This window comes from Rummeliibacillus sp. SL167 (genome assembly GCF_007896505.1).
Taxonomy (GTDB): domain Bacteria; phylum Bacillota; class Bacilli; order Bacillales_A; family Planococcaceae; genus Rummeliibacillus; species Rummeliibacillus suwonensis.
In genome coordinates, this window is the sequence record NZ_VCBM01000001.1 from 1,101,804 (window position 1) to 1,217,146 (window position 115,343).

Sequence of the window (115,343 nt, forward strand, 5' to 3'; positions counted from 1 at the left end):
ATTCAACAAACCAATCAAACATTGGCCGAAAAAATTCAAGCATCCATCATGACAGCGATTCCTTTATGGAAAAATCAAATAGCGATCGCACTAACCTTAAACAATCAACGCAAGGCGGTCGAGGCACAAAAACAAGTAACAAAAACAACAAATGATTTACTATTGAAAAACTCTGAAATGTTAAAAGTAAACACAATCGAAACCGCTAAGGAAAACGAAAGAGGTCTAGTCGAAATCGAAACTTTAAAAAAGACGCAGGAAAATTTGATTTCTACGATCGAGGAAACCCTTCAAATCCAAGCAGAAGGACGTCAAAAACGAAAAGCGGCTGAAATTGAAATTGCCAAAATGGAAGAAGATTTAAAACAACGTCTTCTTACTATACACTCAAAGCAACAAGGCTCAACCTATTAATTGTTTTATGTCCTCGCCTGATTGTGTCCAAATTTTTCGAGTTTGTTCAAAAAGCTTCTCTTCAAAATCCGTGATATTCGCTTGAGGCTACTTCTGACAGTGTGGCTTTCTTTTCAACAACACTGTCTATTAGTTGAACCCATTAGGAATTTCACATGCAATTAACCCCTTATCCTCTATCCATTGCCTGAGTTTTGAAGTGGAAGTTTACTGCGGGGCATATGTGATAAAACTAAAAAAAGCTTTCCGCCTAATATTTAATAAGCGAAAAGCTTTTTCCATTGCTTCTAATAGATTATTCGAAATAATTTTTATAATAGCCACCAACATGTCCCGTATTATCAATGACAAAATAGAATTCTTCTGTTTCATTCTTCACTTCATATTCTTTTCCAACTGTTAATACATTGGAAACTAAATATTTCTTTGCATTTGTATGCTTACAAGTAACTTTTTTAATGGTTGGTGCATTTTTCCAATCTAAATGAATCATTTCTTTAAACAACCTCTCTTAACTAAAATAAAGCTTCTTCCAATCATTTTTTTAGTTGATGAATGTTCAGAAGCCGACTACCTATTCATCTATAATGATGCCATGTTCTTTTATTTTATACGATTTCACTATATTTGTCCCAAAAATAAACCATTTTTTCAGAAAAAGTGTACAAGCCGAAAATTTATCATTCTAAAGTGGAATTCCATGCGTATTTATTATCCAATTTTTTCTATAGAGTATTTATTGATTTCCGCTCCAATCGACATACTTGATGGAATTTAGAGAGGGTTATGCTACTATTATTATAAGATTATGGGGGTGACTTATTTGTTTACATTTGGTGGCGTTCCTGCATGGTTTTTTATTTTAGCATTTGCCTTTTTTATTGTATTTTTTATCGTTGCAGAATGGCTTACGCGGAAATAAAGATTTTCGTATGTTGGATGACTTCTTGTTTAAATCATAGACAGTCGTGGAATACTTACACCAGAAAAGAATTCGGATATTGTGTAAAGGATGATTCACGATGAGACTAACCAATCAGGGAAAGAAGTATATCAAAAATTTAACAGCTGATAATAAGTACCATCTACTCCGTTTTTATGCAGTAGCGGATCGTAACGGGATACAGTTTGCTGCTGATATCGATACGCCCATTCATACCGATATCATTGTGGAAGTAGAAGGTGTTCATGTCGCTTTATCCCCTAAATTGCTGCCTGTTTTAAAAGATAAGATTATCCATTCAGAAACAGTCAACGGGATTACAGGGATTGTGCTATTAGACGAAAAACATGCACACCTAACATTTTGAACCTCTCATGACTAAAGTCACGATACTCTTGAGAAGAGAGCATACTTGCAAGCGTATTTCTTTACCTGCACAACTAAAGTAGCGAGTATTCTCGGCTATTCGATAAAAAAGCTTTTCGTATAGTGTTTGAAAAAGTTTTATCTTATCCCCAATAAGAATGCTTGCTCTACGGCTATCCTTCAAACGAAACGTTTCAGGATAAGTGCCAATCACCTAATTTATACGAATCACCAGATAGATTCAGGATAGATTAGGTGAATGAGCATTTCGGGACTATCCATATGATCTCTTTCTTAATATTTGGCTCTGCTTTTATTTGATGATCCAATGTTATCCATAACAATAAGTATCTAATAACTTTATATTTTCATATAGAGACGAAACTAAAAATAAGGTTGTCCTAATTCTTTAATCAACTGTCTGGAATTCTGCGATGGCTTTGATGAATATCTCTCCATATCTTTCAAGTTTGTTTTCCCCAACACCATTTACTTCTAAAAATTCTTCATCGTTAGTTGGTCTTTTTGCACACATATCTCTTAATGATTTATCTGAAAAAATAACAAATGGCGGCACATTTGCTTCATCAGCTAATTGTTTTCGAATGACCCTTAATTCTTCAAATAATGGATCCGCTTCAACAATTTGTTTCGTGATCACAACACCGCGTTTTTCTACTTTCCTCTTTCCAATCAGGACTTCTTTTCCCTTTGATGTAACGTAAATGGTAGGCATTGATCCTTGATTGACTGCCAATAAATCTTCAGCAATCATGAACTCGATAAAATGGGTCACTTCTTTAATCGTCATTTCTTTTAATAATCCATACGTTGATAATTCTTCAAATCCGAAATTTCGGATCTTTTGATTTTTGGAACCTACTAGTACTTGCGCTACCATTGTTTTGCCAAATTTTTGTCCCATTCGAACAATACAAGACAAAACTTTTTGACAATCAACCGTTACATCGAATACTTCTCGATCATCGGTGCAGTTACTACACTTTCCACACTTTTCTTCTGTTTCATCACCAAAATAATTGACAATATACTGCTGTAAGCAATTTTCCGTATGACAGTAGTCGACCATAGACTGCAATTTTTGCAATTCTACCGGTATTCGTTCTCTATCATCTGTTTGGTCGATTAGGAAACGTTGTGTTTGAACATCCTGAGGAGCATACAATAATATGCATTGGCTTGGTAAACCATCTCTTCCAGCTCTTCCGGCTTCTTGATAATAGCTTTCCATATTCTTAGGAATTTGATAATGGATGACATATCGAACATTGGATTTATCGATCCCCATCCCAAAGGCGTTGGTAGCAACAATAACGGATGCCTCATCATGTAAAAAACGATTTTGTTCTGTTTGTCTTAAGGACTCTGATAGCCCTGCATGATATTTGGCTACCTGAATGCCTGCCTTTTTTAGTACATTATACAGATGGTCGACTGTTTTCCTTGTGGCTGCATAGATGATGCCAACTTCAGCTCTATTCTTTTTTACAAAATCTTTCACATACCGTTCTCTATTTTGTCCAAGCAGCACAGAAAAACTCAAGTTATCACGTACAAAACCTGTCATAACTGTATTTCCTACAGGTATTTTTAATTGGTGGCAAATATCTTCACGAACTGCTGGAGTAGCAGTTGCCGTCAAAGCAACAAGTGTCGGACATTTTTCAAATTGTTCTGCCAACCGACCAATCGCACGATAACTTGGACGAAAGTCATGTCCCCATTGTGAAATACAATGTGCTTCATCTACTGCTATAAGCGGTACATTTAATAAAGCGATCAATCTTCTAAAATCCTCTGACTCTAGTCTTTCAGGGGCGATATACAAAAGTTTATAGTGTCCATCTTGAGCATTTTTCAATGTATCATGGTATTCCCTTTGACTTAACGAAGAATTGATATAGGCAGCTTCAATCCCCATTTCAAGTAAAGTGTCTACTTGATCCTGCATCAATGAGATGAGTGGCGAAATAACAATCGTTGTCCCTTCGAGCATTAAGGCTGGGATTTGATAACATACAGATTTACCACCACCTGTTGGCATAACACATAAACTAGATTTTCCCGATAAAACAAGTTCAATCATTTTTTCTTGTCCTAAACGAAAGTTTTGGTAACCAAAAAATTGCTGTAAATAATGGCGGGCTCTTTCAATCATTTATTCTATCACCTTTCGTTTGTTGTTCTAACGTTATTGTACCATGCTCCCTGTCATTTCGCCTTTGCGATAACCATTCATCCATATAATTACTTGTTCATTGAATAGCGATTAGATTCACATACATCTCTCCTACTATAAAGATAATGATTTTCTGCTTCATGAAGATCAATCATATCCCCCAAACTTCACTATAAAAAAGAGTTATAATCTAGTTGATAATACTTTTCAATTACTTTCATTCACTGTATAATAGATTAGCTGTAAAATTGAATAAGGAGTCCTAAGAATAATGTGGTTTTTATTTTCTATACTGACTGCTCTAGCATGGGGCGGTGCAGATTTATTTTATAAAAAGGGATCAGACAGCAACGATAAATATAGTCATTTGAAGATTGTTGTTATCGTCGGACTTGTCATGGGTCTTCATGCTACTGGTTATATGCTATATAAAGACATCGATTTCAAACCGTTCGATATGGTGGAATATTTGCCTGTGTCTTTCTTCTATATAGCCTCTATGACAATTGGTTATGTAGGTTTGCGCTATTTGGAACTTTCGATTTCTTCTCCAGTGCAAAACTCTTCAGGAGCTATTACCGCCATTTTACTATTTATCTTCTTTCAGCAAGATATCGATTGGATCCATATTCTAGGGGTTATCATCATTACATCAGGTGTAATGGGAATCGCTATCGTCGAGAAGCAAGAAGAACATAAAATAATGCGTTTAAACCGTGTAGAAGTCGACAAAAAATACCAACTAAGCTTTATGGCTATCACCTTCCCGATCATTTATGCTTTATTAGACGGCGCAGGTACATTTGCAGATGGTATTTATTTAGATGAGTTAAAGCTCATGAGCGAAGATGTTGCTCTATTAGCATACGAGTATACGTTTTTTATCTGTGCAGTAATTACATTTATTTATCTAAAAGCATTCAAGAAAATCCCATTCAATGTTTTTAAAGAAAGAGATAAAACTTGTGCTGCTATACTTGAGACAACAGGTCAATTTTTCTATGTATACGCGATGAGTGCTTACGCGATCATTGCTGCACCATTGATCGCATCTTATAGTATTTTCTCTGTTATTCTTTCTCGTATTTTCTTAAAAGAAAAGCTAACGGCAAAACATTATATGGTCATCGCTATTGTCATGATCGGCATTATTCTACTAGGTGTTGCAGACGAGCTATGATTGATTTTTAACTTAGTAGCATTCTTCTAAGGGAAAAGCAGTTAAAAGAAAATTTTTCTTTTAGCTGCTTTTATGCTTGAATGTCATCTCATGAGAATACTTCTCCGGATATGTTTTAATTTCTTTGATATAACATGATTTAGAGCCCAAACCTTCCTTCATCCCATTTAAAAGCACCTATCTATCCATGCCACCGTTTATGATAAAATCAAATTTCGTTAACTTTTTGTAAAGCAATCCTTGTTAGATAATCTGGTTTAATTTATTTTTTTACCATCTTTACTTGTTATTTCAATTTGATAATGGTCATCCCTTATTATTTTTTTAAGCTTCTGAGAGGAAAGAAACTTATGAATATCTTGTTCAGTGATCTTTGCTTTTTCTTTTGCTCTTGAATCTCCTGCTCGAATATCTAATTGTACATACAATTGAACCTTATCTTTAACAGAAAAACCAAAGGACTTAACTGAATATTTTTTATTATTGAGTAAAACATCATGAAGAGTATCAACAATACTTACCCACCTAGCATTTCGGTCACGTTGTTCAAAAGAATATTTCTTAAATGATATTTTAAAGTTCCCTACATCATAGGTCTCGCCAGCTTCCTTTACAATACGAATAATTTCATTTTTTCTTGTATTAAAGTCACTATCAGGAATTAATAACGTCAATTCAGCTGGTTTCGGCTTTATCACGAACTGATTATATTTTATATTGAAACCAGCTTTCTTCATTTGTTTCCTAATTTCAAAGAGAAAATCCGTATTTTCTAAAGGATATTCCCTTATATTCTCAAGCACTATTTGTTCAGTATATTTCTTTACCTTTATTTTAATATTGCTGTATCCTTCCTGTTGTAAATATTGTTTTGCGGCTTGCTCTACTTCTTCTTTCTGATTTGTATATTGTTTTGCATCTAGTGCTATCGAAATTTCATGTCCGTAATCAGATTGGGTAATATGACTTACTGCAAATCCTTGTTTTCTCAAATGTTTCATTAATGCAGTATCAATTGTCCCTCTATTAAAAACGGTATTGAACAATGGTATTTTGGAAGCGATTGTAGCCATTGCTGGTGAAACGAAAGTAGAACCGATAAAAAGCCCTACAAATAGGATAGCAGCAGAGGCCACCAAGAATATTTTCCTTTTTATACCTTGTCTTTTTCTTAATGATAGATGACCGCTCTCTTGCTCTGCTTGATGAAAACCCTCCATAATCCGTGCATTTAATTCTTTAGGAATAGCAATTGAGTTTATTTTTTTTCGAATTTGATTATCCTCCATAAAGATCCTCCCTCTTAATCTTTGTTTTGAGTTTTTTTAAAGCACGATATGTAATGGTTTTGACAGTACTTAATGGCAAGGTCATAAATGCTGAAATCTCTTGAAACGTAAACTCTTGATAATACTTCAATAAAATTACGGTTTTCTCCGTAACATCCAACTCATCTAAAATATCTTGCAATGAGAGACTGAGCGGCATATCTAAATGTTGAATGGAATCATCACAATAACTATCTAAGTCGTTTGAATCCATGACTAACTTATTATTCTTTTTCAACCAATCTATAGAACAATTGATCGTAATTCTGAACAGCCATGTTTTAAAATATTGTGGTTCATTTAATGTATCTATTTTTTTCAAAGCTCGATATGCCACTTCTTGTACAACATCTAAAGCATCCTCATTATTTTTCACATACGTGTATGCCATTCGAAAAATATCCTGTTGATATTCTTGAAATAGTGAGAAAAGCACTTCTTTATCTTTTTTTGAAATTGCTCTTTTCTTTGGCAGAATAATCATCTCCTTTCTTTCTACTCAATTAATTAGACAGTAAAAATGAATAATTGGCCGTTACTTTTTAAAAATTTTTCCAAACTTCATAGTTTAAATTTTATAAAAAGGTTTTAAGGAATAAGGCAAAAATATAATTCTTTTCAATAAGGCAATTTTATAGAAATCACATATGCCTCAAGAAATGAAATTCATCCAAACCTTCATCAGCCAAGAAATTGAAAAGTGAACAATCTAAAATGAAAAATGGATAAAAAAGATGTTTTCAAAACGGGATCATCAAAATACATGAAAAGAAAAAACTATACTCAGCAGTTGAAAAACCAAAGTTGTGAAGAAATTTTATAAAAAGAGAAATGAGAAAATGAAGATTCACTCAATTGTGAGGTTTATCGCTATTCTGATAAAAGGCCACTGTATAAGACCTTCCCTACTTTTAGTTAGTGGCAACGAAAGTTTTATTACTGATATGATACAAATATGACCCACAAAATCCTGATGATTACGTAGGAGAAATTACGGCTTTTGGTGGTAGGATTTATAATCAGAGCTATGATGTGGTTTGGAGAAACATTGGGGGTTATGTAGATGGCTTAAATGGCAAAGCTGAATTTTATGCTGTCCACGCCGAAAACTATGAACTTGATACATCCCTTAGAGTTGATGACATTGACTAAAAATTAGTAGAACAGACCAAGACCATGGTTTGTTCTACTTGTTATGAATATATTTTGTTGATCAAATATACCGCTACATCAATATTTTCGTTTAAAAGGTCTTTCGCATGAAATTTCCGGAACTATCTATTTTCTTCACTAGCTATATTTATTTTTAAAGTAAAATACAACGGACACGATGATGACTACAAATAGAACGACGCCCCAAATCATAATAAATCCCATTGTATTGCCGTATAACTTAATCTTTTCATTCGTGTTTTCGCTTAAAAGCGTACTTTGGTGTTTCTCCATATACTCTGCAACATCTAACATATGTAAAAATTTCTCTTTTGAAAAATTATTGGTCAACCGAATTTGTAAATTTTGATAGTAGATTTTATCCCATTTATATGGATTTGTCTCAAAAGGCTCCCCATGATTGGCTTCCCAAAATTCTTCTTTTTGTTCATTTATCACTTGTAAAATAGACTCTTTTTCAGTTGGATGATCTACAATATATTGAATCAAAGCTTTTCGCCTTTGAATAGAATCTTCCAGTGATAATATTTTCTCCAAAGTATCCATCTTGCTCTCTCTACCTTTCTAATCGTATTTTAAGACGCAGCGTGGTACACATTCTAATTTGGTTTTCGTTTGAAGTAGAGGTATACGAGAATTACGGCTAATGGTGGAAAAACAAATAAAATAACGTTCGTTATTTTATAAATAATAAACATAACAACTAGGCTAATTAAAAAACTAATGAAATACCAAAACCACATATATGAAAACACTCTCCAACTTTTTTCTTTTAGTATACACTCTTCCCCTCCCTTCTTCATTATTTAGAGACAAAGTTAGACAGTATGGTAATTTAACCTATTTCTTTAGAGGAAGTTTCTTATAATAATCCCCAACTTTCTAACCTATGTTTCTAGTATAAATTTTAAAAAATGACGAATTCCCCTATTTACTTTGTCCGTTTAAAGCGTTAAACTACATGTGCGAAATAGAGTGTGAACACTCTGATTGAGGAGGAAATTTACTAATGAAAGATTTTTTCAACAAACTATTAACGGGGATGAGTATTGGAATTGTCGTCTCTCTAATCCCTAATGCATTGATAGGAGAGATTTTTAAGCTTTTAATTCCACATGCGCCCTTTTTGCAGACTATCTTAAATTTAACGGTTATTGTGATGAGTTTGTTACCAGCAATGATCGGCGTAACAGTTGGTATGACATTTAAGCTAACCCCCATTCAAACAGCTAGTGTTGGATTAGCTTCAGTTATAGGTAGCGGTGTAGTGACGATGAAAGAGGGAATCATGACTTTATCTGGTATCGGTGTCGTCTTGAACACTGGGATCACTGCTGCTTTAACTGTCTTATTCGTCCAATTCGTCGGAGCAAAATTAAAGGATTATACTATTCTGTTGATGCCAACATTATCAATCTTTATTCCTGGTCTTATCGGTTATTCTATATTGCCCTATGTTAAAGCTGGTACTGGATTTATCGGTACAGGTATCCAACATGTCACAACTTTACAGCCTATTGTAATGGGGGCCATCATCGCCGTTATTTTCTGTGTATTGATCTTGTCTCCACTCTCTACTGTTGAGGTTGCAACCGTTATTATGCTTTCAGGCATTGGATCTGGTGCGGCAAACCTTGGTATCGTATCTGCAGGAGTTGGTCTTTGCATTGCTAGTTACAGAGCAAATTCACTTGGAACAGCACTTGCACATGTACTTGGTTCTCCCAAAATCCAAATGCGCAATTTCTTTATGAAACCCAAAATGGCCTTTCCTATGCTGATAACCGCTGCGATTTTAGGTGGATTAGCGGGCGTATTGAATATTCAAGGTACTCCAATGAGTGCTGGATTTGGTTTATCCGGTTTGATTGGTCCTTTAAACTATATAAATCTGACAAAGGATCACTGGACAGGAACGAATATTACCATCATGGTGACAATGTTCTTTATATTACCGATCGTTTTAAATGTGATATTACTTCGATTATTTGAACATAAATTAAAAATGATTAAAGCGAGCGATTACAAAATATCTATTGAATAATGGCGGAATCCATTTTTTATATTCTAAAAAACGATTGCTTAGAAACAAAACATTGTCCATAAGCAGTGACTTTCGGAAAAATATATTCATATTTTTATGAAATAGTACAACAATGAGATTCTACTTGTAGATGATATCCTTTTAAAACAGAAATCATCCATTAAAAAGAGCAGTTACATTTATTTGAACTTTTGATCGTCAAGCAGATTTCTATCATTTGAATATATTAGTTGATATAATGAAACGATTATATCAATGGAGGACTTATAACGTATGAAACAAAGTGAACTACGTAAGCGAATGTTTCGCAATGAAGATCATATAAAATATTTAGACGCAGATTTACGTGTGCTACAAGCAAAATTCGATATTGAATTTACACGTTTTCTAAAAAAAATCGGTTTAATCGATTATGATGATATTTTCGAAAAGAAGGCAACCATCGGTAAACTCTTTCAAGACCTGCCTGAAAGCAGTCCTATTAAGAAAGCCTATGAAAAACATTTCAAGCATTTTCTTGCGGAAATGTTTTTCAATCTATCCATCGAAAATGATCATTTTAAAATAGAAGTATTCATAAACAATGATGAATATATCGTTTTAGATGAAGATAAAGCAAAGATTAAACCATTGATTGAAGATATTCATAAAGCAATTGAAGAAATCCAAGTGGAGTATATGGCTATTCAACAAAAATATGTCGATATGCGTTATAATTTAATGGAATCGGCAGAGGATTTAACGACAGAAAAAAATAAGATTCAAAGCGAATTACAAAAAACACAGCTTGGATAATATCTTTACTTATAAAGTGAAGCTTCTAGTGGGGTTTTCTTCATCCCCCATTGTGCGTTGATTATTTTACAGGCAGTGATCTCCCTTCCCTATTCACCATGTATTACTAAAAATTTGTAGTGAAAGGATACTGCCTGTTCATGTGGATAAAGAAATTTAAAAACGATTTGTTTTTCTTTTGCTATTCAGTGGTATACTATATATACGAAATCTTAATAGTTGGGAGGTTTTTGTCGTGGGACTTTCAAGTATCGGTGTGCCCGGATTAATCATTATTTTAGTCATTGCATTGATTGTATTCGGACCTTCCAAATTGCCACAAATCGGTAGAGCTGCTGGTGATACGATTCGTGAATTTAAAAACTCTACACAAGAACTTAGAGATGATGTTTCACCAACCAAAAAATCTGATGACAACAAATCTACATCAGACAAATAATCATATGTGAAAGAGCAAGGCAAGATTGCCGACAAAGTCATAACTTTGTCGGTATTTTTATGTCTTCTAATGGCTATAAAGCTACTAAATAAGACAAAACGCAAATAGAATAAGACAGATATTGCCTTGAACCTCTACTGACTAAAGTCGCAAGTATTCTCAGCTATTCGATAAAGTGAAGCTCCCATCAGTGGGGTTTTCTTCATACCCTATTGAAATAGAAGAACGAAAATGAAAAGCGCCACGTCCTGTGGCAACACCTGAGTGACCAACATCCTGCCCCCCGAACCAATCGGGCGAATACGGCAGTTGATTCCCGCCTATCTTTCTCATTTCTCTCTAAACTTTGAGGTGGGGGGCTTACTACCCTTTAACGCGGGATAAAAATGTTGATCCATTCTAATTGAAAAACATTGCACAATTCCCTTTTTATATACAAACATTTGTTCTTATACAGCATTTCATGTTAAAATACTGCTAGGAGGAATTTTTTATGAAAATCAAACTTAGAATACTTTTCACTCTTTTTAGCATCCTACTGCTGACAGGATGTACAATTACATTAAACGAAGCCGATTCATCCGACACTTCAGAGACAAAGCCTGTTACTTCAGCAAATGATCAAGTCTTTGTACATATTATAGATATAGGACAAGGTGATTCAATTTTTATCCAAACACCGAAAGAAAACATCGTGATTGATGGTGGGAACAAAGGAAAAGGTGAAACAGTCATCGATTATTTAAAGGAGCATGGTGTAAAACAGCTAGATGCCGTCATTTCCACACATCCAGACGCTGATCATATCGGCGGATTAGCTGATATCATTAATGCTTTTCCTGTTCAATCTGTTTATGCACCACGTATTACACATACAACCGTTGCATATCGTAACTTTTTACAATCTGTAAAAGCTCAAGGATTAAAAATAAAAGTAGCTAAAAAAGATGTTCAAATACCTGTAAGTGAACAATCCCTTGATCTACATTTTATTGGACCTACAAAAAATTACAGCAAAAATGACTTAAATGACTGGAGTGCTGTATTGCTGATGCAACATGGTGACAAGAAATTCTTATTTACAGGTGATGCTGAAACACAAGCCGAAGAAGATATGTTGGAAGCTGGTATTGTCCCTAAAGTGGATGTATTAAAAGTTAGTCATCATGGGGCGAGAGAGGCTTCTAATTCAGACTTTTTAGCAGTGGCAAAACCTACTTATGCCGCAATTAGTGTTGGTAAGGATAATCGTTATGGTCACCCAACAGCTGAAGCCTTACATCGTTTAAAAACTATTCATGCAAAAATCTATCGAACTGATCAACATGGAACAATTGTCTTTACTTCAAATGGTACTAAAATTTCCGTAAAGGTGGAGAGATAAATGCAAAAAGGCATTATTGACCGTTTTGAAGGGGATTTCGCGATCATTGAAATTGGTGATCATACAATCGACATCCCTAAGTCAAAATTACCTATAAATGTTAATGTTGGCGATCAAGTGATGATTGATGGAAAAACCATTACATTGGATTCTGAAGGTACAAAAAAATTAAGAGCTGAAATCGATGCACTAGCAGATGATTTATTTGAAGAATAATATTTTTCGACAAATGTTGATTGCTTTCCAAACAAACATTTGATACTATTATTACACATAAGTTTTATTTAAAAATATCATAATTAGAAGAGAAATCATGATGATTTCTCTCTCTTTTTATTTAGACTTATTGTTGATGACACAGCTACCTTTTACAGAAGACTTCTCGGTAAATCCTCGTTTGTATTAAAAACGATCGCCACACATACAAGGATATCAGAAACACATTTTCCTGCTTTTATACTGGTTTTGCCGATGATCAACTACAATATTTAAAATAGAGCCCTTTTATAAAATTTTCAAACCCAAAAAGAGATATTCAGCCAAATTCTGAATATCTCTTTCTTCTTATGGGTCGGGACAGAATCGAACTGCCGACACTTAGAGCTTCAATCTAATGCTCTACCAACTGAGCTACCGACCCGATATGGAAAATGAAAAGCGGATTTGCCACCATATTTGAAACATTAGATGGTTTGTTTCCAAACCCAATCCTTTCAACCGCATTGGATGCTCTTCCATTTGTGAAGCGGAAGACGGGGCTCGAACCCGCGACCCTCACCTTGGGAAGGTGATGTTCTACCACTGAACTACTTCCGCAAAATTATAATCATATATCTTTTCGACAACTAATATTATAGCACTGAATATTTATAATGGCTAGTATCCTATATAAACTTTCCAATTTTTTTCTGAACTCTTTTAGGTTCCTAAATCAAAACTACACACGGTGAGGATTCCTTCATCCCTCACTGTGTGTAAGTTGATGCAGGCTTGTTAATATCTATTGATCATCTTTTTGAAGCTTGGAGAGTAGGAGTCTTGCTACCAATTAGGTAGGATAAACTAATAGCCTATGGTAAGCATCCAGTTTAAATATATTAGATGTTACAGTCGTTTATTTTAATACATAATCTGCTAGAACACTTTGGATTTTATAGATATCTAATGTTTTATTGAATCTTTTTTGAATAGGCTCTGTACCATTCGATAACCATATTTTCAGCTCTGCTTCGAGATCAAAAGTACCCGCTGTTTCAACAGAGAAGTGCGTAACGCTCCTATATGGAATGGAATGGTATTCGATTTTTTTACCAGTGACCCCCTGCTTATCAATTAAAAGCAAACGTTTATCTGTAAATACAAACATATCTCGGATCAATTTATAAGCTTGCTCTACCCTTTCACTTTTGCCTAATAATTTTTTCACTTCAGATTCGATTGCATTCAAATTGACTTCTGATGCATTTCCTATTAGACCATCGAATAACCCCAGCACAACTCCTCCTCTTTCTCATCTTCTTCTTTCACATTATCATCTCAATATAGCTCAGCATCGTTAAAAAATTATTTTTTTTATCACATTCTATTAAAGATGATTCCTGCATTATTCCACGACTTGAATGCTTTTGCTGACATATTTTAATAATTCGTATAATAATTCAGGCATTTCTTCAAAAGCACTTTTGACATGTAATCGTTCGGAAATTTGATGAGCGTCTTTACCATATGGGCCTACATTTAAAACAGGTGCTGAAAACTGCGACATTTCTTGAAATGGAATATCATATGTTTCACCCCATACCGGTGTATTTTTCTCATATGCTTTCCAATCTTTATCTACACGAAATTGACAATAGCTTAAATCACAAATGCCATTAAAGTAATGAATTTGTTCAAGAGGGATATTGTATTTCTTGGCTTCTTCAAGTAAAAGTGAAATAGCACCTTGTATCAACAAATGATTGGATGAATTGGCTGGTGGATAGTAAGGTGGTGCAAAAAGTAATATGACTGCAGGTGCCAATTCCCGACAATGGATCAATAATTGATCTGCAATTCGCAATGACCTTTCACGATCATCATAGGATTCATTGGCTATAATAAGTGTTTTTAGCTCATTTACCTTTTCTGTCCCCAGTTTTTTTACTGCATACGCGTACAATTCTTCAAATCGTATGACACTAATCGTCCCAATGGTAGAGACCCCTTGTTTTTGACAAATGGCTTCATAACGCGACTGACACTTTGCCATCGCTTCTTTTGCTACTTCCTCAAAGATGTCCATGATTTCACCTGCACTACGTTTCATCAAGAAAACATTGTACATGGTCATAGCACGATATGGCGTTTGTGTCGAATATTGATCCTTTAAATCTTTTAACTGTAGTGAAACTGGGAGCGGTGTCAGCTCTCCGAAGTCTTCTTCACAAAATTTATCATTCCATTCCATCTCTGCTGTTAGAAAAGCACTCATAAATGGTGCAGTGATTCCTTTTAACGGTTCCCCAACATGAGTTTCTTTTCCGTAGAAAAGAGCTGCCGGCATAATCTTACCGATTGTCCCCGAATAGACATATTCCTTTAAGTCGGCAGGACCTTGTGAAAAAGATGGTTCGCTATTTAAAAATAATATAAATGTTAAATCTTGTTTCTTTTGTAATTCTGATATATGCTTCACTGCTTGCCGCATGCCTGCAGAATTCACTTCTTCATCAGGTACGGTGACAAGTAGAAGATTTATAGGCCATTCTTCCATTATGGCTGTTTCTACCAATTGCAAATGCAACGCTAAACCCATTTTCATATCCATGACACCGCGACCAAATAAGTAATCTCCACTTGCCAAATCCTTTTTAGCCGATACATTCAGCATGCTCGGGTCCGCTCTGAAAGCATTTGTTAACTCTTCCGGCATGGTCGCTAAAGGCATAAACGAACCATACTCTTCAATCTGAACTGTATCAAAATGGCTGATTAATACAACTGTTTCCTCAACATTTGGATTTTTATATAAAGCTGACACTAGTTGCCTCTCATGGTCAACATCACAAAAAGTTAAATACGATGGATGATCTACAAAATATTGAAGTTGCTGCAATTTTGCCTGAAGCTTCTTCGAAAATTGTTGCTCCCCTTTTGTTAATGTCTGACTTTCCCAACTTACAAGCTCACAAAGCAATGCACGTAATTTTTCCGGTGTATCCCACATCATTTCCCCCACCATCCTTTAAAAATTATGAAATTATCTTGCAGTATTCTTCCTATTGCTCCTAAATTTCCATCCGAAAGAACACCATAAAAAGGAAATAGTACAGTTTGAATATACGTGAGTTTTACTATATAGTCAATGTTCAGAAATCTGACATATCATAATTTTTCTAACATAAAACGTTAGATTTAATTTAATTTTATCTTTTTATTCTATTTAAAATCATTTGATCATTTAAAATTGTACTATCACAGCAATTAAATGTAATAAAATATAACATTTTAATAAATTTTTATCTATTAATGATGCTATCCAAAGATCTTATTTTGGGATTTTTCCCCATTCATTCACAAATTCTTTATAAATATCATCCAATGTAAAAACTTTTTTATCCATTAATTTACACTAATTGAATACTATTTGTCGAATAGAAAAGCACCTACGATAACGTAAGTGCTTAAATGTAAAATTATTTTTACCAATACAAAAGTTGCCACTAGAAGTTGTTTTGAAATACGCCCGCAGAAACAATTATAGGGCCACAAAGCCTAATTTCGCCACGTCCTGTGGCAACGGATTCACATCTGTCGCTTACGCTTTCGATGCGGAAGAAAATCTGGAATCAACACCCAAGGAGCTTGAGGCCAAGCCCATGAAAAGCGCCGTATGTAGCGGAACAAAATTTCTGAATATTAATGCTCATATAGATGTAAAATGTTCGCATTTCTTATCTGAATTTTGCATTATGAAATTGATTCAAATATACAAATAAAGTTTTATTTTCATAAATTCTGATTTTTATTTCTTCTTTCAATTCTTTTTATAATTTCATTAAGTCTTATTAGTAAAGTAATAATTACACCTAATATAGCAACATTTAAAATATTCATAAGAATGATTACTTCTGATGCAGTTGGGGCACCTTGACCTATTTGCAAAATCACAATTCCTAATATACAACAAAAGGCAAAAATTAAAATAGCAATTGATATATATCGTTGCATTGGAAAATCCACCTTTTTTATACAAGTATACTATTTATTTATCAATTGCACAATGAAAATTTTATACAATTATGTTTATAGACTAATTTAATCTGATTGGGTCTCAATCAAAATTGATAGTGATATTTGCTAAGAGGCGTGTTGATTATTTAATTTCCTCTATAAATAAGATCCTAGAACAACTTAAAGAACGGGATCTACAACTTCACCGCCCACTGTCCTGTTGTCTAGAAGCATCAACGCGGATGGTGACTTTTGAAAATTGGCGCAGGCAAACACAAGTACATTCTAGTTACGATAGTCTTTTGCATGATATAATGACAAATGAACAAAGCCACATGAAACAATTGAATATGTTTCATGTGTCCTAATTTACTTTTGTACAAATTTTTTATAAGATCATTGCTTAATGATTATGCTCCAACAATCTCATGTTTTACTTTTAAATAAGCATAATTAATATTCAAATACTGTTCTTCATGATTTTGAATCAAATCACACGCTATTTCTTTCAATGTTTTCGGATGGTCCATTCCCATCGAAAGCATAATGCTGTCTTTCATGATTTGTTCATACTTGGTGACAATTTCGTGATCCATTAATCTCTCTCCCTTTCTCATTAAAAAACACATCCCTCTATAATTTGAAGGATGTGTTATGAAAAGCTTGCTCGTTTATACGACTTCCGCCATAGCCAAATAAGCCCTCTATTTTTGAGTGCAATTTGCGGCTTTGTCGTACAATGAGCATGCAGAAGATATTCTGTCACACTCTACACCTCCTATCCTCGTAGGTATTATGGCTGTACTCGGAAAAGGCAGGTCTCCTGGCTTATCTTCTTCACTCATCGCACCTTCCCATTTTCACAGTGGTTTTGCGATTTGCTCCAAATTACAGTTGCGGGACAGCGTCGGATTCACACCGATCTTCCCTTTTAAACAAATCAAAAAAAATGATTTGTACCTTTTTCGTCATATTCCGTTTCTATGATTATAACATATTATTAAGAGTTGGTTATAATTTATTATTTTAAAGTACGTACTCTTTCGGGAATAATGCTTTGCATAAACTATTATAAATTATAAGATACTGCTACCAATAGAAACCGTTGAACGTTTTGATGTCTTTCAAATTATATTGTTTAAATTCTGCTTCACTTAATTTATAAAGCAAATCACTTTCTAAAAGAAGTCTATTAGAATAAATATGAATACGTTTTATCAAAAATAGCATGCTAAGATAGCTCCTAACATGCTATTATTTTAGGGTCATTATGATTGATCTGCTTCTATTTCGCTTTCGATTAGCCACTTATGGTTTTTAACCTCACTAGTACCATTCGTTGGCTTATAATTAATCATATAAACGGTTGTATGAATCCCTGATTCGACGGTTGCCATCGCACCTTTCATACCGGGTAGATGATCCGCTTCAAGCGTTACCTTTGCACCTGGTTGGAGTATTTTTTCTTGCGGTTTCTTTATTTCTTCTTGAATCACCCATTTATGATTTTTTACTTCTTCACCACCCGTTGTAGGTTCATAAGTAACCGCGTAAGCATTCGTATTATAAGCACCAACAATTGTGCCCTTTGCACCTTTTATACCTGCCATGTGGTCTGCTTGTATGATGACTTGACTCCCCACTGGATACGTAGGATTTTGAGCCTTTTTCACTCCCTTAGGAACAATTCCAGAATTGGTATGGTTCACATGGTTATTGCCTTCCGCTACAGACTGTTTTTCATCCATACTTAAGTCGTCATCTGGTGCTAAATTTACATTTTTATTGGTATCCATATTTTCACCCTTTAAGACATTACCACAGCCATATAAAGTCATAAAGGCCATAAAAATTAAGATACCTATTCTATATTTGTTTTTCATATGCTTCCTCCAAATAAATGCTAAGTTTTATCATGCGTGATGATCCAATGTGTTATCCATAACAATAAGCATCTGTGAACTGAAAAATTATGGCCTTGTGATTGGTCAATTATATTCCTTTTTTTCAGTAAACATGTCTGATATGTTTACTGAAATATTTTTCCATTCTTTAAAAAAGTATTCCCCATAATCCATGGTTTAAACATATTGAAGCATACATAAAATCTTAGCAAGAGGAAAAAACAAATAGCACAAACCTTGATTTGTGGTTTGTGCTACTCATGTTCCTATATTTCAAATTATCTGATGAACGTATCTTATTCTGCCAATAATTCCGTTTGCGCAATAATTTCTATTCCATGGATTGCTTGTGTAGCGAGGTGATCTGCCTCTGTATTAATTTTTCGTGACACATGTTCATATTTAGGATGAATGCCCAAATCCTTTAGTTTGTTATCGATACGATCAGCCCAGCTTAATAATTCTGGTTCCAATACTGCCCACTCACCATTCATTTGATTGATGACAACTTGTGAATCCCCGATAAAACGCACTTTCATATTTTGGACATTTAATAATTCGAGTTCCGTAATACTCAGCTGAAGTGCCGCATATTCAGATTCATTATTCGATTTGAGCCCCACTGTTTGGGCATTTTTTCGGACTCGAAACGGCTTGCCATTTTGTTCAAAATAGATGGCACAACCTAATCCTGCGATGGCAGTTTGTCGGTCATAACCACCATCAAAATAAACGATAACATTATGTGGTTCTCCCTCGATCTCCGTTAAATAATGTTTCATTTCTTTCATCGTCCACGAACTATCATACTGATCTGTGAATGTAATCGTTTTTGCTCGCCCCATTTTGTCGATATCTTGAGCTACTTTATACGCTTGTTCCGCTGGCATTTCATCTGAACGAAAAACGGTTTCTATTCCTTTTGATGTTCGATATATCCATTCAATCATAACATTCATCCTAAAGCCTCCACTATCTTCATCTATACGCGCCTGTTATATATAGGGTCATTTTCTCCATTGTCGATATAATTTATGAAATTTTTTTGCTAATTGAGACGGTTCTACTCATAGGGTAAGACTCCACGGGAAAATCTTCTATCTATGGAAGAAGAGTTTCTATTCTAAAAAGTGACTCTTCTATCTACATGAAATATTCTCTTATCCTTGGAAAATTACCTCCTATCCACGGAAGAAGAGCTTCTATCCACGGAAGTGACTCCTCTATCCATGGGAAATACCCTTTCATCCACGGAACATGGCCTTCTATCCACGGAAGAATGAATTGTATCCACGAACAAAAATATTTACGTCACCAATTGCTTCTTTAGAACTCAGAATAGTTGAGATTTTTTTCAAAATAAAGAGCGACCAGAGGCTTTACCCTCGTTTGGAAACCGTTAATTTATGGGCTGCCGCGGCCTACACTCATTCAATAGGGATTAAAATCGCTTTCATCTTGCCACACCTATAAAGATCTGGATCTGGATAAAATAGGCTTGAACCATCCGTCCCCTTGAATTCCGATATTACCCATATATATATTTTATGTTGAAATAACAAAAATGCCGCCACAATGAGAAAGCGGATAGAAATCGCACCGGCAAAAAGTGTTCAGAATAGAAGAAAGTTCTTCATCAACGAAATAGAATTCATCTTCATCCCAATCATCTATACTATTCTTTCTACAATTTTCCAGCTGTTTCCTTGTTGCAAAGGCAATATCACCGATGAATAGCTTCCCATCCTTCTTAAGGGATAATAAATTTTTTATAAAAGGACCTTTTCTTCATCTATTAAATGATGCAAAGCATAGGTACTAACGATCGAATCATACTTGTGTCCTTTAAAAAAATCGGGCAACCCTTTTGAAATATCCCACTCCATCAAATTGACTTGTGGCATTTTCACCTGTGCAATTTCAATCATCTTTGGTGAAAAATCAATTCCATCTATATTATGCCCATCTTCATATAACTTTGCTGTCAATACAGCCGTTCCAAGACCTATATTTAGCACATTTGAGTGTTTCTTTTGCATCACTTTGTTGTAAATAGTATTCAATATTTCTTTATACCCAGCGAAAGGATATCGTTCATTTTCTTCACTTTGTTGTACTGTTTGGTCATAATGATTCGCCCATTAATGATTCGCCCATAAGTCAAATCCTGTTTTGTTTAACAATTAACATTCCTCTAATTGTTCGAGTGAATCATCAAGCAATGCAGCATTTTTTAATTCATTATTCATGTAAAATGCACTTTATGTTTAGGCGTACAGAACTTTTTAGATAGTGCCACCGAATATTTCATCAAGGCGTTTCCGACCTATGGTAGCTGATTGAATCATATCATCTATTAGTTGTTGTACTGTTGGCACATCATGGATTAATCCCATTACTTGACCTGCCCAACCAAAGCCGCTTTCCACATTGCCATCATAAATATAATGCTGATTGGCTTTCCCACTAATATCGTTTTTTAAGTCTTCATACGTCGCACCTTCAAGTTCTTTTTGAATAATTGCTTCCGTAAATTGGGACTTAATCGCCCGTGCAGGAGCTCCTAACGATCTTTTGATCACAACGGTGTCTGTTTCTTTGCCATTTAATAAGGCTTGTTTATAAGTATCACTAGCATGTATACATTCTTGTGTTGCAATAAAACGCGTTCCCATCTCAACACCTTCAGCTCCCAGTGCTAGAGCGGCAAGCAATCCCCTTCCATCTCCAATGCCTCCACTGGCCAGCACTGGAATAGAAACCGATTCAACAACTCTTGGTACGAGCACCATTGTTCCAATATCATCACGCCCAAGATGACCGCCACCTTCTTGCCCTACAGCCATTACAATATCGGCACCCAGTGCTTCAGCCTTTTGTGCTTGTCGTACACCAGAAACAAGTACAAGCGAATGAATATCTTCATCTTTCAAACGCTCTAATACAGGCTGCGGATTACCTCCAGTTATTGAAATAGCAGAAACCTTTTCTTCGATGGCAACTTCCAACAAATGCTCATACTTTCCTTCATGTCTTGAAATCGCAAAATTGACGCCGAATGGTCGATCCGTCAGCGAACGTGTCTTATGAATCTCTGCTCTAAGCTTTTCAGGTGTACCTAATGTTGCTGCAGTAATTTGACCAAGTCCGCCTGCATTTGAAACAGCCGCGGCCAATTCAGCATATGCTAAATAAGCCAATCCCCCTTGAACAATTGGATAGTTTACTCCTAGAATTTCCGTCACGCGTGTTTTCAAACATGACACCCCCATGATCAATGTATTAATATCAAAACCTCTACTAATCATTATAAGGAATTTTTTGCTATTTTCACACAGTTTTTTATTTAGATAGGTTTTCTAATATTTGGCTAAACTGATTTTTGTTGAAAATAAAAATATCCCCCAAAGAATAGTAAAATAAATCCCCCTCCTACGACCATTATTAATTGCTGCCATGGAATGAAAAAAACATCATTCATATTTCCGCTCATATACATCATCGAAAAAGGTTGTGCCCACAGATAGTAAGGACCAAAATGTTCTGAATTGATAGCTAATATAGAAGGTAAAGTAAAGATCACATTGATTGCAAATGGTGCCGCAAAACTACTGAACAAGATGGACATCCACAATTGAAAAGCGACTAATGGTAATGTGGCAACCCATCCACCTAAAATGCTTTTCCAAACAATTCCTAAAGGGAAAGGATCACTAAAACCTCTTATAGACCCCACCGCAAATATTGCACATAGATATAAAAGTTGAATAATCAAAATAAGTAGGGTTAATACGATATATTTAGCCACAAATACTTGCCCTCTTGTAACAGGTAACGCTAAAAGTTGTTTCCAGCCTCCTGCTTGATGTTCATATCTACAGATGAGGGTCGCCAACACACCGCTTATAAGAGGTAATAGTAACAATGCATATGTTAAATTCATATACAATAATATTTGATACCACGCATTTACTTTCACATCATCATCTAAAATAGGCGTTTTTAATCCTGTAGCGAACCCGATTAGTGGGCCAACTAAAATGATCCAAATGATTTTGGATTTACGTAATTTAAACCATTCAGATTGTATAATAGTGATCATTATTTCACGTCCCTTCTATTAAAATCGAGCATACCAGCAACATAAAAAACGATACCAACACTGATTCCAAGCACAACATTAAGCAAAGGACTCTCCCATTTATTTTCCAATGATGACCATTTCCAAATTACCCAATCAGGTAAAGCTGAACTCCAAAAAACAAATATTGTACCTATAATCCCTGTAGTAATTGGAATCCCTTGATTTTGACTAACAACAGCAACCCATAATTGTAATGCTAATACTGGCAATGCAGCTAAAAAAGGATAAAAACTATATTGAAGTATCCCTCTATATGGTATCGGCTTTCCTAAATCAAGAAAAATTCCAAATCCAAGTGTAAAGATCATTAATAAACATGATGAAAAAAATAACAAACTAAAAACGACTGTAAATTTTGATAGATAGACGCTCCATTTTGTAACAGGTAATGCCAATAATTGTTTCCAAGAGCTTGTTTCATCTTCTACACTCGCCATTAAGGATGTTAAAATAGCTATTCCCAATATCATCGCTAAAGGTGTAAATGAATGGACATTGTCTAAAAAGTATTCCCAATCATTATCGCTTTGCTTTAAAAGATAATCTTTCCGAACACCATAATTAACCATTTGCATTAAAACAACACCAAACGGTCCTAATAATGTTAAAAGCCAAAAACCCTTTCGCTTTATTTTAAGAAATTCTATCACAATTAGATTTCGAATCATCCTTATTTCTCTCCCCTCGTCATTTGAAGGAAGATTTCTTCTAATGATCTTTTTTGTTCTTCAACTCGATAGATCGAAATTCCGCTATGAACAAGCGTTTCAACAGTTTGGGCTACCTTTTCATTTGAACAATCAGATAGTTCAATACCTCCATTTTTATATGTCGCTTTTATCCCTTTCGCTCGTAATAATGTCCATGCTTTCTCGCCATCACTAACAGTCAGCAATACATTCTGCTGTGCATGATATCGCATAGCATTAATAGAATCTTGGAAGATTAGCTTTCCTTTATTTAGAATACCAACAGTTGTTGCCATTTGATCAATTTCAGACAATAAATGGCTTGAAATAAGGACCGTCATTCCATATTTGGTTGGAAGACTTTTGATCAGCTCCCGTATTTCAATAATTCCAGATGGATCTAATCCATTTGTCGGTTCATCCAAGATAAGGAGCTCTGGATGATTTAACAATGCTGCTGCAATTCCTAACCGTTGCTTCATTCCTAGTGAAAACCCTTTCACTTTCTTGTTACTTACTTCTGTTAATCGTACAATTTCTAATACTTCGTGAATCCTTGATGGGGACACATCTAAAATTTTCCGTATTGCTTCCAAATTCTCATATGCAGTCAAATGAGGATAATAAGATGGATTTTCAACTAATGATCCTACCTTATGTAATATCTCAATCTTTTCTTTTTTTAGATTTTTATTAAAAATATAGATATCACCAGCAGTTGGTTTCATCAAGCCTAAAAGCATACGAATTGTGGTTGTCTTTCCTGCTCCATTTGGCCCTAAAAATCCATATATTTCTCCTTTAGGTATTTTCAACTCTATGCCATCAACCGCAAATTCTTTTCCAAATTTTTTTGATAAATTTTTTGTATGTGCAACATACTTCATTTTCCTCACCTCTTCACTAATCTTAGAAAAAGAAGGTTAAAACGAAGTAGAAAGAAAGTTTAAATTTAGTTTAAATTATGGCTAGCTAGAATATATAGTGTATAACAAAAATGTAAAATATTAATATTTCTATATAGATGAAATTTTTTCTAGAAAGTCTTAAATCTATTCCCATCTAGTGAGGTTATGTATTTTCTGTAAATCACCATACAAGCCTTTGCTTAGTTGTATTAACTCAAAAACTCCAAGAGCATCTCTAAATGAAAAGCTCATATTAGCGTAAAATGGACTTGGATTGAAGCTGATCCCGAGTCCATTTTCTTTTTACTAATTTAGTAATATTTCTTAATTGTAATCGTTGTTCCACTACTAGTAGAATCAATATCCCATTTAAGATTCATATTTTGTATCATTAAATCTACAATGGATAATCCAATCCCTACTCCTTTTTCTTCCGATTGGTTGTTCATCCCTTTTCCATGGTCAGTAATGATAATTGCATCATATTGTGTTGTTGATACAGTTTTCACTTGAACAAATAATCCATTCTTAGCATGACGAAGGACATTTTGAAGGACATTATCCAGTATTCGTCCCAACCAAATTGGATCAACATACCATTGTGAGTTTTTAAATGTATGTAATTCTACATCAATCATAAATCCTTCTTTTTCTAATACAGGATACCAACCGGCTATACATTCACGGACTTGTCGAACAACATCTACTTCAACAGGATCAAATTTATATTTACTCGCCATTAATAATGTATATGACATTAAGTTTTCGATCAGATGATCAATCTGTTGAACTGATTTTTCTAATGCTCTTATAGCATTTTTCCCTTTTTGTGATAGGTTTTCCTTGTCAATCGTGTATGTTTGTGCGCGTATTTTCGTTAGAGGTGTTCGTAAGTCATGTGAGAGGTCTGCCATTAATTGTCTTCTTAATTGCTCTTCCTTTTGTTCACGTTGCTTACTTTCTCTCAACTCTACAACCATTTGGTTAAAAGTCTGTTCGAGCTGCCCAATTTCATCACCCTTGCCAAGTGGAATCTCTATTGGAAGCTGATCAACATCCCGAATGTTCATAGCATCTTGTAAATATAGTAATCTCTTTCGGATACCTCTAAAAAAGAAGAATGAAATAACAATAAAAAGAAGAATAATCGCTAACATAATAATACTTAATAGTGTTCCATATTTTTCATTTGCCTTTGCAATGGGAGGATTAAACGTTTTTCGGGGGATCTGTAATACAACAAAACCATGAGAATCATTTTTTCCTACAAATGCAATAACTGTAAATGGATCACTTGCATAACTTTCTTTCATAAATTTTGCCGTATATGTTGAATCCCATCTGTTTGGCATTTGGTGTTTCACATTGAATTTTTCTGACAAAACACCATTTGAATTAACCCAAAACATGGATGCTTCTGAATACTTCTTTTTCCATTTATCAAACAGAGCAAGAATGTTTTTGGGGATGTCTTTGTCAATATGTTTTGCAGATTCATGCCAATTCTCTTCAACCACTTCTGGACTATTTGCTTTGCTATTTTCTATATGATCTATATGGACAAATAATATGGCCATAGCGATGTAAGCAATTTGAACAATTGAGATTGCTGTCAAAATGATCAACATATATTTTGCTAATAATGAACGAAAGAATTTTTTCATTGTTTCACCCTATACCCAATTCCACGAATGGTTTCAATAATAGTTGGTTTTGCTGGATTCTCTTCAATCTTCTCCCGTAGGTAGCGGATATGAACCATTAATGTCTTGTCACCTTCTATATAGGATTCTCCCCAAACTCCCTCATAAAGTTGTTCTTTTGTTAATATCTGATTTAAATGACGGATAAAATACTGAAATAAATAATATTGCTTACCCGTTAATTGAATTTCTTCATTATTCTTTTGATTGATGATTTGTAAATCTTTTGTATAAATTTTAAGATGACCTATTTGCAAAATATCCTCACTCTTTTGAAATCTTCTTAGTAATACTTCAATACGTGCTGCGAGTTCATCTGGATGAAAGGGTTTTGTTAGATAATCATCTGCAAAACTAAGACCCTCTATTTTATCCTCAATGGCTGTACGAGCAGAAAGCATAAGTATTGGAAAATTACTATCCTCTTTTTTAATACGTCTACCGATTGAAAAGCCATCTAAACCTGGTAGCATGACATCCAAAATGCCAATATCTGTTGAAGAAAGATATTTTTCAATTTCATTGCCTGATTCTAACCAAGTAACTTTATACCCTCTTTCTTTTAAATCATTGGCAATCCAACTACCAATTTCAATTTCATCTTCTATGTATAATATGTGAACCATCATTTACACCTCAACTATTAAAATTTCATCTTTAGTAAGTAAATTTTCGGATACTATTAGTTACATCTTACCAGAATTTAGATTATTTTATAAAAATATTTACTGTCCATTGTCTTTTATGCACTCAAAATATTACAAATGATTATTCCTCCCTCTATAAATGTTGATATATCAATTTTTTAAGATTTTTTTAATTTTTTAGATGCTCTTTTAAAACATTAAATAAAAGCTTGTATATCTGAATCAATTTCATAATGTAAAATTCAGATAAAAAACACGAACATTTCAAATCAACATGAACATTAATATTCAGAAATTTTTGTTCCGCTCCAGACGGCGCTTTCCACGGGCTTGGCTTCAATCTCCTCGGGTCGACACGATGTTGACCCCGAAGCCGTTGCCACAGGACGTGGCGAACTTAGGCTTTGTCCCTTCAATTGTTCCTGCGGGGCTTTCGGCTCAAGCTTTTCCCGTAGGACTTTGAATAAGCCTCCTTGAACTCACACCGCACGAAGAAAATGCATGCATTTTCGAGGAGTCGCCGTCTTCCGCGCCACAACTATAAAATTAGCTATTATTAAATGTTCGTATTTTTTAAGAAGAAAATGATTTATGAAATTGATTCATCTACTTAACTAAAAGGAGTTAAGAACATTGAACAACATTCCTAACTCCTTGATGGTCAAATTATAGACTAAAACGATGATCTTATTGTTATGATTTTACAGAGGATGCTACGTCTTCTCGCAATGTTTTTGCTGCCTCTACCATGTTTTGAAGAGATGCAACAGTTTCTGTTTCACCACGCGTTTTTAAGCCACAATCAGGATTCACCCAAAATTGTGTTGGTTTCAATACTTCAAGACTTTCTTGCATGATCGTTTCCATCTCTTTTATCGATGGAACTCGTGGACTATGAATATCGTAAACACCTAAACCAATGCCTTTGTCGTATGGTGTTTCTTTTAGTGAATCGATTAACTCACCATGACTGCGAGATGTTTCAATGGAAATGACATCTGCATCCAATGCACTTATAGGCTCGATAAAATCATTGAATTCGCAGTAGCACATATGTGTATGAATTTGTGTTTGATCTTCAACAGATGAAGTAGCTAAACGGAAAGCCTTTACACCCCAATCTAAATATTCTGACCAATTTTCCTTGCGAAGAGGAAGTCCTTCACGCAAAGCAGGTTCATCCACTTGAATAATGGCTATTCCAGCTTTTTCAAGTGCTTCTATTTCTTTTTTCAATGCCAATGCAATTTGATAAGCAATTTCTTTACGTGGAATATCATCTCGTACAAATGACCAATTTAAAATAGTCACTGGCCCAGTGAGCATGCCCTTAACATAATGATTGGTTAAACTTTGTGCGTAAACGGATGATTTTACAGTCATTGGTTCTTTCCAAGCCACATCTCCATATATAATTGGTGGTTTTACACATCTAGATCCGTAAGAAACAACCCAAGCATTTTCTGTGAAAGCAAAGCCGTCTAATTTTTCACCAAAATATTCAACCATGTCAGTACGTTCAAATTCACCATGTACCAGAACATCTAGCCCTAAATCTTCTTGAATATGAATCCATCGTTCTGTTTCTTCCTTAACAAATGCTTCATAATCAGCATCTGATATTTTTTGTTTTCTCCACGCACTACGAGTTTTCTTTACTTCTGTAGATTGTGGAAAACTTCCGATTGTTGTTGTTGGGAATAATGGAAGCTCTAAAGCTTCGCGTTGAATTTCTTGACGTTTTTCAAATACACTTGACCGTTTAAAGTCTTCTTCTTTAATAGATGCCATCTCAGCTTTGACTGTTTCATTGTTACGTGATGCATCTTCTCTTAACAATTGAATAGCTTTAATACTTTCTGAAATAGCGTTATTACCTGGATCTTTTGGATTGTTAGCATAGCTTGTTAATTCTTTAAGCTCTATTATTTTTTCATCTGCAAATGCTAAGGCATTTTTTAATACAGGTGCCAATTTTTTCTCATAAGCAGTTGTTACTGGTACATGTTGTAGACTACAAGATGACTGAATCCATATGTTTTCACATTTGCTCAACTGTTGAATGGCTTGTAATGTATTATATTTTTCTGCTAGATCAGCTCTCCAAATATCACGACCATTAATAATACCTGCCGCTAATACTTTATTCTTTGGAAAGCCAAATTTTCGAAGTGCATCCATATTTCCTTTATAACCATGCACAAAGTCTAATCCAATACCTGCAACTGGAAGGTTTACGATTTCTTCAAAAAATGAAACGGACTCAAAATAAGTTTGAAGTAAAATTTTCGCATTCGGCACTTCTTCAACAATTTGTGAATAGATTTCTTTAACAGTTGCGATGTCACTTTTATCTAAAGTTGTAACAAGAGAAGGCTCTTCTATTTGTATCCATTCAGCTCCTGCTTCAACCAGTTGTTTTAGAACCTGAATATACAATGGAATCAGTTTTAAAATATACTCTGGTTCCGTTTTTGCATCATAACCTTTTGTTAAGCGACTAAATGTATAGGGCCCGATAATCGTTGGCTTAGCTTCAATCCCAAGCTCCTCTTTCGCTTCCTTGTAGGCTTTTAAAATCGTGTTTTCTGTAAGATGTAATTTTTGACCTTCGTATTCTGGTACAATATAGTGATAATTTGTATTAAACCATTTGGTCATTTCAGAAGCAACTTGTCCTTCTCGGCCACGTGCCATTGCATAATAGGTTCCAAGATCAACGGTTTCAGCTGTCCATTGATAGCGTTTTGGTACAAGTCCAAACATCACCGCTGTATCAAGCATGCGATCATAGTAAGTAAAATCACCGACCGTTACTTGATCGATCCCTAATGCTATTTGTTTCTTCAAATGGTCAAGGCGAAGTTGCTTCATGCGCTCATGTAATTCATGTTCGCTAATTTCTTGCTTCCAATAGCTTTCTACTGTGCGTTTCCACTCTCTATTTCCTCCGATATAAGGGTATCCAATGACTGAATTTGTATATTTCATATTTTCCTCTCCTCGTATATAGTAGAATTCTTTTCTGAACTACTGTTATTTTTAAAATTGAATCTTTGGGCAAATAAAAAAGCCATCTCCAAATACAGGAAATGGCTGTGTAAAAAAAGGCTATGCACAAATAAGCAATAACCTCGAAATTGCTTTCTTATCACTTCGTACTGTGAATCTCACTCCCCACCCCCTATCCTCGTAGGTCAATCGGTGTGTACTAGCTATTGGCAGGTCTCCTGGCTCATGATCATTGCTAATCGTACCTTCCCATTATCATAGTGGTTATTACGAGTCGCTCCCATTTACAGTTGCGGGACAGCGCCGGATTTTCACCGGTCTTCCCTTTTAATCCAAATTGTCATTTGGAACCATAACTTACACGCTATTAAATTGTCCTTTTACTATATCATACTTTTATCATTAGATTTTAAATATTCTATAATTTTAGAAAAAAATATGAAAATTACCTTGTTCTTAAAGCTTAAGTAGAAAAATTCCTCTATACCGATTTTTCTAATAGATTTACTAAACTATATTTTCAGGCGGATTGATTATCCAATTTAATCCCCTTGGATTTAGATAATTCGCTGATTTCCGCCTCCACTCCAATCTATATAAAGTGGCGGATTGTTTTCATGCACAATCAGATTGAGTGCATGCAACAGTTGCTCCCCCACCTATCGTTCATTCTCGTTTCTCTCTATACCTTGAGGTGGGGGTTTTACTACCGTTAATGCGGGATAAATATTTAATTTGAAACTTTTTTTGCATTTTTGCCGTATACGAAATGATAAACGATTAAACAAATTAAAATCCAAACAGTAACCGTACCATACAATGCTTTAAATGACATAAATGTCACTAAAATGCCGACTATATAAGGTCCGATCCCATTCGATAAATCTAGAAACATGAAGAACGTTGAAGTAGATAGTGACTTTCGATGTGATGGAGATTCTTGAATAGCGATTGCTTGAAAATTAGAAATAAGTGTCCCGTAACCAATACCGATCAAAACAGCAGATAGTAAAAATACCAAGCCAGTTTGTGCTATGCTCAATGTAAAAAAGCCCATAATGGTTAATATGAGCAATGGATAATTCACTCGATTCGCCCCAAATTGATCAAACCATTTTCCAGTAAAGGGTCTCGTTATGATCAGTGCAATAGCATAAACAATAAAAAAGAAACTTGATACAGAAACCAAATGGATTTCCTTGGCGTACTGTGTCAAAAATGATAGCAAACTTGAATAAGCTATCGCAATGAGGAAGATAACTATTGAAATAGGGATCGCTTTGGGTTCGATAAAATCTCTCCCATGAAATCCTTTCCTTGGTTCTTCCATTCCTTTAGGTTCCGGTACTTTTAAAAAACATGAAACTAGTAAATCAACAACAGCCACTATACTCCCTACTACAAAAACCGTTGTAAATGATGCGTGTTCATAAAGGAAAATGCCTAGAAATGGACCAAAAGCCATGGCAATATTCATAGAAGTTGCATAATATCCAGTACCTTCTCCGCGGCGATCATCTGGAATAAGCTCTGCAGATATAGTGCCAGCCGCAGTTGTAATACATCCATGCATAGCCCCCTGTATAAATCGGATGATGAACAAGACATATAAATCATCCACAACAATATGTAACAACATAGAAACTGTAAAGATACTAAGCGAACCAATAAGCATTCGCTTTCTACCCAATCGATCTAAATATTTTCCCGCAAATATTCTCGCTATAAGGGATGCTAATACAAATATTCCGGTTGCTAATCCTGCAACACTTTGATTTGTATGAAATTTTGTTGCAGTATAGACAGCAATCATGACCATTAATAGGTAAAAAACAACATGTGTAAAAAAATTAATTAAAAAGATAATGATAAAATCTTTTGTCCAAAGTTTGGATGACTGTACCAAAAGTCAATCCCTTCTTTCTGTCTATTTTACATTATCTATCATAAACCCTCCTCTTAGTGGAGAGTCAATGGAATGATTTTAACCCGTATTTCTTTTAGCCATTCTTTGGAATGATTAGAAATGATGCCATCCACAATTTTTCGAATATATAAAGGCCCTTCCGTTTGATAATTATGAACTCTGGCAAAACGTAAAAGTTTTTCTATGTATTTTCGATCATCTCCCATTTCCTCCCGCCATCTGATCACTGCAAAATCTCCTTCATCCACCGGTGTCATCATTTCCATCTTCATATGCAATGATTGATCTACTAATAAAAAAATGCCATCATAGGTGTTAACATTTTCAAGCTGATTTTCTATGTTTTTTAAATACCCAACATTCCCTATAACGATAGGTGCAATATGTTCATAATGTGATTTCAACTGACGCAACTCTGCCTCTATTTCTTTTAGGGAACCGACTTTCTTATTGACCTGAATCATATTATGTGCCTGAAAATGCTCAATATATGGTTTTTCTATTTTGTTTTCATCCTTTGTACCTTCCAATTCTATGACACGTGAAAAAAGTCCTTTTTCAATACGTTTTAAGACATCAATCTTCTCACGTGTTATTTTTCTAACATTTTCTAATACCGAGATAAAATCATCCAATTTACGGTTTTCTAATTGTTTTTTTATATCTTTTAAAGGGACTCCCATCATCTTCATATACAAAATAATATCAAGTTCCTTAAATTGCTCGATAGAATAGTATCGATAACCAGTTCCTGCATCCACCTCGCTCGGCTTGAATAATCCAATCTCATCATAGTAACGAAGCGTTTTAATAGAGATATTATTCAAGCGCGCCATCTGACCAATCGAGAATTTATTTTTCATCTATTGTCCTCTTTCTACATTTCTCTATTCTATTATAAAAGATTATCCATACATTTTTACAATATTTTCTTTATTTTTCATAAAATCATTAAAAGATACCGCTAGATTGGGTTTATTTTCTCAAAAATTTTTGAACGCATTATGCTAATATATTGATATACTAGAAACACCGTAACTACAGGAGGAAATCAGTTGGATTTTATTGCTATTGGAATAGAAACAGCCAATCAATGGAGAGATAGTGTTTGTTCGATTGAGCTTGTGAAAGTCGTACAAAATGAGATTGTAGATTCACTTTTTTCATATATAAACCCTAAACAAACATTTGATGAATATCATATTTCTCAGCATGGCATTACAGAAGATTTGGTGCAACATTCACCTACATTTCATACATTTTATCCAATTTTAGATGAATGGCTCACAAATCAATTTGTCATCGGTTATTATCATGATTATGATCAATCAGTTATAGAAGAAGCTTGTGCAACAATCGATAAACTTTCGCCATATTGTCGATTTGGTAGCATCCTTCCATTTATAAAAAATAGATTGCCCCATCAGCAAGATTTTTCGTTACAAACCCTTGCATCTCAATTTGAGATTTCTCTTGAAAAAGAACGTGCTGAAATCATCGCTGAACTTGTGTTAACTTTTCCAGAAAAATTTGATAATTTTTCCATCAATGAACTTACACATCAAGTTGTTTTTTCAACAGCTCATCAATCATCCTTTTATTCCCCTATTGACTTTCAAGATAAGACAGTTGTATTTACAGGTAAGCTGGAAGGATTTAGTAGATCGATGGTTGCAAAAAAAATCCGTGCAATCGGTGGGATATTTAGCAATACTGTCACTAAGCATACAGATATCCTTATTGTTAGTGATAGTAGTTGGCAAAAAGCACAATTAGGTCAGAAAAGTACGAAACTCCTAAAAGCAGAGCATTTACAAACGTTAGGCTATGCAATTGATATTATTCCTGAAAAAAACTTAAAAAAATCTAACACAGTTGATCATGAATTGTAGGAATTCCAATTTATTCTTTGAAGTTCAATGACATGTGTCGATTTTCCAAAAATCAGGTTACCTGTTTGCGTAATTTTGAAAACCACTGTATTTTAGCATCATTCGATTGGAGCAGAAATTTGCTCGAGTCCTCGATTAGGCTTGCGCATTTCCTTCGTGCGGTGTTGATTTGGAAAGTAATACAATGTCCCGCGGGAAAAGCGAATAGTTGAGAATCCACAGCGAAACGATTGAAGAAACGAAATCTAGGAACGTCACGTCCTGTGGCAACGATTCCGTGACCAACATTCTGTTTACCCTCAGCATTTACTCGCAGGAAAGCGAGCAAGCCAAATCATAAATCAACTAATATCCCTATATTAATAAAGCGGATAAAAAACATGTCTTAAGTTCCATTGAATTTTTGAAGACAAAAATTGTTTGATTTACTTTACTTGATGATAAAACCTAAAATGTCCTATATTGATATCAATTTGGAGGGGGAGCATACGCATGCAAAATAGTAATAGTTTATTGAAACAATGGCAGGCATTTATCGAAATAACTAAGAATATCAAAAAAGTTGGCAATAGCAAAAAAAGTATACAAAATATTATTGAAGTCGTTATCGATACGATTGAAAAGGTTGATGCTGGATTTTTACTTTTATGGAATCCTCATTATGAAGTTCTACGAATTGAGGCAGCTGTCAATTTTAAAGAGGAATTCTATATTCAAAACAAGCTAACTTTGGGTGAAGGAATTTCAGGTACCGTATTTGATACTGGTCAAACAATGGTTCTATACGGTGAAAATGCCATTGAAAAAGCGATGAAATCGATGAAGGAACCAAATTACCAGTATTATTTACAATCATCTGTTCAAGATATTCCTCCTAAAAGTTGCTTGTCTGTTCCTATTACCTATCAAGACGTGAAAATAGGGGTTTTAACATTAGATAATTTTTATTCAAATTCGTTATTCACAAAAGAAGAAATCGGCTTTGTAGAAGCAATAGCCACTCATATCGCGATGATAATCACCCTAAGTCAAGAAATACGTGAAAAGGAACAAAGTTCTCAGATGCTTAAAGACACGCTAGTTTCTCATCACCAACTGAATGACATTATGTTGAATGACAGAGGTTCAAAACAGCTCATCATGACACTATCTAAAATTATCGAAAAAGAAATCTTCTATTTTGATGCAGAAGGTCATTTTATTTTTACAAGCCATCCTCATAGTACACATAAAGCTGAGATTGTTGAATCCATGAACCAATTCATCCAGCAATTTCCGCTAGATAGTCACGATTATTTGGTATCATATCCAAATAAATCTTTTATCCATATTTTTAAAATCGCTTCTTCATATGGAATTACAGGTTATCTATTAGTAATTGGTCATAAACAATTACTAGATGTTTATTCAAAACTTACACTATCGCATAGTACCGCGATTATGGCAATTGAACAAATGAAAGAACAGAAAGAAATCGATTCTTTTATTCAAAAAAGGCAACATATATTTCAACAGTTATTGGAAAAGAATGCGGAAGAAGTATTAAAATCTATATTAGAAACGAAATATTATCATTACTTCTGTTTCCTATACTATAAAAATACTTCATACACAGAACAAAACTATTCATATCTTATTCAACGTGAATCTTACTATCAAACAAAATTTCATTCGATTGGTAATTGTCTATTCTTTCCTCAGCGAGACTCATTAGTAATACTAATCGCCATCAAAAAAGTCAACAGTCAACACTATTTTGAGAAAAAAATACATGAAATTTTTGATTTAGATCAGCATGAGCAAATATTAATCGGTCGTAGTGTCGATCATATTGATCAACTATTTTTATCTTACAAAGATATTGAATTTTTGAATTATACAAATTCTCATCGTAACGGTCAAATCACTTCTTATAAAACACTTGGATTGAATCGCTATTTACTATCAATATCTGAAATGGAACAACAATATTTTATACAAGAAATAATTGGACCTATCATCCCTATATCAGCAAAAAGTCCATCCAATAATGAACTATTGAATACACTGATTGAATATTTTAAGCAAAATAAAAATGTTGCTCGAACAGCCGAAGTTATGCATATTCATCAAAATACAGTTTACTATCGTATCGTACAAATAGAAGAAAAACTAAAAATAGATCTGAATAATATTCAACATGTCGCCAATATTCATGCTGCTTTATTTCTATATGAACATCATAGAAAAAATCCACAAGGTGGTGATTAGCCTTGTGGATTTTTTGATTAATGTTCTTGCAAATATTTTAAAGTTGCTACTCCTAGGGTATTAGCAGCAATTAATAGAGCTCTTTCATCAATATTAAACATAGGATGATGATGAGGATAGGTTTCTTCCCAATGAGGACTCTGTGCCCCTGTAAAAAAGAATACACCTGGAATCTGTTCTAAATAATAAGCAAAGTCTTCTCCTCCCATTAGTGGCTCACAAATATGTAGTTTTTCTACTCCCGGAACTTGTGGTGCCAGTTGAACTAAAAAGGCCGTTTCTTTTTCATGATTAATCACAGGCGGATAACCTCGAAAATATTGATAATCATAATCTGCTTTTGTAAGAAAACAAGATGCTTTTAATACTTCTTCAATTTCTTCTTCAAGTAATGTACGGGTTGTCTCATCGAATGTTCGTACAGTTCCCTTCATCTTAACAGAATCAGCAATTACATTAAAAGGATTCAATGCTTCAATATGTCCAATTGAAACTACAGCCGGTATTGTTGATTTGACACGTCTAGATACTAATTGTTGAAGATGTGTGATAAATTGTGCTGCTATGACAATAGAATCTTTTGTATTACTTGGGTCTGAACCATGACCACCCTGACCTTTGACAGTTATATGGATACGGTCTGAAGCAGCCATTATCGGTCCTTCTTTTACCATAATATTACCTAAAGGCTCTGTTGCCCATAGATGTGTTCCAAAGATGACGTCCACTCCTTCTAAACAGCCATCCTTTATCATTTCAATAGCTCCACCTGGGGCAATTTCTTCAGCATGTTGATGGATAAATACAATTGATCCTTCTATCTCATGTTGTAGTTTGTTTAATGCTTTCGCTAATACTAAAAGAGTTGCCGTATGCCCATCATGAGCACATGCATGCATTACCCCATCCACTTTTGACTTATACGGCAAATCACTTTGCTCTTGTATTGCTAGAGCATCAAAATCTGCTCTTAACGCCACCGTTTTTCCAGGCTTGGCACCATGTAACGTCGCTACAACTCCTCGCCCTCCGACACCCTCTTTTACTTCATGTCCAAGTGCTCGATGGTATTCTGCAATATAATTTGGTGTATTCACTTCTTGAAAAGACAATTCAGGATTTGCGTGTAAATAACGTCGGATTTCGACCATTTCATCATAATAATCTTTTAACAAATTAAACAGTTTTTCCATTGATAATCCCTCACTTTAAGTAAATTGAATCCCCTGGTCCAAGGGGTAGTCCAAGTAAAAACCACAAGCTAAATAATATAATCCATCCTATAGAAAATATTACTGAATAAGGAAGCAAGGAGGAGATTAATGTTCCAATTCCAACGCTTTTATCAAACCTTTTAGCAAATGCCAATAAGATGGCAAAATAGGCTAACATCGGGGTAATGGGATTTGTAATAGAATCTCCTATCCTATAAACTTGCTGGGTAAGTGCAGGACTATAATTTAAATACATAAACATCGGAACAAAGATTGGTGCCAATAATGCCCATTTAGCGGAAGCACTGGCGATTAATAAGTTGATACCGGCACAAATAATGATAAAGCCAATAATCATCGGCAGGCCCGTAAAGTGCATCGCTTGTAACGCTTCTGCCCCTTTTATTGCTACAATAGGACCGATATTACTCCAACCAAAATAAGCAATCATCTGTGCAGCCACAAACGCTAAAACAATAAACGAAGACATATCTGCAATAGATTTGAACATTTTTTCTGCAACATCTTTATCACTCTTAATCACTTTCGTCACTATTCCATAAGCTATAGCTGGTAATAAGAATAGGAATAACATGATGGGCACTATCCCTGTCATAAATGGAGATGATAAGAATCCACCCGTTTTGGGATCACGTAATATACCATTTGAAGGAACTACTGTGATTAAAATGATGATGACATAGATGGCCGTTACTATGCCTGCCCATTTTAAGCCTTTAGATTCAAGCGGAGTTAATGATTCAAGTTTTTCAGTATCTCCCTTATATTCATCAAATCTCGGAATTGTAAATTTATGTGCTACAAAAGTGCCTAATGCTACTAAAACAAAAGTAGAAACGATTAAAAAGTAATAGTTCATCGTTGCTCTTCCAACATAATTAGGTTCAACCAAACGAGCCGCAGATTCAGTGATTCCTAAAAGTAACACATCTAAAGAACTTATCAACAAATTTGCACTAAAACCTCCTGCAACAGCTGCATATGTGACGATTAATCCAGCCAAAGGATTTTTGCCAATGCTCATAAAGATTAAAGCAGCAATTGGTGGTAAGACAATAAATGCAGCATCAGCAGCCAAATTCCCAACGAGTCCAGTTAATATTAAAAAAGGAATAATTAATTTTTGTGGTGCACTCATGACAAATTTCTTCATCAAAGCTGCAATCAAACCTGTTTGTTCTGCTAAACCAATCCCAAGCATCGAGACAATAACCATTCCCAGTGGTGGAAAAGATGTAAAGTTTGTCAACATTTCACTTAAAATCTTGATAAGACCATCCTGATTGAGTAAATTTACAACCTCAATTTTTTCATTAGTCCCGGGTTTAACCGCAGAAACATTTAATTTTGCGAGAAACCACGATAATCCTAAAACGGCGAAAGCCATTATCACAAAAAGCGTTACTGGATCTGGTAATTTGTTTCCCGCTTTTTCAACCCCATCCAAAAACCGTTCGATCATTGATTTTTTCTTGTGCACATTTGCTATACTCTCCATATTTCCCCTCCTTATTTTCTGAATATTTAAATTATAGTGAATACTATCGAACATTGATATAGTGTAAACTATAAAATTACCTTTTGATTTTTAGAATTTTCTCTAAAAAATACTAGATATTTAGTCGATTTATAGATTTCTCACTATATAATGAATTATATAGGCGTGTTGATAATCCAATTTTCCCCATAAATATAATGTATTCGCTAATTTTCGCTCCGGCTTGTACGACTCATGTGGGCAAATACTGAACTCTTTGTTCAACAGGATATTGGTCATAGAATCTTTGCACAAGTCGTTGGTGTACTTAGATTCCATTTCTTAAATCGCTCATGCAGAGTCTCAACTGTCTGCTTTTTCCACTGGACATTGAATTCGCTTCACTTAATCCTATCCATTTCTTAACCAATGATCCATACAATACAAAATTCAAAGTCCCAAAATGCTAAAAATGTGCTAATTCCAGATTAGATAAAATGGACTATGATGCTGTACTGTAGATTTACTGGAATGTAAGTGGATGCTCCGAGATAGCTCCTTATAAAATGGAAGAAGTCATTTTCCATGAATCTAACGAATGAATTGAGGTGATGTTTCATGTGTAGCTTCACATTAGTTTTCACGCTTTCTTTTAACTGATAGGTTTTCATTGTAGTGTAGGATCTAAAATGCAGTAAATTGACTAAACCCATCTGCCAACCAGCCAACACAAAAAAAGCCCTCCACTCTATAAGAGTGGAGGACTTATTTGACTTATTTGACTACAATATCAAATTTTTTCTATATTAATTTTTTCGATGAATGGCACCTAATAACCATAGCAAAATACTTAGATCGTACAAAGTTCATTCCTTAGAAAGCTAGCCCTTTCCAAACAATCAAAAATCAATCCTTCGAACAAGTTTTATTTATAGACAATGTGAAAAAGTCTATCAAAAAAGATCAGAATCATTTACACAAAACCATTGACAGTACCGGATATTTTAAGCTTGGACTTAAATTATTGAAAATTATGAGTTTTTTAATCTTCAATTAAAATTAATGCAACGCTAGTAAAAATAGATAAATACTTAGAATCTATAGATGCATCAATCGAAATGGATAGGCTTTGTTTATTCTTTGAAAATGGCTATTCGAATGGTACATCTTTTCCATTTAAAATCAGTGAATGTGTAATGTCTGCTTTTAAAGAAGCTGAGACAGCACAATATTTTTCCTCACCCAATTTGATAGCTCTCCATATTTTGTGTGCATCGAGATCTCCATCAACTTTAAACGTCAAATGTGTTGCTGTAAACGCAGTCGGCATTTCTTCTCGTCGTGTGCCATCTACAACAATTTCTAGATTAGTGATTTTATCTAAATGTGGTTTCAAAATCATCGTTACATCAATACCGATACATCCAGCTACAGCGCTTAGCAGCATTTCTGTAGGTGTAGGTGCCTGACCTTCACCTCCATAATTTGGTGTCGCATCCATCGGCATTTTATAACCCGATGCTCCAATTGCTTCAAAAGCACGTCCACCTTGCCATTTAGCAGTAATTTGCATAGTATTCTCTCCTTAAAATTCAGTTACTTGTTGTAAGAATTGCTGAGCTCTATTCGTTTGTGGTCGTTCAAAAAATGCTTTAGGATTCGCATCTTCTACGATCACACCATCAGCCATAAATAAAATACGATCAGCTACGTTTTTGGCAAAGTTCATCTCATGTGTCACAATGATCATCGTCATACCTTCTTCAGCCAAACTTTTCATCACTTTCAGTACTTCACCAACTAATTCTGGATCTAATGCTGAAGTCGGCTCATCAAAAAGCATCAGTTTAGGCTCCATCGCTAATGCTCTTGCAATCGCGACTCTTTGTTGTTGACCCCCAGATAGCTGTGATGGATAAACATTCTCTTTATCTGACAGTCCAACTCTCTTTAATAAAGCTGAAGCAATAGTGTATGCTTTCTCTTTTTGCATTTTTTTCACGACGATAGGAGCTTCCGTCACATTTTCGATAACCGTTTTATGTGGGTACAGATTAAATTGTTGGAACACCATACCTGTTTCTTGACGTATGGCATAAATCGCTTTTTGCCATACTTTCTTAGAAGCATTGGCATCGATCTCATGTCCATTAACGGTTATCTTACCTTGTGTCATCTCTTCTAGTCCATTTATACATCTTAAAAACGTACTTTTACCTGAACCACTAGGTCCAATGACAGCAACTACTTGATGTGCAGGAATGGTTAAGTTGAGGTTTTTTAACACTTGATGGCTACCATAATTTTTATATAGTCCTTTAATATCTATCATTATCTGCACCTCCTAGTAAACTGATAATCGTTTTTCCAATTTGTTTAATATGAATGTAAAGAGTGTACTCATCAGCCAATACATGATGCCGATTGATAGATAGAATGGCATATATACATAATATTGAGCCACTAATAATTGAGCTGAGCGCATTAATTCCGTCACAGCAATAACCGAAACAAGAGAGGTTTCTTTTAACATACCAACAAATGTGTTGCCAAGTGGTGGAATCGCATATCGTATCGCTTGCGGAATAATGATGCGACGCATAGCTTGTTTCTCCGTCATCCCCGTTGCAAGCGCTGCCTCCGTTTGACCTTTTGGAACGGATTGAATCGCACCGCGGAATGCTTCAGAAACATAAGCCCCTATATTGATACTCAAAGCAATATAAGCAGCTGTTAATGGGCCAAGTTCGATTCCATAATCGACCAAACCATAGTAGACAATGACAATTTGAACAAGTGGTGGTGTTCCTCGAATAATGGAAACATAAGCTCTTGCGACATTACGCACAAAGCGATTGCCCTTTATACGAGCAATCGCAGCTAATAAACCAATGATTAAACCGAAGAACATGGATACCACTGTAATCAGTAGTGTGTAATAGGCTCCTTTTAATAGAAAAGGGATATTTTCTAAAACTAGATCCATGTTTGTTCCTACTTTCTCTATTCTGCTGGTGGTTCTTCTCCAAACCATTTGACGAAGATTTTCTTATACGTACCATCATTTTTCATATCTTCTAATGCTTTATTGATAGCTTTTGTGAATTTAGGATTTCCTTTTTTAACTGCTACAGCTGCTTTGTCTGCTTTAATGGCTTCTCCAACAGCTTTAATCTTATAACCGTTTTCTTCAATGATTGGTTTTAATGCATAAACATTGTTGATCGTTGCATCGATACGACCAGCATCTAAATCTTTTAAAGTGGTGATGACATCATCATATGTGCTAATTTTAAAATTGCCGACTTCTGGCATTAAATCATTTCGTAAATAGGTTTCATCATTTGTACCAAGACCTACGCCAATCGTTTTACCTTTAAAATCTTTTACTGATTTGATGTTGTTATTATTTTCTTTTACAATCACTTTTACTTCGTTTGTAATATAAGGTTCTGAGAAATCAATGGCTTTTTTACGTTCATCTGTAATAGTTACTTGACTAACAAGCGCATCAAATTTGCCTTTTTGCAAACCTGGGATTAATCCAGAGAAATCTTGTGCGACAAATTTGGCTTTTACATCAAGACGTTTTGCGATTTCCTTTGCAATATCAACATCGAAGCCCGTATATTCTTTATCTTTCCCCATATAGTTATAGGGTGCATATGTTCCCATGATTCCGATGGTCATTTCCCCATTTTTTTGAACCTTTGTTAAAGCATCGTTGTCTTTCGTTTCTTTTTTTGTTGCTGTTCCTCCGCACGCACTAAGTACCAAAACGGATGCGACTACAAGCGTTAATAACCAATTTATTTTCTTCACGTTTTTTCCTCCTGTTAGACACCGAAAATACCGAAAAATTCAAAATGTACGGTTTTTTCAATGATTTCTTGTAACGATTTTTCAGCGAAAGGATGATTTTCGCTTCGTTCTGTAAATAGCCAACGAGATAGCACACCTTCCAACAGACTCATGATAAAGACGGCCTGCATTTTAGGTTCCATTGATTGGTTTAACATTCCTAATTCTTTTGCACGTTGAATATTATTTGCAAAGGCTGTCTCCATATCAGATTTGATCTCATCCACTTTTTGTTGTAATAACGGTTGAGAATGCACACCCTTTAAAAGTATGTGTATCAAATATGGATTTTCCTCAGCAAAATGAAAAATTTGTTCAAATAAATGACTTGTAGAGATAGTGGATTCTTGGATTGAAGCTTTTGAATCGCGATAGCCAATTGCAATAGCCTCTAATATTTTTTTGCGTCCATCTTCAAGCATTTTTAAAGCAATAGCCTCTTTGCTTTTGAAATACCAGTAAAAAGTCCCTTGAGAGACATTTGCTTTTGCCACAATATCTGAAATCTTGGTATTCTCATAGCCGATAGTTGCGAACAACTCAAGTGCTATTTTAATCAACTGCTGCTCTCTTTCCTGTCTACGAACATCTGCTTGCATTCTTTTTCACCTCGACTGACTCGTTAGTCAATTAAATCCTATAAGATTACTAAAAATTAGTCAATAGTAATGCTCAAATTTTTTACTGTTTCAAGCAAACTATCATGATTGCTCCATCTACACTTAATATAATTACAGCTAAAATTGTTCATAGAACATCACAAATAAGCCACTAAAACCAAATTCAAATACATCGGTTTTAGTGGCTTATACTTACGTCTGTTCATGTGTGACTAAAAATATATTTATTTAAAATTATAATCTGTTACAATTTTTTCTCGATTCATAGTCACATCGTGAAAATATTCATATAAAGAAATACCTAAGAAGGATCCAGACACATTATATATATGATCATAACCTGAATTTTGTAGTGCCATGACTGCATTATAACTCCGTTGACCAGAGCGACAATGTACATAGACTGGTACATTTTTTGGAACTTCATCCATACGATCGCGTAATTCGCTCAATGGAATATTCATAGCATTGACTAAATGTCCATTAGCAAACTCTTTTTTTTCTCGAACATCTACAAATACCGCTCCACTTTCAGCCAACTCGCGGACTTCTGAAACATGAACTTGTTGATAGCGACCATATAAGATATTCAATCCGACAAGTGCCGCCAAGTTTACAACATCTTTTGCTGTACTGAACATTGGAGAATAGGTTAATTCTAATTCTTTTAAATCTTCTAATGTACCATCCATCATAATAAGTGTTGCTATAACATCGATCCGCTTATCGACATTTCCTTTCCCAATAGCTTGTGCGCCTAAAATGCGGCCTGTTGGTACTTCAAAAACTAGTTTAAAATGAAGTGGATGACTATTAGGCATTAAACTTACTTTATCTGGTGCAATAATATACACGCTATCAGCAGGAATTTCTGCTTTTTTGGCAGTCTTTTCATTCAAACCGGTTACTGCACAATTCAGATCGAAAATTTTTATACTCGAAGAACCGATTACTCCTTTGTTTTGATGTGGAATACCATACATATGATCAGCTGCTGCACGAGCTTGTCTTTGGGCAGGCCCCGCTAGAGCAAGACGCGTTGGTTTACGTATAATACGTTGATATACTTCAATCGCATCTCCTACTGCATAAATGGAAGGATCTGATGTTTGATAATTTTGATTTACTTTGATCCCGCCAAGTTCTCCGATTTCAAGACCTGCTTCTTTTGCCAAAGTGGTTTCAGGGCGAACACCGATTGCTAAAACGACTGCTTGTGCCTTCACTTGCTTACCTGAATTTAACACCACATGATCTTCTGCAACTTTTGCAAGACCATCTCCTAGAATCAATTGAATACCTTTATCTGTCATTTCTTTATGAAGGATTTGAGCCATATCATCATCAAAAGGCACCATAATTTGATGATTAAACTCTACTAAAGAAACGTTTTTACCTGCTAATTTTAGATTTTCTGCTACTTCAACCCCAATAAATCCTCCACCGATGACAGCAATATCATTTAAACCATCGCTTTTTATATAGTGATTTAAGCGTTCAATATCTGGTACATTACGTACAGTAAACACATGTGGCATATCAATACCTTCTAGATTAGGTACAAATGGATTTGCGCCAGGTGATAACACAAGCGTATCATAGCCTTCATCATATTGTTCACCCGTAGCTACATTTTTGACTGTGACTGTTTTTTGATCGCGATTAATTTTCACGACTTCTTGATGAACACGTGCTTCAATATTATATTTTGATTGAAAGCTTTGCGGACTCATCAGAACAAGCTTTTCGCTATTTTCAACAATCCCGCTTAAATGATAGGGTAAAGAACAGTTTGAAAAGGAAACATGAGGTCCTTTTTCAAACATGATAATTTCCGCTTGTTCATCTAATCTTCGAATACGTGCAGCAGTTGATGCACCACCTGCTACTCCACCAACAATTAAAAACTTTCTACCCATTCACTATCACTCCTTGGATTTATTAGCTCTGTGGAACCATACAGTTATCGATTTGTTCAAATAAAGCAAAATATTTTATACCTATATGGGTATATAAAATAATAAAATGATCGGACTGAATCTATTTCATAAAGTGAAGCTTCCATCAGTGAGGTTTTTCTTCATCCCCCACTGAATTAGAGGGACTCAGGTGAAAAGCACCACGTCCTGTGGCAACACCTGAGAGAGCAACATCTTGCCCGTCCAAACCAATTGGGCGCATGCGGCATTTGATCCCCCACCTATCTTTCTCGTTTCTCTCTAAACCTTAAGGTGTAGGTTTACTGCCCATTAAAGCCGGATAAATCCGTTTTCAAGTGAACAATGCGAATATTTTTTTCAATATTATTCGCAACCATATGTTGATCCCTATTGCATTATGAAATGGATTCAAATTTTAAATTTTACTTTAATCTAAATTTATACCCCATCAGGTATTTTGTCAACAAATAAAGTTTACTCGTATTAGAAATAACAAAAAACAGGATGTATCGAGATAAAAACCATTAAAGATGATGATAATAAAGTGAAGCTCTATCAGTGGGGGTTTTCTTCACCTCCACTGAACTAGAGGAACTCAGGTGAAAAGCGCCACGTCCTGTGCAACACCTGAGGGACCAACATCTTGCCCGTCCAAACCAATCGGACTTTTACGGGCAGTTGATCCCCCATCTATCTTTCTCATTTCTCTCTCAATCTTGAGATGGGGGTCTTACTGCCCTGCCCGTTAAAGCGGGATAAAAAATTAAAAGGCAACCCCTTAAAAAAACCTCATAAGGTTGCCGACATTTCATGTATAAATAAGTTCCTAAAGTAGCACGCCACTCCTACACAATTATCATATGAATACGATATAGCTAGCTCCTGTTCATAAATGAAGCAGTCCATTTAGAACTTCAAATCACGCGTGTTGATTTTACAAAAATCAGGTCGTCTGTGACGTAATTTTTGACAAAACCTGTATTTTTCGGACCATTTATATGGATCTTCGCTGCGGCTTGCTTGTTCCTTTTGTGTGGCACATATTCGATAAAAAAACAATCCAATGTCCTGCGGAAAGAGCGAATAAATCTTTTGAAAGAGCGAATAAAGTCTTTGAGAGAGCAAATAAATTATCTCAGAGAGCGAATAAAGTCTTTGAAAGAGCGAATAAATTATCTCAGAGAGCGAATAAAGTCTTTGAAAGAGCGAATAAAATCCCTGAGAGAGCAAATAAATTGTCTCAAAGGGCGAATAAATACTTTATGGAGAAAATTGGATAATCAACACACCTGACTTCAAATAGAATTTTCTAGTCACGTTCAAGCGGACAATAACCACAAGCGCCAAGCCCTGGAATATCTTTGGACAAGCAACATGATCTTCGAATGGGCTGATTAACGAGGCTTGCAGGTGCTCTGCCTTTCGTATACTCATAAAACAAAGACTTTTCACTAAAACGTGACCACACTTCTGTTGACTCCAATATTTCTAAATCTGTCATTGCTCGATCGGCAAGTTGCGGATCATCAAGTAATTTTGCATAAACGTTTACTATATGTACAAAAAAATTATCCCAAATAACCCGTGGCGAGATGGAAGTTGTGTTACGTAAATCTTGAACGATTTGATAACATTGGTTATATAAAATGGTTGACATGACGTGTTCACGTTCTAAGTCTTCTACATAACGCCAATCATTGGGACTCGCAAACATGCAAATCGTATAAAGACCATTTTCTTTTGTAGCATCGAATTGTAAATCACGATCACTACCATCCCAGATTTCATCATATGCACTTAACATATAAAATTGCATCGCTACAAATTGACCGTAACGCTTTGAAAAGTGCGAAATAGCGGCTGTTTTCGAACGGGCATTTGTAATGCCCATCATTAAATCTGCAAATTCATCTTCTTGAAAAAATTCTTTATGCACACGTTCTAACGTAAAAAGAGTGCGCGCTGGCATTGTTGTATAAACATTGTACGAATCAAGCATCAAAACTTGATCTATTGTAAGTGCTGGCATCTTTATCACCTGATTACTTCATCATATTTCTTCTCTATCATATTACAAATTGCATCCTTTGGCTTTAAAACTGCCTTTTGATAAGAAAAAATCAGATATCCTACTTCAAATGAAAATAGTTATTACATTTTATTGTACCCTCATGACAACCATTTAAATAACTATGGCAACATAAAAAGCATCGCAAAATCAAAATACGATGCTTTTTATGCTAGATTGATCGACTCAGATGATCATTTACTACGCTTACGGAACAAAGTTATGAGCGCTGGCAAGATCGTTAGTGTACAGATCAGGTTAATAGCGTATCAAGGACCGTCGTAACACCAAAATCTTTTAGCACTGGAAAGCTGACAAACATCAAGACGGATTTGCCTAACACATAATAGGAGGATGAAGAACCTCCCCCACTATGTGAGCTTTCATTTTAACAGGAATATTTATCATTGGATTCTAAAATATTTAGCGATTATCGACTTTTTCTGGATAAAGATCATGATGAAACAACCGATGTTCAGCCATTTTTTCATACTTTGTACCTGGACGTCCATAATTGCACCATGGATCAATGGACAGACCACCTCTAGGTGTGAATTTCCCCCATACTTCAATATAGCGGGGATCTAATAGCTTCATCAAATCTGTCATAATCATATTGACACAGTCCTCATGAAAATCTCCATGATTGCGATAGCTAAACAAATACAATTTCAGCGATTTACTTTCAACTAACTTTTGATCTGGAATATATGAAATATAAATCGTTGCAAAATCCGGCTGTCCAGTCATCGGACAAAGACTAGTAAATTCCGGACAATTAAATTTTACGAAAAAGTCATTTTCGCTATGCAAATTATCCACCGCTTCTAATACGTCTGGTGCATAATCATATGAATATTTTGTATTTTGATTACCTAAAAGCGTTAAGTCTTTCAATCCCTGCTCATTCGTTCTTCCTGACATGAAAATGCCTCCTTATAAAGTGAAACTTCCTTCAGGGGGATTCTTTTCCCCACTGATGGTTAGTTGAACCAATCGGGCTTTTACGGGCAGTTATTCCCTCATCTATCTTTCTCATTTCTCTCTAAATTTTGAGATGGGAATCTTACTGCACGTTAATGCGGGGTAAAGTGAAACTTCCTTCAGGGGGATTCTTTTCCCCACTGAAATAGAGGAACTCAGGTTAAGAACGCCATGTCCTGTGGCAACACCTGAGGAACCCAACATCCTGCCCGCTCGAACCAATCGGGCTTTTACGGGCAGTTATTCCCTCATCTATCTTTCTCGTTTCTCTCCCAATCTTGAAATGGGGTCTTACTGCACGTTAATGCGGGGTAAATAACAGAAGCCACGATCGCAATAACCCAAACTAAAAAGCCATGTCCGCAAAAGTGGACATAGCTCGAATCGCATGTTCCATAGTTTTTTATAGAGGGTTTGCGCTATGAACCTCATTTTATATTCGAATAAATCATATGGGAAGTTTTCAATTCTGTCAAGGAACCGCACTCAGTCGTAGTTTGTTATCGTATCATTTTCAATATTGACATGTCCCTTTGATGGTGTAAGGAGCGCTCCGATAATGGATAATAATGTACTTTTACCAGATCCAGATGGTCCTAAAATGGCTGCAAATTCACCTTTTTGAATAGAAAAGGTGATATCTTTCAAGACCTCGATAGTAGAATGACCATCCTTAAATGATTTTGAAATATTTTTTACCTCTAAAATGGTTTCTGCTGGCATTATTCAACCCTCCCAATTGCTTCTAGCGCATCTGCTTTTATAACTTTAAATACTGACAACATCGAACCAATGGTATTTAAGCTCAAAAAAACAACTCCTGTTGCCAAGATTAATTTGAAAGGTAATACAAATGGCATAGTGTTAGGCAATATAGATTTAACCCATAAATACCCAAAGTACCTATTCCCCACCTAAAACCGTCAGTATCGCAACTTGTATCAACATACCTTTGCAATGTACCATGATTTTGCTCCAATGGCTTTTAATACACCAAATTGATGACTCTTTTGAATGGTAAGAATGTAGAAAAATACACTAGATACAAAGGCAGCAATGATAAATAAAAATACTTTCATCATTGTAAATGATCCTTGCATTTCTTTATAACCCGGCATCGCTTTTACGGTTTCCTCTCTTGAAAATGTTGCAAAGTGATCGACATCTACTTTCTTTCCACTATAAAGAACGGCATTGTATATTTGTTGTGGTCTGTTTAAGTTTTTGTTACTTATAAATATGATCGGTGCAAATGAATACGTGTTGTCTTTCGTAAATCCAGCAATCTTATATTCTTTTTTTGAATATTACTGAAGGATAATTACATCAACATATTTATTATAGAAAAAACAGGATAATTATATATAATCGTCAAAAAGTTCATATTTTACACCTCATTTTAATGAATTAAAATGTGAAATTACTTGTTCTTTGCGAAAAAGATGAAGAAGCCTTTAGTCTTACAATAAGTAGCTGCTCACATCAAAAGGAAGTGAACTCCTAGAGCAGAAAACAACTATTAATAAAAAAGTACAATTCAGATTGGCTGAATTGTACTTTTCAACATACCCTATTTATGATTTTTCAATTACACCACATGCAATACGTGCGCCTGAATTGCCGCTAGGATCTGTTTTGTAATCATCTTTATCTTGATGGATGATAAAAGCATTTCCATTCGAATCAAAAAGGGAATTATCTACTCCTGTTTCAAGAGTAAAATCCTTTGATATAAATTGTGCATCTACTGTACCATCTGATTCAACTTGTAAATTTGGTAAATCGCCTAAATGATAACCTTTTGGATTATAATACCCATGTTGCTTATGAGCAGGATTCAAATGGGCACCTGCCGATTCAAATGTTGGCTTTTCACATACCCCTGCTTCATGAATATGAATACCATGCTCACCAGGAGTTAGATCATGTAATTTTATATCAATTTTTACCCCCGTTTCAGTTTGCGTTAAATTCGCTACTCCTATATCTTTACCTTCTGTATTGATAAATTTTGCTTTTGCGGTCAAACTTTTTTCACTATTTACAGGTGTCATTTCTTTGTCTTCTTTCGTTGCTGAACAACCTGCAATTAGACTAATTGTCGCTATTAACAAAAACATTTTTTTCACGTAGCAACACTCCTTTTTTTCAGAATGTGCAAAAATCAGACGATTTAATCATCCCAAAATCTTATCTGATTTATTCCCCGTAGAAAAGAAATACATTCTCCCAAATAAAAAAACGCATCCTTTGTAGAATGCGCCTTCTCAGGTAAAATATTAACTTTTTTAACCACTAAAATAATCCTTATCTATTGATTTTTATTTTGAATAGTTGGGTTTCTCGAGAAAGTTGAGCAATTTGTAGCAAAACTATATAAAGGATCGTATCAACAATTTAAAACAAGGATGGCAACTAACTACTAACTATTCATTTTCCAATCAATACAAGATAAAATGAATAAATATAAGTGCATTTCTTTCTCATCGTTTTGAAAATTCCATCAAATCATCTTTAACAAAGCTTCTTCCCCGATCATGCCTTTTGTAATACCGATTTTTTTTGCTTCCAAAGTGACAGACTCAAGCGGTGCATAAAGCAAATCCTCAATCGTTTTGACCCCAACAGCCCTACCTGCAATAATTTTTCGATCTGCTAACCTCGTATTTAAAAGCTCTACATCTAATGCACCACACATAATGTACCCCTTGTCATTTGAAATTGTCAGCAATGTTGTTTTAGGCAAAAAAACAGAAACAGCCGTGAACGAATATCCCTGAATAATGAATGTCTCGGTTGCAACCATCTCTCATCCTCCTTAATATATACATATGGAACTGGGCGGAAATGGTTCAACTAAATTTTCGTTTGCACGAAGACTAGGACTGAAACCTTATGATACTCTGTTAAAATGGGACCAACTGAAAGTCAAGATTAACATATAACAGAACCCTTGTATTACATATGAAACTGCATTCATCCTTCAAAAATCACCTTTTAACATCCAAATTCTCTATTTTATCCGAATTATATTGTTATATAACACCTAATTCCATTAGAATAGGTCATATATGCCTTGAGGGGGGATTTAGATATGTCCAATTTTGAAGAATTATTACATACTCTACCTACTACAGCGATTTCTGATGCGCTAGCTGGTACTACGAATGTGAATGCTGCGATTAAACCATTAAAGGATCAATATCATATTGCAGGTCGTGCGGTTACTGTGCGATTACCTATTGGAGAAAATGGTGCTTTGTTAGAAGCAATTCGAATAGCACAACCTGGATCTATTTTAGTTGTTGATGCAAAAGGCGATACAAATCGAGCTGTTGCTGGAGATTTTGTTGTCTCATTGATGAAGGGAATGGAAATTCAAGGGCTTGTTGTAGATGGCGTTATTCGAGATATTCAAGCAATCCGTGATTTAAACTTTCCTGTTTTCAGTCTAGGAACAACGGTAGCTGCTGGGAATAAATTTGGTGGCGGTATGATACAGGTGCCGGTTGCAGTCGGTGGAATTAGTGTGCAGCCAGGTGATTTTATCGTAGGAGATACTGATGGAGTTGTTGTCATTCCTCAATCTCAGGTCAAAGAAGTCATTCAGAAGGCGCAAAACAAGCTGGCAAAGGATGAGGCACGCGCTTTAGCTGTTGCTAATGGAAAAGAGAATATCATAGCCTATTTAGATCAAGCGATAAGAAAAGAAAAGGCTTAACCTTTTTAACATTCTTTACTGATCTAAAGAATGCAAGTATATGACAAGTTTATAAATGTTTTAGTATGAAAAAGAACCATCAATTCATAAACTGTACACCCATTTTCAGGGATGAATGAATACTTGGAATCCAGTTCAGATTGGTTCTTTTTTTCTAATGATTGGCCTTATTTGAAATGTATAGAAACAGCCTTTCTCAGAGTAAACCTTATAAAAAAGTTTGAATTGTGACTATTGAAAAATAAGAAATAAAGTGAAGCTTCACCCAGTACAAGATTTCTTTCATCCTGAATTGGGTGTTTTTTATTTGTATCAATCAGTTTTTTACCAACAGTCTTTCCCTTTTGGCTGAATCTTAATATCGAGATCTCCTTATCAATATGAGATAAACAAACGATTCATTCAAATAATCCTATATATACATTTTTTCGACACATAATTTATAACAACAAAATGTTTTATGACCAATAAAAAAGGAAATAGATAGACTATAACGATAAATTGGAGGGGATCTATATGACCAACAAAAAAGATGAGCAATTAAAAAAACACACCATCAACAACGAAAACACAGCTCCGTTGACAACCAATCAAGGGTTAAAAATGACTGAAGATGCTTTTTCTTTAAAAGCTAGTTTACGTGGTCCAACATTAATGGAAGACTTTCATTTTCGGGAAAAAATAACGCATTTTGATCATGAGCGAATTCCAGAACGTATTGTTCACGCTCGTGGTGTTGGTGCCCATGGTATTTTTCAGCTTTACGAATCATTAAAAGATTATACAAAGGCGGATTTTCTGACAAACACCTCTAAAATAACACCTGTCTTTGTACGTTTTTCAACAGTACAAGGATCTAAAGGATCAGCGGATACAGTTCGAGATGTACGTGGATTTGCAACAAAATTTTACACGGATGAAGGAAATTTTGATTTGGTTGGCAATAATATTCCTGTTTTCTTTATCCAAGATGCCATTAAATTTCCTGATTTTGTACATGCAGTGAAACCTGAACCAGATACAGATATTCCTCAAGGTGCGAGCGCTCATGATACCTTTTGGGACTTTGTTGGGCAGAACCCAGAAACAGCACACATGGTTATGTGGATTATGAGTGATCGTGCAATCCCTCGAAGCTTAAGGATGATGGAAGGCTTTGGCGTCCATACTTTTCGTCTAATCAATGCTGAAGGCACAGCACATTTTGTCAAATTCCATTGGAAACCTAAACTTGGCTTGCATTCCTTAGTTTGGGATGAAGCTCAGCGAATTGCGGGGAAAAATCCAGACTTTCATCGTCAGGATTTGTACGACGCTATTAACCAAGGAGAATACCCGGAATGGGAGCTAGGTTTACAAATTATTCCTGAAGAAAACGAGCATCAATTCGATTTCGATATTTTAGATGCAACAAAATTATGGCCTGAAGAAGATGTTCCTGTCAAAATAGTGGGTAAATTAACTTTAAATCGAAATGTGGATAATTTCTTCGCAGAAACAGAACAAATTGCTTTCCATCCTGGACATGTTGTGCCAGGAATTGATTTTACAAATGATCCACTTTTACAAGGTCGCTTGTTTTCGTACACGGATACTCAACTTTCACGTCTTGGAGGTCCAAACTTTCATCAAATTCCTATCAACCGACCTGTATGTCCATTCACTAATAATCAACGTGATGGAATACATCAAATGGTGATCCATAAAGGGCAAACAAGTTATCATTCAAATGCTTTAAATCATAATCAACCTGCTCCAGTACCAGCAGATCAAGGCGGATATGAACATTATCAAGAAAAAGTGGAAGGTCAAAAAATTAGAGGGCGCAGTGAAAGTTTCTTGGATTTCTACTCACAAGCAAAATTATTCTATAATTCTCTTGCTCCTCATGAAAAAAGGCATTTAAAAAGTGCACTTAGCTTTGAAATCGGAAAATGTAAATCGCCAATGGTCCAAACAAATGCAGTAGCCATTTTAAATCATATTGATCGACAAATAGCTGAGGAAGTGGCTGATACGATCGGTATTCTACTACCTGAAGAAAATCACGAAATCACCTCCACTAAAAAATCTCCTGCCCTTAGTATGGCAAATACGATTTACAAAACGAATACAAAGAAAGTAGCTATCTTACTATCCGGGCAACCAGATGAGAAAAAACTAAGAAAATGGATAATGGCTTTATTAGAACATAAGATCAACTACACGCTTGTTGAGAAAAAAATTCAGCCCTCCAATAATACGGGGGAAACTAAGGAAACATACGAGATTGCCGATCCAGTTCTTTTTGATGCCGTTTTACTGATTGGTAATGAAGGCGCGATCGCAAAACCAGCGATAGAATTTATCGAAACAGCGTTTAAACATTTCAAGCCAATCGCATTATCACTCAGTCATCCAGACTTCCTAAAAAGTAGCAGCGTCAAATTAGAGGCTGATGGTATATTCGATTTAACAAACTCAACTATTGAACAATTTATAGAAGGCATTGCCATTGGTCGTTTTTGGGAGCGAAAATTATAATTTCTAAGCAGAATCGTCAATAAGTTTAAAAAAATGGGCTTACACAGTGTGGGTTTTCTATATCCCCCACTGTGGTTTACGTGTTAAATTCCAATCTTCTCCTAAACAATATGTCTGTTTTAGCATAGATAACCTTGAAAATAAGATCTTCCTGAATCCAGGCTAAGACCAAAATGATCATGTTTTCCACAAATTCAATGCTAGAATGATATAAAAACACGATTTATGATTTTTAAGAAAAAGTGATGGATGAAATTGATTCACTTATGTAAAAATAAAATGATTTTCCTATTTTAATTAGGCTCTAACTTGCAAAATAGACAATTTCAACGTATATTAGAAATTAAAACATATAATAGTTGTTTGCATATTTAAACCCCATAAATTCAATAATTTAACTCATCTAAGTTTTCAGCTCAAAGATGAGTTATTTCTTTTAGTTCAACCAGAATTGTGACAAACACATACAAATGTCATTTCACACATTCAAATCTAATATACTAGTAATGGTATTACCTACTAGCCAATCACACAACCTGAAATGGGAGGCTATCCTCGGCATTGTTATAAATTATGTACCCACTAACCAAAGTTATATTGAAAAAAGTAGAAAACTATACGAATCAAAACATTTCAAATTTATACGACTAAATATACCCATATTTTATCATTTCAACCCGCATAAATTTTTCTTCTTTTAGGGAAAATAAAATATAACATTATCGAAAATTCTATTAAAATTACATAAAATTAACATTTCCTTATAAAGGAAAATATATAATTTATGATAGAAAATAAATGGGAGGTGCGCTGAGATGGAAAAAATAAAACGTTTATTATATATGATCCAAACGATTATCCCAAGAATATTACAACTATTCCTTAATATTTGTTTAATCATTCTCGCTCTTTTTTTAGTTTTTCTTATGTTTCAGGAGATGATTGTGTTTTCCAACATTTTATTTAGCCACTACAAAACATCTTATGAACATGAAGTTTTCTTAGCAAATATTTTAATCTTCTTTCTCTACTTTGAGTTCATCACAATGATTGTGAAATACTTTAAAGAAGATTATCACTTTCCACTTCGCTATTTCATCTATATTGGCATTACTGCCATGATTCGTCTTGTTATTATTGATCATTCCAACCCCAAAAGTATGCTGCTCTATGCAATTGTCATTTTATTTCTAGTCATTAGTTACTTTATCATTAATATTACGCCATTAGAGCGCCCTAAAAGCTTCTGGTACAAGCAACCAAAGGAAAAATAAATGTATTCTTTATTAGAATCAAAATTATTTCTCCACTATAAAAGGATTATTGACCATTTAGCTACACTGATTCCGACATGGTTTTCTTGTTTCTGACAAATTACATCATTTTTCTGAATTTTTAAAAAATATTTCCTGAGAAATAATTTTTAGATAATTATGTACTAAAAAAAAGAGTTACCTTTTGATGATAACTCTCCTCCAACCCTTTAAGTTTTTCCTATGCTTTTAAGAAATCTGGATCTAAGAATGCTGGATTTGGATATTTGTAGAAGCCTTCTCCAGTAGCTCTACCCATTTTTCCTTTGTCAATGTACTCTTTCTTTAGTAAATCAGCTATTGGTTGTGCAGCAGGGTTTTGTTTTGCTTCTGTTGCAACAATATTGTATGCAGTTTGAAGTCCAACGACATCAAGAATGGCGAATGGTCCAAGTGGCGCTCCTGTAGCAAGCATCCATGTTTTATCGATTGTTTCTGGATCAGCCACACCTTTGGCAAGTAATACTTGACCAGCGTTTAAAAATGGTACTAATAAAGAATTTAAAATATAACCAGGTTGTTCTTTTAAAATATGAAGAGGGATCATACCAATAGATTTTGCAAATTCAATAACTTGCTCTTCATATTGCTTGTCCGTTCCTGGATGACCCATTACTTCAGCAGTGTTGTTTTTCCATACTTCGTTTGCAAAGTGAAGTGCTAAGAATTTTTCAGGACGACCTGTGTATTTTGCAAATTGACTCGGTACCATTGTAGACGAGTTCGATGCAAACACAGTTTTTCCTGGTGCAAATGTTGCTAATTCCTTATAAAAATTGATTTTGATTTCTTCTAATTCAGGAATCGCTTCAATAACTAAATCTGCATCTTTTACAGCCTCTTTTAAGCTTGAGCTAAAAGTAAAGCGTTCTAGCGCCGCTGCTGCCTTTTCTTCATCTTTGAAATAATTTGCATAAGTATCTTTTAAAATCGTCAAACGCTCTTTTGCTTTTTCTAATGCTGCATCATTAATATCATAAACGCTTACATTATAACCATGAAAAGCTGTTTGAAAAGCAATTTGACTTCCTAGTACGCCACTACCTGCAACTGTAATATTTTTGAAACTCATATGCACAATCTCCTTTTGAATGTTAATCATTACATGCCTATTATGGCAACGATTCTATTTAAAAGTCAACAAATAAGTAAGTGATTACTAACTTTTATGAAGAGGTTCAGCTATGAGCATAACGTAATGCCTTTTTGCAAATAGATCCAACCTATTTTTCTTTTAAAAAGAGTTTTTGCATATGCTCGGTAGCCTTAAATCTTGTCTTCTAAAATTATGATGGTCCAAACGATTCATCATTTGTTTCCACCACTCTTGGTGCTCCATATACCAAGCAATGGTTTGTACGATCCCTTTTTCAAAAGTATATGCCGGTTTCCAACCAAGACGCTCTATTTTGGATGGATTAATTGCATAGCGTTGATCATGCCCTAATCGATCTGGCACAAATTCAATAAGCTTTTCTGACTTCCCCATTGCTTGGGCAATCGTTTTCACCACTTCTAGATTCGTTCGTTCATTGTGACCACCGATATTATAAACTTCTCCATCTAATCCTCTATGCAATACCAGATCTATCGCCATGCAATGATCGAATACATGTAACCAATCTCTGATCTGATTACCTTTTCCATATATCGGAACCTTTTGATTGTTCAAAATGCGTGTGATCGTCAATGGAATAAGCTTCTCAGGGAAATGATACGGTCCATAGTTATTAGAACAACGTGTGATATTGACTGGTAAGCCGTATGTTTCATGATAAGCACGGACGAATAAATCGGCTGATGCCTTCGTCGCACTATAAGGACTATTCGGCTGTAATGCGGTATCTTCTGTAAAAAAGGTTGTGGGATCATCATCTAACGCCCCATATACCTCATCTGTAGATACTTGAACAAATTTTTTAACGTTGATTTGTCTTGCAGCATCTAATAATACTTGTGTTCCCATTACATTTGTATGAACAAAGATTTCTGGATCTATTATCGACCGATCTACATGGCTTTCTGCTGCAAAATGAATAACAAAATCAAATTTTTCCTTTTCAAACAATCGAATGATTGTATCACGATCTGCAACATCAGCTTGTACAAAATGATAATTAGGTATCGCCTCAATATGTTGATGTTTGGTTAAATCCCCAGCATACGTTAGTATATCCAAATTAAAAATATCATATTCCGGATATTTATCTACCATATAATGTATAAAATTTCCACCGATGAATCCTGCTCCACCAGTGACAAGTAATTTTTTGTACAGCACCATTCACCTCTCTTTATAGATGTTGATATACCAACGTTTTGAACCGTTTTTTATGATCAAAAAAATTTTTAAGATGCTCTTCTCTCAATTTTTAAACGAATATTTTTTTCCAAATGGTTGAAGTGCCATTTCTTGTAGATAGCGCCCATACTCCGTCTTCAAAAGTGGCTTTGCAAGCGCTAATAATTCCTCTTGTGAAATATAGCCTCTTCTATATGCAATTTCTTCTATACAGGCGATATACATTCCTTGCCTTTTTTGAATCGCCTCCACGTAACTGGAGGCCTGTTGTAAAGAATCATGTGTGCCAGTATCTAGCCATGCCAATCCTCGCCCTAGGACCTCTACTTTTAGTTTATTTCTCTTTAAATAATGATCAATGATCGATGTAATTTCTTTTTCACCTCGAGCTGAAGGTTGAACATTTTTAGCGATTTTCACAACTTCATTATCAAAGAAATATAACCCCGGAACTGCATATGAAGATTTCGGAAATTCAGGCTTTTCCTCTATGGATATAGCATTTCTTTGTTCATCGATTTCAATCACTCCATAAGCACGGGGATCTTTCACAAAGCAAGCAAAAATAATTCCCCCCTTATCTAATGTTGACGCGCCCTGTAGACGATTCCCAAAATCGGAACCATAAAAAATATTATCTCCCAATATTAATGCAACGGACGAATTCCCAATAAAATGCTCCCCAAGGATGAATGCTTCCGCTAAACCATTCGGCTCCACTTGTACTTCATAGGATAGTTCAATCCCTAGTGCACTTCCATCTCCTAATAATTCTTGAAAACTATTAATATCTCTAGGTGTTGAAATAATGAGAATCTCTCTAATCCCTGCGAGCATTAGGACCGATAATGGATAATAGATCATCGGCTTATCATAGACAGGAAGCATTTGTTTTGAAACAGCTTTTGTCAAAGGATATAATCTTGTACCAGCTCCACCTGCTAGAATAATTCCTTTCATACATGCTATGCCTCCTTTATGATGCTGCAAATTCGATCTACATCTTCTAATGATAAATCCGCATAAAGAGGCAATGTTAGTACTCTTTCTGCTATATAGTTAGCGATAGGCGTATCTGTAGAATTGAATCGATCTTGATAACACTGCAAACGATTGGTCAAAGGATAAAAATATTTTCGTGCGAATATATTGTGTTTTTTCAAGCTTTCAAATACTTCTTCTCTTGAAAATCGATAGCCATCAAAGACAACCGGGAAATAAGCATAATTACTTTTTACGCCGTTCTGGGGACCAACCAGTTTTATCCCTCTTATTTCGCTAAGCTGTTCCATATATCTATCATAGATACTCTTTCTTTTTTCAATTTCTCGATGAATATAGCGAAGATTACAAATCCCCATAGCAGCTTGGAATTCATTCATCTTTGAATTTCCACCAACATACTCAATAGTTTCTGCCCCAGTCATCCCAAAGTTTTTATAAGCATTTAAAATATCGGTTAGCTTAGGATCACTAAAAGCAAGCGCTCCTCCTTCAATTGTATGGAAAACTTTAGTCGCGTGAAAACTAAATATAGAGGCGTCACCAAAATTAGCTATTCCTTGACCATCTGCGGTTACACCAAAGGCATGTGCAGCATCATAAATAACTTGTAAATGATATTTTTGCGCAATTTTTTTAATCTGACGTACATTGCATATATTTCCATAAACATGGACTGGGACAATTGCTGTTGTCTTTTCGGTAATACAATTTTCTATTTGTTCAACTTGTATGGTGTAATCTTCTGGATTAATATCACAAAAGACTGGAGTTAATCCATTTCTAACAATTGCGTGTGTAGTTGAGGCAAATGTGAAAGGCGTCGTAATCACTTCTCCACTTAGGTTGAAAACGGCGAGCGCTGTTTCTAAAGCAGCATGTCCATTGGAAAAAAGGGAGATATTAGGTGTTTCTAAGTAGTGTGTTAAGGCTTTTTCTAATTGCTGATGTTTTTTCCCCATATTCGTTAACCAATGATTTTGCCATAGATCCTTAATTTCTTCTGTATATTCTTCAAAAGGAGCAATAGAAGATTGGGTTACTTGAATTGGTTTGTTCACTCTCATTATTACCTCACATTCCATATTCAATTCTATTAACAAATTATTTTTAAACTATTTTATGTTTTGAAAATGATTATATGAGGGATTTTATCAGAAACCCTGATAAATTCTAAAAATAGCAGTCATTGATAAAATTTTTAATGTAAATTCCTAATCAATATATGTGATTTATGAATCATTATCCCCATCCATAAATAGGATAGAAAATTTTTATCAGCAATCTTTCATTTAAGTATTTGTCTATAAGTTTTTTTCTTATTTAACTCATCCTGGCAATCTAGTTCTTCAACGATTACCTGAACCCAGTCCGTTATATTTTCCATCTTTTCTAGCATCTCGTTCATCGATGAAAACTTCAAAATCATGATTCCTATTTTTTGATGAGCACCTGTTAAAGCTGTAATAACATCACCCGGTTTGACGATCAGTTCACATTCCACAATATGATTTTTTTCAAACTCTTCATGGATTGAGATTTCCTTCAAAATGCCTGTTTGCTGACTGTTGATGATATACATGCCCCAAAAACCCTTTGTTTCAACCATTTTTAAATCACTACAATCTTCTCCTAATGCTGCCCTTATCGTATATTCGATTAAATCCACTCCTGTCGCATACTTTGTTGCTTGAGCAACCCATTCCCCACCATTACGAGCAGCGATTTCTATTAAAAAAATATTTTCCTGCTCATCAACTATGACTTCAAGATTATAGGCACCTGTCTTCATATGCAGTAGCCTCAATAGTCTTTGAATTTCAGCATGAATCTTATTTTGAATATGCTTTGGCATATTATAAGGCCAGCTGGATCCAATTGGGACAAATGGATTAAAATCCGATAATGGGAAGTTTGTATTTGCAAAGCTCCTAAACACAAGTTCCCCATCAACTGAAAACCCATCTCCCGAAACTAAACTACCGTTTTTTTCAATATATTCCTCGATGATAAAACGCTTCTCTCTTGAAAAGCTTAATGCATACTCCACTTTCTCTTGAAGATATTCTATCGAATCTATTTTTGAAATCCCCTTACTTCCAGAAGAATCAACAGGTTTAATCATGACCGGCATTTTATATTGATGAAAATCTAACCTTGCAGCCTCTAATGAATCATAGCCCTTAGCCTTTGGAACATGAAAACCATTTTGCTTGAGGAACGCTCTAAACTTATCTTTATGAGATAAGATTTCAACAGATTCATAGGGCTGTGATGGCAATCCTAATTTTTCACCTACGTATGCCGCTGTAGGAGCAGCGGGATCTGATGCATAACAAATAATGCCATCTATCTTTAATGATCTTGCCAAAGCAAGTACTCCTTCTTTGTCAGTCGTGCTGACATTATGGTATTCATGTGCATATTGATGACCAGGATTATCTTCTAAATAATCACATGTAATGACATAATGTCCCATTTCTCGTGCTGCCTTTATCATCGGGATTTGAATATAAGCGCCACCAAGCATTAGTATTTTTTTCATTCTAAGGCACCTCTCTTTCAATGATAAACTTCGATCTTTTTTTACTGCCAACCATCTCTTTTAATGTGTTCAATAGATAAGTAAAACGTTCTAGTTTCAAAAGGATGGATAATCCTACATAAATAATGACTCCCAGTGTGATCTGTACAATTAGCATGATGATAGGTAATAACTTTAGCCAATGGATCGTATACACCATTGCTCCCATAATCAGCGCTAATGCTAAAGAAGGAATAATATCTTTGCATTGTTCCTGAATACTATAATGAAGAAGTTTTACATTAGGTGTTGCATTGATAAAAAAGGAGATAACGCCACTCACGAACACCCCCAATGCTAATGTATGTGCTCCAAACGGTACACTAATGACTAAAATAGTAAACGATATGATTGTTTTGATAATTTCCAACTTTAAAAAAAGATCGCTTCTTCCTAATGCATTAATCGCTTGCAAATTAGCAGAATGAATTGGGAAAAATGCATAGGCAGCACAAAATATTTGAAGGAATGGCACAACTTTTGACCATTTATCTGTTAATAATATCTGTATCAATGGATCTGCAATGACAGCTAAACCAATCATTACAGGAAATATGATAAACGTACCTGTAACAATAGATCTTCTGACAATTTCTTTTAGTCTTTTTGTATTATCTTGATAGGATGATAATGTTGGTAGCATCACAGATTGTATAGCTCCATTGATATTACTAGCTATTAAGTTAGGAAACTGTTCTCCTCTATTGTAAAATCCGAGTATAGCAGGACTAAACATTTTCCCGACGATCAGACTTTGTAAATTCATATAAAGCGTATCTAATAAATCCGAAACTAAAAGCTTCCATCCAAATGCAAAAAGGCTTTTGATTTTTTCCATCGAAAAAGTAAGCTGAGGCCTCCAGCTAAGTACGAGCCATAGGATGAAAGTAAGAACGAATTGATTCGATAATTGTTGACCTACGATGGCCCACACACCAAAATTTAAATAGGCCATAACGATACCGATTGTTCCTGACACCATAATGGCTCCTAAACTACTAACAAACAATTTTTTAAACTGCATATGTCGTGCAATGACGGCGATTTGAATGGAATTAAGTGCTCCAAAGAATAATAGTAACGACAGGACCCGAAGTACAACTATAAAATCCGGCTGTTCAAAAAACATTGCTATAAAAGGCGCAGCCAAAAAAAGAATGAGATAAAGAATGGTTGCCATAACAATGTTAAAATAGAACACGGAAGAAAAATCTACCTCATCCGCATCTTTCTTTTGAATAAGGGCGGTATTAAAGCCACTTTGTCCTAAAACTCTTGCAATTGTTACAAAAATCATGACCAGAACGATCAGTCCAAATTGCTCTGGTTTTAGAAAACGTGTTAACACAATGATAATGATGAGCTGAATCCCCTGTACACCACATCGTTCTAACATTCTCCATAATAAAGAGGAGATCACTTTTGATTTTGTTATTTCATAGCCCACCTAACCAACTTCTTTCTTGTCAATTTTAGAAAGTTCAGTAATGCTGGACAATATTGACTCATTGTTATCATGCATTTTCTTTTAAAGCCTAATGTTGAATATATGTTATATAACTGTCCTGATTTTATATCGCTAAACTTTCTTTGCTCCACTAATAGAAAAAAATGATTCCGAAGCTTCGTATTTTCTATGACATGTTCATATTGATAATTTGTATAGATATTTAACTCGTCTAGCATTTTGGCGATATGATGAAAATGTTCTTTTCGATCTTCCATATTTGAAAAATTTAGCGCAGTCCATGAATTGGCATCCCCAACCCGATAGGCGGACATACTATCATCCATATAATAAACCGTTCCTAATAGTGCTAGATGAATAGCTAACGGGTAATCTCCTACTGGTGAAGCTTCAACAAACTTTGGCTTTTTTTGAACCATTGCTGTTAAACAAAGCATGGAGTTAGTAAGGAAAAGACCTCCTCCTCCTGCTATCACATCAGAAACACTAACAATCGTGCTTTCCTTATATGAACGATATTGTGCTAGCAATTTTTTCTCTGATGCAGTCACTATATTGCCTGCATGAACACATAAACTGCATTCTGGATGTTTTTCCATATAATCTACTTGTTTTTGTAGCTTACATGGATCTATCCAGTAATCATCGCCTTCACAGATAGCCAAATATTTTCCCTTTGCTCTCTTACTATTAAAATTTTCTACTGCTACACCTTTTGAATATTGATTTTCTAGTTGATAGATTGGTTTGATAATTTCAGGATACCTTTTCTCATACGCTCGAATAATTTCCGCCGTTCGATCTGTAGACGCATCATCATGGATTAATATTTCATACTTGAAATTGGTCTGCTGCATTAAAAAACTATCGAGCGCATCCGCTATATACTGTTCATGGTTATATGTTATACAGTCAATACTGACTAAAATATTCTCCATCTAACACAAAACTCCTGACTTATTTATCATATTTTGGAAAATGTTCTAAAAGATAATCTAGGCTAAAATAACTTATGTTTGACAAACCAGAGAGATTTACAGATAGCTATACATACGTTAAAACCAAAAGCCCTACATATGAAAGCAGTCGTTTTTTTAACAAAGCCCTTGCCGCATTTCAGAAAGATATCATTTTCCTTCAGCAATCTGATCATATTCCTTCTTTCATTTTTTCTTAATTTTCCCGAAAACCATATGGCAACAAAATATCGTGTACAAAGATTATTTAAAAGTCGCATTTTAAGCGATTCATCCATATCCAGCCCATCATCCATCAATTTTCTATACCAAAATTTCGAGATGAAAATACCATCTTCTAAATTTTCACTTGAAAAGTCAGAAGTAATAGAGCCTGTTCTTTCTCGTCTATAGACGTATACAGATTTATCAACATATGTTATGCTCTTTGCTTTTAAAAAAATTTGAGGGGTCCATAGCATATCTTCGTACTTCTTTCCTTTTTCAAAAAACAATTGATACTGAATGATATAGTCTCTTTTAATAAGGTAAAGAACAGCGAACCAATTGAATCCTGGATTATGCGTAAAGATATGTTTTAGAAATGTTGGACCGTCCGCTTTCGTCATTTCTTCACTCATATTTAGGTGAGAATCTACCATTATATTTTTCTGTTGGTAAAAATTTTTATATCTAAAAAACAGAAAATCTAGATCCTTATATTTTTTTAGTATTTTTACTACATCACTTAAGAAATCTTCTGACCAAAAATCATCTGAATCCAAAAATAGTAAGTAATCTCCTGAAGCATTTAAAATGCCATCATTTCTTGCTTCCGATAAACCTTCATTTTTTTTATTGATCAGTTTGATAAAAGTATAATTTTCCGCATAATTTTCGCATATACTTTTACTTCCATCCGTTGAGCCATCATTGATCAGCAAAATCTCCTTATCATCATAAGATTGCATCAAGACGCTTTCGATACATTGTGTTAGATACTCCTCAACATTGTATACAGGAATAATGACACTAATTTTCATTTAAAATGACCCCTTGTTCTTATTCATCTAGAAAATCGATATATCTGTTTTTAAAATAGTAATCATTTTTGTGGAAAATATTTGTATACGGTGTTTGGAAAGAATCTACAGAATCTAGCCCTGTTAGTTTTTCTAAAGAATTCAACTCCTTGGTTAAATAAAGAGCACTTAAAGCGATCAAGCAGATTGCATAAATTAATTTGTTCACTTGATCCTTATATAAATAATAAAAATTTGCTAATAGAATAATATTCAAAAGCCCCCCATAGAGCGCTATTCTTGCTGCAGTAATTTCAGAGAATTTCAATAAAAAATAGAAGCAATAGCTGATGATATAGACATTGATGATTCGTTTTGAGTATCCACCTCTGGATGTATAAGCATCGTAATAGAAAAAAATAATACATAAAAAAATAATTCGAATCGTACTTTGAAAATCAAAAATATTATTGAGCCCATTACTGAATGCTGTGTAGGGTAAAATCCGATCCATAAAGGGGATCCAAGCCAAATGTTGGATAAAAGCACCAACAGGTAATAGCGAGATAAAAATACTAAATAATACAAAATAAATTAGTGTTTTTTTCTTAAAATCAATTTTAGAAACTAAATATAGTGGTATTAATATAATGGAAGAGGTGTGAACAAAAGATAATACTATCGTGACGATGATAAGTTTCAAGAATTTATTTTTCTCGATACACTGGAGTAAATAATATATGCCTATCGCTAAAGTCATTCCTTGCCTTAATCCGCTAAATGTCCAAACAAAATAATAAAAGCAAAAATAAAGAAAAAGCGAAAGTGTTGGATTTTCACTATATTTCCTGCATATTTTGCTAATGTAGTACAAGTTGATCATGGCAATAACCATAAGATATTGTTGATAAGAAAAACCTATACTTTTTAACAAGGACCCAAAAAGTCGAAAGAGAATTTCTTGTTGATCTAAACCAAACGAAAATTCATGAATAGGTGATTCATCTAAGCGATTAAATAAATATTCATATGCAAAATAATCCGGACCTACTCCATATCGAAAGAACGCTAAACATGCTAAAGAAATGAAAAATAGCATAAAAAGGATTTTACTCCTACCATTTATAAAGGAAAAAATCAGTCCTAAAACATAAACGGCATAATACATGATCGAATCACCTTCTTTTTACAGAAACACTATTCACGTAACATTTGTATAAGTGGAAATATATTCGTTAAATCGATCTTCTTTTTTATATAATTTTGCTCTTTTTATACAATGGTGCATGTAGAGAGGTTTTCCGTTGTTATATACGGTTTCAATTGCCTTATTTAAAGCGTCCATATTTTCCTTTTCAACTACTATGCCACATTGGTCATTCAAATTCTCAGAGCAACCTCCCGCATCAAATGTAATGACAGGTATTCCACATGCTAACGCTTCTATATTCGTTGTTCCCATCACTTCTTCTAATGTCGGATTGACAAAAACATCTGCAGCTGAATAGATTTTGGCTAGTTCCTGAACATTTCGAGTATTGCGTATGCCAATGATGTTTTTGGGTAGCTTCTCCATTTGTTTTGGTGTTAGCCCTACTAAAACAATGACTGTATTGAGGCTAATTCTTTTTGAAAGCTCTATAAAGTAGTCAAATCCTTTTTTAGCATTCCATACATTCGCAACGCCCAAAATGATGAACTTGTCCTCTAAATTAAAAGTTTTTCGAAAATCACTTTTAGTAGGCTTAAAAGCTGTTAGATCGATTCCGTTATTGATGACTTTTATAGGATATGCTCCTAAAAAAGAGTCCTTCACTAGATTTGCAAGCCACTTTGACGGAGTCGCAATTGTTAGGCTTTTCACCCCTGTAAATGTTTCCTGCTTTTTTATATAATTTTCACTAGAATTATCATAAATATAGCTAGATGGGTATGAGCTTGTCTGCGGACAATACCCGCATCCGGTTTGCCATTTTCTACATTGAATATAATCAAAGTGCGCACAGTGGCCTGTAATTGCCCAACAATCATGGAGAGTCCAAATAACAGGTTTATTTGCTTCTTTCAAATAGTCAAATAACATTTCAATATTGATATAATATCCATGAATGTTATGCAAATGGATAATATCTGGATTTAGTTTTTCTACTTTTTTAATAAAATCTTTTGTTGCTTTTTTGGATCCGAACCCATGCTGATCATATATACGTGTCAAAGCAACATGCGCATAATTATCATACTTCGTCCCTATCCTAATAATTTTTTCATCCTGTATCGTTGAATCTCTACCATATGCGATGTAACTATCATATCCTTGTTCAAGTAGTAACTGATGAATATCTGTCGCGATTCGGCCCGTACTACCAATCCCACAAACAGAGTTAATCTGCAATATTTTCTTCATCCATTGGTCCTCCAAACAACTCGTTTCACATAATCTGTATAAGATAAGATGAGTCGAAGTATTTTATCAGATACATTCGGGATTTCGTAATCGGTCACAGGATAAAGCGTATGTTGCTTTTGAGTTTCTAAAATAGATAAGCCCTGTAAGATCCGCTCCTTTTTTAAACCGACCATCATAACGGAAGCCTCTTCCATCGCTTCAAGTCTTTCATGGGCTTGTCTTATATTAAGTGCTTTAAATCCTAATATGGATGATTCCTCGCTGATTGTTCCGCTATCACTTAAAACAGCCTTTGCTTTTATTTGAAGCTTTACATAATCATTGAAGCCCAATGGTTTTACTGTTTTTACAAGTGGATGAAAAGAAACTTTTTTTGCCGCGATCCTCTTTCTTGTTCTGGGATGTGTGCTAAAAATAATAGGAAGGTTATAGATTGTCGCCATTGCATTGATACTTTCTACTAATTCTAGGAAATTTGTTTCTGAGTTTATATTTTCTTCTCTGTGAGCTGATAACACAAAATAATTTTCTTCTTCAAGCTCTAATTCTTCTAATACATTTGAATTTTTAATATCCTCTTTTCTTGAATGGAGGACTTCAAACATGGGACTACCTGTCTTAATAATTCGGTCAGCAGGTAATCCTTCTCTCAACAAATAGTCTCTAGCTATATCACTATAGGTTAAGTTAATATCAGCTATATGGTCGACAATTTTCCGATTTGTTTCTTCAGGTACGCGCTGATCAAAGCATCGATTTCCAGCTTCCATATGAAAAATAGGGATATGCCTTCTTTTCGCGGCAATGGCACATAAGCAACTGTTGGTATCACCTAGAACCAGAAAGGCATCTGGTGTTACTTCTTCTAGAATAGGATCGATTTTCGCTAAAATATTGCCAATCGTTTCAACCGGCGTACCTGCTGCTGCATTTAAGAAATAGTCGGGTTTTTTCAAGTTAAAATCTTGGAAAAATACTTCGTTTAACTCATAATCATAGTTTTGACCTGTGTGTACAAGCGTATGTTCAAAGGCATCGGACCCTTCTAATTTACGAATAACAGCAGACAATCGAATGATTTCGGGTCTAGTTCCAACAACAGTCATGACGCTCAATTTCTTCATTCGTTAAACCTCCTGGAAGTAAGTATCCGGTTTGTCAGGTTCAAAGCATTCATTTACCCACATAACGGTTACTAGATCCCTGTCGCCCACATTGACAATGGAATGTGTATAGCCAGTAGGAACGTCCACAACTTCCAGTTTTTCTCCACTTACTCGATACTCAATGATTTCATGTGAATCCAGTTTTCTAAAACGGATCAGTCCTTCGCCACTCACCACTAAGAATTTTTCGTTTTTTGTATGATGCCAGTGATTTCCCTTTGTTATGCCTGGCTTTGAAATATTGACGGAAATTTGGCCTCTTTCAGGTGTTCTTAAAAATTCTGTAAATGCACCTCGATGATCTGCATTCATTTTCAAATGGTATGAGAATTCTTTTTCAGGTAAAAAACTTAAATACGTACTGTAAAGCTTTTTCGTTAATGCATCTTCCATATTGGGAATCGTCAAATTCTTTCTACTTTCTCTGAAACTCTTTATAAGCTCTGCTAATTTTCCAAGCTTCACTTTATAGGTTATAGGTATAGCACAGAAATGATCTTGAGCATGCACCCTCCCTGCTAGCAGCTTTAAGAACTCATCGATTACATCATCGATATAACATAGAGTGAGTTCTGCCTCTGGATTACTAATTTGAATATCTATATTTCTTGAGATATTATGACAGAATGTTGCGATAACTGTGTTATAGTTGGGTTTACTCCATTTGCCAAATACATTCGCAAGACGGTAAATATAAACCTCTGCACCTGTCTTCGAGGAATATTCCAATAATAGATTTTCCGCTACTCTCTTACTTTTTCCATAAAGATTCTCTTGTTCAGCCTGAATGGAAGAAGTAAAAAGAACTGGCGCTTTGTTTTCATATTGTTTTAGCTTTTTTAATAAATGATCCGTTAAATGGTAGTTCCCCTCTAAAAATTCTTTTTCATTTTTCGGTCTATTCACACCTGCTAGATGAAAAACAAAATCACATTCTTTTGTATACTGATCAAGTAAAGAGGGATCACTTTCTCTTGTGTACTCGAAAATATCGGTAAAGCCTTTATTTTTTAACTCAGCAATCAGATTTTTCCCTATAAATCCCTTAGCTCCTGTAACAAGAATTTTCATCTATTCATTCCACCTTTTATCTGAGTATATGAATTTCACTGTTCCATTTTTTCAACTCATTTCGCACATAATCCAGTTTTAATAATCTCTCTTTTATTTCATCAATGTTTAAAATATGTGTATTATTAGAATTGTATTCTTCTACTTTTGTAAGTTTTTGACTACCTTCAATAAAGTATTTATCGTAATTCAGATTTCTTTGGTCTGCAGGGACCTTAAAAAATCCTCCTAAATCTTCAGCGACAATATATTCTTCTTTTGTCAGAAGTGTTTCATACTGTTTCTCACCATGGCGTGTGCCAATCACTTTGATGTCATTTTCGGCATGAAAAAGTTCTTTTACTGCTTGTGCTAAATCGCCTATTGTACTCGCCGGTGATTTTTGGACAAAGATATCTCCTGCATCCGCGTGGTGAAATGCAAAAACCACTAGTTCTACTGCCTCTTCTAAATTCATCAAAAACCTGGTCATGCTTGGATCTGTCACCGTCAACGGTTGTCCACTTTTAAGTTGCTCGATAAATAAAGGAATGACCGACCCTCGTGATGCCATCACATTCCCATATCTAGTTCCACAAATAAGTGTTTGCTCTGAGTTGACTGTTTTAGATTTTGCTACAAATACTTTTTCCATCATTGCCTTCGAAATGCCCATCGCATTGATCGGGTAGGCTGCTTTATCGGTAGATAGGCATATCACCTTCCGAACACCAAATTCAATGGCCGCTGTTAAAACATGGTCCGTTCCCATTACATTGGTTTTAACGGCTTCAAGTGGAAAAAACTCACAGGATGGTACTTGTTTTAATGCTGCTGCATGGAAAATATAATCGACATTGTGCATGGCATCTTTTACACTCGCTAAATCTCTAATATCTCCTAAATAGAATTTGAGTTTTTCACTTTTATAGATTTTTCTCATATCATCTTGCTTTTTTTCATCTCTAGAAAAAATACGAATTTCTTTTATATCCGTATTTAGAAACCTTCTCATCACTGCATTCCCAAAAGAACCAGTACCCCCTGTGATCAGCAATGTTTTTGCTTTGAACATTTTTAGCCCCCCAACTTGAATATGGATGATTCTAATGATGATAGAAAATTTTCCTTACGAAAATGTTTCGTATAATAAGCGTAGGAATTTTCACCCATCCATTCTTTTTCATGACTTTGACAAAACTTTAGAATCATATTGGCCAATTCTTTTTCATCCTCAGCAGGGCAACAAAATCCACAGTTAGCTTCTTTTATGACACGACTTGTCTCCCCGTTGATGGCGCCAATTATTGGTTTACGAGCAGCCATATAGGACTGTACTTTACCCGGAAGTGTATAGGATATTACCTGGTTATTTTTTAAAGTAATAAGCATCGCATCTGCCATGCTATAAAACTTCGGCATTTCTGTGATAGGCCTTCTGCCATAAAAGATCACATTGGGTAACGTTAATGCTTGGCTCAGTAATTGGCATTCTTCAAGCTTTGAGCCATCTCCAATAATATGAAAAACAATCTCTTGATATTCACGTAATAGATGTGCAGCCTTGATGATGGTTTCTACACTTTGCATGTCACCAATATTACCAGCAAAAACGAAATGGAAACGATTGTGCTCCCTATTTTCTTCCACCTCCAAATACACATCTTCAGCATATTGAGGAAGGTAATCGATTTGATCGATATCCATTTCAAAAGTTGTTTTAAAATAGTCTTTAAACATGCAAGAAGTAACAGCGATAGCATCTACAGAATTATAAATCCACTTCGACATTTTTAAAAATGGTTTATAAACAATCGAATTTTCTCTAATTCCTCCAGCAGATAAACTAGCAGGCCATAAATCTAAACAATAGAGCAAAATTTTCGTTTGATATTTTTTCTTATAAATAATAGCTGGTATACTCATGGTGACAGGGGAAAGCTGGTATACTAAAATTCGATCAAACTTTTCTTTTAATAGCAGTGTTTTGAAAGATGCCGAAAGCGTGAAGCTTAAGTAATTCATGAATAATCGATATTTCCCGCTGCCTCTCCCTATTTCAAAATTGCGGATAACCTTCACCCCATTGATGAGTTCAGTCCTTTTTTTCCCCTTACGATATTCTTTTACCACTATTCCTTCTGGATAATTTGGAAGACCTGTCAAAACGGTCACATCATGTCCTTTTCTTACTAGTGACTCACAAATATCCGTAATTCGAAAGGGCTCTGGATAATAGTATTGGCAAATGACTAGTAATTTCATCAGCCTCTAATCCTCCTTGTTGATTGGTATGAGATGCGGCTTTACCTCTATTCGATCTGTCATTTCGATGTCATTGTTTGCCTGTGTGCTTCCTTCGACAATGCCTTCACGTTTTACAATATATAGGATTGTTTTAAAGAAACATGTCACATCCATCCTAAAGCCCATTCTTTCTACATATTGACCATCTAATCTTGCTTTAACATGGATAGGCAGCTCATCTCTCCCATTAATCTGTGCCCAACCTGTTAAACCTGGTTTCACACTATTAGCGTTATATTTTTCTCGTTCCTCTATTAAATCGTATTGATTCCACAATGCTGGACGTGGACCAATGATACTCATTTGTCCAATCAAAATATTCCAAACCTGAGGTAGCTCATCCAACGAGCTTTTTCTTAAAAATTTTCCTATCCTCGTCATGTATTGATCTGGGTTCTCGAGAAGATGTGTTGGAATATCTTGTGGTGTGTCGATTTTCATTGTTCGAAATTTTAGGATTTTAAATGGCGACTGATGTATGCCCATACGATTTTGCTTAAAAAGGATAGGTCCTTTAGAATCAAGTTTTATCGCTAGTATTAACACGACAAATAAGGGTGATAAAACGATTAAACTGCACGTGGATAATACAAAATCTATCAATCTTTTTATCTTTCCATACATTTCGTTGTTCCCTCCACTTGGCATAACCATTGTTACGAAGAAAAGAAATACCTTATTCCACTGCACAAATATAATTTTCCTACTCTTTACACTCTTTGTTATGGAAATCCGATGCCATACACTTCTCTTTTAGCTGCATTTATCCTTTGTCCAAAGAAATAAATGATTATTTTGATTGAGGGTTTCCTCTTTATCCAATCTCTCTCGACTTAAAAAGGAATGAATGTCGGATCATCGGAGGATTTTAGATGGTTTCCTTTTCATCCTGAGAAAATTCGACTAACTTCATAGCCAGTGACTGAAAAAAGAGAGTTTGTCCCAAAGAATACATATCATCTTCAACGCAAAAATGGAGTCAATCTTTCAAATGATATGGAGTAAAGTTCATGAACTATCCAATATGATCCATAACTACAGGTTGCTTAGCTTTTCCACGGGACATTAAATTTACTTCCTGAATTAACACCGCACGAAGGAGATGAGTATTCATGGACTCAAGCACCCCTCCGCTCCAATCCATAAATGGAGTGAAAATATTGTGTTCTATACATCTGACATGTGAGTAAATCCTTATGAATCCGATTAAAATGGGGACTTCTTAGTCAGTCCTATAGATAAGTTTGGCCATTGGGTCTGTTGGACAAAAGTAGTAGGACTACATGCATCATATGAAATGGAGTATGCTGTTATTCATGAATTGTTTATTTTTAGTGGGATAGTTTGATGAGTCAAATGGAGAAAGTATGAACAAAAAATAATTGGTTCTTTTACTAAGTGAATGGATGCATTAAAAAATCCCTCATCCACGTTATAGACTGGATAAAGACTTGTGGTATTAAGTCAAGTATAGGATTGATAAAAGCTAGAGAAGAATTTCTAAAAAAGAGCACAAGAAACTAAACTTCAGAAAAAACAAACACTTGTTCTTATTTCTGAAGCTATCTTGAAAGGATATCAAAAGCAGTGGTTAGCTTTTGATTTACACACTCCTTTCTGGCATGTAGAGTTGGTGGTTGCGTAGTAGCACATCCACCAGACGCACTAGTTTTCTCGCAGTTAAGACAAGGGCTCTTTTATGTTTGTATTTCGGAACTTCATCATATTTCTTTAAATAATACGAACGGTAAGTAGCTTCACGAAGTTGTACAGAGTTGGCAGCTTCAACCATGTAATAACGAAGATACTGGTTTCCCGTTCGTGTCAGGGGTGTTCGTTCCGATTCAAAATTTCCAGATTGCGATTTTTTCCAGTAAAGACCGGTATATTTGGCTAATTGGGCTTCATTTTCAAAGCGTTCTATTTGTCCAATTTCCGCGATGATTCCTGCCGCGTATACGATGCCAATGCCTGGAACACTTGTTAAACATTTGGCTTCTGGAATAGCTTCGAATAAGGCGGCAATGCTTTTTTCTAACTCTTTGATTTGCTTTTTCAAGGTTTGAATCAATCGCACATAAGTGGCTAATACAACGTCTACAGAGTCTTGAACAACCTTACCTAGCCGGTAGGAATCACGTATGGCTTTCTTAATGGTTTTCGCTAATTGTTCTGGGTCACTAAAGCGGCCTTTCCCCTTTTTCTGAAGAAGGGTAGCGAGTGATTCCAGTTCCATTTCTACGATTTCGTCCAACGAAAGGGAGTCTGAAAGTATTTCCATCATCGTTGCACCAAAAACAGACGTATTTAACTCTTTCGATAGTGTATTACATTTGTAGTAAAGGTTTTCCAGAAAGTGTTGTTTACATTCTGTTAGTTGGTGAACGAGTTGATATCTGGAGCGTGTTAAACGTTGAAGGGCAACATATTTTTCCTCTTTGATAAGAGACTTATTATAACGCCCAATGCGTAAAAAATCGGCAATTCGAAAAGCATCTATTCTATCGGTCTTATCTTCTTCAAACAATCTTTTATACCGATGGATGGCCTTTGGATTTTGCACGACTACTTCAACATTTAAGTTCTTCAGTTCCTTATCTTCTGCTAGAAACATGGCAGGGTGGAAACTGTAGATGGAAGTAGACTCCATGCCAATGACAATTTTTTCATAATGGTACAACTGCTGAAAATGGAGAACATTTTCCTGAATGGCACTGGCCCCATTCACATCATTTGAAAGACAGATTTCTTTCAAAACGGTGTCATGACTATCAAGAAAACATACATCAAGTTTTTCAGAGCTTACATCAATACCTACGAATAGTTTCATGGAAAGGACCTCCTTTCTTTAGATGATATTTAGAAATAGCTTGGATACTGTGGGATTTCCCTAGAGTCCCAAACATACCACAACCTCGTGTATGAGTATTCAATGATTCCCTTCCCCTAAGCTGCCCTCCCACTACTCTGAGAGGTAAGTGAAGGAAATCGATACAGCTTGTGCGTATGCAGTGCAATATTGGGTCTGGGTCACAGTCTTTCAACGTAGTTAAACTACAGGAGTGAAAAGCATATTCCCGATGGATCCATTTCCATAAATCCATTATCTAAGGAAATCCCCCAGTATCCAAGACGAAAGTTTTCCATCTATCATTTTTGGATGTAGCCCTGAAGATAAAAACTATTCAATTTTCAAGGAACAGTTATTAACTTAAAATTTATTATACGAGTTATTAACTTAAAATTTATTATACGAGGATTGAATAATATGGAGATAAAAGATCTTTTATGTAAATGAAAAAATTCATAGAAAAAAGAAAACCTTTTCTTGATAGAATAAAGTCGCCACAATTCATCCAAAGAAAAGGTTTTTTCTCTATGAATTAGTTTACAACAGAATTTACAGTAGATGATTTATTTGATAATCTCCTAGTTTGATTTATTCTTTATGATAAAAATAAGATCATAATCTAGCAAGTATTTATGAATTATTGTTTTTCTTGAATTTCAATATTGCATTTCCTATTATGATTGCTAATATGAAACTCCATACATAGAAACTTAGCTTATCCGGTAAAAATTTTAATACCCAGATGGCCATCATAATAGTTGAAAGCGTAAGGTAATTTATCTTTTCCTCATATTCAAATTTTTTTAGATTACTTATAAGAATCAGATAGCCAATTGGAGGAGTTACAATGCAGAAAAAAATAAAGTCCCTTTTTTTAAGTACCATGGTAATTTATCTTGCAAATAATCTTCCTTTCTAACAAACGTTTTGTGAAAAATATACTATAAACTCTGCACAATAGCAATAACTTAACAAGCTTCCTATTATTCAGTGTTTAATTGTTTCTTAAATCGGAAGAATCATCATTAATGTTTTTGCAATACCAGTTGCTGCCCAATCGGGTATTCCAGGAATCAATGTTTTTATTCCTCGTACCACTAAATTTTCAGCTGTGTCAGTTACTCCAATAAAATTATCTAGTACTTTTATTAGGGCTACTGTTGTAAAAATTTTGATAATTGTGGAGCGGAAGATAGCAACTCTTAAACTGGCCATGTCCTGTGGGTACTTGCGCCTTCTATGTAGAAGAAGTTCTGGAGTAACGTCGTGTGAATATTAATGTCCATATTTATAGGAAATGTTCGTGTTTCTATCTAGATTCTGCATCATGAAATTAACTCGATTCACTAGCGTCGTATTAAAATAACTCAACATCCTGATTACAACTGAATTTTCTGTAATATATTCCATGAATAAAAAAATCCTTTATAATGGTTGGACGGTAGTAAACCATCCAAATCCAAAATAAAAGACAAACAAATGGGTAAGTTTACACGAAAAACATCATTTGAACAATGGTTCTCACCCAATTCCTCCACAAAACTGGAGGAATTGGTGGTAGCCTATCCATTAAATTACTGTGCTAGAACCACTTGGGGTCTATGAGGATTCAACGGTATTGTCCTATGAAATGATTCTAATGGGAACCACACAAAATCATGCAGAAAATGCTTTTCAGCTCATCAAAGTACTGGATTTAAAAGACAACAAGTTACATTTGATCATCAATCAGTTTGACTTAAGGGCAGACGAAATAGCTGAATGGTACAAATCACGTTGTGCTATCGAATTGTTTTTTAAATGGATGAAACAACATCTGAATGTCAAAAAGTTTTACAGTCACAGCGAACAAGGGGTTCATCATCAAGTGTACATTGCAATGATCGTCTACTGTTTAAACGTACTAGCTTAGCTCAACACGAATAGTTCACGAACCTACTTACAAATCAGTCGTTGGCTAAAGGCAGCCCCTTGGAAACCAGCATGTACTTGGATTCGAAAAATCAAAGGAAGTGCCATTCCATAATGGCTTCCTTATTCCTGTCGCTCTCGTCAAAGGCTATAGTAAAAAAATGGATATTTACTACTTTTGTTTAAGATCTTCGTTTTTCTTCTAGAATGGGAAAATGAAAAAACAGAAAATTTAGTTAAAATTTATGCAACACTAGTGACTAACTATTATATTATTATTTCGTTATTTGTGTTTAAGTAGTAAAATAGTTTAAATTGAAGTTTACTAATTATTAATTATATAAAAACCAATAATCCTCATAGACGCCATCTATAAGCATTTATGAGGATGAGTTCAAATTGTTGTACGTTATAGGTAGTTACTTTTTTATATATGCAATAGCATTTAATTCAGCATCATAGCTTTTATCACTGTTACCCAATTTAAAGTCGATACTAGGGGCACTACCATACTGAAGTGTGAATCCGTTAATCGTTATTGCTTTATTATCTATTTGATGTGTGTAAGCCCCCTTAATATTTACTGTACTATAATCATAATTTTTATTTGCAAAAGTAAAATTAAACCAAGAATTATTTCTTAAAGCAACTAGATAGCAATATTTTCCTCCATACGTATAATCATCTTTTAAATTTTGTACTAGCGCAGCTCCGGAAAATGAAGAATTTACCCAATTTCCACTACCAGCCGAATATTGAATAGTATCAGAGTCATAATTTGGAAACCAATTACCGTATGAATCTTGTGCATCTGATTTATAATATTGTGTTCCGCCTCTTTTAGTGTGATCCACGTTCCAATAACTTGGATATCTAATTGAAGCACCTATAACATCCATTTTCCTTGTTTTAGGTATGATTTTCCACTCTAAAGTAGTATTTGAACGATATTTTCCAGTTGATAATTTTGAAATTTTTACTGTTAATTTTTTATAGCTTGTAGAATCGACTCCTGTTTCAGTTCCAAAAGTCGAAATCCCACTTGAGATTGTAATTTTTTAAATTCTTCAACCTCTTTATCCATCTCTTCTTTAGTTAATTCTGTATTTACAAATTTTATCGGTTTGTCGTTAGAGAAGCCAGCAGTGCCTTTATCGTACACAGCAGAAGTTTTGATGTACTTAACAGTTTCTGAAACTTCTGTCGCTTGAATATCTTTATTTAAATCAAAGGCCTATTGGCTCATGATTTGAATATCTAAAGGTTCAAACCCCTGAGAAATCAGATTATTATACTGTTCTTTATTAATTTTAATTCCATTGTCATTAACATAACTCCAATTCGGATCATCTTTAGTTAAAGTTGATTCTGCTGAGACAGTAATTCCAAAATTACCAAGAAAAAGACTACAACAAATAAGTATGACACTTATTGATGCTAATATTTTTTTCAAGTTCATCTCTCCCAATCTATATTCATAATGAAACTACTTAAACTATCAAAATTATTTATTAATGTTTGTAAAGAATTATTTAATTTAACTAATTCAAAGCAAATAAAAATCATAGTACAACACATCACGATTAAAACTATCGAAATAATCACGGCTAAAATTATAAGGTCTCTTTTTTTCATAAATAAAAAATACTCCTTTTAAATTTTGGAAAATCATGGTTCAATTACGAAAGTCATCATCAATATCTCCTCCTAGTCTTAGATAGTCTATGCCAGTATGGATACGCCCAAATATTTGTTAGTTGGATCGTTTCCGTTATCCATAGGGATGATCTGCGTATTTACATTTTACCTATTTTTATCTTAATTTACAATTAAATAGAATATGAATAAGAGAATTTTTAAACGAGGGGAATCAATAAACTCTTTCTCCAAAATTTCCACCATTTAATTTTTTTCCATTATTCAAGTTGAATGTAGTATAGATGTATGGACACACTCGAGTTAAATTAATATGATAGAACAAACGAGAGGACGTGTCCAAATATGAAAGCAAAAAAACTGGATTGATTTCTATCAGTACCTCGTGAAGCTATTCAGCGAGCTCCCCAATTTACCAATCTATCATTAGCCAGAACTTTTAAATGATTACATGCCTTAGTCAAAAAACATCCAAGCGACTTGTGCAAAATAGTCAACTATCCGAAAAAAATTTCAGATAGTTGGCTATTCATCGAGCGTACCGAAAAGGTATTTTTTATATTTCGGGCTTACGGAACATACAAATCTGAATATTGATATCCATATTTATAGGGAACGTTCGTGTTTTCATCTAGATTCTGCATGATGAAATGAACCCGATTATAAAAAAATAAGTTTTCTAGCGATAAGTTGCTCATATAATGATGCTAATGGCAGGCCGACTACATTTAAATAATCTCCTTCAATTCGATCAATCAAAAAAATACCATCCGTTTGGATCCCATATCCACCCGCTTTGTCAAATGGGTCGCCGGTTGCTACATAAGCTTCTAATAGTTCATCCGAAACATTTTTGAAAATCACCTTTGTCGTCTCCACAAAAGTTGTTTCTATGCCGTTTTCATCAATAATAGCAACAGCTGTTAACACTTGATGAGATGTACCTAGGAGTGAGCGAAGATGAGATATAGCTTCATCATGACTTGTTGGTTTATGAAGTAATTGATGATCTTTCACAACAATTGTATCTGCCCCAATAATGACGCTTCCAGGTGATTTTTCCCTAACATCTCGCGCTTTTAATAAGGCTACCTCTGTGACATATTGTGATGCTTCAGATGCTTGGACACTTGTTTCTTCTACATCAGATGTCACGATTTCAAACGGTATGTGGAATCGAGCAAAAATTTCCTTTCGACGTGGCGATGCAGATGCCAAAACAAATGATTTTGTTGTATGAAATTGCATTCCTTTCACTCCTCGTTTATTATTGTGATATTGATTTAAATATCCAAGCATGTTGATTAGGGAAAAAACAGGTGATAGATTGGGCATAATTCTAAAAAACCATGTATTTTTAGCTCCATTTATGTAGCTCCTTGTTGCGGCTAGCTCGTTTCCTTCATTCAATGAATATACTTCGTTGAAGACAATCCAATGTCCCGCGGAAAAAGCGAATATATCCTGTGAGAGCAAACAAATCCTCCGAAAGAGCGAATAAACTTTCGGAAAGAGCAAACAAATCCTCCGAGAGAGCGAATAATCAAACGAAAGGAGCCAATAAATCCTCGTAAAAAGCGAACAGTTTGTGGGAAACTAGATAATCAACCCATTTGATTAATATCGCATATAATAGTTAATAATTATATACCAAAAGCGACAAGCGCGCTGCTTTTTTGTTAGCTTAGCTGACCGATAATTATAAGTAAGTTTATCCACCCATGCTAGATTTTTGGTGAGCCCACGCAATGCGTCACCATGTGTTGTCAAGCAATAATTACAGCAATTTGTAGAGAATACAACAAGCCCCATCATTTCCTTATCAATATTGCTCAAATAACAAGTTTATGGGTCGAACAAAGACTGTTTAAATGCCAAAAATCCTTTATATTGTTGTGCATTCAATGGTAAGACCTTAAATCAATTACGCCTCCAGCGTAATTGATTTCGGATTTTTTCGAGCTTGCTCGAAAAGCTCCCCTTCAAAATCCGTGACATCCGCCGGAGGCTTTATCTTGATTCAGCAGACATTTGTACACCCGCTGAACAAGGAAAAACAAGCATTCATCTCAGCACCTATTGAGGGTGAGAGTCTTCTGCTGAATCAAGATAAATGATTGAAAAAACCTTGTTGTTCTTCTTGTGCCTTAATCGCTTCATTGAATTCTTGTTGTAATTCTTCTAGTATATCCGCTTCATTCGGCGGTTCTAAATAAGAATATTTTTCTTCTGTCATTCGAATCTCTTCTCCCTTCCATGCAATTGTAAAACGACCTGTCCAAAAATCTGTTAAATCTGAATTTTGATATGGCAACTTACCACCTGTTCATGCGGGGCATAGTGAAACTTCTCCCAGGAGGATTTTTTCTCCCCCTAGGTGTTAGTTGAACCAGTCGGGCTTTAACAGGCAGTTGGCTTCTCTTACTGCCTGTTAAAGTAGGACAAATTTCTATTTCAATCGTGTTTTCAATTTTTCACAGATACGATTGCCCACTTGCTCAGTCGTTGCATGTCCACCGAGATATGGCGTTACAAATTTTTCTTGAATGACTTCTTCCAATGACATCGATGAGCGTAAAAGGGGTACCACAAATACCGAATCCACCAACTAATAGACGATCTCCGTTTTGGAAATTGTAAGAAGTGCAATCATTACATTTACGATAAAAGAAAGATTTACAGCTTGAACATAGTCACCGCTATACTTACTGAGTCCAATATTAAGCAATAGGATACCGACAGCCGTCCCTGTCACTTGTCCAAAATTTCTTATCGTTGCAATTAGACTGCCAGCAATTCCAGACTGAGATGGTGGAAGACTCTCGATTACTGAAACATTATTAGGTGAAGCAAATAGTGAAAACCCGATCCCAAGAATCAGCATGACAACAACAATTTGATGGGGAGTTGTTGTGCTATCGAATTGACTTATTAGTAATAAATCTAATGCAATAATAGCCATTCCGATTAATGCAGGAATAAGGGTACCAATTTTATCTGCTAACCAACCACTTAATGGTGAGGCAATAATCATGACAATTGCTTGTGGGGTCATTAATAACCCGATATAAAACACTGGAAGCTTTAAAACATGGCTTAAGTACAATGGCAGTAATACATAAGTTGACATCATTAAAAAATAGTAAAAAAAGGTAGCGATAATTCCAATGGTAAACACGTGTGTTGATTAACCAAAATTATACAGTTTCATCATAAACCAAACGATGCCTTTCGATGATTTCTTTGAGTGTCAGCCGCCATTCAAAAGGCAAAGCATCACAAAGAAGCAATCGCTGAAATCCTGTGAGTGACAAGGGTTTTCGGTTGATTTGTTTACGAACTTGAACGTACAACCATTTCAATAAAACATACGCAATGAGCGCTGCGAATAGTTGGTTGAACACCGCATTTTTCGTCGTGCCAAACAACACAGGTACGTTTAAATTTTGTTTGATCCAGCGGAAAAACGTTTCAATCGCCCAACGAGACTTGTACATATTGGCTATTTCTTCCGCCGTGACATTCATCAAACTCGTCACCACACGCATTTCTTTTCCTTCATAATCCGTAAATTGAACGACACGATGACGCTTTTGTGTTTGTTTTTGTGATGTACCGATGATGCATGTGAAATCAGCCGTCACGTTAGAACTATTGGTACGACTGCCTTTGAGTGATTTTTTACGACTAAATTGTATGTTGTCTTTCAAACGAAAAACAAAATCTTGCCCGTCTTTTACGTACGAATCCACTTTATCAATCGAAAAATAAGCGCGGTCTCCGACAAGAATAAAGCGCTTGTCTTCGAGTTGTTTACCTATGGGTCCATCATGCTTTAAGCCTGTTGTTTCAACGATTTGAAGAGGCATACCGGTTTCATTCGAGAAGCTAACGTGCAATTTAATGCCGGAACGTTCACCGTGATAAACCGCCCACGGTAAGCGTGTCTTCCCCACCGTAATCGTTGTGGAATCAATGGACAAAAGGGTTTTCGGCATCTTCAAAGACCGTTGTGTAGCACGATTCAACTTCCCAATGAGGACTTCAAAAATGCGCTTGATGATGGCATAATCGAGCGCCTTCATATGCTTAGAAAGGGACGAATGGTCGACGGAAACTAATCCAAAGCTGGCACCTACATCAGCCGAATGTCGTAAGCTTTTCCACTCATTCGCCGCAGCTGCGACAAGATATGAAAGGAGTGTAGAAACGGTGCATTTGCGCGCTGTCTCTGCATAGTTAAATTCTTTTAAAATGGATTGTAGCTCGGTTTCTGAAAGAAAGTTTTGAATCATATTTTGGAACATGGTATGCTTGTTCATAAGAGATTCCTCGTTTCGTAAATGTTTGGTCGTACTTACATTTTACAAGAGGAATCTCTCTTTTTGTCTATATTTAATTGGAATAAAATAGATAATCAACACACCTGAATGGTAAACTTTCTATTTTTGAAAAATTTTAAATTGATCATCGGATTATCTGCCGATTTTTCCCTACGTACAAAAATAATCCATGCTAGCACTGATATAATTAATAATGATAATCCACCTAAACTGCTCCATCCTATTGTTTTTTCATTTGAAATGAAAAACAATAACGTGCTCATTGCTAGGAAAAATAACAATGCACCACTTAAATCAAATTGCAATTTTTGCTTTTTTTCTGAATCAAAGGAAGGTAAGAAAAATATTGATCCTAAAATTGAAATAATCCCTAATGGAATATTAATCAGAAAAATAGAGCGCCATCCAAATTGTGAGATGAAAAAACCGCCTAAAGAAGGACCAATAATTGTACCAGCTGCTACGACCGCTCCAATCATTCCTAAAGCTTTTCCCCTATTTCCCCTTTGAAAAATATTCGCTACAATTCCCATCACATTCCCCATAATCATCGCCGCTCCTACAGCTTGAATGCAACGAGATACAATCAAAAAAAGAAGATTGAAGGCTAATGCACTGAGTGTTGACCCAATGATGAATATGACTATACCGAATAGAAAAAAACGTTTTCTTCCTTTTTGATCTGATAAACTTCCTATGAAAGGAAGAATGCCAGTAATCAACAACAAATAGGCTACAATAACCCACTGTACTTGTTCTATAGAAACATGAAATGTCTTTTGTAATGTCGGTAACGCAACATTAATAATACTGCTATCAATATTTACCATAAATGTGCCTATTGTAACAAAGATAAAAATGATCCAAGGATTTACTGAATGAGTAGTTATTTTTTCATTCATTTCCATCACCTTTTTGTCCTTCTTCATATTTTTCTATAAAATAATCGAGCATTTGTTTTCTTCCAAGGATGTCTTCATACCATTTATCTAATTCTTGAAGACCTGACTCATTGATTTCATATATTCTCTTAGGACGCCCCTCGCCTTCTGTGATCCACTCAGAGGAAACAAAACCCTCCTCCTCTAATTCTCGTAAAACTCTATAAATCCCACCTCCATCTACCTGCATAGATTTCGGTTTAATCGTCTGAAAAATTTCTAATATTTGGCTGCCATATAATTTTTGCTTTCTTAAAAAAAGTAATATGAATGCAGGTAGATGGCGAGATTGCTTTCGATTCAAATGTTTGGACAAAACAATCACTCCTTTAAAATGTTAATAGCATTATAATGTTAATAACACTATAATGCAAAAAACATGTTCAAATCATTTTTTACTTATATTGTTTGATGACAAATTGTACATTAAGAGTTACACCTAAATTCCAGCATAAAGGTGCCTATAAAGTGAAACTTCCATCAGTGGAGGCTTTCTTCATCCCCACTGAAATAGAGGAACGGAAGTGAAAAACGCCACGTCCTGTGGCAACACCTGAGTGACCAACATTCTGTTCGCCCGGAACCAATCGGGCGCATGCGGCAGTTGATCCCCCACCTATCTTTCTCATTTCTCTCTAAACCTTATGGTAGAGGTCTTACTGCCCGTTAAAGCAGGATAAAAACATCGTATAAAATAAATTTCCACTCCAATATTTAAACGTGGAAATCATTTGATTAGATTTATTTTTCTTGTGGGGGACTTTTTGTGAGACTCTTCTCCCAAAAGTGTGATAGAATCTTTATTGAATCGAATACAATGCTTACAGAGCAGGAGAGGTACTAGAACAACCCTCTATAAAAAACTAGGGATAACTATATCTTTAGGGTATAGTTTTTTTATTTTTCTAGCATTCTCCTTTTTAGAACGGCAGGAGGAGATGAAAAAATGAATTTTCTATAGAGTAAAGGATGATTACATCAATTACGCCTCCAGCGTAATTGTTATTCAAAACATTGACTTTTAAGTACATGGATGAGCGCATTCGTTTTATCCCATAGATCAACGACCATTTATCATGTACTTCATTTTTTAAAAGGAGACTTTTCAATGAGAATCATCTTATATCTTGCTGCAATTGTTTTAGCAAATGTTATTACAGCAAAGTTTGCACCACTTCAATTGGGTGTCTTTATTATCCCTTACGGTTCTTTTCTAATTGGAGCTACGTTCATTTTACGTGATCTTGTACAAAACAAATATGGTAAAAAAAATACCTATCTTTTCATTGGTCTTGCGTTATTCTTATCCGCGATTTCTAGCTATGTTCTAGGCGATACACTGTGGATTGTTTTCGCAAGTGCCATTAGTTTTGCAGTTTCCGAAACAACAGATACTGAAATATATTCAAGATTAAAGACATCCATCAACTTACGGATCTTATATAGTGGTATATTTGGAGGGATTTTGGACTCTTCTATTTTCGTCATTGTTGGTCTATCCCCAATTGGTGCAGGCATGGTTCCATGGGACGCTGTTTGGATGGCGATCTTGGGACAACTTATGATCAAAATTGGCATGCAATTCTTAGGAGTACTTGTTCTTCGTTTGACCAATTTCTCCAAAATAGAATGGGCAAATTAAATCAGGAGATGAATGATAGTGTTAAGAGATGAAAAAGCAATCGTCGTATTTAGTGGTGGACAAGATAGCACGACTTGCTTATTTTGGGCATTACAAACTTTTAAAGAAGTAGAGGCTGTTACATTCAATTATCAGCAACGACATGTAGCTGAAATCGAATGTGCAAAAGAAATCGCAAAAGAATTGAATGTGAAACACCATATTTTAGATATGTCCTTACTCAATCAGTTAGCACCTAATGCGCTTACTCGGGATGATATTGAGGTCAAAGCAGGAGAAAATGGTGAATTACCCTCAACTTTTGTTCCTGGACGAAACTTGTTATTCTTATCATTTGCTGGTATTTTAGCGAATCAAGTAGGAGCCAAACATCTTATTACAGGGGTATGCGAAACTGATTTCAGTGGCTATCCTGACTGCAGAGATAACTTTATCAAGTCATTGAATGTGACATTAAATCTGGCAATGGATGAACATCTTGTCATCCACACACCGTTAATGTGGCTGGATAAAGCAGAAACTTGGAAAATGGCCGATGAGATGGGAAAATTGGAGTATGTTCGTACGAAGACTTTAACATGCTACAATGGTATTAAAGGCGATGGTTGTGGAACATGCCCAGCGTGTCAGTTGCGCTCAAACGGTTATCAAAAATATATGAAAATGAAGAAAAAAGAAAAGACGCTATTTTAAAGGGGTTTCTGGCAATAAGCGAAAATGCCTAGCATCAAAATACTCTGAATGAAGAGAAAAAATCTGCTCATATCTAACTAGTAGAATGAGCAGATTTTTTTTAATTGATTAAGGATTATTTTACGAAACAGGATTTTTAGAGAATCCTGTTTTTTTATATTTGAAACATCAATGGAATACAATCGTTTTATTGTCTTCCACGATAATCCGATTTTCTATATGCCATTTGACAGCTTTTACTAAGACGCGACGTTCGATTTGCGCACCGATTTTTTTCAACTGTTCTGCATTATCACGGTGATCTACACGTTCTACATCTTGTTCAATGATTGGACCTTCGTCTAAATCATTCGTTACATAATGGGATGTGGCACCGATTAATTTAACACCTCGCGCAAATGCACGTTGATATGGATTTGCTCCAATAAAAGCTGGTAAAAATGAATGGTGAATATTAATGATGCGATTTTTAAAGTGATCGACAAACTCGGGGGTTAAAATTTGCATATAGCGTGCTAAAATTAAAACATCCACATTATATTCTTCCACTAATCGAATTTGTTCTTTTTCTACTTGCTCGCGAATATTTTTATTGGCAGGAATATAATAGAATGGGATGCCTAATGCTTCAACCATCGGACGCGCCGTTTCATGATTGCTAATAACGAGTGCAATATCCATCTCTAAATCGCCATTTTGCCATTCCCATAAAAGTTCTAACAAACAATGTGGTTCTTTTGATACAAAAATGGCAGAACGTTGACGGACATTTCGATAGTAAAAATGATATTCCATTTGGTAATCTTCTGCGATTCTTTCAAATTCCTTTTCCATTTCTACAGCTTTTGCTGGCAAATTGTCACAGTGATATTCAATGCGAATAAAAAACGTACCGTTCTCTGGATCTGTTGAAAATTGGCTAGACTCAATAATATTGGCATTGTGATTATGTAAAAAAGAAGATAATACCGATACGATACCAGGTTTATCCGGACATTTTACTAACAGGCGTGCTCGATTTTCTAATCTATTCGAATGATTTTCTAACTTTTCATTATGTTCAAGTTTATTCGTCATCTAAGTACATCTCCCAGTTTCAATATACCTTAAATTATCAAATAATTTCAGTGAATATTCAAGTTTTTTCTTTTCACAATGACAGTTATTCATTTCTTTTTATTATTATCTTTCATAGGCGTGTTGATTAGCCTGTCTTACTTGTAAAAACAGGAAGAATTCGTTGGTTTCCAGCTACGACTTGCTCGCTTTCCTGCGGGGAGAGAAGCATGCCGCAGTGAAAATCTATATAAATGGAGCAAAGAATCCATATTTTTGAAGGATTATGTCAAATATATTTCCTGATTTCTGCCCAATCAACACGCTTGGCATGGTTATTCACCTGTACGAAATGAAAAGCAGTTGGATATACTTGTATGAAGACACATTTATCCTATTGAGGGAAAGAAGCGTGAACGATGAATCATTCATTTCATTACGATCCTTTTCAAAATCTGCAAGAAAAAAATATGACTTTCGAAGATGTTTTTCAATATATAGCCAATTTTATGCATCAAAATCCAAAGGGACAATATCGTTTAATTATTGGAACCGATTCACAAGTTCATAAAACGTATACCATATTTATCACAGGTATAGTTATTTTGCGGGAAGGAGATGGCGTGTGGGCTTGTATAAGGAGAGTCATTGTACCTCGAAAAATGTTGCATCTACATGAAAGAATTTCATTGGAACTTTCATTTACAGAAGAAGTTGTTTCCATGTTTACAGAAGAAAAAAAGAAAGAGTTAATTGACATTGTTTTGCCCTATATATATGATGGTTCAACTTTTGCAATGGAAGGACATATCGATATAGGAGCTGGAAACCGCAACAAAACGCGAGAATTTGTGAATGAAATGGTTACTAGGATAAAATCTATTGGAGTGGAACCAAAGATTAAGCCCGATGCTTTCGTCGCTTCAAGCTACGCCAATCACTTTACAAAATAGCATGGCATAAAATGGAACTTTTATAAAAGGAAAACACTGATGAAGAATAACGATATTCTGATTTTCATTTTCTAACGAATCTCAAATGACCGCAACTAATGAAAAATCCATCCAGCAATATACACGCTGAATGGATTCTTTTATTCATCTCACATGAATAGACAGTTTATACAATTTAAAACACAAGTAAAAAACAACTACAGGCGTGTTGATTATCCCATTTAATCCATAAAAATAGGGGGATTCGTTGATTTCCGCTCCGGCTTGCTCGCTTTCCTGCGGGCGAATGCTGAGCCTCCTCGCTACGCTACGGGGTCTCATCTATTCGCTTTTCCCGTGGGAGTCGAGCAAGCCGCAGCGAAGATCTATATAAATGGTCTTAAAAATACAGAGTTTTTCAGAACTATGCCAAACAGACACCCCTAATTTTGTCAAATCAACACGCGTGAAACAACTATCTATTTATAAAGAACTTCTGCACTGAATGAAAAAAACACCACTGTGTCAAGCTTCTTTATAGTACCTTTCCTAAAAATGCTTTTGTTCTTTCGTTTTGCGTATGGCCAAATACTTCTTCTGGATGACCTTCCTCGACAATATAGCCACCATCCATGAATATGACACGGTCTGCTACTTCACGGGCAAATCCCATTTCATGTGTGACAATCACCATCGTCATTCCTTCTTCAGCTAATTGCTTCATAACATCCAACACTTCCTTGACCATCTCAGGATCAAGAGCGGATGTTGGTTCATCAAATAGCATAACTTTAGGTTTCATCGCAAGAGCTCGTGCAATCGCCACACGTTGTTGTTGCCCCCCAGAAAGCTGATCAGGATAATTATAAGCTTTTTCCCGCAGTCCAACTTTATCCAATAGTTCCAACGCTAATTTTTCCGCATCTTTTTTAGCCATTTTGCGAACTTGAATAGGTGCCATTGTGATATTCTCAATAACCGTCATATGAGGAAAAAGATTGAACTGTTGAAAAACCATCCCTACTTCTGTACGGATTTCATTGATATTCGTTTTTGGATCATTTACTTTAACATCGTCTATGTAAATTTCACCATCTGTCATTTCTTCTAATAAGTTAATACATCTTAGAAATGTACTTTTTCCTGATCCAGAAGGTCCAATCACACAAACTACTTCTTTTTCTTGAACTTCATAATCAATACCTTTTAAAACTTCAAGATTTCCAAAACTTTTGTGTAGGTTTTTAATCTTTATCATACCGCATCCTGCCCTTCGTCATTGTTTTGCGGATGATCTAGCTTTCTTGAACGTCTTTTTCTTGGATTATAATGATTGCTAAAACGTTTTTCAATGTAAGCAACAAGCTTTGTTACAATATAAGTTAAAATTAAGTATAATGCTGCTGCCACTAAATAAGGCTCCCAGAAACGTTGATAAGCACCTACTACCACTTTACTTGCATACAGAATATCGTTAGCAGCGATAACCGTTACAAGTGATGAATCTTTTAATAATGCAATAAACTCGTTACCTAATGGGGGAATCATGCGTCGGAACGCCTGTGGTAAAATAACTTTTACCATTGCCTTGTTATGTGTTAAGCCTAATGAACGTGCCGCCTCCATTTGACCTTTATCAATGGACTGTATTCCCGCACGAATAATTTCTGCAACATATGCAGCACTATTTAGAATAAGCGCAGTAATACCTGATACCATATATCCATAGGACTGTCCAAAAATAGAAGGAATCACTGCTAAATGAATGATTAAAATTTGAACAAGCATTGGCGTCCCGCGAAATAAATCAACGTATATTTTCGATGGCCAATAAATCCATTTACTTTTCGATGTTTTACCAAGACCTAATAAGATTCCTAGTATAAGACCACCCAAATAACCACAAATGGTTAAAGAAACGGTTACCCAGATCCCACGTAAAAATAAGTCACGGTAGTTCCAGACTATATCCCAGCGTAAATCAAAGAAGTTCATCTGGTATACCCCCAATCAATTATTTAAGTTCTTGGCTTGTAATTTTAGCTAGTTTGCCATTTTCTTTCATTTTCTTTAGTCCTTCATTTAGGACATCCAATACCTCTTTATTGCCCTTTTTCACCATAAAGCCATAGTATTCTTTTTCAAATGCATCATCTTCCACTGTTTTCAATTTAGCATCCGGATTATTTTTCAAGTATTCGATGACAACAGCATTATCCCCGATTGCAGCATCAACTGAACCATTGATCACTTCTTGGAATGCAAGCGGTTGGTTTTCATAAGCTTTAATTTTTGGACTTGTTTTTCCTTGTAATTTTTGCGCAGCAATATGACCTGTTGTATTAATTTGAACAGCAATTTTTTTATCTTTTAAATCTTGAAGTGATTTCACTTTTGAGTCTTTTTTAACAACGATTAGCTGAGTCGCTTCATAGTACGGTTCTGTAAAATCATATGTTTCTTTTCGTTCATCTGTAATCGTAATACCAGATGCACCTAAATCGATTTCACCATTCGTTACTTGTTGGAAAACAGGTTCCCAGCCAATATTCTTCACTTCGAATTCCTTACCTGTTTCTTCTCCAATAGCTTTTAAAACATCAACATCAATTCCGACAACTTTACCGTTATCATCCATTGATTCAAATGGCGCAAATGTTGCTTCAGTTCCTGCTATTAGTTTCTCTTTTTTATTCGAGTCTTTACTTGAAGAATCCTTCGCCCCATCAGAGCCACAAGCTGCTAAAATCATTGAAACAGCCATCACCAACATTAGCATTGATAATAATTTTTTTCTTTTCCCCATAAAATGGACCCCCTATGTGTTATCACTCTATTAATATAAAATTATTAAGCTAGATCAACTATCACTTATCACTAGTAAGTCCAATTATATAAAATTAAAAATAGTAAAACAATATTTATTTTTTTGATAAATCAAAACTTCACATAGTTGGGTATTCTCTTTCTCACATTGTATGTTAGTTGTACAAATCGGGTTTTTACCAATATCTGATTCTCTACTTATTTTCTTCTAAATGTTAGAAATCTTTCTACCTGGCAATACACGATAAATAGAACAGGTGTGTTGATTATCCAATTTTGCCCATAAGGATAGAGAGAATTCGTTGATTTCCGTTGCGGATTGCTCGTTCTTCACTTGTCTTCCATTTCCATTACAAATAACATATATGACTATTATTACTCAAATTCCAATTTTCTCTTACATATTCACATAAGTATTTCAAGAAAAAGCCAACGAAAACTTTATGGTTTACGTTGGCTCTTATATAATATCAATATATGAATGAGATAACGCCATCCTTGATGAATGTTCTTCTAAATTAACCCTTTTTCGATTAAAATTTTCGATAGTTTCTCAACGCATTCTTCAATTGAATACTTTTCGGTATTCAAGGCGATTTCCGGGTTTTCTGGGGCTTCATAAGGCGCTGTAAGTCCTGTGAAATTTGGTATTTCTGCATTTCGTGCTTTCTTGTATAAACCTTTTGGATCTCGTTTTTCACATTCTTCTAAGGAACATTCGATGTAAACTTCAAGAAACTCCCCATCTTCTACAAGATTTCGCACTACTTCTCGATCTTCTCGAAATGGAGAGATAAATGCAGTGATCACAATTTGACCACTATCAACGAATAATTTTGATACTTCTCCAATACGGCGAATATTTTCTTTTCGATCCGTATCTGTAAATCCTAAATCATTGTTCAAACCATGACGAATATTATCACCATCTAAAACATACGTTTGTAAACCCCGATCGAATAGTTTGCGTGCGAATGTATTTGCAATGGTAGACTTTCCCGATGCAGAAAGACCCGTAAACCATAGGATGAAGCTTCCATGTTTATTTTTCTTACGGCGTTCTTCTTTCGCAATTGACGCCTCATGCCAAACAATATTCGAACTCATTACTTTCCCTCCATTAAATAGATACTTCTTGTTTTAACCCTCTGATCAATACTTCCACCACTTCTTTACGGCTAAATGTGCTTGGAGGTACTTCTCCGTTTCTTAACATTTCACGTACTTTCGTTCCAGATAAAATAATACGGCTTTTCTCATCATGCGGACATGTTTTAGTTGTAGCCATTCCTTCGCATTCCGTACAATAAAAACTATGTTCAAATTTTAACGGTTGAATGCCAATTTCCTCTGGTGTAAATTGATCGAATAATTTTTGGGCTTCATATGTACCATAATAGTTACCTACTCCAGCATGGTCACGACCAACAATAAAATGTGTACACCCATAATTTTTCCGAACTAATGCATGAAATATGGCTTCACGTGGTCCAGCATATCTCATAGCAGCCAAAAATACGCCTAATTGAACTCGTTCTTTTGGATAATATTTATCTAATAATACTTCATAACTTTCCATACGTATGGAAGCTGGGATATCGTCTGATTTGGTTTCACCAACAAGTGGATTTAAAAATAAGCCGTCAACAATTTCCAACGCTGTCTTTTGAATATATTCATGTGCACGGTGGACAGGGTTGCGTGTTTGGAAACCCACAATTGTTTTCCAGCCTTTTTCTTCAAATAAGGCACGTGTTTCTTGCGGCTCAAATGTATAAATAGGAAATTGTTTAGGGGATTTTTTGATTAACGTGATTTTTCCACCAACATACGTGTTAGGACGACTATAAAGTCTTTTAACGCCTGGATGTGCTTCATCTGAAGTACCATAAACGTTTGTCGCCTCTTTCTCTTTATCAGGTGTATAAATATCTGCTATATCGATAGTGCCATATACTTCTCCATCATATAGCAATTTTGCTTGTTCGCCGATTTTTAAAGTTGCTGCTTTTTCTTCAGTTACTGGTAATGTAATTGGAATACTCCATACTATTCCAGTTGATAATCTCATATTTTTGACAACAGACTCATAATCATCTTTCGTTAAGAAACCTTCGATTGGACTGTAGGCACCAACACCTATCAGTTCTAAATCACTGAAAGAAATCGCATCAAGATCAATTTCTTGTTGAATCTTTGTAATGTCTTTTAATGGTTCATAGCGTTGAATTAGTTGACCACCGTGTGGTTGAATACTCATATTTTCTTTCCCTCCGTCATAATTGATGCTATTTTAGCTGATCAATTCATGTTCATGCTGTTCACTTTTTTAGCTTTCGGTATGTAAGCCACATTCCGTTTTAGTCATCCCTTGCCATCTTCCTGCACGTAGATCTTCCATGGAGAAGACCGGCTTTGTACAATATTCACACCCAATGCTTGGATATCCTTGATCGTGTAGTGGGTTATAGGTTAATTCATGTTTTGACACATAGCGCCAAACATCTTTCCATGTCCAATGAATCAGTGGACAGATTTTAATAGAATGAAAACGATTGTCTTTATTGATAAATTCAACGTTTTTTCTCGTTTCTGATTGGTCACGTCGTAAACCTGAGATCCAAGCTTTTGATCCTGTTAAAACTTCATTTAACGGATCCAGTTTACGAATTTGGCAGCACTGATTTGGATTACGCTCCCATAATTTATCACCAAATTGTTCCTTTTGTTGTTCTAATGTGATCGCTGGTTTTTTTAGCACGATATGAAGTGATGGATATTTTTCACGTACACGGTCAATCGTTTCATAAGTTTCTTTAAAATGAACATCTGTATCAAGAAAGACAATTTGTGCATCGGGCTGAACTTTAGAGATTAAATCAATTAACACAATTCCTTCAATACCAAAGCTGCAAGAATAGACGATATCTTTACCATAATGTTGGTAGCTCCACTGAAGGACGTTCAATGCCCCCTTATAGATGTCATCTACATCAAATGACAGGTCCTTCCGATCTTCCCAAGTATCATATGTCAGCATTGTTGTCTCCCTCCTATATGACAAAATCTTCTGGAATAAATACTTTCATTTCTTTTGGTCGTACATATACGAATTCGCCGACAGATAAATTGAGCTGTTCGTATTCCTCTTTTGTAAGTTCTACTTCTACATATTCATCCATATTTTCACGCTTTAATTCCACATACCAAACCGGACCAATCGAATGGCAAAAGAATACCTTTGCGGCAATTGCATCATCGCTTTGTTTTTGCCGATCGATTTTCATATGATGGGGACGGACATATCCTACTGCTTCTTTATCAGATATATTTTGATATTCGGGTACATTTAGTTCTACAGAGCCCACCTTAAGCTTACCCTGATCCAATCTTCCATGGAATAAGTTCACATCGCCTAAAAAATCGTAGACAAATGGACTTTTAGGAGAGTCATAAACTTCTGAAGGTGTACCAATCTGTTCGATTTTCCCTTCATTCATAATGACAATACGATCGGCTACATCTAATGCTTCTTCTTGGTCATGGGTGACAAAAACACTTGTCACATGCATTTCATTATGTAATTTTCTTAACCAACGTCGCAATTCTTTTCTTACTTTGGCATCAAGTGCTCCAAAGGGTTCATCTAGTAATAAGATTTGTGGTTCAACTGCAAGCGCTCTCGCTAATGCTACGCGTTGTCTTTGTCCACCGGATAACTGAGAAGGATAGCGCTTAGCAAATCCACTCAACTTTACAAGATCTAATAATTCATAAACTTTCTTTTCAATTTCAGCTTTTTTAGGGCGCAATTTCTTTTTCCTTACGTTTAAGCCAAATGCTATATTGTCAAATACCGTCATATGCTTAAATAACGCGTAATGTTGAAAGACAAAACCGACATCTCGTTGGTTGACGTGCGTATTCGTTAAATCTTTGCCATCAAAAGAAATTATTCCCTCTTCAATCGATTCAAGACCTGCAATCATTCGAAGTAATGTCGTTTTACCCGATCCTGATGGCCCTAATAGTGCTACTAACTCCCCTTTTGGAATTTCTAGATTAATATTCTGAAGGGCTTGAAACGAACCATATCGCTTTGATACATCCCGTATTTCAATTGTCATTTTGCATCATCCATTCTTAATGTTTTTCCGTACGCCATTCAATCCAAGTCTTGATTAAAAGTGTAACAAGAGCGAGTAATGACATTAAAGATGCCACTGCAAATGCGGCTGAAAATTGGTATTCATTGTAAAGGATCTCAACATGGAGAGGCATTGTATTCGTTTCACCACGAATATGACCAGATACGACAGACACAGCTCCAAACTCACCAATTGCGCGTGCATTACAAAGGATCATTCCATAAAGTAATCCCCATTTTATCGAGGGCAACGTGACACGTAAAAACATCTGCCAACCATTTGCTCCAAGTGATATGGCTGCTTCTTCCTCTGTTTTTCCTTGTGCCTGCATAACAGGAATAAGCTCCCTCGCAACAAAGGGCAGCGTCACAAACATGGTCGCAATGATGATACCGGGAACGGAAAAGATGATTTTCAATCCAAATTCATCTAAAAATGGTCCAAGCACCCCACGAGGTCCAAAGAACAGCACTAAAACTAACCCAGCGATAACAGGTGATACCGCAAAAGGTAGTTCAATTAAAGATAATAAAATCTGCTTACCTTTAAATTGAAATTTCGTAATAAGCCAGGCAGCTGCAATACCGAATACCACATTTAACGGTACAGAAATAATCGCCACTAAGATCGTCAACTTAATCGCTGACAGTGCATCTGGTTCTGTGATGGCTGCGAAATAGACTTCTGCTCCCTTCTCAAATGCTTTAACAAAGATGAAAACAAGTGGTATTAGTAGAAACACCACTAAATATAAGAACATCAATGATATTAAAATGTACTTTGTCCAATTGACTTCTTTCTTTGCATGTTTGATGCCATCTGTTGATTTAACTTCCTGTCTGACCAAATCAGTTGTCATTCTTTTATCCTCCTATTCGCTTTGGAATTCATGTTTTCGACTCCATTTTTGGAGTAAATTAATGACAATGAGGCAAACGAAGGATATAACGAGCATGACAACTGCTATAGCCGTTGCCCCTGCATAGTCAAATTGCTCAAGCTTTGACATGATCATAAATGGTGCAATCTCCGTTTTCATCGGCATGTTTCCTGCAATAAATACGACTGAACCATATTCCCCTAAACCTCTAGCAAAGGCCAGAGAAAAACCGGCTAATACCGGTGGCAACAATTCAGGAAAAATTACTTTTAAAAAAATCTGTTGCTTTGAAGCTCCTAAACTTGCAGCAGCCTCCTCTACCTCTTTTTCCATGTTTTCAAGTACTGGTTGCACCATTCTCACAACAAATGGCAGACCAATAAACATGAGTGCAATTGTAATACCGATTGGAGTAAAAGCAATTTTGATATGGAATAGGGAGAAGAATTGTCCTAACCAACCATCCTTACCATATAACGTCGTTAAAGTAATGCCCGCAACTGCTGTTGGCAAGGCAAATGGTAAATCGATAAATCCATCAATAATACGCTTGCCTGGGAATCGATAGCGAACTAAAACCCAGGCAATCAATAAACCAAATACCGCATTCACCAATGCTGCAACAAAAGCCGTCGCAAAACTTATTTTGTAAGCATGAAAAACACGATCGCTTGTTACAATTTTGATAAAATCATGCCAGCCAAGCTGAGAAGACTCGATAAATACCATGGACAGTGGGATCAATACGATTAAACTCATATACAGCATCGTGATTCCCAATGAAAGTCCAAAACCGGGTAGGACGTTCTTTTTTTTATATTTTTTCTTCATATTTATACCTCCTACCATTCCAAGCACTTACTTACTATAAATTTGGTCGAATACACCGCCATCATTAAAGTGTTTTTCTTGTGTATCTCTCCAACTACCAAATACATCATCGATAGTAAATAATTTAATGTCAGGGAATTGATCTTTGTATTTTGCTGCAATTTCTTTATTGCGTGGGCGATAATAATTTTTCGCCGCAATCTCTTGACCTACGTCACTATATAAATATTTCAAATATGCTTCTGCCACTTTTGTCGTTCCTTTTTTCTTTGCAACACTGTCTACCACTGCAACATTTGGTTCAGCTAGGATACTAACAGAAGGATTCACAATCTCGAATTTATCTTTTCCAAGTTCTTTTAATGAAAGAAGTGCTTCATTTTCCCATGCGATTAGCACATCACCAATACCCTTTTCAACAAAAGTAGTTGTAGCCCCACGAGCACCAGAGTCTAGAACTTCTACATTTTTATAAAGGTCTTTTACAAATTGTTTTGCTTTTTCTTCGTCATTGTTATTTTTTTGAAGTGCATAGCCCCAAGCTGCTAAGTAATTCCAACGAGCTCCTCCAGATGTTTTAGGATTTGGTGTGATAACAGAAACGCCCTTCTTCGTAAGATCATCCCAATCTTTGATACCTTTCGGATTACCTTTCCTTACTAAGAAAACAATCGTTGAAGTGTAAGGTGCTGAATTATCATCGAAACGATTAATCCAATCTTTGTTTAACAGCTTCTGATCAGCAATCGCATCAATATCATAAGCTAATGCCAGTGTAACCACATCTGCTTCTAACCCATCGATAACAGAGCGCGCTTGGCTTCCTGAACCCCCATGAGATTGTTTAATCGTAACTTTCTGACCTGTTTCCTCTTTCCAATGTTTTGCAAATTCTTTGTTGTATTCTTGATACAATTCTCGTGTTGGATCATAAGATACATTCAAAAGTTCAACGGATTTCTTTGCACCTGATCCTTCTGAATCTCCTTTACCGCACCCTGATAATAGTAAAAAAGTGGATAATACCACCGCTGCACTAGTAAATAATTTTCTCTTTTTCATTCGTAATTCCCCCCATATAAACTTTTTCTGAACGAATTAAATATTTGCCGCTAACTAAAAGCAATTCTAAAGTATGTAAAAATGCCTTTAGTTTCTCTAATCAGCATTTAATATTATAATTCCAATTAGTTAAATAGGTATTTAGAAACAAAAAAAGACTCCACATCAAAAGAAATATAGAAAAATATTTCTATTAACGTAAGAGCCTCTAGTCTTCTAGTGAGCTTTACAATCATTTAATTCCTACTAACATAGTAACGATAGTATATTTTTTTATAATGAAATTGTCAATACCTTTTTGGAATTTTCAGTTGAATCATCCGTTTTTTAATGTATTCTAACATGAAAAAGAAAAAAGATTTAAACTTCTAGCTGAATCAATTTCATTAATCATTTTCTTCTTAAAAAATACGAACATTAAGAATAACTAATTTTGATAGTTGTGGAGCGGAAGACGGCGACTCCTCGATTAGGCTTGCGCATTTCCTTCGTGCGGTGTGAGTTCAAGGAGGCTTATTCAAAGTCCTACGGGAAAAGCTTGAGCTGAAAGCCCCGCAGGAACAATTTAAGGGACAAAGCCTAAGTTCGCCACGTCCTGTGGCAACGGCTTCGGGGTCAACATCGTGTCGACCCGAGGAGATTGAAGCCAAGCCCGTGGAAAGCGCCGTCTGGAGCGGAACAAAAATTTCTGAATATTAATTTTCATGTTGATTTGAAATGTTCGTGTTTTTTATCTGAATTTTACATTATGAAATTGATTCAGCTATATGAAGGAATAATTCCTATTTTCCGTTAATGAGCATTTAGAATTATTTTTATCATATGTGTTGATTATCCAATTAATAGGGATTAAAATCGCATTCATCTTGACTCTTATTGAAGTGGTGTCTTCTGTACTTGTCGCTACGCTTTCATTACAAAAAGGATTTGCTAAATTAAGATAAATAACCCATCCTTAGAACTCTATTTTAAGATGGGTTATGTTTGTTAGTAGGTTAAATACTCATCCCTACGTCTTCAAAGGTTGGCATATTTTTCATCATGCTACATGCAGCTTCGATAATTGGAAAAGCTAAGGCAGCTCCAGAGCCTTCTCCTAAACACATGTTCATCTTTAGCATAGGTTCCTTACCAAGAAGTTCGCTCGCCTTTTTCCCACCTGGCTCGTCCGTTGCATGTGAAGTAATGAGGTAATCCTTTACTTTTGGCTCGATAGTCGTTGCGATTAAGGCAGAGGCTGTTGAAATCAGTCCGTCTACTACCACTGGAACTCGATTCGCTGCAGCTGCCAGCATAACGCCAGCCATGCCTCCGATTTCCAAGCCACCAACCTTTGCTAATACGTCAATGCCATCAGCTGAATTGGGTTGATTGATAGTAATAGCATTGCGAATGACTTCTATCTTATGAGCTAATCCACCTTTGCCCAGTCCAGCACCTCTCCCTGTTATTTCTTTCGGGTCACAATTGGCTAAAACAGATAATATGGCCGTACTTGGAGTTGTATTGCTAATACCCATTTCACCCGTACCTAATAGATTAGCACCTTGTTGTATTTCTTTTGTCGCAATCTCAATGCCGACCTCTAGCGCTTTAATAGCCTCTTCTCTTGTCATAGCAGGTCCTTTAGCCATATTGTCCGTTCCTTTTTTTATTTTCCGAATAATAACTCCAGCATCACTTGGGATATCTTCTTTGATTCCAATATCTACTGCTACAATTTTAGCTCCAGAAACTTTGGCGATTGTCCCTACACCTGTAATTCCTTTGGCGATATTTAATGTTTGTTCAATCGTTACTTCTTGCGGATTACTTGTAACCCCTTCCTCATATACACCATGATCTGCAGCCATTACAATCATTACTTTTTGATCGACTGCAGGAAAAAGTTCTTTCGTAATTCCTGATAATTGAACAGCGATATCTTCTAATTTTCCTAAACTTTTTGGGGGTTTGATAAGGCTGTCCACTCTTTCTCTAGCTTTTACCAACATTTCTTGATCCAAGTCTTCTACTTTTTCAATCGTTTGTTGTAATAAATTCACTTTTCATCTCTCCCGAATAAAATTAAAAGCCTGCAGCTTATTTGCATCGCAAATAAACCGCAGACTTTTCCATCATCTGTGTCATTCAAGTAATAAGGCAGGTCTCCTGGCTTGGGGTCATCATTTGAACAAACCTTCCCAGAACAATGTCCAGTGGTATTTTCGAACAAACTTCCCTATACAGTGGCGGGTCCGCTGAAGCTTTTCACTTCATTCCCTATTCTCCTTAATTAAAGGCACCTTACACTTTTATGAATTTTCTATCATTATGATACTAGGAAATTGAATGGAAAGCAATATGTAAAGGATGACTACTCACATTTCAAATAATTCATTCAGGCACGTTTGTTATCCAATTTTATCCATAAAGTATTTATTCGCCCCTTGAAACAATTTATTTGCTCTCTCAGAGATTTTATTCGCTCTCTCAAAAGATTTATTCGCTCTTTCAAAGACTTTATTCGCTCCTTCCGCAGGACATTGGATTGTTTTTTTATCGAATATGTGCTACACAAAAGGAACAAGCAAGCCGCAGCGAAGATCTATATAAATGGTCCGAAAAATACAGGTTTTCTCAAAAATTATGCCACGGACAGCCTAATTTTTGTAAAATCAACACGCGTGATAAAATATATATTTTTAAGGATTATGTCAAATATATCTCCTGATTTCGGAAGAACTCATTTAATTGATAGGGATTCAATGAGTTAAATTCTGCGAAAAAACAGAGCACAGAATACTGACTGAACAGTATTTCGTGCTCTTTGCATGTTAGGTACTCTTTTAAAAAATTTCTCGAACAAGCACTTAATCTACTTAAAGTTGGCTGATTAACTGATTCGTATCTGTAATCGTTGAACATCTTTTAGCAGCATAACGTATCGCCATCTGATGATCTTCTACAGAAAAATCCGCAACTGCATCCTTTACAAAGAATGGTTTAATATCATACATAAAAGCATCTGCTGCTGTTAATAAGCAGCCAATATGTGCATATACACCACAAATGATCAGCTGATCTCGATTCCATGTTTTCATTAACTGCTGCAACTCACTTTTCTTAAAAGCGCTATAACGCCATTTGGTCAACATTATATCATTCTCGCTTGGAGAAAGTTGGGGAATAATGGATGTTTGCTCTTCCTTCTCTTCAAGACCTGTCCCCCAAAAATCTGTTAAAAGCGCACGATCTTCCGCCTTTTGATTACCAGGTTGGGCGGTGTAAATAATAGGTATTTTAAGTGACTCGCATTTTTGTTTTATTTTTTGAATATTAGCGATCAATCTAGGAATAGGTGATTGCTGCTGATTATAAAAGTCTAAAAAATATTGTTGCATATCATGTATTAATAATACGGCCTTATCAGATTGCGGTTCCCATTGAACAGTATTATCAACTTCTAAATTTATCGGCATTTCATAAGACTTAATTTTTGGTATTGACATATAAACACTCCTCAAGATAGATAGGTTCAAAATAGTTTATAAAGATTAATATTTCCTCTTGTCCATTTAATTTACATTTAAAATGATAAATATGGATTCTCAATTTGATCCATGAATTATAGATGGTCCATTATTCCCGCTACGGATCTAGTTATTTTCTCCTGTAATGCCTATTGCATGAAGCATTGTTTGAAATTTCGCACCTGTTTCAGCGCGCTCCTCTTGTGGTACAGAAGATTCTACAATACCGGCTCCCGCATAAATAGTAATTTGGTTTTCTTTCACTTGGGCACAACGAATCGTCACGATCCATTCCCCATCACCATTCGCCTCCATATAGCCCACAATACCGGCGAAGAATTTTCGGTCAAATGGCTCTATTTCATGAATAAGCTGAAAGGCCTCTTCTCTCGGTTCTCCACAAACGGCTGGTGTCGGGTGGAGAGCACTAGCGATCGTAAGCGAAGTCGTTTGTGGATCTTTCAGCTCTCCAGAGATTGTTGTCGATAGATGAATCATGGAATCTGTATATAAAATCGATGGTTGATCCGGTGCTTGAATCGTTTTAAAGAATGGATTTAATTCACGGCAAACCATATCAACCACTACTTTATGTTCATGTAAATCTTTTTCTGAATTTAATAGACTGGCAGCAAGTCTTGCGTCTTCATCTTTGTCATGCGTTCTTTTTCTTGAGCCTGCGAGAGGATTAGCGATAATCGTATTGCCTTTCTTTCGAATCAGTAATTCTGGACTCGCTCCGACCAATGTATTGATTTCTTTCTCACCTGTATTAATGGCAAAGGTGTAGCCACTTGTATTTGTTTTTGCTAAAGATTCAATAAGTGGTGGCAGATCGACTCTGTCACTCGTAGAAATTTGTAAAGTCCTTGCTAACACTACTTTTTCAAGCTTTGTTTCACGAATGCGATGGATGGATTGTTGTACCATTTCTTCATACGTTTTGGCTGAAGGAACTTGCTTGATTTTTTTGACATCCAAAATATAGGGTAAATCCAATAGATCTTCAGAAATATTTTCTCTTTCTAGTACTAGAGTTTCTTGAGGAACTATTAAAACAGGGCGTTTTGTTGTATCAAATGGAATAGCACCGATCACCAAAGGATTCTTCTCTCCATTTTCATGATACTTGTTCAAAGCTTTTTGAATGATCGCATCCAATTTTTCAAATGAACAAGGTTCATCAATTATCATTTTTTCTTTATATCCTTTTCCTAAAATCGTTTTGATCGGTGTTTTTAAGAAACTATCACCATCTTGATAATTAGCAATTACTTCTGATAATTTTTTCTTTTCTTTTAATTTTTTCATTTGCTTCCTCCTCGTCAATGTCAACCGTTTGATTCATTTTAGGCATGTGATTGAATGTTGTTTTCTAACACGCGTGTTGATCAACCAATTCTATCCATTAAATAGGATAGGTACCATCAACTGATTCGCGCCATGATTGCTCACTTTTCCCGCAGGAATTTGAATGTTCTCTAATTCTTATCATTTATGACTATTGAAAGCTAAGCGTAAGAGCCGAGTGTAGCACCACCATCTACAACAATATTGCTCATAGTAATGTGATTTGAATACTCAGATATCAAAAACAAGATGACCCCAACAATATCAGATGGTTTAGCTATTTTCTTCAAAGGAATACCTACTTTATAATTTTCAAGGTTGCCTTCAATCACTTTTTGTTCACTTGACTCATCTGTCCAAAGTGACGTTTGCATATCCGTATAGGTTGATCCTGGAGAAACCACATTGCAGCGAATATTATATGGCGCCAATTCTAATCCTAGACTCTTCATATACATGATTGCTGCCGCCTTAGATGCGCCATATGCACCGATTCCAAGGCGTGGGACTGATGCAGCATTTGATCCAACTGTCACAATCACTCCTTCATGGCGCTCCTTCATATAACGACTTACTGCCTGTGTAACATGAAATACACCCTTCACATTGATATCAAAAAGATCATCCCACTCTTCTTCACCAAAATCACAAAGTGTCCCTTCATGAAGAATACCTGCCACATGGATTAAAGTATGAATAGCTCCTATTTCTTCTTCCACTTGCTGAATGACCGTTTGCACTTTTTGGCGATTGCGTATATCGACAGAATACGCATGAATCTTTTTACCCTTTTCAAGCATTTTCGCTGTACGTTTTTCCAACTCAGATTTGTTGTAGTCAAAGACAACTACATCATCAAAAAAGTTGGAAACTTGCTCTACAACTTCCCCGCCAATTCCTTTTGCTCCACCTACAACTAACACGACTTTTCCCACAATCAACACCCATTTCTATCTATGATTTAAAGCATATAAAGAATTATTCTTTATTTTGAAATTGACATTTTTACTGATACCGATGCATACTCAATGGTAATACATGCTACAATAATATTTTTACGCCCTATTTTATCCGCTACGATACCGCAGATGAGAGAACCTATTAAACTTCCAATAAGGGTTAGACTTCCCACAAATCCTAAAATTGTCGTGGAAACTCCCCACTCCAGATGTAATGACGGAATAATCGCACCGAGTAAGGCTAGATCGTAACCATCAAATAAAATAAGTACGATACACCACGCTAATACGGTCAAATGTACTTTGCTAAATCGGCTGTTATCGATTATTTCTGATATATTGACTTTCTTCACTCATTACCCTCCAAAAAGGCTTTCAGATTTTGAATGGATATGCCTTTTCCTTTTTTATTTTCATATTGGTCCTTCATACAAATGGATACTGTATATGTCTCACTGAAATATTGAGAAATATGCCAAGGTGTGAGGAGATGTGATTTTTTTACTGCACCATTTGAAAGGACTCGGATATCTTTCACAGGATAGGTCAATCCGATGCCAAGGGCCTTTGCATAACTTTCTTTCGCTGTCCAAAATTTATAAAATGTAGCAATTGGATGATTACTTCTGCCAATTTCTTGGTATTCCCATTCATTTAAAACAGAGTGGAAATTTAAAACGTTGATTTCTTTATGCTTTTCAATATCAATCCCAATGGGCTTTTTTGAAAAAGCGGCAACTACATAATCTCCTGAATGTGCGACATTAAAATGAGCATCTTCTTGGTTCAGACATATAGGTTTTCCGTAGTCATTTTTTGCAAAGAGCAATTCATCATTTGTACATTGTAATTGTTGGACTAATTCTGCACGCACAAGTAAGGCTGCTAGTAAAGAACGTTTTGCATCGTCAATATATTTGTATCGCTTTAAACGTTGTCGTCTTTCCTTGGATACAAATTTGGTAAAAGATTCATACTGATTATCTGTCAGCTCGTTGATATTGATATATATCCACTTCATCGTGTCTCTTGTAATCCCTCTAAGCCAACATTTCCTTTAAAGACTTTGGTCTTAAATCTGTCCATGTTTCTTCAATATATTGCTGACAATCTTTTTTAAGAGACGAACCGAATACAGGCTTCCATCCATCAGGAATAGTCATAAATTCCGGCCATATTGAATATTGGTCTTCCTCATTTTTTAAAACGATAAATTGAGCATCTTCGTGATCAAACGGATTGTGCATGACGAACACCCCTTTCCAATAAATGTTGTAATTCCTTCCCTATGACTTTTAAAGGTTCTGGCTGACACATATCTTTATGGCGACAGCGAACGGGATAAACCGAAATTTGACCAACATATGGTTGCCAATCCGCTATATCGATTGCTTCAAACCATTCTGGTACAATAGTAGATTGAAATAAATGCATGTCACAGGATGTTTTTCTAGGATGGTGCTGCTTCAATAATGTTATGGAATTTTGATAAGTGGTCATTAAACGTTTCATCGTATCTTCCGATAAGCTAGCTAATGCACTACCATCCTTTTTCAATAAACGAATAACATTAGCTAACGTCAATTCTCCCTCTACAAGTTCAGGATCATATCCACCTAATGCTAGTAGTGCCACCAATGATTCTTCTGAAATATTACTTGGCTGATCTTTTCGTTCTTTATGATGCGGATAAGCATCTAAAATGGCTAATAATCCCATTTCATCTCCAGTGCTTTCCAGTTGGACCGCCATTTCATGTACAACATTTCCTCCTAATGACCAACCTAACAAATGATAAGGACCTGTAGGCTGAATGTTTTTGACTTGTTGAATATATTCTTTCGCCATTTCAGCTAAGGTTGATGGTAATTTCTCTTCTTTTGCAATACCACTGGCCTGAATTCCATATAATGGTTGTCGAATATCCAAATGCTGCATCAATCCTGCATAACACCAACTTAAACCGCCAGCTGGATGGATACAAAATAGTGGTGCTTTTTGAGTGTTTCCATCCCTTAATGGTAATACGTTGTTTAAAGCAGAATGTTCTTGTTCATGATTCAATCGTTGACAAAGCTTTTCGACTGTTGGTGCCTCAAATAAATGTCCAATCGTCAACTCTTTTCCGAATACTTCTTTAATACGAGACATTAGTTGCACGGCTAATAAAGAATGCCCGCCAAGTTCAAAGAAATGATCATCAATGGCTATTTTTTCGATATTCAATACTTCTTTAAATAACTGACACATTAGTTCTTCGTTTGGCGTTCTCGGTAATTTTGAAGACTTCGAATGATAAGCAGGCTTAGGTAACGCTTTTTTATCTAATTTCCCGTTATTGGTTAAAGGAAATGCCTCTAATTCCACAAACGCACTTGGCAGCATATAGTCAGGTAAATCTTTTTGAATAGCTTGACGAGTACGACTTTCATCAAAATCCGTCGCAACAACATAGGCCGTAATACGTAAATCATCCTGCTGATCTTCTCTTACAATGACTGCCGCTTGATGAACATTCGGCTGACGTAATAGAACCTCTTCAATCTCGCCTAATTCGATTCGGAATCCTCTGATTTTAACTTGATGATCGATACGTCCAATATAATCAAGCTCACCATCACTAGTCCAGCGCGCTAAATCTCCGGTACGGTAAAGCCTGCTACCTGATTTACCAAATGGATTGGCGATAAAACGCTCGGCTGTCAGTGCACTGCGCCCCATGTAGCCACGTGCAAGACCTGCTCCCGCTACATACATTTCACCGATTACACCTGGTGGAACAGGTTCGAGCCATTCGTTTAATACATAGATTTGCAAGTCTGGGATGGCTTTCCCAATCAAGCTTTGATTTTCACCATTCAATAATTTTTGGCCTATTTTTTGATAACTAACATGAACGGTTGTTTCCGTAATACCATACATATTTATAAGCTGTGGTGAACTGTCCGAATGATTTTGATACCATTTTTTTAGACGATCGAATGACAATGCTTCCCCACCAAAGATTACATAGCGCAAGGATAGTTCTCCACTTTGCTGATGATCGTTCGCATCCACTTCTATTAACTGATAGAATGCAGAAGGTGTTTGGTTCAACACCGTCACTTTTTCCTGAATGAGTAATGACAAAAATTGTTCAGGTGCTCGGCTTGTTTCAAAAGGTACAACAACGAGTTTCCCACCATATAAAAGGGCACCCCAAATTTCCCAAACCGAAAAATCAAAGGCATAAGAGTGGAAAAGTGTCCAGCAATCATACTCGTTAAAGTGATACCAATCATTTGTGGCATCCAATAATCGAGTAACATTTTGATGCGGAACAATAACACCTTTTGGCACTCCTGTAGAGCCCGATGTGTAAATCACGTAAGCTGCTTGCTGTAGTTGAATAGATATCCCTAAATTTGAAACCGGCTGTTGAGCAATCTCACTCACGAATTCTTGATCCTTCCACACAATTGTTTTAAAAGAAGATATTTCTTTTAGTTCCTCACTAATGATGAAAAGTGGTTTTGTATTTCGAACAATAAAATGAATCCGCTCCTCTGGATAAGTAGGATCAATAGGTACATAGGCAGCACCTGTTTTTAAAACGCCAATGATTGCGACTACTAAGTCTACTGATCGGGGCATGAGTAAAGCAATGTAATCCTCTGCCCCCACACCCTTATCTTTTAAATAATGAGCCAATTGGTTTGCTTTTTCATTTAATGTTCGATAAGTGATCTCTTCTTGCCCCATTTTCACGGCCAGATGATCAGGAAAACGTTCCACCATTTCTTCAAATCTTTTTATAATGGATGAAGATTCTATCAATGGAGCTTTCGGATTCCAATCATGCGTTATTTGTTCAAACTCACCCTCAAGTAAAATGGAGTAATTGGAAATATTTTTCTGAGAGTTCTGGACGATTTGCTCTAAAACTTTGTTGAATCGAATGAGCAACTTGTCAATCGTTTGTTTTTTAAATAAATCTGTGCGATATTCTGCCATAACTTCAATGCCCTGAGGCTCTTCCTGAAGATGCTTTTCGCGCATATCGATCGTCAAATCGAATTTAGATGTATTGGCAGAGATAATTTGGGCTTTCCCTTTTTGTCCTTCCAAAACAATATTCATCTCAGGCGTATTTTGTAAAGCAAACATGACTTGGAACAACGGGTGTCTCCCAGGAACACGAGTTGGGTTATGCAGTTCCACTAGTTGATCAAATGGGATATTCTCATTTTGATACGCTTCTAAATTCATTTGTCGTATTCGTTGGACAAGTTCTTTAAATGAAGGATTTCCTGAAGTATCCATTCGGAAAACCACTGTATTGATAAATAAGCCCAGCATATCTTGTAACTCCGCTTTAGAGCGTCCTGCGACTGGACTACCAATTGGTAAATCTTCTCCCGCACCCAATTTCGTCAATAAAATGGCAAAGGCAGCCTGCAAAATAACAAATAAACTGACTTCATGCGATTGCGCTAATAATTGTAATTGGGCATGAAGGTTTGGTGAAATGGTAAAGTCGATCGCATCCCCTTTAACAGAAGATTGGATTGGACGTTTGTAATCATATGGAAGATGTAGCTCCTCCGGTAGATCAATAAGTTGGTGTTTCCAATATTGACGCTCTTTTTCGAGCAGATTTGGATATTCCTTCATCGGTAATTGGAAAATTTCTTCTTGCCAAAGAGTATAGTCTGTATATTGTAATGGATCATCTTGAACAATCGACTGATGATAAGCATTTTCTACTTCTTTCAAAAAGGTACTTAAAGACCAGCCATCGATACTAATGTGATGGAAGGTAAAAATGACTACATGGTAGCGATGATCTACATTTAAAACAGTTGTGTATAAACTCGTATCCGTTTCTAAGCAAAATGGGTGTCTTGCTGCTACTAGCTTTTCCGATGCTAGTTTGTCAGAAGAGATATTTTTTTGCGCCATCTGGATACTTGGATTTTTTAATATCACTTGGTTAGGTTCACCGTTTTTTGTGATATAAACAGTTCTTAAAATCGTATACTTTTCCGCTACTTGATAAAGCGCTTCTTTTAAGGCAAACGCATCTATTAAAGATGGGAAGGTAATCACAAGTGGTATATTATACACTGCACTCGGTCCTTCTAGCTGTTCTACAAACCAAAGTCTTTTTTGAGCAGCCGTTAATGGAGCTTTCTCTACTTTCTTCTTTTTAACATTTGGTAGAATATCGATATAATTATCAAGCATCGTTGCTAATTTTTGAACGGATGGAGCTTCAAAAATAGAGGCTATCGATAAATTTACTCCATACAGTTTACGAATTTTAATGATTAGTTCTGTTGCAATCAAAGAATGACCACCTAGTGCAAAAAAGTCATCTGTTATCCCAACTCTTTCCACCCCCAAAACTTCAGAGAAAGCTCTGCAAAGATTTCTTTCCATATCGGTTTTAGGTTCGACATAATCACGTTCTATCCACTGCGGAGCTGGCAGTTTTTTACGATCTATTTTGCCATTATTCGTTAGTGGGAATTTTTCTATTGGCATGATGAACATAGGAACCATGTAATCAGGTAATGTTGCTGCGAGCTGTTCTTTGACATCTTCTGGTTGAACGTTTTTCCCTATGACATATGCCACTAATTGTTGCTGTTCCATTTTATCTAGGTGGATCATCACAAGGGCCTGCTCTATATTGGCCAGTTCTTCTAGTTTATTTTCAATTTCTCCTAATTCGATCCGGAAACCACGAATTTTAGTTTGGAAATCCGCTCTACTAATATAATTTAGGGTACCGTTATGATTCCATGCTACTAAATCACCTGTACGATACATCCTTGAACCGGGCTCTCCAAACGGATTGGCGATGAATCGTTCAGCAGTCAATGCACTACGATGGTGATAGCCTCTTGTAACCCCTTGACCTGCTATATACAATTCACCAATAACGCCTACTGGAACAGGTTGCAAATGATCATCCAATACATACAATTGGGTTTGTGTAAGCGGTTTGCCAAGTGAAGGCATTTCTTCTATCATTCCATCGATTTCTTGACTCGTAGACCATATCGTAGTTTCAGTTGGACCATACATATTCCTTACTTTCGCTCCACAGGCTTGCAGATCATTGGCTAGCGAGATAGGTAATGCCTCTCCACCAACTAAAATAGTTAAATTTTTTAACGCATCTGGCGCATGTTTGACCATCATTTTCCATAAAGTTGGCGTCCCCTGTATCATCGTAATCGAGTTTGTTTGAATCGCTTCCGCTAATAATTGTGGATCATGAATGGTATCTGATGTAGCGATTACTAGTTTTGCACCATGTAATAATGGGAAATAGAACTCTAATATTGAAATATCAAATGAGATCGTTGTTGTTGCTAACCAAGCATCTCCATTGTCTATCTTCAATTGCTGATTCATCGCATGGAGAAAATTCGATAAATTATGCATCTCTACAACGACACCTTTTGGCTTGCCAGTGGACCCAGATGTATAGATCATATAAGCTGCGTCAAACACGGAACGTTTGATCGAGAGATTCTTTGTGGGAAATACCTTCCAAGAATCAGAATTTAATAACAAAGCGTTTTCGAATTGGCTATTCTCTTCTGTTGTTACGATACATTTAGGTTGAGCGTCCTGACACATATATTCGATTCTTTCTTTCGGATATGTTGGATCGATTGGGATATAGGCTGCTCGCACTTTTAATGTAGCGATCATCGCAATGAGCATTTCAATAGAACGATCGGCTATAATGGCAACAAAATCGCCTGGTTTTATATTTTGACTGTATAACCATTGTGCGCACTGATTAGTCGCTTTCCATAGTTCTTCATAGGTAAGCGTTTTGTTTTTAAATTCAATAGCTATTTCTTGTGGCGAACGCCTTACTTGTTGTTCTAATAGATCAATAACATCCTCGTCTATGAAAGTATTTCCTTTTTCATTCCATTGTTGGATGACAAGTTCTAATTCTTTGTCACTCATCATTTGATGTAAGAACATTGGACGATCCGGATTTTCTATTAATGCTGTCAACAAATATAAATAATGTTCAAAGTGATTAGCTAAGGATCGATCATCATAACTAGCGCTATTCCCTAATAAGTCCACTGTATAATCGCCATTTGCTTCAGCAAAAATATTCAATGAAATATCTTCAATGGGTCCAATGGCAATTTTCTTTGTTATCGCCGAAGCTTCTCCAAATTTGAATTCATCATAAAATGGCATAATGTTAATTTGAGCCGAGCAAAATCGTTCATCTTTTGGAATTTGTAAATCTCTACGAATCTGTTCATATCGATAATTACCAAAGCGTTTTGCTTCTTTTGTTTTCTCCTGAATGGCATCGACTAGCTCCTTAAAGCTAGATTGCTTGTTTATCACAATGCGTAGGGGCAACATATTCATCATTGTACAAGGCACATTCATGGAAACGTTGCCAAAACGGTTCATAAACGGCACATTCAATACGACTTCATCTTTATGGCTAAACCTCGCAATATAAAGTGCCCAACTAGCCATTAACAAATCATGAAATGCCATTTTATTCGCTTTCGCAAATTGTTTTAATGTCGTTACGAATTCCAATGAAAATTTTTCATGATAACGAATAACTGGCGCAAATAATACAGGCTTCTTTTCACTCAAAGTTGCTAATTCATCCATTTTTGCTAAATCAGATTGCCAGTATTCTTTTGCCTCTTTATAAGTAGCGGAAGATTGATCCTTTAATGATTCATGTATAACTTCTTCGAAAGAACCAAAGGAACGTTTCATCGGAGTTTGTTCCAAAAATGCTCTATATTTTTCTTGTACAGCACGTTCTAGTAATTGATAGCTATATGCATCACTGACAATATGATGAATCATCAAAAACCAATAATGTGTGTGATCGTCCACCTTATATAAGGCCGTTCTATAGATAGGGCCATTTTCTAAATCTAATGGTTCCTCCACAAATTGTTTCATCAGATTCAATACGAAATTCTGTGGATCCTTTTTTATCGAATAATCAAAATAAGGAATATCTACTTTGTCTGGTACATGCCATTGTTGGTAAACGACACCCGCTTGATCACTAAACCTACTATGCAATGCTTCCGCTTCCATAATCGTATGAGAAGCAGCTTTCCGAAAAAGATCAATATCTAATGGACCTTGAATTTCCAAATATTCACCAGTGTTATAAGCTACATTTTTTTCCTTCATCTGCTGAGCGAACCAGATGGATTGCTGCGCTCCTGTCAATGAAAACATTTGATCAACTCCCATTAATTTGTATGAAGTGTAATTGCGTTATACCAGCCTTCAAGAGATGGCTTTTCTGCAAACTCCATAAAATTCACATTTATACCAGTTACTCTTATATCATCAACAATCGCCATCATGCGGATGGAATCCATTCCTAAATCTAGTAATGATTCTGTCCAATCTACTTCCTCCAGATCCTCATCCAGATACTCTTGCACTAATGTTTTTAATTCTTGTTTTGTCATAGGAAGTCACCCTTTCACTGAAACCTTGCTCTTTTGATCATTTAGTTTTTCTTGAATATATTTTCGAAGGTCTTTTTTGCTTACTTTACCTAGATGAGTTTTTGGAAATGCGTCAATCCATTCGATCCGATCGGGTATCTTATAAGAAGCAAGCCCTCTCTCACGTAAAAAAGCTTTTAATTCGCGCTTTTTGATTTTTTCATCTTTTAAAATAACGAAAGCACAACTTTTCTCACCCAAGTATTCATCAGGCATTGCAACGATCGCCACATCTAGTACACTTGGATGTGCTAATAAATGGTTTTCGACTTCTTCTGCGGCAATTTTTTCTCCACCACGGTTGATCTGGTCTTTATTTCTACCTTCAACAGTCAAATAGCCTAAATCATTTATACTAACAAGATCGCCTGTACGGTAAAACCCATCTTTTGTGAAGGCTTTAGCATTATGTTCTGGTGCTTTATAATATCCCTGAATGGTATAAGGGCCTCTTGTCAATAAATGGCCTACTACATTTCTTGGCACCTCTTGATCATTTTCATCCACCACTTTTACTTCATCGTAAGGAGAAAGTGGACGTCCTTGTGTCTGAACCACCAGATCATCAGGATCGTCTAATCTTGTATAATTGACCAATCCTTCAGCCATACCAAATACTTGTTGTAACTGACAACCAAATGTAGGCGCAATCTTTTTAGCAACTTCTGCACTCAACTTAGATCCACCAACAAGAAGAACCTCTAGGCTCGATAAATCTTCTTGCCTATTGCGAGCTACACTTAACCAGTGAATCGCGATTGGTGGCACTAAAGCACACATCGTAACTTGTTCCTTTTCAATTAAAGGAAAGGCTTCATCAGGGCTTGACCCATCACTTAGAATAATCCGACCACCACCATAAATAATGCCTAAAAACCCCGGTGAACTCATAGGATAATTATGAGCAATTGGTAAAACGACTAAAAATCTCGTTTTCTCTGTTACATAACAAATTTCTACACTTCTTTTTAGCGTGTAGATATATTCATCATGTGTTCGTGGAATTAGTTTCGATAAACCTGTACTACCGCCAGATAATTGCAAAAAGGCAACATCGCTGCTTTTAACATCCGTCGTTTGGAGTGGTTTCTTTGCGTAAAGCGCAGAGAATGATACACAGTCTTCTGCATCATCTCCCACAAGGATAATATGTTGTAATGAAGCAGTTTCCGATTTTACGCGTTTGGCCAACGTTTCATAATCAAAAGAATTATAAAATTTTGGACAAATATAGGCTTTTGCTTCAGTAAACTTACAGAAATACGAAATTTCAACATATCGATGTGATGGTAATGCAAAAACAGGTAGAGCTCCTATTTTATATAGTGCAAAGCAAGTTTCTATAAATTCGATCCAGTTAGGTAATTGCACGACAACTCGATCTTCTTTTTCAATTCCTAACTGTTGAAAACCACTTGCTAACTCGTCTGTTTTATCATCTAATTGTCGATAAGTGACATGCTCCCCATATGCTGAAATAACAATACGATTTGGGAATTGTTCAGCACGTTGAGAGAGCATTTCTCCCAATGTGATCCCTTCCCAACACCCATTTTCTCGATATTGTTCGGCACGTTCTTTTGGCCAAGGTACAAAACCTTCTAACATATGTACCCTCCTTTTATAAAATCATCTTATTAATGATAATGAGAATCATTATCATTAAACAATATATAGAATAGCGCTTGGCTTTTTTCTCGTCAAGAACTTCCACAACATTCCAGCCTAAATACTTATGTAAAACTTATAAAATGCTACTTTATGTGGATAAATTTTCTAAATACATTTAATGGATATATTATATTTAGTTCTTTTAACCTATTATGTAATTTTTATCAAAATTTTATTTCAAAGAGGTGTTCAGAAGATATTAAGTAGTTCGTTTCGCATTCCATTTAATAGTAATTCCTAAATCTTTGGTTTCCGTTGCAGACGACCGTTTTCCGTGGGCAATATAAAAACACCATTTGGGACAAAAACTTGAAAAAATCACAAGTTCAACGTATACTGAAATAAGAAAAAACATACATTAAAAAGGCCGCTTGATGTCAGTACATCAAGCGGTCAAATTGATAGTTGATTCCCTTTTAGGGGATTAGCTTAAAGGATAGATAGCCCACCCTGTAGAGCCGTCAACTCAAGGATGGGTTATTTTTTATGATTAAATGACAGAATTGAAATCACCAATGTCGCAAATGCAATCGCGAACATCAATGCTTCAAATACCGACATAGCATCACCCCCTTTCATAGTGGGAGTGTGCTAACCACCCTTGAGTACCAACTATCTAACATAAATTATAACAATCATTCGTTCTATTTTATACTATTTTCCATAAAATCCATTAAAAACAATTTTTTTGAACATGCATGCTTATGCGAAATGAGAATTCTTTTCTTTAGATTAGCAACCCATCCTCTATTTCTCGAATCAACTATGCTAGACCTTATAACTACAAAATCACTCGATCGCCTGCTACCCTAATGTGTCTTTAGTATGTACCCCAAATTACAGATTATCATCCTTAAATAGCTCTTTGAAAACAATTTCGGGATTCTGTAGAAAACGTTTTGTCAAAATATAATGAATGGTTTCTTCATATCGAATCTTTTCAATCTCTTCACTATCAAAATTATAGATCGTAGCATTTGGATAACCAAGTAAGATAGGCGAATGTGTCGCAATAATAAATTGTGCCTGATGTTCTAAATCTTTCATGATTTTCATAAAACTAAGTTGTCTCACAGGGGAAAGTGCGGCTTCAGGCTCGTCTAATAGATAGATAGCTTTTCCTTTGAACGAATGCATAAATAACGAAAGAAAAGATTCTCCGTGCGATTGGTGATGCAATGATTTTCCTCCATAAGCTGCATATTTTTTTGGATCTTCTAATGCATCAATATAACTAGCAAAGTGATAGAAAGTTTCTGCACGAAGGAAAAATCCTCTCGTAACTTTAGGACTCCAGGACAATCGAATATAATCACCTAACGCTGATTCTGCTTGATCCACCTCAAAAGTGTTATTTCTTCCCCCTCCTGCTGTGTTAAATTCACATTTATCTGCAATAGCCTCCAAAAGCGTCGATTTTCCAGTCCCATTTTCACCTACAAAAAATGTGACGTTAGAAGGAAAATCAAGAAACTTAAATTTTTGCAACCAAGGAATGTTGAAAGGATAAATCGAGGAATCTATTTCTTGATTTTGTAAATAAGAAACTTTTTTAAGATACACTATGTCCCTCCTCTCCATGACAAGGTGGTATTCATTTTTAAACAGTTAGTACTAGATGAAAAAGCGATTTGCCTTTCACCTTTTTGTTTAAGTCAAACGTGTTTGTGGTCCAAATTCATCCGACCTATCTTCCCTAATCAACAAATATAAGCCATTTAATCAAACAATGATAGCTGCTCTATTTCACCAAGTCGTTCCAATGCTTCAGGTGCGTGATCTTGGAAAAAGGCTTTTTTCAATTGCTTTTCTTTTGTCATCACTTGCTTAGAAGAGTTTTCAATGTTGGATAAGCGGCAACTATAGACAATCGGGAAGTAATCGTTTAAAAATTTTCCTTCTGCATGAGCCGTCAGAGCAATAATCTGGAAGCCTAATTGTTCTGCGATGAAAAAGACTGGGCTTAGCACATGACTACTAGAGGCTTT

General features: G+C 35.5%; 105 protein-coding genes, 2 tRNA genes, 1 pseudogene and 4 riboswitches (2 of these 112 cut by a window edge). Of the genes and pseudogenes, 18 read left to right on the top strand and 90 right to left on the bottom strand.

What is annotated here, in order from left to right; genetic code table 11:
- Window positions 1–414, top strand: partial view of a toxic anion resistance protein gene (locus tag FEZ13_RS04955; protein ID WP_146551692.1) — the end only. Its footprint begins 768 nt before the window's first position; 414 of the gene's 1,182 nt are visible here — the last part of the coding sequence; the start codon falls outside the window, past its left edge; it ends in the stop codon at window positions 412–414.
- Between the two features lie 295 nt (window positions 415–709).
- Here FEZ13_RS04955 and FEZ13_RS04960 read toward each other — a convergent pair whose 3' ends face one another.
- Window positions 710–907 carry a DUF6501 family protein gene (locus FEZ13_RS04960; RefSeq protein WP_119415669.1) on the bottom strand — a complete coding sequence of 66 codons (198 nt, stop codon included), beginning with the start codon at window positions 905–907 and terminating at the stop codon, window positions 710–712.
- A gap of 529 nt (window positions 908–1,436) precedes the next feature.
- On the opposite strand from FEZ13_RS04960, the gene FEZ13_RS04965 reads away from it, so the two are divergent.
- Complete coding sequence (locus FEZ13_RS04965; RefSeq protein WP_146548841.1) at window positions 1,437–1,724, top strand: hypothetical protein; 288 nt, start codon at window positions 1,437–1,439, stop codon at window positions 1,722–1,724.
- 408 nt (window positions 1,725–2,132) lie between these two features.
- Here FEZ13_RS04965 and recQ read toward each other — a convergent pair whose 3' ends face one another.
- Complete coding sequence (recQ, locus tag FEZ13_RS04975) at window positions 2,133–3,902, bottom strand: DNA helicase RecQ (RefSeq protein ID WP_146551694.1); 1,770 nt, start codon at window positions 3,900–3,902, stop codon at window positions 2,133–2,135.
- Between the two features lie 292 nt (window positions 3,903–4,194).
- Between recQ and FEZ13_RS04980 the strand changes: the two genes are divergently transcribed.
- Window positions 4,195–5,103 carry a DMT family transporter gene (locus FEZ13_RS04980; RefSeq protein WP_146551695.1) on the top strand — a complete coding sequence of 303 codons (909 nt, stop codon included), beginning with the start codon at window positions 4,195–4,197 and terminating at the stop codon, window positions 5,101–5,103.
- 257 nt (window positions 5,104–5,360) lie between these two features.
- Here the strand turns inward: FEZ13_RS04980 and FEZ13_RS04985 are convergent, their stop codons facing one another.
- The 3 genes from FEZ13_RS04985 to FEZ13_RS04995 all read right to left on the bottom strand — a co-directional run bounded on the left by FEZ13_RS04985 (window position 5,361) and on the right by FEZ13_RS04995 (window position 8,150).
- On the bottom strand, window positions 5,361–6,392 hold the full coding sequence (locus FEZ13_RS04985; protein WP_146551696.1) for a DUF4179 domain-containing protein: 1,032 nt from the start codon (window positions 6,390–6,392) through the stop codon (window positions 5,361–5,363).
- A complete protein-coding gene (locus FEZ13_RS04990) occupies window positions 6,382–6,915 on the bottom strand; it encodes an RNA polymerase sigma factor (RefSeq protein ID WP_146548845.1) in 534 nt (177 codons plus the stop codon). The genes FEZ13_RS04985 and FEZ13_RS04990 overlap by 11 nt, the downstream gene beginning before the upstream one ends.
- An 806-nt stretch (window positions 6,916–7,721) precedes the next feature.
- Window positions 7,722–8,150, bottom strand: a complete 429-nt coding sequence (locus FEZ13_RS04995) for a hypothetical protein (protein ID WP_146548846.1) — start codon at window positions 8,148–8,150, stop codon at window positions 7,722–7,724.
- Window positions 8,151–8,613: 463 nt separating this feature from the next.
- Between FEZ13_RS04995 and FEZ13_RS05000 the strand changes: the two genes are divergently transcribed.
- The 3 genes from FEZ13_RS05000 (at window position 8,614) to tatA (ending at window position 10,882) form a co-directional block, all read left to right on the top strand.
- Window positions 8,614–9,648: a PTS sugar transporter subunit IIC gene (locus FEZ13_RS05000; RefSeq protein WP_146551697.1), complete on the top strand. Its 1,035-nt coding sequence runs from the start codon at window positions 8,614–8,616 to the stop codon at window positions 9,646–9,648.
- Window positions 9,649–9,921: 273 nt separating this feature from the next.
- Window positions 9,922–10,443 (top strand): hypothetical protein, encoded by a 522-nt coding sequence (locus FEZ13_RS05005; protein ID WP_146551698.1) that lies wholly within the window; start codon window positions 9,922–9,924, stop codon window positions 10,441–10,443.
- 235 nt (window positions 10,444–10,678) lie between these two features.
- Window positions 10,679–10,882 carry a twin-arginine translocase TatA/TatE family subunit gene (tatA, locus tag FEZ13_RS05010; protein WP_146548849.1) on the top strand — a complete coding sequence of 68 codons (204 nt, stop codon included), beginning with the start codon at window positions 10,679–10,681 and terminating at the stop codon, window positions 10,880–10,882.
- 159 nt (window positions 10,883–11,041) lie between these two features.
- Here the strand turns inward: tatA and FEZ13_RS19360 are convergent, their stop codons facing one another.
- Window positions 11,042–11,215, bottom strand: a complete 174-nt coding sequence (locus FEZ13_RS19360; protein WP_186725773.1) for a hypothetical protein — start codon at window positions 11,213–11,215, stop codon at window positions 11,042–11,044.
- 160 nt (window positions 11,216–11,375) lie between these two features.
- Between FEZ13_RS19360 and FEZ13_RS05015 the strand changes: the two genes are divergently transcribed.
- Together FEZ13_RS05015 and FEZ13_RS05020 are read left to right on the top strand one after the other, a co-directional pair.
- The gene (locus tag FEZ13_RS05015; RefSeq protein WP_146551699.1) at window positions 11,376–12,266 is read left to right on the top strand and encodes a ComEC/Rec2 family competence protein; all 891 of its coding nucleotides are present in this window, start codon (window positions 11,376–11,378) and stop codon (window positions 12,264–12,266) included.
- Window positions 12,267–12,482, top strand: coding sequence for a DUF3006 domain-containing protein (locus FEZ13_RS05020; protein ID WP_146551700.1), 216 nt, complete (start codon window positions 12,267–12,269; stop codon window positions 12,480–12,482).
- A 351-nt stretch (window positions 12,483–12,833) separates the two neighbouring features.
- Here the strand turns inward: FEZ13_RS05020 and FEZ13_RS05025 are convergent.
- From FEZ13_RS05025 to FEZ13_RS05060, 9 genes are all read right to left on the bottom strand, one after another.
- Window positions 12,834–12,906, bottom strand: a tRNA-Phe gene (locus tag FEZ13_RS05025).
- A 104-nt stretch (window positions 12,907–13,010) separates the two neighbouring features.
- A tRNA-Gly gene (locus FEZ13_RS05030) sits at window positions 13,011–13,082 on the bottom strand.
- Between the two features lie 298 nt (window positions 13,083–13,380).
- Entirely contained in the window at window positions 13,381–13,758 is a 378-nt protein-coding gene (locus FEZ13_RS05035) for a PH domain-containing protein (protein WP_146549937.1), read from the bottom strand.
- A gap of 111 nt (window positions 13,759–13,869) precedes the next feature.
- Window positions 13,870–15,477 carry a M20/M25/M40 family metallo-hydrolase gene (locus FEZ13_RS05040; RefSeq protein ID WP_370467618.1) on the bottom strand — a complete coding sequence of 536 codons (1,608 nt, stop codon included), beginning with the start codon at window positions 15,475–15,477 and terminating at the stop codon, window positions 13,870–13,872.
- A gap of 779 nt (window positions 15,478–16,256) precedes the next feature.
- Window positions 16,257–16,478, bottom strand: coding sequence for a hypothetical protein (locus tag FEZ13_RS05045; protein WP_146551702.1), 222 nt, complete (start codon window positions 16,476–16,478; stop codon window positions 16,257–16,259).
- 413 nt (window positions 16,479–16,891) lie between these two features.
- Window positions 16,892–17,077, bottom strand: a complete 186-nt coding sequence (locus FEZ13_RS05050; protein ID WP_146548855.1) for a hypothetical protein — start codon at window positions 17,075–17,077, stop codon at window positions 16,892–16,894.
- 200 nt (window positions 17,078–17,277) lie between these two features.
- Window positions 17,278–17,460, bottom strand: a riboswitch (cobalamin riboswitch).
- Window positions 17,461–17,570: 110 nt separating this feature from the next.
- Window positions 17,571–17,711: a hypothetical protein gene (locus tag FEZ13_RS19365; protein ID WP_186725774.1), complete on the bottom strand. Its 141-nt coding sequence runs from the start codon at window positions 17,709–17,711 to the stop codon at window positions 17,571–17,573.
- A 38-nt stretch (window positions 17,712–17,749) separates the two neighbouring features.
- Window positions 17,750–18,364: a YdhK family protein gene (locus FEZ13_RS05055; RefSeq protein WP_255473049.1), complete on the bottom strand. Its 615-nt coding sequence runs from the start codon at window positions 18,362–18,364 to the stop codon at window positions 17,750–17,752.
- Window positions 18,365–18,681: 317 nt separating this feature from the next.
- Window positions 18,682–19,344 (bottom strand): reverse transcriptase-like protein, encoded by a 663-nt coding sequence (locus tag FEZ13_RS05060; RefSeq protein ID WP_146551703.1) that lies wholly within the window; start codon window positions 19,342–19,344, stop codon window positions 18,682–18,684.
- 188 nt (window positions 19,345–19,532) lie between these two features.
- Between FEZ13_RS05060 and FEZ13_RS05065 the strand changes: the two genes are divergently transcribed.
- Window positions 19,533–19,715, top strand: coding sequence for a hypothetical protein (locus tag FEZ13_RS05065; RefSeq protein WP_146551704.1), 183 nt, complete (start codon window positions 19,533–19,535; stop codon window positions 19,713–19,715).
- Between the two features lie 439 nt (window positions 19,716–20,154).
- On the opposite strand, the gene FEZ13_RS19950 is transcribed toward FEZ13_RS05065, so the two are convergent.
- The 10 genes from FEZ13_RS19950 to FEZ13_RS05115 all read right to left on the bottom strand — a co-directional run bounded on the left by FEZ13_RS19950 (window position 20,155) and on the right by FEZ13_RS05115 (window position 32,278).
- Window positions 20,155–20,448 (bottom strand): class I SAM-dependent methyltransferase, encoded by a 294-nt coding sequence (locus FEZ13_RS19950; protein WP_255473050.1) that lies wholly within the window; start codon window positions 20,446–20,448, stop codon window positions 20,155–20,157.
- Window positions 20,449–20,670: 222 nt separating this feature from the next.
- The gene (locus FEZ13_RS05075) at window positions 20,671–21,642 is read right to left on the bottom strand and encodes an NAD(P)H-dependent flavin oxidoreductase (RefSeq protein ID WP_146551705.1); all 972 of its coding nucleotides are present in this window, start codon (window positions 21,640–21,642) and stop codon (window positions 20,671–20,673) included.
- A 113-nt stretch (window positions 21,643–21,755) separates the two neighbouring features.
- The gene (locus FEZ13_RS05080) at window positions 21,756–22,487 is read right to left on the bottom strand and encodes an ABC transporter permease (RefSeq protein WP_146551706.1); all 732 of its coding nucleotides are present in this window, start codon (window positions 22,485–22,487) and stop codon (window positions 21,756–21,758) included.
- Window positions 22,487–23,197, bottom strand: a complete 711-nt coding sequence (locus FEZ13_RS05085; RefSeq protein ID WP_146551707.1) for an ABC transporter permease — start codon at window positions 23,195–23,197, stop codon at window positions 22,487–22,489. Before FEZ13_RS05085 ends, FEZ13_RS05080 begins: the two co-directional genes overlap by 1 nt.
- A gap of 2 nt (window positions 23,198–23,199) precedes the next feature.
- The gene (locus tag FEZ13_RS05090; protein ID WP_146551708.1) at window positions 23,200–24,105 is read right to left on the bottom strand and encodes an ABC transporter ATP-binding protein; all 906 of its coding nucleotides are present in this window, start codon (window positions 24,103–24,105) and stop codon (window positions 23,200–23,202) included.
- A gap of 332 nt (window positions 24,106–24,437) precedes the next feature.
- Complete coding sequence (locus FEZ13_RS05095) at window positions 24,438–25,790, bottom strand: HAMP domain-containing sensor histidine kinase (protein WP_146551709.1); 1,353 nt, start codon at window positions 25,788–25,790, stop codon at window positions 24,438–24,440.
- A complete protein-coding gene (locus tag FEZ13_RS05100) occupies window positions 25,787–26,455 on the bottom strand; it encodes a response regulator transcription factor (protein ID WP_146551710.1) in 669 nt (222 codons plus the stop codon). Before FEZ13_RS05100 ends, FEZ13_RS05095 begins: the two co-directional genes overlap by 4 nt.
- A 714-nt stretch (window positions 26,456–27,169) precedes the next feature.
- Complete coding sequence (metE, locus tag FEZ13_RS05105) at window positions 27,170–29,467, bottom strand: 5-methyltetrahydropteroyltriglutamate--homocysteine S-methyltransferase (RefSeq protein WP_146551711.1); 2,298 nt, start codon at window positions 29,465–29,467, stop codon at window positions 27,170–27,172.
- 212 nt (window positions 29,468–29,679) lie between these two features.
- Window positions 29,680–29,858, bottom strand: a riboswitch (cobalamin riboswitch).
- A gap of 360 nt (window positions 29,859–30,218) precedes the next feature.
- Window positions 30,219–31,394: an MFS transporter gene (locus tag FEZ13_RS05110; protein ID WP_146551712.1), complete on the bottom strand. Its 1,176-nt coding sequence runs from the start codon at window positions 31,392–31,394 to the stop codon at window positions 30,219–30,221.
- Window positions 31,395–31,447: 53 nt separating this feature from the next.
- Window positions 31,448–32,278, bottom strand: a complete 831-nt coding sequence (locus tag FEZ13_RS05115; protein WP_146551713.1) for a MerR family transcriptional regulator — start codon at window positions 32,276–32,278, stop codon at window positions 31,448–31,450.
- A gap of 192 nt (window positions 32,279–32,470) precedes the next feature.
- Between FEZ13_RS05115 and FEZ13_RS05120 the strand changes: the two genes are divergently transcribed.
- Window positions 32,471–33,307 carry a BRCT domain-containing protein gene (locus tag FEZ13_RS05120; protein ID WP_146551714.1) on the top strand — a complete coding sequence of 279 codons (837 nt, stop codon included), beginning with the start codon at window positions 32,471–32,473 and terminating at the stop codon, window positions 33,305–33,307.
- 492 nt (window positions 33,308–33,799) lie between these two features.
- Window positions 33,800–35,557, top strand: a complete 1,758-nt coding sequence (locus tag FEZ13_RS05125; protein WP_146551715.1) for a helix-turn-helix domain-containing protein — start codon at window positions 33,800–33,802, stop codon at window positions 35,555–35,557.
- 17 nt (window positions 35,558–35,574) lie between these two features.
- Here FEZ13_RS05125 and FEZ13_RS05130 read toward each other — a convergent pair whose 3' ends face one another.
- The 14 genes from FEZ13_RS05130 to FEZ13_RS05190 all read right to left on the bottom strand — a co-directional run bounded on the left by FEZ13_RS05130 (window position 35,575) and on the right by FEZ13_RS05190 (window position 50,548).
- Window positions 35,575–36,750 (bottom strand): amidohydrolase, encoded by a 1,176-nt coding sequence (locus FEZ13_RS05130; RefSeq protein ID WP_146551716.1) that lies wholly within the window; start codon window positions 36,748–36,750, stop codon window positions 35,575–35,577.
- A 10-nt stretch (window positions 36,751–36,760) separates the two neighbouring features.
- On the bottom strand, window positions 36,761–38,290 hold the full coding sequence (locus FEZ13_RS05135) for an AbgT family transporter (protein ID WP_146551717.1): 1,530 nt from the start codon (window positions 38,288–38,290) through the stop codon (window positions 36,761–36,763).
- 1,129 nt (window positions 38,291–39,419) lie between these two features.
- Window positions 39,420–39,842: an OsmC family protein gene (locus FEZ13_RS05140; RefSeq protein ID WP_146551718.1), complete on the bottom strand. Its 423-nt coding sequence runs from the start codon at window positions 39,840–39,842 to the stop codon at window positions 39,420–39,422.
- A 12-nt stretch (window positions 39,843–39,854) separates the two neighbouring features.
- Window positions 39,855–40,601 (bottom strand): amino acid ABC transporter ATP-binding protein, encoded by a 747-nt coding sequence (locus tag FEZ13_RS05145; protein ID WP_146551719.1) that lies wholly within the window; start codon window positions 40,599–40,601, stop codon window positions 39,855–39,857.
- A 12-nt stretch (window positions 40,602–40,613) separates the two neighbouring features.
- Window positions 40,614–41,255: an amino acid ABC transporter permease gene (locus FEZ13_RS05150; protein ID WP_146551720.1), complete on the bottom strand. Its 642-nt coding sequence runs from the start codon at window positions 41,253–41,255 to the stop codon at window positions 40,614–40,616.
- Between the two features lie 17 nt (window positions 41,256–41,272).
- A complete protein-coding gene (locus tag FEZ13_RS05155) occupies window positions 41,273–42,091 on the bottom strand; it encodes a substrate-binding periplasmic protein (protein WP_186725775.1) in 819 nt (272 codons plus the stop codon).
- Between the two features lie 14 nt (window positions 42,092–42,105).
- The gene (locus FEZ13_RS05160; RefSeq protein WP_146551721.1) at window positions 42,106–42,729 is read right to left on the bottom strand and encodes a TetR/AcrR family transcriptional regulator; all 624 of its coding nucleotides are present in this window, start codon (window positions 42,727–42,729) and stop codon (window positions 42,106–42,108) included.
- 245 nt (window positions 42,730–42,974) lie between these two features.
- Window positions 42,975–44,669, bottom strand: a complete 1,695-nt coding sequence (locus FEZ13_RS05165; protein WP_146551722.1) for an FAD-dependent oxidoreductase — start codon at window positions 44,667–44,669, stop codon at window positions 42,975–42,977.
- 1,330 nt (window positions 44,670–45,999) lie between these two features.
- On the bottom strand, window positions 46,000–46,719 hold the full coding sequence (locus tag FEZ13_RS05170) for a Fe-S oxidoreductase (protein WP_146551723.1): 720 nt from the start codon (window positions 46,717–46,719) through the stop codon (window positions 46,000–46,002).
- A 462-nt stretch (window positions 46,720–47,181) separates the two neighbouring features.
- Complete coding sequence (gene queF, locus FEZ13_RS05175) at window positions 47,182–47,682, bottom strand: preQ(1) synthase (protein WP_146551724.1); 501 nt, start codon at window positions 47,680–47,682, stop codon at window positions 47,182–47,184.
- Window positions 47,683–48,228: 546 nt separating this feature from the next.
- Window positions 48,229–48,465, bottom strand: a complete 237-nt coding sequence (locus FEZ13_RS05180; RefSeq protein ID WP_146551725.1) for an ATP-binding cassette domain-containing protein — start codon at window positions 48,463–48,465, stop codon at window positions 48,229–48,231.
- Window positions 48,466–48,683: 218 nt separating this feature from the next.
- On the bottom strand, window positions 48,684–48,860 hold the full coding sequence (locus FEZ13_RS19370) for a hypothetical protein (protein WP_186725776.1): 177 nt from the start codon (window positions 48,858–48,860) through the stop codon (window positions 48,684–48,686).
- A gap of 456 nt (window positions 48,861–49,316) precedes the next feature.
- Window positions 49,317–49,862 (bottom strand): superoxide dismutase family protein, encoded by a 546-nt coding sequence (locus tag FEZ13_RS05185; RefSeq protein ID WP_370467677.1) that lies wholly within the window; start codon window positions 49,860–49,862, stop codon window positions 49,317–49,319.
- 383 nt (window positions 49,863–50,245) lie between these two features.
- The gene (locus tag FEZ13_RS05190; RefSeq protein ID WP_146551727.1) at window positions 50,246–50,548 is read right to left on the bottom strand and encodes a YunC family protein; all 303 of its coding nucleotides are present in this window, start codon (window positions 50,546–50,548) and stop codon (window positions 50,246–50,248) included.
- A gap of 288 nt (window positions 50,549–50,836) precedes the next feature.
- On the opposite strand from FEZ13_RS05190, the gene FEZ13_RS05195 reads away from it, so the two are divergent.
- The 3 genes from FEZ13_RS05195 to FEZ13_RS05205 all read left to right on the top strand — a co-directional run bounded on the left by FEZ13_RS05195 (window position 50,837) and on the right by FEZ13_RS05205 (window position 55,260).
- On the top strand, window positions 50,837–51,463 hold the full coding sequence (locus FEZ13_RS05195; RefSeq protein ID WP_146551728.1) for an RraA family protein: 627 nt from the start codon (window positions 50,837–50,839) through the stop codon (window positions 51,461–51,463).
- A gap of 516 nt (window positions 51,464–51,979) precedes the next feature.
- Entirely contained in the window at window positions 51,980–53,986 is a 2,007-nt protein-coding gene (locus tag FEZ13_RS05200) for a catalase (protein ID WP_146551729.1), read from the top strand.
- An 815-nt stretch (window positions 53,987–54,801) separates the two neighbouring features.
- Window positions 54,802–55,260, top strand: coding sequence for a phosphate-starvation-inducible protein PsiE (locus FEZ13_RS05205; RefSeq protein ID WP_146548884.1), 459 nt, complete (start codon window positions 54,802–54,804; stop codon window positions 55,258–55,260).
- Between the two features lie 220 nt (window positions 55,261–55,480).
- On the opposite strand, the gene FEZ13_RS05210 is transcribed toward FEZ13_RS05205, so the two are convergent.
- From FEZ13_RS05210 to FEZ13_RS05290, 17 genes are all read right to left on the bottom strand, one after another.
- Entirely contained in the window at window positions 55,481–56,371 is an 891-nt protein-coding gene (locus FEZ13_RS05210; RefSeq protein WP_146551730.1) for a 3-hydroxyacyl-CoA dehydrogenase, read from the bottom strand.
- 162 nt (window positions 56,372–56,533) lie between these two features.
- The gene (rfbB, locus tag FEZ13_RS05215) at window positions 56,534–57,580 is read right to left on the bottom strand and encodes a dTDP-glucose 4,6-dehydratase (RefSeq protein ID WP_146551731.1); all 1,047 of its coding nucleotides are present in this window, start codon (window positions 57,578–57,580) and stop codon (window positions 56,534–56,536) included.
- 84 nt (window positions 57,581–57,664) lie between these two features.
- On the bottom strand, window positions 57,665–58,561 hold the full coding sequence (gene rfbA, locus FEZ13_RS05220) for a glucose-1-phosphate thymidylyltransferase RfbA (protein WP_146551732.1): 897 nt from the start codon (window positions 58,559–58,561) through the stop codon (window positions 57,665–57,667).
- Window positions 58,562–58,566: 5 nt separating this feature from the next.
- Window positions 58,567–59,670, bottom strand: a complete 1,104-nt coding sequence (locus FEZ13_RS05225; RefSeq protein ID WP_146551733.1) for a DegT/DnrJ/EryC1/StrS family aminotransferase — start codon at window positions 59,668–59,670, stop codon at window positions 58,567–58,569.
- Window positions 59,671–59,891: 221 nt separating this feature from the next.
- Complete coding sequence (locus FEZ13_RS05230) at window positions 59,892–61,148, bottom strand: ATP-grasp domain-containing protein (RefSeq protein WP_146551734.1); 1,257 nt, start codon at window positions 61,146–61,148, stop codon at window positions 59,892–59,894.
- Between the two features lies 1 nt (window position 61,149).
- Window positions 61,150–62,634: a lipopolysaccharide biosynthesis protein gene (locus FEZ13_RS05235; protein ID WP_146551735.1), complete on the bottom strand. Its 1,485-nt coding sequence runs from the start codon at window positions 62,632–62,634 to the stop codon at window positions 61,150–61,152.
- Entirely contained in the window at window positions 62,619–63,593 is a 975-nt protein-coding gene (locus FEZ13_RS05240; RefSeq protein ID WP_146551736.1) for a glycosyltransferase family 2 protein, read from the bottom strand. Before FEZ13_RS05240 ends, FEZ13_RS05235 begins: the two co-directional genes overlap by 16 nt.
- Window positions 63,594–63,655: 62 nt before the next feature.
- Complete coding sequence (locus FEZ13_RS05245) at window positions 63,656–64,654, bottom strand: glycosyltransferase family 2 protein (RefSeq protein ID WP_146551737.1); 999 nt, start codon at window positions 64,652–64,654, stop codon at window positions 63,656–63,658.
- Between the two features lie 19 nt (window positions 64,655–64,673).
- Window positions 64,674–65,732: an EpsG family protein gene (locus tag FEZ13_RS05250; RefSeq protein WP_186725777.1), complete on the bottom strand. Its 1,059-nt coding sequence runs from the start codon at window positions 65,730–65,732 to the stop codon at window positions 64,674–64,676.
- A 102-nt stretch (window positions 65,733–65,834) separates the two neighbouring features.
- A complete protein-coding gene (locus tag FEZ13_RS05255) occupies window positions 65,835–67,037 on the bottom strand; it encodes a glycosyltransferase (protein WP_146551739.1) in 1,203 nt (400 codons plus the stop codon).
- Complete coding sequence (gene wecB / locus FEZ13_RS05260; protein ID WP_146551740.1) at window positions 67,034–68,164, bottom strand: non-hydrolyzing UDP-N-acetylglucosamine 2-epimerase; 1,131 nt, start codon at window positions 68,162–68,164, stop codon at window positions 67,034–67,036. The genes FEZ13_RS05255 and wecB overlap by 4 nt, the downstream gene beginning before the upstream one ends.
- A gap of 3 nt (window positions 68,165–68,167) precedes the next feature.
- Complete coding sequence (locus FEZ13_RS05265) at window positions 68,168–69,277, bottom strand: capsular polysaccharide biosynthesis protein CapF (RefSeq protein WP_146551741.1); 1,110 nt, start codon at window positions 69,275–69,277, stop codon at window positions 68,168–68,170.
- Window positions 69,278–69,293: 16 nt separating this feature from the next.
- Entirely contained in the window at window positions 69,294–70,331 is a 1,038-nt protein-coding gene (locus tag FEZ13_RS05270) for a polysaccharide biosynthesis protein (protein WP_146551742.1), read from the bottom strand.
- Window positions 70,332–70,333: 2 nt separating this feature from the next.
- Complete coding sequence (locus FEZ13_RS05275) at window positions 70,334–71,521, bottom strand: glycosyltransferase family 4 protein (protein WP_146551743.1); 1,188 nt, start codon at window positions 71,519–71,521, stop codon at window positions 70,334–70,336.
- Window positions 71,522–71,527: 6 nt separating this feature from the next.
- Window positions 71,528–72,187: a sugar transferase gene (locus FEZ13_RS05280; RefSeq protein ID WP_146551744.1), complete on the bottom strand. Its 660-nt coding sequence runs from the start codon at window positions 72,185–72,187 to the stop codon at window positions 71,528–71,530.
- Window positions 72,188–73,166: 979 nt separating this feature from the next.
- Window positions 73,167–74,393: an IS110 family RNA-guided transposase gene (locus tag FEZ13_RS05285; RefSeq protein ID WP_146551745.1), complete on the bottom strand. Its 1,227-nt coding sequence runs from the start codon at window positions 74,391–74,393 to the stop codon at window positions 73,167–73,169.
- A 1,026-nt stretch (window positions 74,394–75,419) separates the two neighbouring features.
- Window positions 75,420–75,629 carry a hypothetical protein gene (locus FEZ13_RS05290; RefSeq protein ID WP_146551746.1) on the bottom strand — a complete coding sequence of 70 codons (210 nt, stop codon included), beginning with the start codon at window positions 75,627–75,629 and terminating at the stop codon, window positions 75,420–75,422.
- A 358-nt stretch (window positions 75,630–75,987) separates the two neighbouring features.
- On the opposite strand from FEZ13_RS05290, the pseudogene FEZ13_RS05295 reads away from it, so the two are divergent.
- Window positions 75,988–76,440, top strand: a pseudogene (locus tag FEZ13_RS05295) (transposase); the annotation flags it as partial.
- A gap of 304 nt (window positions 76,441–76,744) precedes the next feature.
- Here FEZ13_RS05295 and FEZ13_RS05300 read toward each other — a convergent pair.
- The 10 genes from FEZ13_RS05300 to FEZ13_RS19375 all read right to left on the bottom strand — a co-directional run bounded on the left by FEZ13_RS05300 (window position 76,745) and on the right by FEZ13_RS19375 (window position 83,894).
- Entirely contained in the window at window positions 76,745–77,224 is a 480-nt protein-coding gene (locus tag FEZ13_RS05300; RefSeq protein ID WP_146551747.1) for a hypothetical protein, read from the bottom strand.
- A 335-nt stretch (window positions 77,225–77,559) separates the two neighbouring features.
- The gene (locus tag FEZ13_RS05305; RefSeq protein ID WP_146551748.1) at window positions 77,560–77,778 is read right to left on the bottom strand and encodes a hypothetical protein; all 219 of its coding nucleotides are present in this window, start codon (window positions 77,776–77,778) and stop codon (window positions 77,560–77,562) included.
- 863 nt (window positions 77,779–78,641) lie between these two features.
- A complete protein-coding gene (locus FEZ13_RS05310) occupies window positions 78,642–79,229 on the bottom strand; it encodes a Maf family protein (protein WP_146548901.1) in 588 nt (195 codons plus the stop codon).
- Between the two features lie 856 nt (window positions 79,230–80,085).
- Window positions 80,086–80,295 (bottom strand): hypothetical protein, encoded by a 210-nt coding sequence (locus tag FEZ13_RS05320; RefSeq protein ID WP_146551749.1) that lies wholly within the window; start codon window positions 80,293–80,295, stop codon window positions 80,086–80,088.
- 135 nt (window positions 80,296–80,430) lie between these two features.
- On the bottom strand, window positions 80,431–80,589 hold the full coding sequence (locus FEZ13_RS20560; RefSeq protein WP_255473051.1) for a hypothetical protein: 159 nt from the start codon (window positions 80,587–80,589) through the stop codon (window positions 80,431–80,433).
- The gene (locus FEZ13_RS05330) at window positions 80,590–81,159 is read right to left on the bottom strand and encodes an MFS transporter (RefSeq protein ID WP_146551750.1); all 570 of its coding nucleotides are present in this window, start codon (window positions 81,157–81,159) and stop codon (window positions 80,590–80,592) included.
- A gap of 19 nt (window positions 81,160–81,178) precedes the next feature.
- Window positions 81,179–82,303, bottom strand: a complete 1,125-nt coding sequence (locus FEZ13_RS05335; RefSeq protein WP_146551751.1) for an IS4 family transposase — start codon at window positions 82,301–82,303, stop codon at window positions 81,179–81,181.
- Window positions 82,304–82,398: 95 nt separating this feature from the next.
- Window positions 82,399–83,232: an MFS transporter gene (locus FEZ13_RS05340; RefSeq protein ID WP_255473130.1), complete on the bottom strand. Its 834-nt coding sequence runs from the start codon at window positions 83,230–83,232 to the stop codon at window positions 82,399–82,401.
- A complete protein-coding gene (locus tag FEZ13_RS05345) occupies window positions 83,219–83,581 on the bottom strand; it encodes a PadR family transcriptional regulator (protein WP_186725779.1) in 363 nt (120 codons plus the stop codon). The genes FEZ13_RS05340 and FEZ13_RS05345 overlap by 14 nt, the downstream gene beginning before the upstream one ends.
- Before the next feature lie 145 nt (window positions 83,582–83,726).
- Window positions 83,727–83,894 (bottom strand): hypothetical protein, encoded by a 168-nt coding sequence (locus FEZ13_RS19375; protein ID WP_186725780.1) that lies wholly within the window; start codon window positions 83,892–83,894, stop codon window positions 83,727–83,729.
- A gap of 199 nt (window positions 83,895–84,093) precedes the next feature.
- Window positions 84,094–84,138, top strand: a riboswitch (PreQ1 riboswitch).
- Window positions 84,139–84,373: 235 nt separating this feature from the next.
- Here FEZ13_RS19375 and FEZ13_RS05350 point away from each other — a divergent pair.
- Both FEZ13_RS05350 and queC read left to right on the top strand, forming a co-directional pair.
- Window positions 84,374–84,907: a VUT family protein gene (locus tag FEZ13_RS05350; RefSeq protein ID WP_146551754.1), complete on the top strand. Its 534-nt coding sequence runs from the start codon at window positions 84,374–84,376 to the stop codon at window positions 84,905–84,907.
- Between the two features lie 12 nt (window positions 84,908–84,919).
- Complete coding sequence (queC, locus tag FEZ13_RS05355; RefSeq protein ID WP_146551755.1) at window positions 84,920–85,600, top strand: 7-cyano-7-deazaguanine synthase QueC; 681 nt, start codon at window positions 84,920–84,922, stop codon at window positions 85,598–85,600.
- A gap of 168 nt (window positions 85,601–85,768) precedes the next feature.
- Here queC and purU read toward each other — a convergent pair whose 3' ends face one another.
- Window positions 85,769–86,677: a formyltetrahydrofolate deformylase gene (purU, locus tag FEZ13_RS05360; protein WP_146548916.1), complete on the bottom strand. Its 909-nt coding sequence runs from the start codon at window positions 86,675–86,677 to the stop codon at window positions 85,769–85,771.
- 398 nt (window positions 86,678–87,075) lie between these two features.
- Between purU and FEZ13_RS05365 the strand changes: the two genes are divergently transcribed.
- Window positions 87,076–87,609, top strand: coding sequence for a ribonuclease H-like YkuK family protein (locus FEZ13_RS05365; RefSeq protein ID WP_255473052.1), 534 nt, complete (start codon window positions 87,076–87,078; stop codon window positions 87,607–87,609).
- Between the two features lie 514 nt (window positions 87,610–88,123).
- On the opposite strand, the gene FEZ13_RS05370 is transcribed toward FEZ13_RS05365, so the two are convergent.
- From FEZ13_RS05370 to FEZ13_RS05475, 23 genes are all read right to left on the bottom strand, one after another.
- Window positions 88,124–88,846, bottom strand: coding sequence for an amino acid ABC transporter ATP-binding protein (locus tag FEZ13_RS05370; protein WP_146551756.1), 723 nt, complete (start codon window positions 88,844–88,846; stop codon window positions 88,124–88,126).
- Window positions 88,843–89,583 carry an amino acid ABC transporter permease gene (locus FEZ13_RS05375; RefSeq protein ID WP_146551757.1) on the bottom strand — a complete coding sequence of 247 codons (741 nt, stop codon included), beginning with the start codon at window positions 89,581–89,583 and terminating at the stop codon, window positions 88,843–88,845. Before FEZ13_RS05375 ends, FEZ13_RS05370 begins: the two co-directional genes overlap by 4 nt.
- A 19-nt stretch (window positions 89,584–89,602) precedes the next feature.
- Window positions 89,603–90,394, bottom strand: coding sequence for a basic amino acid ABC transporter substrate-binding protein (locus tag FEZ13_RS05380; protein WP_146551758.1), 792 nt, complete (start codon window positions 90,392–90,394; stop codon window positions 89,603–89,605).
- A gap of 533 nt (window positions 90,395–90,927) precedes the next feature.
- A complete protein-coding gene (cysC, locus tag FEZ13_RS05385; RefSeq protein ID WP_146548920.1) occupies window positions 90,928–91,521 on the bottom strand; it encodes an adenylyl-sulfate kinase in 594 nt (197 codons plus the stop codon).
- A gap of 13 nt (window positions 91,522–91,534) precedes the next feature.
- Window positions 91,535–92,674 carry a sulfate adenylyltransferase gene (gene sat, locus FEZ13_RS05390; protein ID WP_146551759.1) on the bottom strand — a complete coding sequence of 380 codons (1,140 nt, stop codon included), beginning with the start codon at window positions 92,672–92,674 and terminating at the stop codon, window positions 91,535–91,537.
- A 69-nt stretch (window positions 92,675–92,743) separates the two neighbouring features.
- A complete protein-coding gene (locus tag FEZ13_RS05395; RefSeq protein ID WP_146551760.1) occupies window positions 92,744–93,454 on the bottom strand; it encodes a phosphoadenylyl-sulfate reductase in 711 nt (236 codons plus the stop codon).
- Between the two features lie 13 nt (window positions 93,455–93,467).
- Entirely contained in the window at window positions 93,468–94,541 is a 1,074-nt protein-coding gene (locus FEZ13_RS05400) for a sulfate/molybdate ABC transporter ATP-binding protein (RefSeq protein ID WP_146548923.1), read from the bottom strand.
- 16 nt (window positions 94,542–94,557) lie between these two features.
- Window positions 94,558–95,421 (bottom strand): sulfate ABC transporter permease subunit CysW, encoded by an 864-nt coding sequence (gene cysW / locus FEZ13_RS05405; protein WP_146551761.1) that lies wholly within the window; start codon window positions 95,419–95,421, stop codon window positions 94,558–94,560.
- 12 nt (window positions 95,422–95,433) lie between these two features.
- Window positions 95,434–96,273, bottom strand: coding sequence for a sulfate ABC transporter permease subunit CysT (gene cysT, locus FEZ13_RS05410; protein WP_146548925.1), 840 nt, complete (start codon window positions 96,271–96,273; stop codon window positions 95,434–95,436).
- 27 nt (window positions 96,274–96,300) lie between these two features.
- A complete protein-coding gene (locus tag FEZ13_RS05415; RefSeq protein ID WP_146548926.1) occupies window positions 96,301–97,335 on the bottom strand; it encodes a sulfate ABC transporter substrate-binding protein in 1,035 nt (344 codons plus the stop codon).
- Between the two features lie 995 nt (window positions 97,336–98,330).
- Window positions 98,331–99,380 (bottom strand): nicotinate-nucleotide--dimethylbenzimidazole phosphoribosyltransferase, encoded by a 1,050-nt coding sequence (gene cobT / locus FEZ13_RS05420; RefSeq protein ID WP_146551762.1) that lies wholly within the window; start codon window positions 99,378–99,380, stop codon window positions 98,331–98,333.
- 79 nt (window positions 99,381–99,459) lie between these two features.
- Window positions 99,460–99,639: riboswitch (cobalamin riboswitch) on the bottom strand.
- 557 nt (window positions 99,640–100,196) lie between these two features.
- On the bottom strand, window positions 100,197–100,826 hold the full coding sequence (locus FEZ13_RS05425) for an isochorismatase family protein (protein ID WP_146551763.1): 630 nt from the start codon (window positions 100,824–100,826) through the stop codon (window positions 100,197–100,199).
- 147 nt (window positions 100,827–100,973) lie between these two features.
- Window positions 100,974–102,158, bottom strand: coding sequence for an isochorismate synthase (locus FEZ13_RS05430; RefSeq protein WP_146548929.1), 1,185 nt, complete (start codon window positions 102,156–102,158; stop codon window positions 100,974–100,976).
- Between the two features lie 200 nt (window positions 102,159–102,358).
- The gene (locus tag FEZ13_RS05435) at window positions 102,359–103,132 is read right to left on the bottom strand and encodes a 2,3-dihydro-2,3-dihydroxybenzoate dehydrogenase (protein ID WP_370467620.1); all 774 of its coding nucleotides are present in this window, start codon (window positions 103,130–103,132) and stop codon (window positions 102,359–102,361) included.
- Window positions 103,133–103,182: 50 nt separating this feature from the next.
- Window positions 103,183–103,509, bottom strand: a complete 327-nt coding sequence (locus tag FEZ13_RS05440; RefSeq protein ID WP_146551764.1) for an MFS transporter — start codon at window positions 103,507–103,509, stop codon at window positions 103,183–103,185.
- Window positions 103,506–104,177, bottom strand: coding sequence for a 4'-phosphopantetheinyl transferase family protein (locus tag FEZ13_RS05445; protein WP_146551765.1), 672 nt, complete (start codon window positions 104,175–104,177; stop codon window positions 103,506–103,508). Before FEZ13_RS05445 ends, FEZ13_RS05440 begins: the two co-directional genes overlap by 4 nt.
- A gap of 19 nt (window positions 104,178–104,196) precedes the next feature.
- Window positions 104,197–104,403, bottom strand: coding sequence for an MbtH family protein (locus tag FEZ13_RS05450; protein WP_146551766.1), 207 nt, complete (start codon window positions 104,401–104,403; stop codon window positions 104,197–104,199).
- On the bottom strand, window positions 104,387–111,406 hold the full coding sequence (locus FEZ13_RS05455) for an amino acid adenylation domain-containing protein (RefSeq protein ID WP_186725781.1): 7,020 nt from the start codon (window positions 111,404–111,406) through the stop codon (window positions 104,387–104,389). Before FEZ13_RS05455 ends, FEZ13_RS05450 begins: the two co-directional genes overlap by 17 nt.
- Before the next feature lie 14 nt (window positions 111,407–111,420).
- Complete coding sequence (locus tag FEZ13_RS05460) at window positions 111,421–111,645, bottom strand: phosphopantetheine-binding protein (protein WP_146548934.1); 225 nt, start codon at window positions 111,643–111,645, stop codon at window positions 111,421–111,423.
- A 6-nt stretch (window positions 111,646–111,651) separates the two neighbouring features.
- Window positions 111,652–113,292 carry a (2,3-dihydroxybenzoyl)adenylate synthase gene (locus FEZ13_RS05465; RefSeq protein ID WP_146551768.1) on the bottom strand — a complete coding sequence of 547 codons (1,641 nt, stop codon included), beginning with the start codon at window positions 113,290–113,292 and terminating at the stop codon, window positions 111,652–111,654.
- 540 nt (window positions 113,293–113,832) lie between these two features.
- Window positions 113,833–113,934, bottom strand: a complete 102-nt coding sequence (locus tag FEZ13_RS20400; RefSeq protein ID WP_222433413.1) for a putative holin-like toxin — start codon at window positions 113,932–113,934, stop codon at window positions 113,833–113,835.
- A gap of 258 nt (window positions 113,935–114,192) precedes the next feature.
- Entirely contained in the window at window positions 114,193–114,918 is a 726-nt protein-coding gene (locus tag FEZ13_RS05470; RefSeq protein WP_186725782.1) for an AAA family ATPase, read from the bottom strand.
- 155 nt (window positions 114,919–115,073) lie between these two features.
- On the bottom strand, window positions 115,074–115,343 hold the final stretch of the coding sequence (locus FEZ13_RS05475) for a coiled-coil domain-containing protein (RefSeq protein ID WP_146551770.1). It continues 4,152 nt past the right edge of the window; the window shows 270 of its 4,422 coding nt (coding positions 4,153–4,422); the start codon falls outside the window, past its right edge — the gene reads right to left on this strand; the stop codon is at window positions 115,074–115,076.

What these genes read in the sequence shown, in the direction of transcription:
- FEZ13_RS05130 (WP_146551716.1), bottom strand. Translation starts at nt 36,750, where the DNA reads ATGGAAAAACTGTTTAATTTGTTAAAAGATTATTATGATGAAATGGTC.
- FEZ13_RS05290 (WP_146551746.1), bottom strand. Translation starts at nt 75,629, where the DNA reads ATGGCCAGTTTAAGAGTTGCTATCTTCCGCTCCACAATTATCAAAATT.
- FEZ13_RS05430 (WP_146548929.1), bottom strand. Translation starts at nt 102,158, where the DNA reads ATGAAAAAATTAAAAGAAAAGAAAAAATTATCAGAAGTAATTGCTAAT.
- FEZ13_RS04980 (WP_146551695.1), top strand. Translation starts at nt 4,195, where the DNA reads ATGTGGTTTTTATTTTCTATACTGACTGCTCTAGCATGGGGCGGTGCA.
- FEZ13_RS04960 (WP_119415669.1), bottom strand. Translation starts at nt 907, where the DNA reads ATGATTCATTTAGATTGGAAAAATGCACCAACCATTAAAAAAGTTACT.
- FEZ13_RS05125 (WP_146551715.1), top strand. Translation starts at nt 33,800, where the DNA reads ATGCAAAATAGTAATAGTTTATTGAAACAATGGCAGGCATTTATCGAA.
- FEZ13_RS05270 (WP_146551742.1), bottom strand. Translation starts at nt 70,331, where the DNA reads ATGTTCAAAGCAAAAACATTGCTGATCACAGGGGGTACTGGTTCTTTT.
- FEZ13_RS05425 (WP_146551763.1), bottom strand. Translation starts at nt 100,826, where the DNA reads ATGTCAATACCAAAAATTAAGTCTTATGAAATGCCGATAAATTTAGAA.
- FEZ13_RS05135 (WP_146551717.1), bottom strand. Translation starts at nt 38,290, where the DNA reads ATGGAGAGTATAGCAAATGTGCACAAGAAAAAATCAATGATCGAACGG.
- cysW (WP_146551761.1), bottom strand. Translation starts at nt 95,421, where the DNA reads ATGACAACTGATTTGGTCAGACAGGAAGTTAAATCAACAGATGGCATC.
- queF (WP_146551724.1), bottom strand. Translation starts at nt 47,682, where the DNA reads ATGTCAGGAAGAACGAATGAGCAGGGATTGAAAGACTTAACGCTTTTA.
- FEZ13_RS05380 (WP_146551758.1), bottom strand. Translation starts at nt 90,394, where the DNA reads ATGGGGAAAAGAAAAAAATTATTATCAATGCTAATGTTGGTGATGGCT.
- queC (WP_146551755.1), top strand. Translation starts at nt 84,920, where the DNA reads ATGATAGTGTTAAGAGATGAAAAAGCAATCGTCGTATTTAGTGGTGGA.
- FEZ13_RS05205 (WP_146548884.1), top strand. Translation starts at nt 54,802, where the DNA reads ATGGAAAAAATAAAACGTTTATTATATATGATCCAAACGATTATCCCA.
- FEZ13_RS05465 (WP_146551768.1), bottom strand. Translation starts at nt 113,292, where the DNA reads ATGTTAGAAGGTTTTGTACCTTGGCCAAAAGAACGTGCCGAACAATAT.
- purU (WP_146548916.1), bottom strand. Translation starts at nt 86,677, where the DNA reads ATGACGAATAAACTTGAACATAATGAAAAGTTAGAAAATCATTCGAAT.
- FEZ13_RS05145 (WP_146551719.1), bottom strand. Translation starts at nt 40,601, where the DNA reads ATGATAGATATTAAAGGACTATATAAAAATTATGGTAGCCATCAAGTG.
- FEZ13_RS05280 (WP_146551744.1), bottom strand. Translation starts at nt 72,187, where the DNA reads ATGTATGGAAAGATAAAAAGATTGATAGATTTTGTATTATCCACGTGC.
- FEZ13_RS05285 (WP_146551745.1), bottom strand. Translation starts at nt 74,393, where the DNA reads ATGAAACTATTCGTAGGTATTGATGTAAGCTCTGAAAAACTTGATGTA.
- FEZ13_RS05160 (WP_146551721.1), bottom strand. Translation starts at nt 42,729, where the DNA reads ATGCAAGCAGATGTTCGTAGACAGGAAAGAGAGCAGCAGTTGATTAAA.
- FEZ13_RS05045 (WP_146551702.1), bottom strand. Translation starts at nt 16,478, where the DNA reads ATGCAACGATATATATCAATTGCTATTTTAATTTTTGCCTTTTGTTGT.
- FEZ13_RS04965 (WP_146548841.1), top strand. Translation starts at nt 1,437, where the DNA reads ATGAGACTAACCAATCAGGGAAAGAAGTATATCAAAAATTTAACAGCT.
- FEZ13_RS05090 (WP_146551708.1), bottom strand. Translation starts at nt 24,105, where the DNA reads ATGAAGTATGTTGCACATACAAAAAATTTATCAAAAAAATTTGGAAAA.
- FEZ13_RS05415 (WP_146548926.1), bottom strand. Translation starts at nt 97,335, where the DNA reads ATGAAAAAGAGAAAATTATTTACTAGTGCAGCGGTGGTATTATCCACT.
- FEZ13_RS05020 (WP_146551700.1), top strand. Translation starts at nt 12,267, where the DNA reads ATGCAAAAAGGCATTATTGACCGTTTTGAAGGGGATTTCGCGATCATT.
- FEZ13_RS05400 (WP_146548923.1), bottom strand. Translation starts at nt 94,541, where the DNA reads ATGACAATTGAAATACGGGATGTATCAAAGCGATATGGTTCGTTTCAA.
- FEZ13_RS05195 (WP_146551728.1), top strand. Translation starts at nt 50,837, where the DNA reads ATGTCCAATTTTGAAGAATTATTACATACTCTACCTACTACAGCGATT.
- FEZ13_RS05265 (WP_146551741.1), bottom strand. Translation starts at nt 69,277, where the DNA reads ATGAAAATTCTTGTTACAGGAGCTAAGGGATTTATAGGGAAAAATCTG.
- FEZ13_RS05445 (WP_146551765.1), bottom strand. Translation starts at nt 104,177, where the DNA reads ATGAAGTGGATATATATCAATATCAACGAGCTGACAGATAATCAGTAT.
- FEZ13_RS05300 (WP_146551747.1), bottom strand. Translation starts at nt 77,224, where the DNA reads ATGGATGTTATAGGTGCTTCAATTAGATATCCAAGTTATTGGAACGTG.
- FEZ13_RS05115 (WP_146551713.1), bottom strand. Translation starts at nt 32,278, where the DNA reads ATGAAAAATAAATTCTCGATTGGTCAGATGGCGCGCTTGAATAATATC.
- FEZ13_RS05370 (WP_146551756.1), bottom strand. Translation starts at nt 88,846, where the DNA reads ATGATAAAGATTAAAAACCTACACAAAAGTTTTGGAAATCTTGAAGTT.
- FEZ13_RS05275 (WP_146551743.1), bottom strand. Translation starts at nt 71,521, where the DNA reads ATGAAATTACTAGTCATTTGCCAATACTATTATCCAGAGCCCTTTCGA.
- FEZ13_RS05060 (WP_146551703.1), bottom strand. Translation starts at nt 19,344, where the DNA reads ATGAATGTTATGATTGAATGGATATATCGAACATCAAAAGGAATAGAA.
- FEZ13_RS05375 (WP_146551757.1), bottom strand. Translation starts at nt 89,583, where the DNA reads ATGAACTTCTTTGATTTACGCTGGGATATAGTCTGGAACTACCGTGAC.
- FEZ13_RS04995 (WP_146548846.1), bottom strand. Translation starts at nt 8,150, where the DNA reads ATGGATACTTTGGAGAAAATATTATCACTGGAAGATTCTATTCAAAGG.
- FEZ13_RS05065 (WP_146551704.1), top strand. Translation starts at nt 19,533, where the DNA reads ATGAAATATTCTCTTATCCTTGGAAAATTACCTCCTATCCACGGAAGA.
- FEZ13_RS05255 (WP_146551739.1), bottom strand. Translation starts at nt 67,037, where the DNA reads ATGAAGAAAATATTGCAGATTAACTCTGTTTGTGGGATTGGTAGTACG.
- FEZ13_RS20400 (WP_222433413.1), bottom strand. Translation starts at nt 113,934, where the DNA reads ATGAAAGGGGGTGATGCTATGTCGGTATTTGAAGCATTGATGTTCGCG.
- sat (WP_146551759.1), bottom strand. Translation starts at nt 92,674, where the DNA reads ATGAGTATTCAACCACACGGTGGTCAACTAATTCAACGCTATGAACCA.
- FEZ13_RS05250 (WP_186725777.1), bottom strand. Translation starts at nt 65,732, where the DNA reads ATGCTATTTTTCATTTCTTTAGCATGTTTAGCGTTCTTTCGATATGGA.
- FEZ13_RS05350 (WP_146551754.1), top strand. Translation starts at nt 84,374, where the DNA reads ATGAGAATCATCTTATATCTTGCTGCAATTGTTTTAGCAAATGTTATT.
- FEZ13_RS05180 (WP_146551725.1), bottom strand. Translation starts at nt 48,465, where the DNA reads ATGCCAGCAGAAACCATTTTAGAGGTAAAAAATATTTCAAAATCATTT.
- FEZ13_RS05245 (WP_146551737.1), bottom strand. Translation starts at nt 64,654, where the DNA reads ATGAAAATTAGTGTCATTATTCCTGTATACAATGTTGAGGAGTATCTA.
- FEZ13_RS05170 (WP_146551723.1), bottom strand. Translation starts at nt 46,719, where the DNA reads ATGCCAGCACTTACAATAGATCAAGTTTTGATGCTTGATTCGTACAAT.
- FEZ13_RS05395 (WP_146551760.1), bottom strand. Translation starts at nt 93,454, where the DNA reads ATGCTGACATATGATACTTGGGAAGATCGGAAGGACCTGTCATTTGAT.
- FEZ13_RS05140 (WP_146551718.1), bottom strand. Translation starts at nt 39,842, where the DNA reads ATGCAAATTACTGCTAAATGGCAAGGTGGACGTGCTTTTGAAGCAATT.
- FEZ13_RS19360 (WP_186725773.1), bottom strand. Translation starts at nt 11,215, where the DNA reads ATGAGAAAGATAGGCGGGAATCAACTGCCGTATTCGCCCGATTGGTTC.
- recQ (WP_146551694.1), bottom strand. Translation starts at nt 3,902, where the DNA reads ATGATTGAAAGAGCCCGCCATTATTTACAGCAATTTTTTGGTTACCAA.
- FEZ13_RS05150 (WP_146551720.1), bottom strand. Translation starts at nt 41,255, where the DNA reads ATGGATCTAGTTTTAGAAAATATCCCTTTTCTATTAAAAGGAGCCTAT.
- FEZ13_RS19365 (WP_186725774.1), bottom strand. Translation starts at nt 17,711, where the DNA reads ATGCTATTTTTGATAAAACGTATTCATATTTATTCTAATAGACTTCTT.
- wecB (WP_146551740.1), bottom strand. Translation starts at nt 68,164, where the DNA reads ATGAAGAAATTGAGCGTCATGACTGTTGTTGGAACTAGACCCGAAATC.
- cysC (WP_146548920.1), bottom strand. Translation starts at nt 91,521, where the DNA reads ATGAGTTCGAATATTGTTTGGCATGAGGCGTCAATTGCGAAAGAAGAA.
- FEZ13_RS05080 (WP_146551706.1), bottom strand. Translation starts at nt 22,487, where the DNA reads ATGATCACTATTATACAATCTGAATGGTTTAAATTACGTAAATCCAAA.
- FEZ13_RS19370 (WP_186725776.1), bottom strand. Translation starts at nt 48,860, where the DNA reads ATGCCGGGTTATAAAGAAATGCAAGGATCATTTACAATGATGAAAGTA.
- FEZ13_RS04990 (WP_146548845.1), bottom strand. Translation starts at nt 6,915, where the DNA reads ATGATTATTCTGCCAAAGAAAAGAGCAATTTCAAAAAAAGATAAAGAA.
- FEZ13_RS04985 (WP_146551696.1), bottom strand. Translation starts at nt 6,392, where the DNA reads ATGGAGGATAATCAAATTCGAAAAAAAATAAACTCAATTGCTATTCCT.
- FEZ13_RS05200 (WP_146551729.1), top strand. Translation starts at nt 51,980, where the DNA reads ATGACCAACAAAAAAGATGAGCAATTAAAAAAACACACCATCAACAAC.
- cysT (WP_146548925.1), bottom strand. Translation starts at nt 96,273, where the DNA reads ATGAAGAAAAAATATAAAAAAAAGAACGTCCTACCCGGTTTTGGACTT.
- rfbA (WP_146551732.1), bottom strand. Translation starts at nt 58,561, where the DNA reads ATGAAAGGAATTATTCTAGCAGGTGGAGCTGGTACAAGATTATATCCT.
- FEZ13_RS19375 (WP_186725780.1), bottom strand. Translation starts at nt 83,894, where the DNA reads ATGAGAAAGATAGGTGGGGGATCAACTGCCGCATGCGCCCGATTGGTT.
- FEZ13_RS05310 (WP_146548901.1), bottom strand. Translation starts at nt 79,229, where the DNA reads ATGCAATTTCATACAACAAAATCATTTGTTTTGGCATCTGCATCGCCA.
- metE (WP_146551711.1), bottom strand. Translation starts at nt 29,467, where the DNA reads ATGAAATATACAAATTCAGTCATTGGATACCCTTATATCGGAGGAAAT.
- FEZ13_RS05015 (WP_146551699.1), top strand. Translation starts at nt 11,376, where the DNA reads ATGAAAATCAAACTTAGAATACTTTTCACTCTTTTTAGCATCCTACTG.
- FEZ13_RS05000 (WP_146551697.1), top strand. Translation starts at nt 8,614, where the DNA reads ATGAAAGATTTTTTCAACAAACTATTAACGGGGATGAGTATTGGAATT.
- FEZ13_RS05460 (WP_146548934.1), bottom strand. Translation starts at nt 111,645, where the DNA reads ATGACAAAACAAGAATTAAAAACATTAGTGCAAGAGTATCTGGATGAG.
- FEZ13_RS05190 (WP_146551727.1), bottom strand. Translation starts at nt 50,548, where the DNA reads ATGGTTGCAACCGAGACATTCATTATTCAGGGATATTCGTTCACGGCT.
- FEZ13_RS05055 (WP_255473049.1), bottom strand. Translation starts at nt 18,364, where the DNA reads ATGAAAAACAAATATAGAATAGGTATCTTAATTTTTATGGCCTTTATG.
- FEZ13_RS05050 (WP_146548855.1), bottom strand. Translation starts at nt 17,077, where the DNA reads ATGGATCACGAAATTGTCACCAAGTATGAACAAATCATGAAAGACAGC.
- FEZ13_RS05340 (WP_255473130.1), bottom strand. Translation starts at nt 83,232, where the DNA reads ATGGAAATGAATGAAAAAATAACTACTCATTCAGTAAATCCTTGGATC.
- FEZ13_RS05450 (WP_146551766.1), bottom strand. Translation starts at nt 104,403, where the DNA reads ATGCACAATCCGTTTGATCACGAAGATGCTCAATTTATCGTTTTAAAA.
- FEZ13_RS05040 (WP_370467618.1), bottom strand. Translation starts at nt 15,477, where the DNA reads ATGATGTGGGATACACCGGAAAAATTACGTGCATTGCTTTGTGAGCTT.
- FEZ13_RS05005 (WP_146551698.1), top strand. Translation starts at nt 9,922, where the DNA reads ATGAAACAAAGTGAACTACGTAAGCGAATGTTTCGCAATGAAGATCAT.
- FEZ13_RS05085 (WP_146551707.1), bottom strand. Translation starts at nt 23,197, where the DNA reads ATGATTCGAAATCTAATTGTGATAGAATTTCTTAAAATAAAGCGAAAG.
- FEZ13_RS05335 (WP_146551751.1), bottom strand. Translation starts at nt 82,303, where the DNA reads ATGAACAAGCATACCATGTTCCAAAATATGATTCAAAACTTTCTTTCA.
- FEZ13_RS05240 (WP_146551736.1), bottom strand. Translation starts at nt 63,593, where the DNA reads ATGGAGAATATTTTAGTCAGTATTGACTGTATAACATATAACCATGAA.
- FEZ13_RS05230 (WP_146551734.1), bottom strand. Translation starts at nt 61,148, where the DNA reads ATGAAAAAAATACTAATGCTTGGTGGCGCTTATATTCAAATCCCGATG.
- FEZ13_RS05165 (WP_146551722.1), bottom strand. Translation starts at nt 44,669, where the DNA reads ATGGGTAGAAAGTTTTTAATTGTTGGTGGAGTAGCAGGTGGTGCATCA.
- FEZ13_RS05210 (WP_146551730.1), bottom strand. Translation starts at nt 56,371, where the DNA reads ATGAGTTTCAAAAATATTACAGTTGCAGGTAGTGGCGTACTAGGAAGT.
- FEZ13_RS05365 (WP_255473052.1), top strand. Translation starts at nt 87,076, where the DNA reads ATGAATCATTCATTTCATTACGATCCTTTTCAAAATCTGCAAGAAAAA.
- FEZ13_RS05100 (WP_146551710.1), bottom strand. Translation starts at nt 26,455, where the DNA reads ATGGTTCACATATTATACATAGAAGATGAAATTGAAATTGGTAGTTGG.
- FEZ13_RS05455 (WP_186725781.1), bottom strand. Translation starts at nt 111,406, where the DNA reads ATGTTTTCATTGACAGGAGCGCAGCAATCCATCTGGTTCGCTCAGCAG.
- FEZ13_RS05185 (WP_370467677.1), bottom strand. Translation starts at nt 49,862, where the DNA reads ATGTTTTTGTTAATAGCGACAATTAGTCTAATTGCAGGTTGTTCAGCA.
- FEZ13_RS05225 (WP_146551733.1), bottom strand. Translation starts at nt 59,670, where the DNA reads ATGAGAGTGAACAAACCAATTCAAGTAACCCAATCTTCTATTGCTCCT.
- FEZ13_RS05095 (WP_146551709.1), bottom strand. Translation starts at nt 25,790, where the DNA reads ATGAAAAAATTCTTTCGTTCATTATTAGCAAAATATATGTTGATCATT.